Here is a 114,119-nt window from a genome sequence, read left to right on the forward strand (position 1 = left end):
GCGGTGTTCCCCGGCGGCTACGTCTACACCAACAACCAGCGCGGCCTCGGCTCGATCACCGGCCGCGTCGGCTACACCTGGGGTCCCGGCCTGCTCTATGTGAAGGGCGGCTACGCCTATTCGGACAACAACGAGAATGTGACGCTCGGCGGCGTCGGCGTGCCCTTCGCCATCAACGGCAACCACCGCGACGGCTACACTGTTGGCGCCGGCATCGAATACATGTTCGCCCCGAACTGGTCGGCCAAGGCGGAGTACCAGTACTACAATTTCGGCAAGGCCAACTTCATCGCGCCGCTCGCCATGGTGCCGGCCGGCAGCTTCACCACCGACGACCACACCGTGAAGGCGGGCGTCAACTACCGCTTCAACTGGGGCGGCCCGGTCGTCGCCCGTTATTGAGCGCTAACCACGATCCATCGCGCGACGAAGGGCCGGCAGCTTTGCCGGCCCTTCTTTTTTCGCCGTATGGAAAGCGCAAGCGATTGCACCACTTGCGATTTTTTAACTGGCTGCCCCGATACTGCCGCCCGCAATCAAAAGTAGGGCGTTGGGGGAAATTCAGATGGCTATCCGCTTGAGCATAGGCAAATTCAGGCTTCCTCGCATCTCGCTGCCGAAGTGGGGCGTCAGAGGCAGCCTGTTCGCGGCTTTCGCGGTCATCGCCGCCATGGGGCTCGTGATCTCGGCCGGCGCCAGCCTCGTGCTGCAAAATCTCGGCGGCCGCATGGTCGATCTGAGCGGACGCGACATTCCGCGGCTCGCCGCGAGCCTGCAATTGTCGGCGCTGAGTGCAAGCCTCGCCGCGCAGGGCCCGGCCCTGCTCGCAGCCCCCACCGAGGAAGCGCTGAACGAGCGCACCAAGAAGCTCCAGGAATTGCAGCAGCAGACCCAGCAGAAGCTCGGCGAGATCATCGAGCTCGGCGCCGACAAGACCGTCGTCTCCGGCCTCAGCGAGACCATGAAGGCGATCAACGAGGCGGCACAGAGCCTCGCCAAGGCCGCGCGCGAGCGGCTGGAGATCGCGGCCCTGCACGACAAGCAATACGATGCGCTGCGCAAGGCGCAGAACGATTTCGTCGGCGCCGCCAGCCCCGCGATGCTGAACGCACAGACCCAGGTCAACGCCATTCTCGCGTCGGCCGATGTCTCCAGCAGCGACGCCAGCGACGCGGCGCAGACCGTCGGCCAGCTCGGCAATGTCGTCGCCAGCGGCAACCTCGCGGCCGCCGAGATGAGCGCGGCGCTGTCTGCGAACACCACCGACAAGCTCGACGACATCCAGAAGGGCTTCAAGACCGCGCAGGGTCGCCTGCGCTCCAACCTCGACCTGCTGCCCGAAACGCAGGGCATGAAGATGCTGCGCGATTCAGCCGACAAGCTACTCGCGCTCGGCACCGGCAAGACCGGCGTGTTCAGCCTGCGCGAAAAGGAGCTCGACGCGATCGACTACGGCCAGACCATTCTGGACGAGGCGCGCAAGCTCAATGTCGGCCTCGGTATCAGCGTGCAGCAGCTCGTCGACGGCGTGCAGAAGGAAACCAATGCCTCGACCTTCGAGGCGCGGCAGGAGATTTCGCTCGCCACCACCGTGATGGTGGGCCTCGGCGCGTTGACGCTGGTCGGCTCGGTGCTGTTCGTCTGGCTCTATGTCGGACGCAACATCCTGCGCCGCATCAGCGGCCTGCAGCGCTCGATGCAGGTGCTGTCCGCCGGCGATCTCGACACCGAGATCTTCCGCTCCAAGCAGCATGACGAGATCGGCGCGATGGCGGATACGCTGCAAGTATTCCGCGAGAGCATGATCGAGGCGCGCGCGCTGTCGGGCGAGCAGGACAAGGACCGCGTCGCCAAGGCCGAACGCGCCTCGCGCATGGAAGCCCAGATCTCCTCGTTCGAAGGCACGGTGCGCGGCGCGCTCGACAGCCTGTCGCAATCGGCCAACTCGATGCAGTCGACCGCGCAGAGCATGTCCACGACCGCCGACCAGTCCAACGCGCTGGTGAACGCGGTTGCCTCGGCCGCCGAGGAGACCTCGGTCAACGTGCAGACCGTGTCGGCCGGTACCGAGCAATTGTCGTCCTCGATCGCCGAGATCAGCCGTCAGGTCGTCACCTCGGCCGAGATCGCCAAGAAGGCGGTCAATGAGGCCGGTGCGACGGACGCCACCGTGCAGGGTCTTGCCGACAGTGCGAGCCGCATCAGCGTCGTAGTCGATCTCATCCAGACCATCGCCTCGCAGACCAATCTGCTCGCGCTCAACGCCACCATCGAAGCGGCGCGCGCCGGCGAAGCCGGCCGCGGCTTCGCGGTGGTCGCCTCCGAGGTGAAGAGCCTCGCGAGCCAGACCGCCAAGGCGACGGAAGAGATCCGCACCCAGATCGCCAGCATGCAGCAGGTCACGACCTCGGCGGTCGGCGCCATCCGTGGCATCGGCCAGACCATCGGCGAGATCAACAACGTGACGACGGCGATTGCGGCTGCGGTCGAGCAGCAGGGCGCGGCCACCCGCGAGATCGCCCGCAACATCCAGCATGCCGCTGGCGGCACCAGCGAGGTCTCCAGCAACATCGTCGGCGTCTCCACCGCGTCAGCGGAAGCGGGCGCTGCGGCCACCGAAGTGCTGACCGCCTCCGACGCGCTCCGCCGCGAGGCCGACGTGCTGCGCTCGGAGATCGACGCGTTCCTCAACAACATCCGGGCGGCCTGACCACCGTCATTCCGGGGCGGTGCGCCAGCACCGAACCCGGAATCCCGCCCAACAATCTCGGGATTCCCCGATCGCAACTGCGCATCTGAGGTTCGCGCTTATCGCGCGCCGCGGAATGACGGCTATGCGGGGGATCGTACGGCCCGTTTTTCGGCTGGCGTCCCGTCCCCTCTGCGGGTACCGATAGAAGATGAATTCGAAAACCGACACCGTGCAGTCCTCGGCCGAGGCGCTGCGTTATCCCTGGGAACAGCACCCCGACCCCGAAGAGGTCGTCGAGGTACGGCCCGGCGTGCTGTGGGTGCGGCTCAAGCTGCCGTTCCGCCTCAACCACGTGAACATCTACCTGCTCGCCGACGGCGACGGCTATGCGATGATCGACTCCGGCTTCGGCAATGAGGAGACGATCGAGGCCTGGACAAAGCTGTTCGACGGGCCGCTGAAGGGCGTCCATATCTCGCGCCTGATCGTGACGCATTCCCACCCCGATCATGTCGGCCTCGCCGGCTGGGTCGTCGAGCGGTTCAACTGCCCGCTGCAGATGTCGCAGGTCGAGTATCTGCAATCGGTCTATCACCAGAACCGCGGCACCGAAGAGCGCCGCAACGCGCAGCGGCTGTTCTTCCGCCGTCACGGCATGGACGAGTCGCTCACCGAAAAGCTGCTCGGCCGCGGCCAGGATTATCTGAAGCGCGTGTCGGTGCTGCCGCCGTCCTATCACCGCATCTCGCATGGCGACGACGTCGTGATCGGCCCGCGCCGCTTCAAGGTGATCACCGGCGGCGGGCATGCGCTCGACCAGGTGATGCTGTATTGCGCCGACGACAAGCTGTTCCTGTCCGCCGACCAGGTGCTGAGCAAGATCTCGCCGAACGTCAGCGTCTGGGCGGTCGAGCCCGAGCAGAACTCGCTCGGCGAATATCTGGCCTCGCTCGCGAGCCTGACCACGACGCTGCCCTATGACGTGCTGGTGCTGCCCGGCCATGGCGTGCCGTTCTACGGCTTGAAGACCCGCATCAAGCAGCTCGCCGATCACCACGAGGACCGCTGCCGGCTGATTGCCGAGGCCTGCCGCGAGGTGCCGCAGACCTCGAAGGATCTGGTGCCGGTCGTATTCCACAAGCACGTGCTGGACGAGCACCAGATGGGCTTTGCCGCCGGCGAGCTGGTCGCCCATGTCAATTACATGCTGGTCGAGGGACGGCTGACGGCTGCGACCAAGGACGGCGTGCTGCAGTTCAGGACGACGTGAAGGCCGACTTCGCCTCGCCCGCATCCGCCTTCGCCAAGGCTTCGGCGGACAGGAGCGGGGCGAGGGAGCCAACCTTTGGGCCCGCCTCAAAAGGTTGATCGGGATCAATCTGCGCCACACCCGGATAGGGCATTTTGCCCAAATGCAGCGCACGCCCAAATATGGGATAGCGCATAGACATTAGAGCTGGAAAAGCTCTAAGAATGATCCGCCACGCCGGTCAGGTTCCGCACTGGGTACACCGATGAATTACAACCAGTTTTTCGATACCGCTCTCGATCGTCTCCATGCCGAGCGCCGCTATCGCGTGTTCGCCGACCTGGAGCGCACGGCCGGCCGGTTCCCGCATGCGATCTGGCACTCGCCGAAGGGCAAGCGCGACGTCGTGATCTGGTGCTCCAACGACTATCTGGGCATGGGTCAGCACCCGAAGGTGGTCGGCGCCATGGTCGAGACCGCGACCCGCGTCGGCACCGGCGCAGGCGGCACGCGCAACATCGCCGGCACCCATCATCCGCTGGTGCAGCTCGAGGCCGAGCTCGCCGACCTCCACGGCAAGGAAGCCGCGCTGCTGTTCACCTCGGGCTACGTCTCGAACCAGACCGGCATTGCGACCATCGCAAAACTGATTCCGAACTGCCTGATCCTGTCGGACGAGCTGAACCACAATTCGATGATCGAGGGCATCCGGCAGTCGGGCGCCGAGCGCGTCGTATTCCGCCACAACGATCTCGCCGATCTCGAAGCGCAGCTGAAGGCCGCCGGTCCCAACCGTCCCAAACTGATCGCCTGCGAGAGCCTCTATTCCATGGACGGCGACGTCGCGCCGCTCGCAAAAATCTGCGACCTCGCCGACAAATACGGTGCGATGACCTATGTCGACGAAGTCCACGCGGTCGGCATGTACGGTCCGCGCGGCGGCGGCATCGCCGAGCGTGACGGCGTCATGCACCGCATCGACGTCCTCGAAGGCACGCTGGCAAAGGCGTTCGGTTGCCTCGGCGGCTATATCGCCGGCAACGGCCAGCTCATCGACGCAGTGCGCTCCTACGCGCCGGGCTTCATCTTCACGACAGCGCTGCCGCCGGCGATCTGCTCGGCCGCAACCGCCGCAATCAAGCACCTGAAGGCTTCGAGCTGGGAGCGCGAGCGCCACCAGGACCGCGCCGCCCGCGTCAAGGCGATCCTCAATGCCGCCGGCCTCCCGGTGATGTCGAACGACACCCACATCGTACCGCTGTTCGTCGGCGATCCCGAGAAGTGCAAGCAGGCCTCCGACCTCTTGCTCGAAGAGCACGGCATCTACATCCAGCCGATCAACTACCCGACGGTTGCCAAGGGCACCGAGCGGCTGCGCATCACGCCCTCGCCCTATCACGACGACGGCCTGATCGATCAGCTCGCCGAAGCCCTGCTCCAGGTCTGGGACCGCCTCGGCCTGCCGCTCAAGCAGAAGTCGCTAGCGGCGGAGTAGGTCTCTTACCCTCCCCTGGAGGGGGAGGGTCGGTTCAGATTGAGCGCAGCGAAATATGAGCCGGGGTGGGGTGATCTCTCAACTCGGACAGTATTCGACGCGGAGAGACTGTCACCCCACCCCGCTACGCATTCCGCTTCGCTGCATGCGCAGCGACCCTCCCCCTCCAGGGGAGGGTAAGTTCGCAGCTTGCTTAACGACAATGCCAGTTCCTCAACTTGCGCGGAAAATGGCTGTCGCTTGGCGCGCGCCAACGCGCTAGATTTGCTGCGGAAAATGAGACGGGCGCGGACCACGCGCTCCCTGAGGAGAGCCCGCCGCAATGCTCCATGACTGGGGCGTGATCGTAGCCGCCTTTGGCTATATCGGCTTCCTGTTCCTGGTGGCGAGCCACGGCGACCGCCGCTCGCCGGCCAGGCCCGGCCGCGCCTCCGGCCTGATCTACCCGCTGTCGCTCGCGATCTACTGCACGTCCTGGACCTTCTTCGGCTCGGTCGGCTTCGCCACCCGTACCGCGACCGACTTCCTCGCGATCTATGTCGGGCCGGTCCTGATGATCGGGCTCGGCATCGGCGTGCTGCGCCGGGTCATCCAGCTCGCAAAGGCGCAGAACATCACCTCGATCGCCGACTTCATCGGCGCGCGCTACGGCAAGAGCCAGGCGGTGGCGGCGACCGTGGCGATGATCGCGATCATCGGCTCGGTGCCCTATATCGCGCTCCAGCTCAAAGCCGTCGCCTCCTCGCTCGAAACGATCCTGAGCGAGGATCAGGCCTTCTCGCACATCCCGATCCTCGGTGACATGGCGCTGATGGTGACGTTGACGATGGCGGCCTTCGCCGTGCTGTTCGGCACCAGACATTCCGACGCTACCGAGCATCAGCACGGCCTGATGCTCGCAGTTGCGACCGAATCCATCGTCAAGCTCGTCGCCTTTCTCGCCGCCGGCGCCTTCGTCACCTTCTGGATGTTCTCGCCTCACGAGCTGATCGAGCGCGCCATGAAGACGCCGGAAGCCGTGCGCGCGATCAACTATTCGCCTTCGATCGGCAACTTCCTCACCATGACGCTGCTGTCGTTCTGCGCGATCATGCTGCTGCCGCGGCAGTTCCATGTCAGTGTGGTGGAGAACTCGTCGGACGCCGAGGTCGGCCGTGCCCGCTGGCTGTTCCCGCTCTATCTCGTCGCCATCAACCTGTTCGTGATTCCGATCGCCCTCGCCGGCCTCGTGACCTTCCCGTTCGGGGCCGTCGATCCCGACATGTACGTGCTGGCGTTGCCGATGGAGGCCGGCAACGAGCTGTTCAGCGTCGCGATCTTCGTCGGCGGCCTGTCGGCCGCGACCGCGATGGTGATCGTAGAGTGCGTCGCGCTGTCGATCATGGTCTCCAACGACCTCGTGGTGCCCCTGGTGCTGCAACGCCGGCCCGAGGGACGGGCCGGCGGCAAGGACTTTGGCGACTTCCTGCTGCGATCGCGGCGGTTTGCGATCTTCGCCATCATGGTGATGGCCTATTTCTACTATCGCGCGCTCGGCAACACCCAGCTCGCGGCCATCGGCCTGTTGTCCTTTGCCGCGATCGCCCAGCTTGCGCCGTCGTTCTTCGGCGGACTGCTGTGGCGGCGCGCGACCGCGCGCGGCGCCATCGGCGGCATGCTGGTCGGCTTCGCGGTGTGGCTGTACACGCTGTTCCTGCCGAGCTTCCTCGATGGTTCGACGGCCGGCATCCTCCTGCTCCAACACGGGCCGTTCGGCATCGAGGCATTGCGGCCGCAGGCGCTGTTCGGCGCCGATCTGCCGCCGCTGCTGCATGGCGTCGCCTGGTCGCTGTCGCTCAACATCCTTACCTATGTCGTGCTGTCGCTGGCGCGCGCGCCGACCTCGATCGAGCTGGTGCAGGCCGATTTGTTCGTGCCCAACACGCTGGCGCCGAGCACGCCCTCGTTCCGCCGCTGGCGCACCACCGTCACGGTGCACGACATCCAGAGCACGGTGGCGCAATATCTCGGCCCCGACCGCGCGCGCCATTCGTTCGAAGCTTTTGCGGCGCGCCGCAATGCACGGCTCGAATCCACGGCGCCCGCGGATTTCGAGCTGCTGCAGCACGCCGAGCACCTGATCGCCTCGTCGATCGGCGCGGCCTCATCGCGGCTCGTGATGTCGCTCTTGCTGCGCAAGCGGACGGTGTCTGCGAGGGCCGCGCTAAAACTGCTCGACGATTCCCATGCGGCGCTCCATTTCAACCGCGAGATGCTGCAAACCGCGCTCAACCACGTGCGCCAGGGCATCGCCGTATTCGACGACGATCTTCAGCTCATCTGCTCGAACCGGCAGTTCGGCGACATCCTCGGCGTGCCCATGCATCTCGTGCAGTTCGGCACGCCGCTGCGTGAGATCCTGGAGATCATGGACATCCACGGCCCGACTGACGCGGCCGAGCACGATGCGGCCGTGGAGCGGCGGCTCGCCGCCTACACGACCGAGAGCGAGCCCTATCTCGAACGCCTGCCCGACCGGCACATGGTGATCGAAGTGCTGACCAACCGCATGCGGGGCGGCGGTTTCGTCATCACCTTCACCGACGTCACGCCGTCGTTCGAAGCTGCCGAAGCGCTGGAGCGCGCCAACGCAACGCTGGAAAAGCGCGTGCGCGACCGCACCGAGGAATTGACCCGCCTGAACTCGGAGCTGGCGCACGCCAAGAGCACCGCTGAAGATGCCAACATCTCCAAGACGCGCTTCCTCGCTGCCGCGAGCCACGACATCCTCCAGCCGCTGAACGCCGCGCGGCTCTACGTCACGAGCCTCGTCGAGCGCCAGGGCGGCGGCGAGGAGACGCGGCTGGTCGAGAACATCGACGAATCCCTGCAGGCGATCGAGGAGATCCTCGGCGCGCTCCTGGACATTTCGCGGCTCGACGCCGGCGCGATGACGACGTCGACCACCAGCTTCAAGGTCGGCGACCTCATGCGCTCGCTGGAGATCGAATTCGCGCCGATCGCGCGCGCCAAGGGCTTGCGGCTGAGCTTCATGCCGTGCTCGCTGGCGGTGCGCTCTGACCGCCTGCTGCTGCGGCGGCTGTTGCAGAACCTGATCTCGAACGCGATCAAATACACGCCGCGCGGACGCGTGCTGGTCGGCTGCCGCCGCCGCGGCGAGTCGCTGAAGATCTGCGTCTACGACACCGGCGTCGGCATTCCCGTGGTGAAGCGCGCCGAGATCTTCAAGGAATTTCACCGCCTCGAGCAGGGCGCGCGGATCGCGCGCGGCCTCGGGCTCGGGCTCTCGATCGTCGAACGGCTGGCGCGCGTGCTCAACCACGGCATCGCCATCGACGCCAATGCAAGCGGCGGCTCGGTATTTTCGGTCACCGTCCCGACCGCGGCCGCCGTCACCCATACCGCGGCGGTGACGAGTGCGACGCCGCTGGCGCGCACGCCGATCGCGGGCGCGCTGATCGTCTGCATCGAGAACGACGCGGCCATCCTCGACGGCATGCGCACGCTGCTGAAGGCCTGGGACGCCGAGGTGATCGCGGTCGCCGACCCCGAATCCGCGATATCGGCCATCGAGGCCGCCGGGCGCCCCGTCACCGGCCTGCTGGTCGACTACCATCTCGACCGCGGCAACGGCATCGCGGCCATCCGCGACATCCGCCGCAAGTTCGGCGACACGATCCCGGCGATCCTGATCACCGCCGACCGCAGCCCGGCCGTCCAGGTGGCAGCGCGGGAGGAGAAGATCGCAGTCCTTAACAAGCCGTTAAAGCCGGCTTCGCTGCGCGCCCTGCTCGGGCAATGGCGTACCCAGCAGATGGTGGCGGCGGAATAGGCCAAGGCAGAGCCGTTGATGTGAACTCCAGTTCACAGCAGTGCGGCACAATGGTCACACGATCCCGGCAATCAGAGGCTGAGTGGCATCGCCCCGAAACGGGGAACTATCGAGATGGAACCCAATGTATTATTGTGTGCATAACGTGCTTCGCGCTGGGGCGCCCGTTCGGGCTGTCGGGGAAAAACTGGAATGAAGATGCATTGGTTGGGCAGCGCGGCCGTTCTTCCGGTCGTCCTCGCGAGCCCCGCGCTGGCTGCCCCTCCTGCCCCCGTGCCCTACACCTGGACCGGTTTTTACGTAGGCCTGAACGCCGGCGGCGCCTGGGGCCGGTTCGGCAACAGCACAACCGTCGACTGCAACGTCCCCGGCTTCACCCCGCCCGGCACGTTCTCCTACCTCTGCAACACTGGCTTCCCCGGCGACGGGGATCTCGTCGCTGCAGCCGGCACCGGCTCGTTCAACGCCAGCGGCTTCACGGGCGGATGGCAGGCCGGTTACAACTGGCAAGTCTCGAACGTCGTGGCCGGTCTGGAGGGCGACCTCGGCGTGTTCCGGCTGCAAGGGTCCCGGCAAGTCAGCGGCGTTCTGGACCAAAGCTGGAAAGGCACCCCGTTCACGGTCACCAATTCGGCCAGCACGGACTGGCTCTTTACCTTCCGAGGCCGGCTCGGCGTGACCGTCGTGCCGAACCTTTTGGTCTACGGCACCGGCGGTTTGGCCGTGACGCGGGTCGACACCACCACCACCTACATCGACACCAACACCTTCTTCCTACCGTTTTCCGGCGCCGCCGGGAGCTGGAACGGATCTGCCATCAAGGTCGGCTATACGGTCGGCGTTGGCGCCGAATATGCCCTAGCCAACAACTGGTCCGTGAAAGCGGAGTGGCTCTATCTCAACTTCGGCAGCATCACCGCCAGCGGCCGCATCGCGGACCTCGGCGGCTTCGGCTACAGCCAGGCCCTGAGTACCCGGACCGACCTCACCGCCAACATCGCGCGCCTCGGCGTCAATCGCAAATTCTAGGCGCCTGATAATCAGGCTATCAAGACGCCTGATACAATCGGACGCTGACGCGATGCACGACTGGTTCGACCACATCCTCTACGCCACCCGCGCGCAGCCGGAAGCCTCCGCCATGCTGATGGAGGACCGCGTCATCACCTATGGGATGCTCGGCGACGCCATCGCCTCCTGCGCGGAGCGCATCGCGGGGCTAAATCTTGCGCCGGACGCGCTGGTCGCCGTCTGCATCGAGAATCCGATCCGTCACATGGCAGTGAGCCTCGCGCTGTTTCGCGTCGGCATCTGCGCCGTCTCGATCGAAGTCTCGCATAGGGATACTGGCCTGCGTTATGCGGCCATTCTCGGTGATAACGCGGCACGTGCGGTTCTTGGATTCGGTGCCGTGTTCATCGAGGTCACCGAAGAGTGGTTCGCGCTAGAGGCGACCTCGACCCGTCATCCGCTGCCGGCTCCGTTCGCAGGCGAGGCGCGGATTTGCCGCCACAGCCTCACCTCGGGCTCGACCGCTGCCCCAAAGATCCTCGATCACTCGGTCGGTGCGCTCGGCCGCTCGATCTGCTCGACGGTCGGCTTCTCCAACTGCGGCCTCGTCCTGTGCATGCCGGGCCTGAGCTCGGTGTTCGGCTTCAGGATCGCCTGCGGCGTGCTCGCAAGCCGCAAGACGCTCTGCTTTGCGTCCTCGCCCTACCAGGCGATCCGCATGATCGAGCTGTTCGGCATCGACATGCTCTACGCGGCAACCGAGCAGCTCGTCGCGCTGGTGCGCGTGGCCAGGAAGACCGGCGCCCATCTCAAAAGCCTGCGCACGACTGTCGTGGCCGGCGGCATCCCGACGCGCGCGCTGCTGGAAGGCGCCGCCGTCCATCTCTGCAAGACCATCATGTGCCGCTACGGCACGTCGGAGCTTGGCGTGCTGGCGGAGGCCCCCGCCAGCAAGGTGCTCGACAATCCCGGCCTGATCGGTCTCGTGCTGCCCGGATTCGAGATGGCCGCCTTTGGGGAGGACGGACACGCTTGCGCGCCCGGCGAGATGGGGATCGTCAAGGCGCGCGTCAAGCCGTCTCCGGACCGCCGCGACGACCTCTGGACCGATCATGGCGACGTCGGCTGGGTCACGGCCGAGGGCGAAGTCTTCGTCATCGGCCGAACCTCCGACATCAAGCCCGCCGACTTTGCCTCGTCAGCTACGCGCGCGATCTCGCCGGTCTACGAGATCGAGCATCTGGTACGGCTGGAGTGGGACGCTGCTGACGCCGCCGCGCTCCTGGTCGAATCCGCCACTGCCCCGGAAATCTGGATCGCGACGGTCGATTGCAAGGATGCCGATGCGGAAGCGCTCCAGCACATCCTTCGTCGTCGGGGCATCGGTGGCACGGTTCGCCTGTTTCCGGTCGCTGCGATCCCGCGCGGCGCCGCCGGCAAGATCCAGCGCGCGCAATTGCAGGCGTTGATGCGGGCCTCCGGAACGTAAGCGTCGAAACAACCCCATGCACAGTAGAACGCGATCCGGAAGGGTGTGTCGCGATATTCCGAAAAGATCGTGCTCGAACAAGGGGCTAAAGCGCGCCGGTGACGATTCAAGCTGAAACATTGCACGCTTGAACCGGAATCAGCGTGCAGACTGCCGTCACGCGGCAACTTCGATCGGTACCCGCGCGCCAGTCATGAAGGCCACCGCATCCGACATCGTATAAGCTTTGGGATCAATTACGGTGAGCCGCCGACCAAGCCGATGGATATGGATGCGATCGGCGATCTCGAATACGTGCGGCATGTTGTGGCTGATCAGGACGACCGAAACGCCGCGCCGTCGCACATCGAGGATCAATTCGAGCACGCGACGCGATTCCTTGACGCCGAGCGCCGCAGTCGGCTCGTCCATGATCACGACGCGCGAGCCGAAGGCCGCAGCCCTTGCTACCGCTACGCCCTGGCGCTGACCGCCCGATAGTGTCTCGACGCGCTGATTGATGCTTTGCACGGTCATGAGACCAAGCTCGGTAAGCTTCTCGCGGGCGATACGCTGCATGCCCTTGCGATCGAGCATGCGGCAGACCGTGCCAAGCGGACCCGCCCTGCGTAATTCACGACCGAGAAACATGTTGTCGGCGATCGAAAGGCTCGGAGACAGCGCAAGCGTCTGATGGACGGTTTCAATGCCCGCGGCCTGCGCGTCGAGCGGCGAGCGGAACGCGACTGGCCTGTCATCGAGTCTGATCTCGCCCGAGTCGGGAACAAGTGCTCCCGACAGCGCACGAATGAGCGAGGACTTTCCCGCCCCATTGTCCCCGATCACGGCCAGGATCTCGCCCGGATAGAGATCGAAATCGGCGTTATCAAGCGCCGTCACACGGCCATAGCGCTTGTTCAAACCGCGCGCCTGTAGAAGCGGTCTTGCGTTCGGTCCTGTGCTCATGCCGACACCTTGCGAATCCATTGATCGAGCGCCACAGCGATGATGATCAGCCAGCCGACGGCGAATTCCTGCCAGAGCACGTCGACATCGGACAGAGCGAGCCCGTTGCGGAATACGCCGACGATGAGGGCGCCGATCAGCGTGCCGATAATCGAACCGCGCCCGCCGAACAGGCTGGCACCACCGACGACCACCGCCGTGATGCTGTCCAGATTGGCCGTCTGGCCGGCCTGCGGGCTGATCGAACCAATGCGCCCGATCAACGTCCAGGCACCGAGCGCGCAAATCACGCCGGCGATCACATAGACGCTGAAGAGGATGCGGTCGGTTCGGATGCCGGAAAGCCGCGCCGCATCGGGATCGTCGCCGACCGCATAGAGATGGCGCCCGAAGGCTGTGCGATTGAGCACGAACCAGATCAATGCGACGAGCCCGAGCATGAAGAAGGAGCCGTAGGTGAAACGAGCGCCAAGGACGTTCACCGGCGTTCCCAATGCCTGCAGCAACGGGGCGATTTTCGCGACCTCCTGCGAGCGGATGGTCTCGGACGCCGAATACCAGAGATTGAGCGCGAAAAAGATCGACCATGTCCCGAGCGTGACGATAAAGGGTGGCAGCTTGAGCCGGGTCACGAGCGCACCATTGAGCACGCCGCAGCCGGCACCCGCCGCGACGCCGACAAGGAGCGCGATTGGGGCTGGCAGTCCCAGGGTGACCGCAAGCTTGCCCATGATGATGGAGCACAGCACCATGATCGCCCCAACCGACAGATCGATGCCGGCGGTGATCACGATCAGCGTCTGCGCCGCCCCGATCACGCCGATGATCGTGACCTGCTGGATGATCAGCGACAGGTTGAACGTCGAGAGAAAGCGCGAGCCGACGGTGAAGCCGAACGCCGCAACGCTGAGCAGGAGCACAATCGCCGGCACCGCCGTCGGATTGGCGTGCAGGAAGTGCTGAAGCTTCTGCAGCGGCGATCTTGCACGGACCTCGAACTCGGCCACGCGGCTCTCGCCCTTGTCGAGCACGAGCTCGAAGGCCTGGGCAGCGGGGCGGCTACTGCCGATATCGGTCATGGCCGTTTTCCTCGTTACATGCAGAGAGCTGCCCATCCAATCTGGGGGCAAGCGTTCCCGGCTTTCTCTGGCGCCCGGATCGCGGGCGCCAGTCCTTGCCAGCGGCTACAAGTCAAGCGTGAGATCAGCCCCAGCACTTCTTCAAGGCGGCGGCGCTGTCGATCGACGGCATCTCGCCGGCCGGCTTGTCGGTGACGAGCTCGACACCGGTGTTGACGAAGTCCAGGCCCGGCGACGCCTTCGGCTTGCCGCCGCCGGACGCGAACGCCTTCACCGCCTCGACGCCTTTCGCCGCCATCAGCAACGGGAACTGCATGGAGGTGGCACCGATGACGCCGTCCTTCACGTTGCGCACGCCGGGGCAACCGCCGTCGACCGAAACGATCAGCACGTCCTTGTCGCGACCGACCGAGCGCAGGGCCTCGTAGGCTCCGGCTGCCGCAGGCTCGTTGATGGTATAGACGAGCGAGATGCCGGGATCCTTCTGCAGCAAGTTCTCCATCGCCTTGCGGCCGCCCTCCTCGCTGCCGAGGGTCACATCATGGCCAACGATGCGCGCATCCTTCTCGTCGCCGATCTTGGCGGGGTTGCCGAGATCGATGCCAAAGCCTTTCAGAAAACCCTGATCGCGGGCGACATCGACCGAGATCTGGTTCACGTTCAGGTCCAGTAGCGCGATCTTCGCCGATGCCGCCTTGGCGCCCAGCGTCTTGGCGGCCCACTGGCCGATCAATTGACCCGCCAGGAAATTGTCGGTGGCAAACGTCGCGTCCGCCGCATTCGCCGGATCGAGCGGGGTATCGAGGGCAATGACCAAAATGCCCGCGGCCCGTGCCTTCTCGACGGCCGGAACGATGGCGCGGGAGTCGTTCGGTGTGATCAGGATGCCTTTGGCACCGGCGGCGATCAGGTTCTCGATGGCCGCCACCTGGCCTTCATTGTCACCGTCGACCTTTCCGGCGAAGGATCGCAGCTCGACATCATTGGCCTTGGCCGCCTCCTCGGCGCCAGCCTTCATCTTCACGAAGAACGGATTGGTGTTGGTCTTGGTGATGAGCCCGACGATCGGCTTGTCGGCGGCGAAAGCGCTCGTGGCGCCCAAAGTCAGCGCGAGTGCTGCGAATAGTCCGAATGACTGACGCATGTATTCCCTCCTGGAGCATTTGTTGCCTGCGCGGTTCGTCCGCGTGTTGGACGATCCTAAGAGGACGAGAACGGCCCTGTCAATAAATAAATCATCCCGACTTATTAATTGACACCCACCCTCGACTGCGTTCATTGTAGTGATCGACCGCCTTGGGAAGCGAACTTGCTGGGCAAATGACCAAGGCGCTTGCGGAGCCGAGGATGGAAGAAACAGCACCGGTTGGAGCGGTTAGCCCGCCGACGGCGTTGCCGGGCGGAAGCCGCGGCACCACCCAGACGGGCGTGAGACTGTATAACGAGCGCCTGATCCTCTCCCTCATCCGGCGCCATCGCAGTCTCGCCAAAGTCGAGATCGCGCGCCTCACCGGCCTGTCGACTCAAACCACGACCGTGATCATCAATCGGCTGGAAGCCGACGGGCTGCTCCTTGCCGGCGAACCGCAGCGAGGCCGGATCGGGCAGCCCTCTGTCCCCTACTCGCTCAACCCAGACGGCGCTTTTGGTCTCGGTCTGATGATCGGCCGGCGCAGCTCCGATCTCGTGTTGATGGACTTCACCGCCGGCATCCGGGCCAGACGCCGCGCGATCTATTCGTTCCCGGTGCCCGAAGAGATCATGGCATTTGCGGAACGCGAGATGCCGGATCTTCTCGCCGAATTGCCAGAAGCCCAGCACGGCAGGATCAGCGGCCTTGGCGTTGCGATGCCATTTGAGCTGTGGAACTGGGAAGCCGATCTGCAAACGCCGCCCGGCGTGCTCGGCAAGTGGCGTGATTTCAACGTCGCCGCTGAACTCTCGCGCCGCTTCGGCCCTTGGCCGGTGCACGTCTGCAACGACGCGACTTCGGCATGCGCGGCCGAACTCACCTTCGGTGCCGGCGCAGCGTACCGGGATTTCGCCTACTTCTACATTGGCGCCTTCATCGGCGGCGGCATCGTTCTGAACGGCAGCCTCTTCCCGGGTCGCAGCGGCAATGCCGGCGCGCTCGGCTCCATGCCGATCATGCGACGGGAAGACACCGGAGAGACAAGCCTCCAGCAGTTGATCCGCACCGCCTCCATCTATCAGCTCGAGCGCCGACTGATCGCCGCCGGTCGACCCGGCACTGATATCTGGCTCTCGCCCGACGACTGGTCGAGCTTCGAGGACCCGCTCGATGCGTGGGTTACGGCAGCAGCCGAGGCCCTGGCCCAGGCCATCGCCGCGTTGCTGGCCGTGATCGACTTTGAAGCCATCATCATCGACGGAGCCTTTCCGCTCGATGTGCGCCGTCGCCTCGTCGAGCGCACAAATGAACATTGGGCCCGCATGGACCGGCAGGGCCTCACCGACGCCGTGGTGTTGGAAGGCTCGATCGGGCGTGATGCACGCGCGATCGGTGGTGCGGCCTTGCCGTTGCTCGCGGAATTCGCTCGCGATCACGACGTACTCTTCAAGGAATGAGCATGGTCGACGACATGGCTGACCACTCCGAGCGCATCATCGTGCCTGGCGCGGATCGTTCCTCCCGCGCGTGCCTGGCGGTCTCGAGGCTTGTCGCGATGAACGGGGGTGACGCATCGTGATTCTTGTCTGTGGCGAAGCCCTGATCGATCTGTTCGTGACGAGGCCCGGCCGGTCGGAAATGTCGGCCCGTGCCGTTGCCGGTGGCTCTCCCTTCAATGTCGCCATTGGTCTCGCCCGGCTTGGCGTTCGAACGGCCTTCCTGAGCGGCATCTCGCACGATCACTTCGGCGCGTTCCTCGCGGACAGGCTGGCTTGCGAAGGCGTGGATGATGGCTTCCTCGTGCGCACCGACCGCCCGTCGACGATTTCGATCGTGGCGACGACCGACGACGGTGAACCGAATTACGCTTTCCATGGCGACGGTGCGGCAGACCGTTCGCTTGGGCTTGCCCACCTTCCCAGCGCGCTGCCGGACGATATTCAGGCTCTGACCTTCGGCTCTTATTCGATGGCGGTCGAGCCGGTCGGCACCACATTTGCCGCGCTCGCCCGACGCGAGCATGGTCGCCGCGTCATTAGCGTCGATGCGAACGTCCGTCCAACCGTCGTCAGCGATATGCAAAGCTGGGCCGTCGCCGCGGAACGCTTCTACCTGATGGCCACGATGATCAAGGCGAGCGACGAGGATGTTCGCATTGCGTGGGGCGGTCGCTTCTCGATTGCCGATGCGGCCGCTTACTGGCTGAAGTGCGGCGCGCGCCTGGTGGTGGTGACCGAGGGAGCGAAGGGAGCAACCGCCTTTTCCGCCGCTGGCAGCGTTTCGGTGCCCGGTCGTCCCGTGGTCGTGCGCGACACTGTGGGCGCGGGCGACACATTCCACGCCGCGCTGCTTGCGCAGCTTGCGAAGACCGGCAGGCTGCATCCCGAGGCCATCGCCGCGCTCGACCTGTCCGCAATCCGCGAGTTGCTCGCTTACGCAACGGCCGCCGCCGCCATCACGGTTTCCCGCGATGGTGCCGACCTGCCGACCGCCGCCGACATCGATGCGAGTACGGAGCCGAGTACGGAGCCTTGCCATGCTTGACAGAGTGACGGACGCAACGCGGCCCATCGGACGGGATCGAATTGAGAAAGGCTCGCTCATGACAAGCCGCGTGATTCCCGTGGCTCCCTTCGTCCTGACCGTCTTCGGAGCGACGGGCGATCTGGCGTGCCGCAAGCTGTTGCCGGCGCTGTTTCGACGCGATTTTGCGGGCCAGCTACCAGATGAAGCGACTATTTTCGGCGTCGCACGCGGTGCGATGTCGCGGGATGACTTCCTCGCCATGGTGCGCGCGGCGGTCACGAAACATGTGCCGGAATCGGAAACCACGGGACCCGAACTCGATCGCTTCCTCGCCCGCATCTCCTACATGGCTGCCGATGCAGAAGGCGAGAATGGGTGGACCGAACTCGCAGCCGCCCTGTCGGCCTACGCCGAACGTGTTCAGGTCCACTATCTGGCGACGGCACCGCATCTGTTCGGACCGATCTGCGAAAGGCTGGGTCGCTACGGTCTTTCAACAGGCGATTCCCGCATCGTCATCGAGAAGCCGATCGGCAAGGATCTCGAGTCCGCAATCCGCCTCAATCAAACCGTCGGCATGATCTTTCCGGAGGAACGCGTCTATCGGATCGATCACTATCTCGGCAAGGAGACGGTGCAGAATTTGATGGCGTTGCGGTTCGCCAACGCATTGTTCGAGCCGCTGTGGAATGCCGCTCACATCGACCACGTACAGATTACGGTCGCCGAATCGATCGGCGTGGAGGAGCGCGGCCCCTACTACGACAAGTCCGGCGCCCTGCGCGACATGGTGCAGAACCATCTCTTGCAGCTGCTCTGCCTGGTGGCGATGGAGCCGCCACATTCGCTCGAAGCCGACGCCGTGCGCGACGAGAAGCTCAAGATCCTGAAATCGCTCGAACGGATCGACGAAACAAACGCGGCATTCCTGACCGTGCCGGGCCAATACCGCGCCGGCGCATGCGACGGCATCGCGGTTCCGGGTTATGCGGAAGAAATCACCGATCGCCCAAGCTCGACCGAGACTTTCGTTGCGCTCAAGGCGGCCGTTGCGAACTGGCGCTGGACCGGCGTTCCCTTCTACCTGCGCACCGGAAAGCGGTTGCAGCAACGCAGTTCCGAGATCGTCGTGACCTTCAGGAAAGTTCCGCATTCGATCTTCAATTCGAATTCGGGAAAGGCCGTGCAGACACGGCTTGTGATCCGCCTGCAGCCGGACGAGGGAATCAAGCTCTGGCTCATGATCAAGGAGCCCGGGCCGGGCGGCATGCGGCTGCAATATGTCCCGCTCGACATGAGCTTTGCGGAAGCATTCGACGTCTCGGTACCGGACGCTTACGAACGACTGTTGATGGATGTGGTCCGCGGAGACGCGACCTTGTTCATGCGCCGGGATGAAGTCGAGGCGGCATGGCGCTGGATCGACCCGATCCGTCAGGCGTGGAGCCAGATGAATGAAATCCCGCGCCCCTATGTTGCCGGCAGCTGGGGCCCCTCCGCCGCCGTCGCGCTGATCGAACGCGACAGCCGAACATGGATGGAGGACGGCCCGTGACCACGGAGCAGCGCTTAGTCGATGCTCAATCCGCGAACAGGAGGCCTGTATGACGATCGAAGCAAGGGTCAATGCGCGCGTCGCCGAAGTGACGGATCGCATCGCTCGGCGCAGTGGCGACAGAAGAGCACGCTATCTCGACCGCATTGCGAACGCGGCGAGCACGCCGGTGCGGCGGCGACTGGGATGCGCCAACCAGGCCCACGCCTTCGCTGCTTGCGGAGGGCACGACAAGAAGCTGATGCAGGATGGCCACGTTCCCAGCCTCGGAATTGTCACGGCCTACAACGATATGCTCTCGGCGCATCAGCCCTACGAGCGTTTCCCTGAACTCATCCGACAGAGCGCGCGTGCAGCGGGGGGTGTTGCCCAGGTCGCAGGCGGCGTGCCGGCGATGTGCGACGGCATCACACAAGGCGAAGCGGGAATGGAGCTCTCGCTGTTCTCGCGCGAGGTCATCGCCTTGTCCACGGCGATCGCGCTGTCGCATCAAACCTTCGATGCCGCCGTATTTCTCGGCATTTGCGACAAGATCGTGCCGGGCCTCGTTATCGGCGCGCTCTCGTTCGGGCATTTGCCCGCGGTCTTCATTCCGTCGGGGCCGATGACCTCGGGCCTGGCCAACAACGAAAAAGCGAAAATCCGCCAGGCCTACGCGGAAGGAAAGCTCGGTCGCGAAGCTCTGCTGGAAGCGGAAGCGCAAGCCTACCACGGCGCGGGGACGTGCACGTTTTACGGGACGGCCAACACCAACCAGATGCTGATGGAGATCATGGGCGTTCAGCTGCCGGGCGCATCTTTCGTGAACCCGAACACGCCGTTGCGCGATGCGCTCACTTGCGCAGCGACCGAGCGAGCATTGGACATGACCTCGCTCGGCAATCAGTACACCCCGATCGGGCGCGTGCTCGACGAGCGCGCTTTCGTCAACGGCATCGTGGGGCTGCACGCCACTGGCGGTTCGACCAATCTGACGCTGCATCTGGTTGCCATGGCCGCGGCGGCCGGCCTCACTCTTACCTGGGACGATTTCGCTGACCTCGCCGAGGTCAGCCCGCTTTTGGCCCGGATCTATCCCAACGGTTCTGCAGACGTGAACCATTTCCATGCCGCCGGCGGCATGAGCTTCCTGATCCGGGAACTGCTCGGAGCCGGCCTCTTGCACGCAAACGTCACCACAGTCGCGGGCGATGGCCTGGCGGCATACCTGAGCGAGCCGAAGCTCGGCTCCGAGGGAACGCTAACTTGGCATGAAGGAGCGCAGGCCAGCGGTGATTCTTCCGTGCTGCGAGGCGCTTCCGAGCCCTTTCAAAAGACAGGTGGGCTGAAAGTCCTGAATGGCGACATCGGGACGGCCATCATCAAGACATCAGCCGTTGCGCCACAACGGCATGTGATCGAAGCGCCTGCCCGCGTCTTCCATTCCCAGGAAGAGTTGCAGAAAGCCTTTGCGGCGGGAGAACTCACGAGCGATCTCGTCATCGTCATGCGCTTCCAGGGACCGAGAGCCAACGGAATGCCGGAGTTGCACAAGCTGATGCCCCCACTCGGCGTGTTGCAGGATCGTGGTCTCAAAGTCGCCCTCGTGACCGACGGCAGGCTTTCGGGCGCCTCTGGCAAGGTGCCGGCTGCCATTCACGTCACGCCGGAAGCGGCCGAAGGGGGCACAATCGCCAAAATATGCGATGGCGACCTCATCAGAGTTGACGCCATTGCAGGCCGACTCGAAGTTCTCGTCGATCCCGCAGAATGGAGGGCGCGGGAGCCGATGCGTTTCGATTCGTCCATCGTACAAAGCGGAGTCGGACGAGAGCTATTCGCAATTTTTCGCGACCGCGTTGGTCGTGCCGACAATGGCGCAAGCATCTTTCAGGGAGTGGCGACATGACCGTGCAGCGAGGCCTGCGCGAAACTCTCTCGAAGACGCCGGTCATTCCCGTAATTTCTCTTGATACTGCTTCGGATGCGATCCCTCTGGCACGTGCGCTGGCGGCCGGCGGCTTGTCTGTCATTGAAGTCACACTTCGCACGGCTGCAGCTCTCGACTCGATCCGCGCGATTACAAGTGAGGTCGAGACCGTCGAGGTCGGCGCGGGAACGATCATCGAACCCACGCAGCTCGAGGCAGCGAGGCGGGCCGGCGCGCGTTTCGCCGTTTCGCCAGGTTACACCAATCGCCTGCTTGACGCTGCGGAGACGAGCGAGATCCCGCTCTTACCGGGCGTCTCGAGCGCATCCGAGGCACTGGGCCTGATCGAACGCAACTTTCAGTTTGCAAAATTCTTTCCTGCCGAGTCGGTCGGGGGCGTTGATTTTCTTTCCTCACTTGCCTCGCCCTTGCCGCAACTCAAATTCTGTCCCACGGGCGGCATAACTCGGCAAAGCGCGCCTCGATATCTGGAGCTGACAAATGTCCTCTGCGTGGGTGGCTCCTGGATGGCTCCAAGGAATCTGGTCTCCGCACGCGATTGGGCGTCCATCACCGTTGCGAGCAGGGCCGCCGCCGCACTGGCTTCCGTGCGGCAAAGACAGGGTATGAACTCCAAGATGACGCTGCTGACCTAGCAAGAGCCGACGGACGGGATCACCCCGTTGGCGTGCCCTGCTTCCATTGGCTGCCGGCGATCTTGGCTGCGGCAATCACGGCCTGGGTGCGGCTTTCCACCCCGAGCTTTTGCAGGATGGCGGAGACGTGGGCCTTGATGGTCGCCTCGGAGACGCCGAGCTCGTAGGCGATCTGCTTATTGAGCAGTCCCTCCGACAGCATCATCAGCACCCGCACCTGTTGCGGGGTGAGCGTCACCAGCCGGTCGCGCAGGCGCGACATGTCGGGATCCGCCGGCGCCGACAGGTCGGTATCTGCGGGCACCCAGACATCGCCCTCCATCACCTTGAGGATGGCGTCGCGCAGGGTCTCGACGCCGAACCGTTTTGGAATGAAACCCGAGGCGCCGAAATCCAGCGAGCGGCGGATGGTGGCGCTGTCGTCGGAGGCGGAGACGATGACCACCGGGATCGCCGGATATTGCGCCCGCAAATAGATCAGGCCGGAAAAACCGGAGATTCCGGGCATCGAGAGATCGAGCAGGATCAAATCGACTTCCGAGTTCTGCTCCAGGAGCCTGGTCAGATCCTCGAACGATCCCGCCTCGTCGATCTTGGCCGAGGTCAGGACGCCGGCCACCGCCTGCCGCAACGCGTCGCGGAACAGCGGATGATCATCGGCAATGACAAGGTGGGTTGAGGGAGCGTTCATCGTCTCTTGCTGTCGTTACGCCCGAGTGGACAACGTGGGGACAACCACACCGGGGGCTTACCCAATTCTTCCCCGACCGGCGCTGGCATGCAAGTACACATTATCCCTTTGCTGCAAAGGGGTTAATCCGAAACCTCCGCTTTGCCGCACGGTATCGAACGGCCGGTCGTCAGGTGCACGTCAGTGCGCAAGGCCGAAAGTCGTATTGGGGGAGGTTTCACGACGATGTTACTTTAGCGCAAGGCCCAGGGTGATCCGGCACGTCCGGTCGTCCGGGAGATAGCAACGAATTTTCGGGGAGCGAACTCAACATGTCGACAATGGCTGTGTCCCAAGCTGGCGCAGGAGGGATGACGAAGGACGAACGGTTCGTCATTCTCGCCTCCTCGCTCGGTACCGTGTTCGAATGGTACGATTTCTACCTCTACGGATCGCTCGCCGGCATCATCGGCGCACAATTCTTCTCGGCCTATCCGCCGGCCACCCGTGACATCTTCGCGCTGCTGGCCTTCGCCGCGGGCTTCCTGGTGCGCCCCTTCGGCGCCATCGTGTTCGGCCGCGTCGGCGACATCGTCGGCCGCAAATACACCTTCCTCGTCACCATCCTGATCATGGGTCTGTCGACCTTCATCGTCGGCCTCCTGCCGAACGCGGCGACCATCGGCATCGCGGCCCCGATCATCCTGATCGCGCTGCGCCTCGCCCAGGGTCTCGCCCTCGGCGGCGAGTATGGCGGTGCCGCGACCTACGTCGCGGAGCACGCGCCGAACGGCAAGCGCGGCTACTACACCTCCTTCATCCAGACCACCGCGACGCTCGGCCTGTTCCTGTCGCTGCTGGTGATCCTGTTCACCCGCTCGGCGCTCGGCGAGGCCGACTTCGCGGCGTGGGGCTGGCGCATTCCGTTCCTGGTCTCGGTGCTGCTGCTCGGCATCTCGGTCTGGATCCGGCTGCGGCTGAACGAATCGCCGATCTTCCAGAAGATGAAGGACGAAGGTAAGGGCTCGAAGGCGCCGCTGACCGAAGCCTTCGGCAACTGGCAGAACGGCAAGCTCGTCCTGCTCGCGCTGCTCGGCGGCGTGATGGGCCAGGGCGTGGTCTGGTACACCGGCCAGTTCTACGCGCTGTTCTTCCTGCAATCGATCCTGAAGGTCGACGGCTACACCGCCAACCTCTTGATCGCCTGGTCGCTGCTGCTCGGCACCGGCTTCTTCATCGTGTTCGGCGCGCTGTCCGACAAGATCGGCCGCAAGCCGATCATCCTCGGCGGCTGCCTGATCGCGGCGCTGACCTTCTTCCCGATCTTCAAGATGATCACCACCAACGCCAACCCGGCGCTGGAAAAGGCGATCGAGAGCGCGAAGGTCGAGGTTGTGGCCGATCCCGGAGGCTGCGGCGATCTGTTCAACCCGGTCGGCACCCGCGTCTTCACCGCGCCTTGCGACACCGCCCGCGCCTTCCTGTCCCAGTCGTCGGTCAAGTACGCGACGACCGCAGGTCCGGCCGGCTCCGGCGTGAAGGTCATGGTCAACGGCAAGGAAGTGGCCTACGCGAACGCCAAGGACGGCAACCCCGCGATCACCGCGGCGGTGCAGGCGGCCGGCTATCCCAAGGCGGGCGACGCCGGCATCGTGAAGATGGCGCATCCGCTCGACATCTTCCGTCCGCAGGTGGCCGCGATCATCGGGCTGCTGTTCGTCCTGGTCGTCTATGTGACCATGGTGTACGGCCCGATCGCCGCGATGCTGGTCGAACTGTTCCCGACCCGCATCCGCTACACCTCGATGTCGCTGCCCTACCACATCGGCAACGGCTGGTTCGGCGGCCTCTTGCCCGCGACCGCGTTCGCGATCGTGGCCTCGACCGGCGACATCTATGCAGGTCTCTGGTACCCGATCATCTTCGCGTCCATCACGGTCGTGATCGGCTTCCTGTTCCTGCCCGAGACCAAGGACGTCGACATCAAGGCGACCTGATCGACGGCACCAATCAACCAAACGAACCGGCCGCGGATTCCGCGGCCGGTTTTGTTTTGTCAGCGCGTCTCTCCGATGAATTGCAGCACGATTTCGCGACGATGCGGACGGCTGCGATGCTCGATGAGATAGATCGCCTGCCAGGTGCCGAGCGCGAGCGCACCGCCCAGCACCGGCACATGGAGCGACGTCGCAGTCAGCATGGTCTTGACGTGCGCCGGCATGTCGTCAGGTCCTTCCGTGTCATGCGTCCAGGGCGCATTCTCCGGCGCCAGCCGCGACAACGCAGTGGTGAGATCGACCAGCACGGACGGATCGGCATTTTCCTGGATCGTCAGCGAGGCCGAGGTGTGGCGGATGAACAGCGTCAGCGCGCCGTCGCGTGCATGAACATCCTTGATGAACTTCGCGACTTCGGCGGTGAGATCAACGAAGCCACGGCCGGGCGTCGGCGCTGTGAGCAGAGAGGTACTGATAGACGTGACTTGCACGGTCGACGCCGCCGAACGGGTCAGGTGCTTCTCAGGTGTCATTCAAACTCTCAAATCCTTCCCGAGACGTCCTTCTGCACGCGGATGGCCATCTCGATCAACCGCCGCCAGGCGCGCTCGAGCAACGACATCACGCGATCGACATCCTGGTCGCTCGGCAGCGGAATCTCGATCTTGCGTTCGCCCTCCGCAACTTTCGGCTCGCCCTTTTTCAGCGAGTCCGATTTCGGCAGCGCGTCCTCGATCTTGCCTGATACCGTGGGCCCGGCCGCCAGTTGCGCCTTCAGCTTCTCGTTCTCGGCCTGCAGCCGTCCGATCTCGGCGTCGAGCGCGGTGCGTTCGTCGGGCACCGCGTAACAGGCCCAGCCTGTGCCGTTCTTGCTGCAGGTCGACACCGTTCCGGTGCGGGTATCGAGCCGGAGCACGCCCTCCGGCGTCGGCGTCATGGTGAAGCGGCCGTTCTCGCCGTCAGGCGCGGATTGCGCGGTGACGAGGCCGCCGCCCAGTGCCAGCGCCGCGGCAACAGCTGCGATCGCGATCATTGATTTCGGGAATGATGTCGCTGGTCTCATCGCACCGGCTCCGTCGCGAACATCGCTTGGGTTGTGCCGATCCTACACCCGCCGCCAGACGCGCGCACGGCTCGGAAAGGCCTCCATCCGCGCAAAACCGCACCCGCAGGTCGCGCATGAGGCGCGTTCCCTGCGACCTGCGATGAGCGACGAAATCCGCTTCTGACCGTGCGTTGCCCACAGGAGCTGCTGCGGTGCGGCGCCACGCTGTGCGCAGCGTCGACAAATCTTTGAATATCCTCAAGTAAATCAATGATATAGACGATTGCGACGCAATCTTGACTTGGCTTGACTTGGCTAGGTGCCATCAGTATGGTCCGCGCGGCTTTTGAGGGTGGCGGGCCTAATTTCCATTCAACCGCGCGCGTTTCGGGTCTTCGTTGCATGGCACAGGGCACGGGACACGGCGAGAATGGAAATGGCGGTAAATCGCCCGAGGAAGCTGCGCTTTCCGCAAGGCTCGGACGTCTTGATCAGCGGCTGTCGGATTTACGCGACCGCCGGGAGAAGACGGAGCAACCCGCAGGTGAAAGTGGAGATGCGGCAGCCAGAGCTTCGGCGATGGCGCTGGGTTTCCGGCTTTCGTCGGAGTTGGTCGCCGGTGTCGCTGTCGGAGCGGGGATTGGCTGGGGTTTCGACCGTTTGCTGTCGACGTCGCCTTTCGGATTCATTGTGTTCCTGCTGCTGGGCTTCGTGGCCGGCGTCGTGAACGTGGTGAGGTCGGCCGGCGCGGGTCAAGGTAGGCGCGGCGGCTCGTAACCGGCCAGATGAGATTTCGTACCGGCCCCACCGGTACAAGCCGGCCCGGCCGGCAGACCGAGACCCGCCGGCTCGCCCGGCAGACCAAGAGATGCCGCGCCGATGAAAATCGATCCGATCCACCAGTTCAACATCGAGCCTCTCTTCACGATCGGCCATATCGGCAATCAAACGATCGCCTTCACCAATTCATCGCTCTACATGCTGATCGCCGTGGCGATCATCTCGCTCCTGATGCTGGCGAGCGGCAGCCAGCTCATTCCGGGACGCCTCCAGTCGGTCGCCGAAATCTCCTACGAGTTCGTCGCTTCGACGATCCGTTCGACCGCCGGCGCGGAAGGCATGAAGTTCTTCCCGCTGATCTTCTCGCTGTTCATGTTCATCTGCGTCTCGAACCTGGTCGGCATCATCCCCTACACTTTCACGATCTCGAGCCATATCATCGTCACCGTAGGGCTGGCGCTGCTGGTCTTCTTCACCGTGCTGATCTACGGCGTCTACAAGAACGGCTTGAAATTCTTCAGCATCTTCGTTCCTCACGGCGTTCCCGGCTACATCCTGCCGCTGGTCATGTTCATCGAGGTCCTGTCGTTCTTCCTGCGGCCGGTCTCGCACAGCATTCGTCTGTTCGCCAACATGCTGGCCGGCCACATCGCGCTGAAAGTGTTCGCGGGCTTCGTCGCCATGCTGGGCTTCTCGCTCGGCGCCATCGGCTGGGTCGGCGGCGTGCTGCCGCTGGCGCTCACGATCGCCCTGTACGCTCTCGAGATTCTGGTCGCGTTCCTGCAAGCCTATGTGTTTGCGATCCTGACCTGCATCTACCTCAACGACGCCCTTCATCCCGGACACTAGGCGGTCCGGGGAATTTCCACCCACAACCCTATCTTTCTTCCAAGGAGTCTAAAATGGATCCGGCAGCAGCAAAACTTATCGGCGCGGGCATCGCGTGCATCGGCATGGGCGGCGCGGGCGTCGGCGTGGGCGTGATCTTCGGCAACTACCTTGCCGCAGCCGTCCGCAACCCGTCGGCTGCTCAGGGCCAGTTCGGCAACCTGATCTTCGGCTTCGCCGTGACCGAAGCGCTCGGCATTTTCTCGCTGCTGATCGCGCTGCTTCTGCTGTTCGTTTTCTGAGACGACTTCCTTCGCGCCGCTTCATCCGAAGCGGCGCGTGACAGCAACAGGAGTACTCCATGGCCGAGAGTCATGGCGGGGCAAAAGGCCAGACGGCCAAAGCCCACACTGAAGCCGATGGCGGTCATCACAGCGGCGGCTTTCCGCCGTTCGAGAGCAGCACCTTTGCTTCGCAGCTGGTGTCGCTCGCGATCTTCTTCGTCCTGCTTTACGTGATCGTGTCCAAGCTCGCTCTGCCGAAGGTCGGCGGTGCGATCGAGGCACGTCAGAACAAGATCGAGGGTGACCTCGCCGAAGCGCAGAAGCTGAAGGATCAGTCCGAAGCGGCGCTGAAAGCCTATGAAGGCGAGCTCGCTTCGGCGCGTTCGCGGGCGCAGGCGATCGGCAACGAATCCCGCGACAAGGCGAATGCGCAGGCGGAAGCCGAGCGCAAGACCCTGGAAGAGCAGTTGGCGGCCAAGCTCGCCGAGGCGGAGAAGACTATCGCCTCGACCCGCGCCGCCGCCATGAGCAACGTCCGCGGCATCGCGGCCGATGCGGCAGGCACCATCGTGCAGCGGCTCACCGGCGTCGTTCCGGATGCGGCCTCGGTCAATGCCGCCGTTGATGCGTCCTTGAAGGGTTAGTCGATATGTTCTTCGATCCTGAAACCTGGGTCGCCGTCGCCTTCGTGATCCTGATGGTCGTGTTCGGCTATCTCGGGGTCTTCAAGTCGGCGATGACCGCGCTCGATCATCGCGCCGCCCGCATCAAGGCGGAGCTCGATGACGCCGTGCGTCTGAAAGACGAGGCCGCCAAGGTGCTCGCCGACTACAAGGCGCGCAGCGCCAGCGCCGAGCGTGAGGCCGCCGACATCATCGCCAACGCCAAGTCCGAAGCCGAGCGTATCGCGACTGAAGCCAAGGCGAAGATGGAAGATTTCGTCGCCCGCAGGACCAAGACCGCGGAGAGCAAGATCGCGCTCGCCGAGGCCCAGGCACTCGCCGACGTCCGCGCTGCAGCCGCCGAAGCCGCCGTCCAGGCCGCTTCCACGATCCTGTCGCAGTCGGTCAAGGGCCAGGTCGCCGACGATTTGCTCGCCAAGGGCATCACCGAGGTTCGGCAGAAGCTGAACTAAGGGACGCTTCCTCGACAATCAAAAAGCCGGCGCGATGAGCGCCGGCTTTTTTGTTGACCCGCGCTCGGTGTCATCGCCCGGCGACGCGGTTGGGGCCCTCTCTTACCCTCCCCTGGAGGGGGAGGGTCGATCGCGCGGAGCGCGAGCGGGGTGGGGTGATCTCTCAACACAGGGAATGCGCGACGCGGAGGGACCGTCACCCCACCCCGGCTCACATTTTCGCTGCGCTCAATGTGAGCCGACCCTCCCCCTCCAGGGGAGGGTAAGAGCGCCTCGCTTGCTGCAAGTGATGCTACTTCTTCTTCTTCGCCGGCGCCTTCGATCCCGCCAGCGCCTGCGGGTCGAAGCCGACATAGAAGATGTAGTTGTCGGCGACCGCGGGGGACGGCAGCGGATAGACCAGATCCTCGGCGACGAAGGTGAAGGGGACGCTGCCGTCTTCGGACATCTCGACCGTCGTCCGGTAGGCCTTGGAGGCAATCACCTTCTCGCCGACGCCGCCCTGAACCACGGCGATGCGCAAGGGAACCTCGACCGACGACGGGGCGCCTGCGGGACCTGCGACGACGCGCCCCTGAATGCCGACCCGGGCCGTGATCTCGCCGCCGTTGCGAATGCATTCGCGGGCCATCTTGGTGATGGAGGCCTGGTAGCGCACGTCGTTGCCGACCGCCTGCTTGCCCGCTGCCGCGACCGCATAAGTGGACGCGCCGGAACGCACCGTGACCTGGGGACAATCGACCTCAGGCGCCTCAGTGGGCTGGTTGGGCGCGGGCGCCGTCTGGGCCGGTTCATCCGACTTGCCGCCGAACAGGCTCTTGAAACGGTCGGTCAGCGACTGGGCGGCGGCCGGTGAGGCCGCGGCCAGCGCAACCGAGGCGGCCAGCGCGATCACGAGACCTCGCCTTGGCATCCCCAGCGATGATCGAAGCTCTTTCCGCATGAAAGCCCTGTACTCCATGACACTCCCCGGCGAGTTGCCGGTTAGACTCTTGTTTTGACGCGTTTTCTTTACGCGAACCGGTATCCACTTCGCTCGAAAACGCTCTAGCGCGGGTTATATCGTCAAAATCGGCGAACCCAAGGCAGCAAACAGGCGGCCACAGCCAGACTTTCGGCTTGGTTAGCCGCGAAAATCCTCGTGCAGCAGGCCGAACAGCAGATGGTCCTGCCAGACCCCGTTGATGCAGAGATAGCGCCGCGCCAGGCCTTCGCGGGAGAAGCCGCACTTCTCCAGCACCCGGATCGACGGCAAATTGGTGGGGATGCAGGCGGCCTCGACCCGGTGCAGATTGAGCTCGCCAAACAGGGTCGGCAGCAGTACCCGCAGCGCCGCGGTCATGTAGCCGCGATGGGCATGGGGCTGCCCGACCCAGTACCCGATCGTGCCGGCCTGGACGATGCCGCGGCGGACGTTGGCGAGCGTGATGCCGCCCACCATCGCGCCGTCCAGTTCCCGGAAGATCAGGAAGGGATAGGAGCGGTCGGCCGCGATATCCTCGGTGTACCGGCGCAGTCGCCGCCGGAAGCCCGAGCGAGTCAGATCGTCCGAGGGCCAGATCGGCTCCCAAGGCGTCAGGTAGTCGCGACTTGCTTCACGCAAATGTGCCCATTGCAGGAAATCCGACATCTGCGGCGCGCGCAGCAGGAGGCCATTGCCGCGTGGAGCGAGGGCGGCGGGTCCACTGGATGGCAGGCGAAAGAGGGCCATGTGATGCTTCCCGGGGCGCGTCAGCCCGCGAGGTCAGGTGCTAGTGCAACCGCGCCTTGGCTCGCGCCCTGGTCAATCCTTCCGCAAAAGACACCGCCGTGTCCAGACCCCTTCCGCTACCCAATGCAACCACCGCAGGGCGGCTCCGCGATAACAGCGCCCGCGCCGCGTTGCGGGTTGATTCAACGCTGACCCCATCGATTCGGTCCACCAATTCCTGGACCGTCTGCGGCCGGCCATAGGCCAGCACATGCCGCGCAAGCTGCTCGGCGCGCGAGGAGCAGCTCTCCAGCGCCATCAACAGGCCGGCCTTCATCTGCGCCTTGGCCCGCGCGATCTCGGCCTCGGTCAGGGTCTCCACCGAATCATTGATGATGTCGACCACGACTTCCATCATCTCGGGCGCATCGGCGGGATCGGTGCCGGTATAGAGCCCGAAGAAACCGGTATCGCTATAGGGCGCATGGAAGCTGTAGATCGAGTAGCAGAGCCCCCGCTTCTCCCGCACCTCCTGGAACAGCCGCGACGACATTCCGCCGCCGAGGATGTTGGTGAAGACCTGGAGCGAGAACAGCGACAGATCGGTCTGCGGCACGCCTTCCAGCGCCAGCGTCAGATGCGCCTGCTCGAGCTCGCGGTGCACCACCTTCGCACCGCCCTTGCCGAACTGTGCTGTCTGCGGCTTCGGTCCGGGCGTCCCTTCAAAGCTTGAAAACCGCCTCTCGACCTCGGCGACCACCTGCTTGTGATCGACCGCGCCGGCCGCGGCCACCACCATGTCGGGTCCACGATAATGGGTCGACAGGTAGCCGCGCAGCATGTCGCGGTTGAAGCCGCGCAGCGTCTTGGCGGTGCCGAGCAGCGAGCGGCCCATCGGCTGGTCGGGGTAGCAGAGCTCGTTGAGATGCTCGAACACGACGTCGTCGGGCGTGTCCTGCGCCGCGCCGATCTCCTGCACGATGACGTTCTTCTCGCGCTCGAGTTCGTCCGGCTCGAAGGCCGGATTGGCGAGGATGTCGGAGAGCACGTCGAGCGCCAGCGGCACGTCGGCCTTCATCACCCGCGCATAATAGGACGTCGTCTCGGTCGAGGTGCCGGCGTTGAGGTCACCGCCGACGGCCTCGATCTCCTCGACGATTTCGCGCGAGGAACGCCGCGTCGTGCCCTTGAACGCCATGTGCTCCAGCAGATGCGAGATGCCGTGCTCGTTCGGCTTCTCGTCGCGCCCGCCGACGCCGGCCCAGACCCCGAGCGCGGCGGTCTCGACGTGCGGCATGTTGTCGGTGACGATGGTGAGGCCGGACGCAAGCTTGGAGATCTCGACGCTCATCCGGCGACTCCCTGTTTCGCGGCGCGGCTGACCGACAGCACAAACCGCTCGACCTCAGCCTGGTCGTTTTTCATCACCTTCATGTGTTCGGATTTGGTCATCAATCCGTCGAGCCAGGCGGGAAGTTGCGGCCGCACGCCGCAGGCCGCCTCGACCGCGTCGGGGAATTTCGCCGGATGCGCGGTGGACAGCACGATGTTGGGCACCCCCGTGTCCGTCGAGTCGCGGTCGGCCACCGCCAGCGCCACCGCGGTGTGGGGATCGACGAGCTCGCCGGCCTCGCGCCAGGCGGCGCGGATCGCAGCCGAGGTCTCGGTCTCATCCGCGCGTCCCGCGTCGAACTCCTCGCGCACCGCCGCGAGCGTTGCGTCCGGCAGCACGAAACGGCCCGACTGCTTCAGCGAATCCATCAGGCGGCGCACGCCACCCGCATCGCGCTTGCCCGCCTCGAACAGCAGCCGTTCGAAGTTCGAGGAGATCTGGATGTCCATCGAGGGCGACGCCGTGGCGTGCACCTCGCGCACCTCGTAGATGCCGGTCTTGAGCGTGCGCGCCAGGATGTCGTTGACGTTGGCGGCGATGCGCAAGGTCCGTACCGGCAGGCCCATGCGCTTGGCGACGTAGCCCGCAAAGATGTCGCCGAAATTGCCCGTGGGCACGGTGAAGTCGACCTGCCGCGCCGGCGCGCCGACGGCGACGGCCGAGGTGAAGTAGTAGACGACCTGCGCGACGATGCGCGCCCAGTTGATCGAGTTGACGCCTGATAGCGCGACCTGGTCGCGGAAGCGGTGATGGTTGAACATCCCCTTCACGATGGCCTGACAATCGTCAAAGGTGCCTTCGATCGCGAGCGCATGCACGTTGGCAGCACCCGTCGTCGTCATCATGCGACGCTGCACGTCGGAGATGCGGCCGTCCGGAAACAGCACGATGAGATCGACATTCTCCAGCCCCGCGAAAGCCTCGACCGCGGCGCCGCCGGTGTCGCCCGAGGTCGCAACCACGATGGTGGTGCGCTGGCCGCGCTTGGCGAGCACGTGATCCATCAGCCGCGAGATGAGCTGCATCGCGACGTCCTTGAACGCCAGCGTCGGGCCGTGGAACAGCTCGAGCACGAACTGGTGCGGCGACATCTGGCGCAGCGGCACGACAGCGGGATGGCGGAAAGTGGCGTAGGCTTCATTCGCCATGCGGCCAAGCTCGGCATCCGAAATCTCGCCAGCGGCGAACGGGCGGATAACGTCGACCGCGACCTCCCAATAGGGACGGCCGAAGAATTTTGCGATGGCCTCGTGCGAGAGCTGCGGCCAGGTGACGGGCACGTAGAGGCCGCCGTCGCGGGCAAGCCCGGTCAGCATCACGTCGCAGAAGCCAAGCTCGGGGGCCTCGCCCCGGGTCGAAAGATATCGCGTCAAACCGCCCTCCAAAGGTCGGCCCCAAATCCTAAGTTGAAGCCTAAACCTTTGATTTTAATGAAGTTACTTGTCTCAAGCGTCACAGACTAGGCGGCACCATAAAGCGTTTTGCAGCATCGGGAAACCGCTTCGGCGTCGCCCCTGGGCCCAAGAACCCTGGGCCCAAGAAAAAGGGCTGCGGGGTTGCCGCAGCCCTCTCCTGGAAGGGTCTGTCGTTAATTTGTGCAGACCTACTTTATCCCTCGTCCGGGTCGCCCCCCGTCAAATCGCAGGCGGTGAGCTATCGTCGGCCGCTGTGGGATCGTCAAGTGCAAAAAACCGCGTGCACCGACGATTGTTCCAAGTTTTCCCGGTGCAAGGGCATGATCCGGAAAAGTGTGCAGCGGTTTTCCCTCGCGACAAACGCGGAACGCGTTTGCGCGGAGATCATGCCCAAACAAAGAATTAAAGCGCGATGACAATGCAACCCGATTTCATCGCGCTTCAGGACGCGCTCAATCCAGTCCGATCGCAACCGCAATGCGGATCAGGTCGGAGTGGTTCTTGGCGCCGAGCTTCTGCTTCAACAGCGAGGTGGTGTTGGCGACCGTCTTGTAGGAAATGCCGAGCGCCTCGGCGACCTCGACGATCTTGTCGCCGCGGCCGAGCAGACGCAAAATCTCCAATTCGCGCGGCGTCATCTGCGAGGCCGGATTGGCCTTGATCGCAGCGCCCGAGAACGTCACGGCTTCGGCAAGCTGCGGCGAGATGAAGTTGTCGCCGGCGACGACCTTGCGCACCGCCTTCAACAGGATCTTGGGATCGTCGCCCTTGGACACGTAGCCCTGCGCGCCGAGCTCGACGGCGCGAACCACGAAAGCCGGATCGTCGTTCATGCTGAACATGATGATCTTGGCGGCCGGATCGTCCTTGCGGATGCGGCGCATCAGCTCGAAGCCGGAGACATCGGGCAGGCCGATGTCGATCACGGTGACGTCGGGACGTTTGCTGATATAGGCGCGGTGACCGGACTTGGCGTCGACCGCCTCGTCGATGCGGATCGACTGGTCGACGGCGAGGAGAGTCCGGCAACCGGATAGCACCACGGGATGGTCGTCGACGATCAATACCCTGGTCGCAGGCTTGGCGTTGTCTTGCATTGCGCGCCCTCTTTGCTCGACTGATAGCGCGTCGGGAACAAATGGAAAGAGCGAATCCTGCCACCTCCGTTAGAATTGACCTAAGGTGACAGCGCAATCCTGCGGATTGTTGCAGCGGTTGCGAACTAGAGCCCCGTTCCGATGTCATCGGAACGGGGCTCTAGATTCTAATTTGACGCGTTTTCTTGACGCGAACCGGTATCCACTTCGCTCGAAAACGCTTTAGCACGCGCAGCAATCGACCGGATTCTGCCGCGCAGGCTCGCAAAGCGTATGAACGATCTTGCCGTCGTCGCCAAAGCCGAACAGCGCGCGAATGCGCAAGGAGCCGGCGACGGAATATTCGAGCTCGATCCCTTGCGGCGCGGGGCTGATGTCCTCGAGGCCGACGCCGGTGAAGGAGAAGGCACCGATCTTCGGCTCCCAATAGGCACCGATCTCATTGCGGCCGTGGTAGACATGCGCGCCGGCGCACTGGCATTCCAGCTCCGCATCGTCGGCGTAGAGATCGAGCAGCGTGGTGAGGTCGCCCTTGCGGCAGGCGTCCAGCCAGTCCACGACGATGCCCATCTGGTCGATATCGTTCACGTGCTCAACCCTACTGTGCGCCCCGCGCAAATGCGATCGTGCCTTAGGCCAATAGCCGTGAAACTGGACTGAATGGGAAGACCGGACAATTCCGGGGCTATAGCGTTTTCAAGCGAAGTGGATACCGGTTCGCGTGAAGAAAACGCGTCAAAACAAGTATCCGGAGTTTCCGTTCCGATTCTATCGGGACGGAAACTCTGGGAACCGCCTCAGGCCCGCCGCCGCCCCCTCACCCAGACGCCGAACGCGATCAGCACGGCGCCCGCCAGCGAGAACCAGGTGATGGCGTATTGCAGATGGTCGTCCTTCAGATGCACGTCGAGCGGCCCGGGTCGCGGGATGCCGTTCAGCGGCGCCGGCTGCTCGAGGTCGACATAGAATGGCGCGACCGTACCCCAGCCCAGTGCGCTCGCCATCAGGTGCTGATCGCGCACGAACCAGAGCCGCGTGGTGCGGTTCTCGGCGGGCGTGAGCGCGCCCGGCGCCTCCGGAAAACGGAGGTAGCCGGTCAGCGTCACCGGCTCGCCGGTGACGAGCTTCTTCGCGGCGCGGTCCTGCACGGCGCGGTCCTGCATCGTGTTCTCGACGAAGCCGACATCGATCACGACCATCGCACCATCAGGCAGTCGCGCGGGCAAAAAGGCCCAGGTGCCGGGCGAGGCGGCATCCTTGCGCACGGCGGAGCCGGAGCTGTAGACCATCGCGTCCGGCAGCGGTGCATAGGTCGCGGTGAACGTGACGCGGCGAAACTCGTCCGTTCCCGCGTTCAGCGTGCTCCACTGCGCAGGCGGCGGCAGCGCGACGGGCGGCGCCGCAAGGCGTTCGGTGAGCGCCGCGATCAGCTCGTGCTTGGCGGTGCGGCGCTGCAACTGCCAGACGCCGAGCGCAATGAAGGCTGCCATCACCACGAGCGTGAACAGGGCAAAGCCGGCAACGGCCGGCTTGCGCGGCGCGTCAGTGTTCATTTCGGGCGGTCGATCAATTGGCCCGGCGCCGCCTTGTGATGGAATTGCAGCGCGATCAGCAGCGACTTCATCGCGCGCAGCGGCAACAGCGTGGTTGCGAGAATGAGCGGCAGCCAGAGCGCCGCATGCAGCCAGAACGGCGGCTGGTACTTGACCTCGACGATGAGCGCGCAGGCCACCACGATCGCCCCGGCCAGCATGATGATGAAGATCGCAGGCCCGTCACCGGTGTCGATGAAGGCGTAGTCGAGGCCGCAGCGGTCGCAGGACGGCGCCAGCGTCAGGAAGCCCGCATACATCTTGCCCTGGCCGCAGCGCGGGCATTTGCAGGCGAGCCCGCGCATCGCGCTCTGCAGGACGGTGGTGGGAGGATAGTCGGTCATACACGCTCCTTCCCCTCTCCTTCTAAACGAAAGGGGCGGCCATTGCGGCCGCCCCTTATTAGCATGATCGCTCCGGACTTAGTGCGCGCCGTGCGCCATGGTCTCGGCGCCGCGGCCCCACACGTAGATGCAGAGGAACAGGAACAGCCACACCACGTCGACGAAGTGCCAGTACCAGGCGGCGAATTCGAAGCCGAGATGCTGCTTGGGCGTGAAGTGGCCGGCATAAGCGCGCGCCAGGCACACGATCAGGAACACAGTACCGACCAGCACGTGGAAGCCGTGGAAGCCGGTCGCCATGAAGAAGGTCGCGCCGTAGACGTTGCCGGCGAAGGAGAACGCGGCGTGGGCGTACTCAAAGGCCTGCACGCAGGTGAAGGCGGCGCCGAGCAGGACCGTGAGGATCAGGCCGTACTTGAGACCCTGACGATCGTTCTCCAGCAGCGCGTGATGCGCCCAGGTCACCGTAGTGCCTGACGTGAGCAGGATCAGCGTGTTGAGCAGCGGCAGGTGCCAGGGGTCGAAGGTCTCGATACCCTTCGGCGGCCAGGTGCCCGGCACGGCGCAGGCGCCGGCCTGGGTGCCGAGGCCGCAGCCGAAGACGGCGTCACGGGTGGCATGGACGGCGTCGGCCGGGAACAGCGCGGCGTTGAAATAGGCCCAGAACCAGGCAACGAAGAACATCACCTCGGAGGCGATGAACAGGATCATGCCGTAGCGGTGATGGAGCTGCACGACGCGGGTGTGGTCGCCCTTGTACTGGGCTTCCTTGATCACGTCGGCCCACCAGCTCGCCATGGTGTAGAGCACGCCGATGGTGCCGATGCCGAACAGGATCGGCGCACCCTTGAACATGTGGTGCATCCAGGCGATGGCGCCGAGCGCCATGACGAAGGCCGACAGCGAGCCGACGGCCGGCCACGGAGAGGGATCGACCAGGTGGTAATCGTGTTGCTTGCCGTGCGCGGTTGCCATTGCGGTCAGTCTCCTTAGCCCGTGCCTGTGAGGCACTTGTCCCCTCGAATTCCAATCACCTTGATCTCAAGCGATCCCGGCGATCAAAGATTACCCTTGCGTCTGTCGTCCTCGCCCGAGGCGAGCGGCTTCACCACCGGATCGCGCACGGGATAGAACGTATAGGAAAGCGTGATCGTGCCGAGCCCGTCATTGTCGTGATCCTCAGTGAGCGACGGATCGACATAGAACACCACGGGCATCTCCCGCTTCTCGCCGGGCGCCATGGTCTGCTCGGTGAAGCAGAAGCAGTTGATCTTCTGGAAATAGGATCCGACCGTCAGCGGCGCGACGTTGTAGGCCGCCTGGCCTGCGGTGGTGCGCGCCGCCTGGTTGGTCACGGTGTAGTAGACGGTCACGACCTGGCCGACATTGACCTCGATCTCGGTCTGCTCCGGCTCGAACTTCCAGGGCAGGCCCGGCCCGACATTGGCATCGAAGCGCACCGCGATTTTTCGCGCGAGCGGCCCAGTCGCGGGCGCGGACGTCGCGACCTGCGTCGTGCCGTTGAAGCCGGTGGCGCGGCAGAACCAGTTGTAGAACGGCACGGCCGCATAGGATGCGCCGACCATCAGCGCGACGACGAGGCCGCAGATCGAGGCGACCAGCGTGTCGCGGCCGAGCCTTGCCGGCTTCGGGCTCACGTCCTGCGCTATGGTCGGTTTCTGATCCATCTCTCTCGTTTACATCGGCCGGACTAGCACCGCCGGTCCCTTGACCATGGTGACGGCGAAGAACAGCAGCACGAGCACGCCGAGTGCGAGCGCGATCGCGATCGAACGCTGACGGCGGCTCTTCTTCTGCGCCTCGGTGAGGACGATTCCATCTGGCTCGGGTTTGTCGGCCATGCCTTGATCATGCGCCCCCTACCATCGGAGCAAGCGCCCGGAACACGACCTCGGCGAGCAGGGTCGCAAACAGCGCAAACAGATAAAGGATAGAGAAAGCAAACAATTTGCGGGTCGCGCGCAACGACTGGCTGCGCTCGCGGCGGATGAAAACCTCGATCGCGAACACCAGCATGCCGGCGCCGAGGACCAGCGAGGTAACGCCGTAGACGAGATCGAAATAACCGAGCGCCCAGGGCGCGGCGGCGACCGCAATCAGCACGATGGTGTAGAGCAAAATCTGCAGACGCGTGGCGTCCGGACCGGCGACGTTGGGCAGCATCGGAATGCCGGCGCGCGCATAGTCGTCGGAGCGGAACAGCGCCAGCGCCCAGAAGTGCGGCGGCGTCCAGAAGAAGATGATGGCGAACAGGAGCAGCGGCTCGACCGCGACCGAGCCTGTTACGGCGGCCCAGGCCACCACCGGCGGCAGCGCACCGGCGGCGCCGCCGATCACGATGTTCTGGGCGGTCCAGCGCTTCAGGAGCATCGTGTAGATCACGACATAGAAGAAGATGGTGAAGGCGAGTAGCGCGCCTGCGATCCAGTTGACGAGGATGCCGAGCGTCATCACCGAGAAGAACGCCAGCGTCATGCCGAACGTCATGGCTTCGGCCTTGGTGATGCGGCCGCGCGGGATCGGCCGGTTCGCGGTGCGCGACATCTTGGCATCGATGTCGCCCTCGAGCGCCATGTTCAGCGCGCCGGACGCACCGGCGCCGACCGCGATGCAGAGCAGCGAGGTGAACGCCAGCACGGGATGGAAGTGGCCCGGCGCCATCACCATCCCGACCAGCGCCGTGAAGATCACGAGCGACATCACGCGCGGCTTCAACAGCGCAATGTAATCGGAAACATCAGCCTCGGAGATCCGGGGACCGGCGGCGATGGCGTTATGATCGAGGACCGACACGTCAAGTTACTCGCTTCGGGATAGAGCGGCGGCGCCCCGTGAGGCGCCGCGGCAGATGTTGCTTACTGCACGCGCGGCAGCACTTCGAACTGGTGGAAGGGCGGCGGCGAGGACAGCGTCCATTCCAGCGTGGTCGCACCCGCACCCCACGGATTGTTCGGAGCCGGAACCTTCTTCACGAAGGCGTCGATCACGCAGTACAGGAAGACCAGCACGCCGAAGCCGGAGATATAGGAGCCGACCGACGAGACGTAGTTCCAGCCCGCGAACGCGTCCGGATAGTCGACGTAGCGGCGGGGCATGCCCGACAGGCCGAGGAAGTGCTGCGGGAAGAACACCAGGTTGACGCCGATGAAGGTGATCCAGAAGTGCGCCTTGGCCAGCGTCTCGTTGTACATGTAGCCCGTCATCTTCGGGAACCAGTAGTACCAGCCGGCGAAGATCGCGAACACGGCGCCGAGCGACAGCACGTAGTGGAAGTGGGCGACGACGTAATAGGTCTCCTGCAGCACGCGGTCGACGCCGGCATTCGCCAGCACGACGCCGGTGACGCCACCGACCGTGAACAGGAAGATGAAGCCCACGGCCCAGATCATCGGGGCGCGGAATTCGATCGAGCCGCCCCACATGGTGGCGATCCACGAGAAGATTTTTACGCCGGTCGGGACTGCGATCACCATGGTCGCCGCCACGAAGTAAGCCTGCGTCGCCGAGGACATGCCGACCGTGTACATGTGGTGCGCCCACACCACAAAACCGATGCCGCCGATCGCGACCATGGCGTAGGCCATGCCGAGATAGCCGAACACGGGCTTGCGCGAGAAGGTCGACACGATCTGGCTGATCATGCCGAAGCCGGGCAAGATCAGGATGTACACCTCGGGGTGACCGAAGAACCAGAACAGGTGCTGGAACAGCACGGGGTCGCCGCCGCCGTCGGCCGCGAAGAAGGTGGTGCCGAAATTGCGGTCGGTGAGCAGCATGGTGATCGCGCCGGCGAGCACCGGCAGCGACAGCAGCAGCAGGAACACCGTCACAAGGATCGACCACACGAACAGCGGCATCTTGTGCAGGGTCATGCCCGGCGCGCGCATGTTGAAGATCGTGGTGATGAAGTTGATCGCGCCCAGGATCGACGAGGCACCGGCAAGATGCAGCGACAGGATCGCGAAGTCGACGGCCGGGCCCGGATGACCCGAGGTCGACAGCGGCGCGTAGATGGTCCAGCCGGCGCCGACGCCGTTGGCGCCCGGCTCGCCCTCGACGAAGGTCGAGAGCAGCAGCAGCGCAAAGGAGGCAGGCAACAGCCAGAACGAGATGTTGTTCATGCGCGGGAACGCCATGTCGGGCGCGCCGATCATCAGCGGCACGAACCAGTTGCCGAAGCCGCCGATCATCGCGGGCATGACCATGAAGAAGATCATGATCAGGCCGTGGCTGGTCACGAAGACGTTGTAGGTGTGCGTCTCGTGGAAGATCTGCACGCCCGGGATCATCAGCTCGGCGCGGATCGCAACCGACATCGCGGCACCGATGATGCCGGCGATGACCGCGAACACCAGGTACATCGTGCCGATGTCCTTGTGGTTCGTCGAATAGACGTAGCGCCGCCATCCGGTCGGATGGTCATGCGCGTGATCATCATGGGCGTGATCGCTGTGTGTCGCTGCACTCGTTGCCATTTTCAAATCCTGCCTTGCGTCCCGTTCGGACCCGTTCCGGTTCGACCCCTTGGGTCGAACCTTGAGGGTCCCGCCCTTATTCCCCTAAGGTCCCGCGCTTACTGCGTCGGACCCGCGGCCGAAGCGTAGGTGCTCGTGCCGCCGCTCGCATATTTCTTCTTCGCCGCCTCGACCCAGGAGGCGAACTCCTGGTCGCTGACCACGCGAATCGCGATCGGCATGAAGGCATGGTCCTTGCCGCACAGTTCCGAGCACTGGCCGTAGAACATGCCGGTCTTGGTGGCCTTGAACCAGGTCTCGTTCAGGCGGCCGGGAATGGCGTCGATCTTGACGCCGAAGGCCGGCAACGCGAAGGCGTGAATCACGTCGGCGCCGGTGGTCTGGACGCGAATCACCTTGTTCACCGGCACGACCATCTCGTTGTCGACGCCGAGCAGGCGCGGCTGCTTGTCCTGCGCCATCAGCGAGTCGAACTCGAACTTGCCGTTGTCGGGATAGGCGTAGGACCAGTACCACTGCTTGCCGGTGGCCTTGACGGTGATGTCCGCCTTCGGCACGTCCAGCTGAAGGAACAAAAGGCGGAACGATGGCACCGAGATGCCGACCAGGATCAGCACCGGGATCAGCGTCCAGGCCACCTCGATCAGCGTGTTGTGCGTGGTGCGCGAGGGCACCGGATTGGCCTTGGCGTTGAATTTCACCACCACGATCACCAGCAGCGCCAGCACGAACAGCGTGATGAGCGTGATGAGCACGAACAGGAAATTGTGGAACCAGACGATGTTGTCCATCACCGGCGAGGCGGACGGCTGGAGCGTCCACTCCCACGGCGACGGCTGTCCCAGCTCACCGGCGGTTGCCGCGCCGCCTGCGGCCAGCATCAAGCCCGCCACGGCCAATCCCAGCAAGTTCCGGCCCATCGACATCCTCATGCCGTTCGCGCTCCCCTCAAGAATTACCCCAATGCATCCGCCCATTGTCAGGGAATGCTTGTCCGACCCGCCCTCTGACAAACCGCCTGCAAGAATACCTCTAAGAGGCATCTGGGCCAGATCGCTAGAACGCCGAAATCAGCCTCTCAAACCATAATTCTTGATCTATCGCAATGCAGTCTTGAGCCCGGTCTGTCAGCCATCACACGCAAGATATTTCCCAGTAACATCAGACAAAAATACCGTTCCCGGCGGCGCCGCGGCTTGACAGCAGGATTGCCCGCTGTAGGCACAAGCGAGCTGGTCGGCCGAAACCTGATTCGTGCGGGCGGAGGCGGGGCGCGCGGCGCGATATTTGCTTGCGAATCGCCTTCAAGACGCCGTCATTTCCCGTATCAGTTCCGATAGTTCGACCGAAACGACCCAGGCGAGCGGACAATTTGCCAGACCTGCAAGGCGATCACAGGGATTGAGCCAGATGGAGCTCTCGAAACTCAGGGAATTTGAGGTGCGACGCTGGAATGCGCTGGCTGCCCTTCTGGCCGCTTTTGTCCTCCTCGCCCTGCCCGGCCTTGCCCACGCGCAAGGGGCGGTGCGCTCGGTGCACGGCGACTGGCAGATCCGCTGCGACACCCCGCCGGGCGCCCAGGCCGAGCAATGCGCCCTGATCCAGAGCGTTGTCGCCGAGGACCGCTCGAACGCCGGCCTGACCGTGATCGTGCTCAAGACCGCCGACCAGAAGAGCCGCCTGATGCGGGTGGTCGCGCCGCTGGGCGTGCTGTTGCCCTCCGGCCTCGGCCTCAAGCTCGACAACCAGGACGTCGGCCGCGCCGGCTTCGTGCGCTGCCTGCCCAATGGCTGCGTCGCCGAGGTGGTGATGGACGACAAGCTGCTCGGCCAGCTCCGCAGCGCCAAGACCGCGACCTTCATCATCTTCGAGACGCCCGAAGAAGGCATCGGCTTCCCGCTCAGCCTCAACGGGCTTGGCGACGGCTATGACAAGCTGCCGTAGGGCCTTTTCTCTACATCGACACTGCTAGTTCCGTCATCCTGAGGTGCGAGCCATGGGGCGCAACGCGCCGCATGGGGAGCCTCGAAGGATGCACGGCCGAGCTGGTAGCCGGGCCGTCGCCCTTCGAGGCCTACGCTACGCTCCGGCGCCTCAGGATGACGGTGATGGATTTTCGCTCGCGGTATCTATGCTCCGCCTCACGCCCGGTCGATGCGATAGAGCTCGCTGTCGCACCAGCCACAGCGATAGATGCGGCCCATGCTCGGCACCGGCGCGACCAACGCCTTGCGACGGCACGCGTTGCAGACGACACCATCCGCGGTGCGACAGCCCGGATGGGCTGCGAGATATTCGTCAAGGCTCGGATAGGATTGCCAGCGGCGGCGATAGATCCACTGGTTGAAAAGCAAGACCGCGCCCAGCGCGGCAAAGCCGATGATCAGGCCGTGATATAGGTCCCAGAATTCGAGCAGGGGTAACGCGGGCTTCCACATTGCTGCAATCTCGCGCGGCCGGCCGGACCGGATGAGCGCATATAGTTCGAAAACGTGAAAACCGGATTAAGTCGAGCGGCGACCGAGGGAGATGCAACACCCCTTCCTAGAACAGCACCGCCATCTGGATCACGCTCTCATAGACGCCATCGATCCTGACCGCGTTGCGCGACAATCCCTCGACGGCAAAGCCGACGCTCTTGTAGAGCGCGATCGCGTTCAGATTGTTTTCGCGCACCGAGAGTTCGACCCGCGTCATGCCGGCGGCCTGCGCGGCGTCGAGTGTCGTCCGGATCAATCGCGTTCCGACCCCCCCCTGGCCCCGAAATGGCTGCAAAAGGCCCATACCGAGGATGCCGGCATGGGCATAGATCGGGCGCGGATGGCGCCTGACATCGCACCAGCCGACCACGTCACCGCCTGAAAGAGCGACGAATTGCGGATGCCCATGGGCGATCATGTCGAGGACGAAGCTGCGCATCGCTTCCAAGGGCGGCGCTTCCAGGAAGGCCGGATAACGCTTTTCCCGCGCGACCGCATCCAGCGTGCGGTGGAAGCTTTCGATATGCGCTTCGGATATCACAATGATTTCAATCATGTCGTTTCCGTAATGTGTTTGGACGGCCCCTCGCCGAACGCATCCGAAACCATTATCTTGCCCAAGATCTTGCTCAAGACATCCCCGACAACGGACGCATGATGACCAATCCTGCCACCACCTCCCTGCTCGAGCGCGCCAATCTCGACCGCGACAAGGTCCGCCATGAAGTCGCGCGCGGGCTTGCCGGCGCCGACGATGGCGAACTGTTCCTCGAATACAGCCAGACCGAAGCGCTGATGTTCGACAATGGCCGGCTGAAGCAGGCGACCTATGACACCTCGCAAGGCTTTGGCCTGCGCGCCGTCAAGGACGATGCGGTCGGCTATGCGCATTCCTCCGACGTGTCGCTGCCGGCGCTGATCCGCGCGGCCGACGCGGTTGCCGCCGTGCGCGGCGGTTACTCCGGCAGCTTTGCCGCGCCGCCGCCGCACACCAATGTGCGGCTCTATGCCGACGACAATCCGCTGGACGCGCCCGGCTTCGAGGCCAAGGTGAAGCTGCTCGCCGAGATCGACGCGTATCTGCGCGACAAGGATCCGCGGGTGCGGCAGGTCAGCGTGAGCCTCGGCGCAACCTGGCAGGTCGTCGAGATCCTGCGTCCCGACGGCGAGAGCTATCGTGACATCCGCCCGCTGGTGCGTGTGAACGTGTCCGTCGTCGCAGGGCAAGGCGACCGGCAGGAGAGCGGCAGCAAGGGCTATGGCGGCCGTGCCGGCTACGCCGAATTCATCGAGACCAGGAACTGGCGCGACGCCGCCGACGGCGCGCTGCGCGAGGCGCTGGTGAATCTGGAATCCGTGCCGGCGCCCGCCGGCGAGATGGACGTGGTGCTGGGCGCAGGCTGGCCCGGCGTGATGCTGCATGAGGCCGTCGGGCACGGCCTCGAGGGCGACTTCAACCGCAAGAAGACCTCGGCGTTCGCAGGCCTGATGGGCCAGCAGGTCGCCGCCAAGGGCGTCACGGTGGTCGACGACGGCACCATTGCCTCGCGCCGTGGTTCGCTCTCGATCGACGACGAGGGCACGCCGACCAACCGCACCGTGCTGATCGAGGACGGCATTCTGGTCGGCTACATGCAGGACCGCCAGAACGCCCGGCTGATGAACATGAAGCCGACCGGCAACGGGCGCCGCCAGGGCTATGCCCATGTGCCGATGCCGCGCATGACCAACACCTACATGCTGGCCGGCGACCGCGAGCCGGGCGAGATCATCGCCTCGGTGAAGAACGGCGTGTTCGCCGCGAATTTCGGCGGCGGCCAGGTCGACATCACCTCGGGCAAGTACGTCTTCCAGTGCACCGAGGCCTACAAGATCGAGAACGGAAAGATCGGCGCGCCGCTGAAGGGCGCCATGCTGATCGGCAACGGGCCGACCGACCTGCATCGCATCCGCATGATCGGCAACGATCTCGCGCTCGATACCGGCATCGGCACGTGCGGCAAGAACGGACAGGGCGTTCCCGTCGGCGTCGGCCAGCCGTCGCTGCTGATGGAGCGCATCACGGTTGGAGGCACCGGCGCATGAGCGTTGAGAAGGTAGCAAGCGCGAAGCCCAAGGGCAGCGGCTGGCGCGGCCAGCTCGTGCAGCTCGCGGGCATCGTCGCAGCCGTGTTCATCGCCAAGGGCGCGCTGGCCGAGCCGTTCTACGTGCCGTCGGGCTCGATGGAGCCGACGCTGTTGATCGGCGATGCACTGCTCGCATCGAAATTCCCTTATGGCTACGGCACCTCGTCGCTGCCGATCCAGATCAATTTGCCGGAAACCGGCCGCGTCTTCGCCGAAACGCCGAAGCAGGGTGACGTCGTGGTGTTCCGCTGGCCCGGCGACCGCTCGCAAGCCTGGGTCAAGCGCGTGGTCGGATTGCCGGGCGACCGCATCCAGATCCGGCAGGGCCAGCTCTTCGTCAACGACCGTCCCTGCGAACTGAAGCCTGACGGCGTCGGACAGGCCGAGGACGACAATGGCGGCAGCGAACCCGCCTACCGCTATATCGAGACGCTGCCGAACGGCGTGTCGCATCTCATCTTCAAGATGCGCGACAATGGCCCGCTCGACAACACGCCGGAAGTGACGGTGCCGGCTGGCCATCTGTTCGTGCTCGGCGACAACAGAGACAACTCCGCCGACAGCCGCGTGCCGCTGCGCTCCGGCGGCGTCGGCCTGCTGCCGATCGACAATCTCGTCGGCCGCGCCGATGCCGTGCTCGGCTCCTGGGACCTCGGCATGCGCAGCCAGCCGGTGTGGACCTGGCTGTCCGGTTTTCGCGTGGCGCGGTTCTTCACCGCGGTGAAGTGAGCGGCCAAGCGCGTGAATCGTTGGGTGGGCAAAGCGAAGCGTGCCCACCGCTTTCGTCTCGATCCTGGAGAGATGGTGGGCACGGCGCAAGAGCGCCTTTGCCCACCCTACGATTCCCGATGACCCGCGACGAATTCATCGCTCTCGCGCTCCAGAACCCGAACAACGTCGCCATCATCGACGCATTGCAGGAACTCGCGCTGCCCGATGCGTGGCTCGTCTCCGGCTGCCTGGTGCAGAGCGCGTGGAACGTGCTCACGGACCGCGCGGTCGATCACGGCATCGCCGACTATGACGTGTTCTATTTCGATCCTGACACCTCATGGGAGGCAGAGGATGCGGTGATCCGCCTCTTGCACCAGCGGCTCGCGCATCTCTCGATCAAGGTCGAAGCACGCAACCAGGCGCGCGTGCATCTCTGGTATCCGGCGAAGCACGGCCTGCCCTACCCGCCGCTGACCTGCTCGACCGACGGCATCGATCGCTTCCTCACGCAGAACACGCAAATCGGCATCAGAAGGACAGGCGACGGTTACGACGTCTACGCGCCGCATGGCTTTGACGATGTCGCTCACCTGATCGCGCGGCCCAATCCGGGTCCGAACTTTTCCGCGGCGAATTACGATGTGAAGGCCTCGCGCTGGAAGGCGCTGTGGCCGGAGCTCACGGTGATTGCGGCGGAGGAGACATAACCAATTCCGTTGTTCCGGGATGGTGCGAAGCACCAGACCCGGAATCTCGAGATTCCGGGTTCGATGCTAACGCATCGCCCCGGAATGACGTGCTTCGCACGTCACCGAACCACGCCCGAGATGAACCCCGCCTTCCGTCGCGGCGGCTTGATTTCTTTCTTCAGGAAGCAGCGCGCTTCGCGGGTGGTATAGCCGGGCCGTGCATAGGTGAAGGCGCGGCATTTGTTGTCGGCGACGCAGGCGGCCTTGCAGGCGTCCTCGCCCTCATCAGGCTTCAGCGCGAAATTGCGCAAGTCTCCGCCGGGCCGGTCGATCGAAGACTCGACGCCTTCGACACGCGGCTCGACGACACCGGCGCCGCGCACACCGGAGATGCAGCAGCTTTCGGGAACGCGCGGCGGCACGGTGTTCTTCAGCCAGCACACCGCCTTGCCGCCCTCGACGTCGGGATAGCTAAAGCTCCAGGCCCGGCATTTGCGGTCGCGCTCGCAGAGCAGCGCGCAATCCTCTGGGTCGCCGGAGACCACCGGTGTGTTGAAATAGTCGCCGCCCGGGCGGTCGAACGCCGTCTGCGCCTGGGCAAGCGGCGGCGCAAGCGCGGCCGTAAGCAGCATCGCGCATGCCAAAACCTTTGCCATGAAGGCCCCCGGCAGGCGGCACTTCCCCATCAGAACAGCTTTCGAGTTATTGAACGCGTTACCCTTTTTGCAGCCGGTCATTTGATCGCCGCAAACCTGTATGGGCGATGAACGGCGCAAAGGGCGCAATGGGACGATTGAACTAGAGCCTTTTTCCGATGGAATCCGGACGGGGCTCTGGACTCCTGGCTTGACGCGTGCCTCGGCGCGAACCGCCGTCCACTTCGCTTGAATACGCTCTAGAACGCGTATTCCGCATAGGCCGGTTCCACCGAACCCTTCCAGGGCCCGTTGAATTTCTCCAGCAGCTCTTCGGCCGGCGTCCGCCCGGAATCGATGATGCGGTCGAGCGGTTCGAGGTGGCGGGTCTCGTCGCGGCCGAGATGATCGATCCGCCCGCGGCGCCGCAAGCCGGCATGGGCCAGCATCAGGCATTCCTTGGCGATCTCGAACAGATAACGGTCCTTGATGCGCGCCTTGAAGCCGAAGCGCGGCACATCGTCGCGCAGCGCCTGGCGCTCATGCGCGCTCCAGTGCTTGACCAGGTCCCAGGCGGCGTCGAGCGAGGTGTCGTCGTACAGCAGCCCGACCCAGAAGGCGGGCAGCGCCGGCAGCCGGCCCCAGGGGCCACCATCCGAGCCGCGCATCTCGAGATAGCGCTTGAGCCGCACCTCGGGAAAGATCGTCGAGAGATGATTGGCCCAGTCCGACAGCGTCGGCCGTTCGCCGGGAAGGGAATTGTTGCGGCCCTCGAAGAAGGCGCGGAAGGACGAGCCTGAGACGTCGATGTAGTCGTCGCCGCGCTTGACGAAGTACATGGGAACGTCGAGCGCGTAGTCGACATAGCGCTCAAAGCCCATGCCGTCCTCGAACGCCCAGGGCAGCATGCCCGCGCGCGCATTGTCGGTGTCGCGCCAGATCTCGGAGCGGAAGGAAAGGAAGCCGTTTTGCTTGCCTTCGGTGAAGGGAGAATTGGCGAACAGCGCGGTGCCGACCGGCTGCAGCGCCAGCGAGACGCGCAGCTTCTTGACCATGTCGGCTTCCGAAGAGAAGTCGAGATTGGTCTGCACGGTACAGGTCCGGTACATCATGTCGATGCCGTACTTGCCGACCTTCGGCATGTAGTTCGACATGATCTTGTAGCGCCCCTTGGGCATCACCGGAATCTCGGCGCGCGACCAGGACGGCGTCATGCCGAGCCCGAGGAAGCCGATGCCGAGCGGCGTTGCGATCTCGCGCACCTGCGCCAAATGCGCCATCAACTCGCTCTGGGTCTGGTGCACGGTCTCGACCGGTGCGCCCGACAGCTCGAACTGTCCGCCCGGCTCGAGCGAGATCGCACCGCCGCCGGTGACGTCGTAGAGGCCGATGATGTTGCCCTTCTCCATGATCGGCTCCCAGCCGAGCAGGAGCTTCATGCCGTCGAGCAGCGCGCCGATGCCGCGCGCACCCTCATAGGGCACCGGGCGGAGGCCGTCGAGCGTGAACGGCGTCTTCTCGTGCTCGGTGCCGATGCGGAATTCGCTGCGCGGCTTGCAGCCCTCCTCGAACCACGCGACGAGTTCGTCGCGCGATTGCAGCGGCGTCATATCGATCTGGTCTCGCGCCATATCAAACTCTAATCAAAAGCGCTTCGACCGAATGCGCGAGGTGACAGTGAAGCCCGCGAACCCAGGGGGTCGCGGACGATGTGGTGTGATGCGGGATCATCGCGCCGTCGTGCTTTCGCTGACGGGCAGCTTCATCTCGCCGCAGGAGCAACCCAGACGGTCGAGCAGAGCGCTGAGCTTCACGGCGTCCGCATCGGACAGTTTCGAGCCGACATGCTTCTCGATCGCGGCGGAATAGGCGCTCCACATCCGCTTTTGCAACTCGCGGCCGGCCTCGGTGATCTCGACGAACTGGCCGCGCTTGTCGATCTTGCATTCGCGCCGGGCGGCCAGGCCCTCGTCGACCAGACGGTCGATCAGCCGCGAGGTCGAATATTGCGGGATCAGCATCTGCCGCTCGAGTTCCACCGGCCGCAACTCACCCGTCGGCGCGCGCGACAGTTCCAGCAGCGCGTCGTACCAGGCCAGCGGGGGAAAGCCGGCCTTTTTCAGGTCCTGCTCGACACAGCCGAGCACCCGGCTCTGCACCCGCATCAGGCGGATCCAGGCGGAGGTCGCCTCGGTCGATGGTTTGCGTTTCATGGTCCCGTTCTCAGTCGTATGCTCACTCTACCGCACTTGATGCATCTGCATCAATCTTGACTATTTCATGCAAGTGCATGTAGTCATTCCTTTGCCGCCACCAACCACCGGCAGGAGAAAATTCCATGAAACTCTACTATTCGCCCGGCGCATGCTCGCTGTCCCCCCACATCGCGCTTCTGGAAGCGGGCCTGCCCTATGACCTCGTCAAGGTCGATATCCGCGCCAAGAAGCTCGAAAACGGTGAAGACTATCTGAAGGTGAATCCCAAGGGCCAAGTCCCCGCGCTGGGCCTCGATAGCGGTGAGATCGTGACCGAAGGGCCGGTCATTGTCCAGATGATCGCCGACCAGGCCGCTGCAAAAGCGCTGGCCCCTGCGCACGGCAGTTCCGAGCGCTACAAGCTGCTGGAGTGGCTGAACTTCCTGACCTCGGAGGTGCACAAGAGCTTTGGTCCGTTGTTCGCCCCGGCGCTGAACGACGATGCGAAAGCGTTCTTCAAGGACCGCGTCATGGGCAAGCTGAAATATATCGACAGCCAGCTCGCGGGCCGCGACTACCTCATGGGCAAGCAGTTCACGGTCGCCGACGGCTATCTCTTCACCATGCTGACCTGGGGCGAGCGGATGAAGTTCGACCTCTCGGCGATGCCGCATCTTGCCGCCTACATGGCCCGCGTCGCCGCGCGGCCGCAGGTGCAGGAAGCCCTGAAGCGGGAAGGCCTCGCGCAGGCGAAGTAACGCCACTGCAAGCCGAACAAGCCAAAGGCCGGATCGACGATCCGGCCTTTTGTTTGGATGCGGTCCATCCAGGGAGAAGTTGTGGCGCGAGCTGGTAACTCCGAGTCTGCGCCAAACTCAATCCCGTGATTATCGCGACGAGCGCTACGCACTCGCGCGGGGGTCCCGGATCGGCGCTCACAGCAACGCTCGCGCGTTGCCGTGAGCTTGTCCGGGACGACAGTTGATTTTTACGCCGCCTTCTTCGGCGCAAAACGGCCGTAGAAGGTTTCGCCCTTGGCCGCCATCTCCACAAGAAGCTTTGGCGGGGTGAAGCGGGAGCCGTACTTGGCTTCCAGTCTGTGGCAGAGCTCGACGAACTTCTTCGTGCCCATGAAGTCGATGTAGGACAGCGTGCCGCCGGTGAACGGCGCGAAGCCGAAGCCGAGGATCGAGCCGACGTCCGCCTCGCGCGGGTCGGTGATGACGTTGTCCTCGACCGTGCGCGCGGCTTCCACCGCCTGCACCACCAGGAAGCGCTGCTTCAGCTCCTCGACATCGAGCGTGTCGGGGTCGAGCTGCTTCGGCTGCAGCGCTGACAGCCCCGGCCACAGGCTCTTCTGCCCCTTGCCCTTCTCGGGATAGTCGTAGAAGCCTTTGCTGTTCTTGCGGCCCAGGCGGCCCTGCTTCTCGACCATCTCCACCATCAGCTTCTTCTGATCGGGGTTGATGGCGTTGGGGCCGAGATCGGCTTCCGTCGCCTTCATGATCTTGAGGCCGAGGTCGAGCGCGACTTCATCCGACAGCGAGAGCGGGCCAACCGGCATGCCGGCCATCTTGGCGCAATTCTCGATCATCGCCGGCGGCACGCCTTCGAGGAACATCTCGTTGCCTTCGGCGACGTAACGCCCGACGCAGCGGTTGGCGAAGAAGCCGCGGCTGTCGTTCACGACGATCGGCGTCTTGCCGATCTGCCGCACGTAATCCAGCGCGGTCGCGAGCGCGAGGTCGCCGGTGTTCTTGCCGAGGATGATCTCGACCAGCATCATCTTCTCGACCGGCGAGAAGAAGTGGATGCCGACGAACTTGCCCTGGTCCTTGAAGCCTTCGGCGAGCGAGGTGATCGGCAGGGTCGAGGTGTTCGAGGCGAACACCACCTCCGGCTTGAGATACTCCTGCGCCTTGGCGAAGGTATCCGCCTTGACCTTGCGGTCCTCGAACACGGCCTCGATGACGAGATCGACGTCCTTCAGGGCAGCATAGTCGGCGGTCGCGGTGATGCGCGACAGCAGCGCTTCAGCGTCGGTGGGCTTGGCGCGGCCCTTCTTGATCTGCTCTTCGATCACCTTCTGCGCATGCGCCTTGCCCTTGTCGGCGCTTTCCTGGTCGCGGTCGATCAGGACCACGTCGAGCCCGGCGCGGGCCGAGACGTAGCCGACGCTTGCACCCATGAAGCCGGCGCCGATCACGGCGATCTTCTTCACCTTCGTCGGGGCTACGTCCTTCGGACGGCGCGCGCCCTTGTTCAGCTCCTGCATCGACAGGAACAGGCTGCGGATCATTGCAGCGGCTTCCTTCGAACGGAGCACCGAGGTGAAGTAACGCGACTCCACGCGCAGCGCGGCGTCGATCGGCAGTTGGAGGCCCTCATAGACGCAGCTCATGATCGCGCGTGCGGCCGGATAATTGTCGTAAGTCTCGCGGCGATAGATCGCGTTGCCGGCCGGGAACATCATCATGCCGGCCTTGGAGAACACGGGGCCACCGGGCAGCTTGAAACCCTTCTCGTCCCAGGGCGCGACGGCCTTGCCGCCGCCCTTGATCCAGTCCTTCGCCGCCTTGATGAGATCCGCCGCCGGCACGATGGCGTGGATCAAATTGAGCTGCTTGGCCTTGTCGAGCGTGACCGGGTCGCCCTTGAGCAGGATCGTCATCGCGTCCTGCGGCGGCACCAGACGCGGTACGCGCTGCGTGCCACCGGCGCCGGGGAACAGGCCGACCTTGACCTCGGGCAGGCCGAGTCTGGTCTTGGGATTTTCGGCCGCCACGCGATAGTGGCAGCACAGCGTGATCTCAAAACCGCCGCCGAGTGCGAGGCCGTTGATCGCGGCCGCCCACGGCTTGCCCGACGTCTCGATGCTACGCAGCACCAGCGAGAAGCGCCGGCTCTGGTCGAACAGCATCTGGTTCGCAGCCGTCTCGCCCTGCTCCTTGAGGACCTTTGCGTAGGCCTGGTTCATGCCCTCGAGCATGGACAGGTCGGCACCGGCGCAGAACGCGTCCTTGGCCGAGGTGATGACGACGCCCTTCACCGCCGCATCCGCGGTGGTCGCCTTCACGATCGCCTCGAGCTCGTTGGTCGAGGTCTCGTCGAGCACGTTCATCGAACGGCCCGGAATGTCCCAGGTGACGAGCGCGATGCCGTCGGCGTCGGTCTCAACCTTGAAGTTCTTGTAAGTCATGTTGGTTGCTCCCTCAGCCTTACACGCGCTCGATGATGGTTGCGGTGCCCATGCCGCCGCCGATGCACAACGTCACCAGCGCGGTGGACTTGTTGGTGCGCTCGAGCTCGTCGAGCACGGTGCCCAAGATCATCGCGCCGGTGGCACCGAGCGGATGGCCGAGCGCGATCGCGCCGCCATTGACGTTGATCTTGGCGTTGTCGATGTCGAAAGCCTGGATGTAGCGCAGCACGACGGAGGCAAAGGCCTCGTTGAGCTCGAACAGGTCGATGTCCGACTTCTTCATGCCGGAGCGTGCGAACAGCTTTTCGGTGACGTCGACCGGACCCGTCAGCATCATCGCGGGCTCCGAGCCGATGTTGGCAAAGGCGCGGATTTTTGCACGCGGCTTGAGGCCGTACTTGCTGCCGGCTTCCTTGCTGCCGAGCAGCACGGCGCCGGAGCCGTCGACGATACCCGACGAATTGCCGGCGTGGTGCACGTAATTGACGCGCTCGATCTCCGGATGCGACTGGATCGCGACGCCGTCGAAGCCGCCCATCTGCGCCATCATCGTGAACGACGGCTGCAGCTGCGCGAGCGACTGCATCGTCGTCGTCGGACGCATGTGCTCGTCCTTGGCGAGGAGCGTGAGGCCGTTGATGTCCTTCACCGGCACGACCGACTTGTTGAAGCGGCCTTCGTCCCAGGCCTTGCCCGCGCGCTGCTGGCTCTGCACCGCATAGGCATCGACGTCATCGCGCGAAAAACCGTATTTGGTGGCGATCAGATCGGCCGAGACGCCCTGCGGCATGAAGTAGGCCGGCACCGCCATCGAGGGATCCATCGGCCAGGCGCCGCCGGAGGCACCGATGCCGACACGGCTCATGGACTCGGCACCGCCGCCGATCACGAGCTCATGCTGGCCGCTCATGACCTGGGCGGCGGCAAAGTTCACGGCATCGAGGCCGGAGGCGCAGAAGCGGCTGATCTGCACGCCGGGGACAGCCTCGCCGAGGCCCGCCTTCAGCGCTGCGAAGCGCGCGATGTCGGAGCCGGCTTCGCCGACCGGATCGACCACGCCGAGCACGACGTCATCGACGGAATCCTCCGGCAGATTGTTGCGCTCCTTGAGCGCCTTCAGCGGCACGGTGGCGAGCGCGAGCGCTGTCACCTCGTGCAGCGCGCCGTCGGCCTTGCCGCGGCCGCGCGGGGTTCTAACGTGGTCGTAGATATAGGCATCTGCCATGTGAGCCTCCTGATTGCAGCTATTCGTGACAACCGCCGCGCGGTCGTATCATCCGTGAAACGTGAATTCGTAGAACAGCGGCAGACCCTCACTGTTGCAAAGGAACTGCCGTGCGACGTCGTAAGCCATCATGCCCGCGCTCAGATCCAGGATGTGGTCGAGCTGGGGAATGGTTGTCGTGTCGGTCAGGTAGAAGCCCTCGATGCCGAGGATGCCGACGCCTGACGTCTCGCAGCGATCGATGATGTCGAGGGCAGATCGCACACAGAACTTGTCGCGGCGAAGTCCCGCGCCGAAGGCGCGAAACTCCGCAACGATCGCGTCCGCTGCCGCCATCGACAAGGTCCTCAGAACGCTTCCGCCGGCAATTCCATGGTGGTGGCGCAGCCGGTCTGGATGCGCGCCAGATGCAGCGCCGTTTCCGGCAGCATCCGCTCCATGAAGAAGCGGCCGGTGACGAGCTTGGTCGAGAGATAGGGCGTCGAGCCGCCCTCGGCAATCTTGGCCTGCGTCACCTTGGCCATCTTCGCCCACATGTAGCCGAGCGCGACGAGGCCGAACAAATGCATGTAGTCGGTCGCCGCCGCACCGGCATTGTCGGGCTTCATCATCGCGTTCTGCATCAGCCAGGTGGTGGCCTGCTGGAGGTGGCCGAGCGAGGCCGAAAGCGCGGTGACGAAGGGCTTCATCGCCTCGTCGCCGCCATTCTCCTTGGCAAAGCCCATGACCTCGCCGAAGAACGACATGATGGCGCGGCCGCCGTCGCGCGGCAGCTTGCGGCCGACGAGGTCCAGCGCCTGGATGCCGTTGGCGCCCTCGTAGATCATGGCGATGCGCGCATCGCGCACGAACTGCTCCATGCCGTGCTCGGCGATGTAGCCGTGGCCGCCGAACATCTGCTGGGCCTGCACCGCGTTGGCAAAACCGATCTCGGTCAGATAACCCTTCAGCACCGGCGTCATCAGGCCCATGTGGTCGTCGGCGGCCTGACGGTCCTTGGGATCCTCGGAGCGGTGGGCGACGTCGCTCTTCAGCGCGGTCCACACCACGAAGGCACGCGCGGCCTCGTTGAAGGCGCGGATGGTGAGCAGCGTGCGGCGCACGTCCGGATGCACGATGATCGGGTCGGCGGCCTTGTCGGGCGCCTTGGCGCCGGTCAGCGCACGGCCCTGCAGACGCTCGCGGGCATAGGCGACGGCGTTCTGATAGGCGACTTCGGACTGCGCGAGACCCTGCACGGCGACGCCGAGGCGGGCCTCGTTCATCATCACGAACATGCCCTGCATGCCCTTGTTCTCTTCGCCGATCAGCCAGCCGGTGGCGTTGTCGTAGTTCATCACACAGGTCGAGTTGCCGTGGATGCCCATCTTGTGCTCGATCGAGCCGCAGGTGACGCCGTTGCGCGCGCCGACGCTGCCATCGGCATTGACCAGATTCTTCGGCACCACGAAGAGCGAGACGCCCTTGATGCCGGCGGGCGCACCCTCGATGCGGGCGAGCACGAGGTGGATGATGTTGGGGGCGAGATCATGCTCGCCGGCGGAGATGAAGATCTTGGTGCCCGTGATCTTGAAGCTGCCATCGGCCTGGCGCACCGCCTTGGTGCGCAAGAGGCCGAGATCGGTGCCGCAATGCGGCTCGGTCAGATTCATGGTGCCGGTCCATTCGCCCGCCACCATCTTCGGCACGTAGGTCTTCTTCTGCTCGGGCGAGCCATGAACGATCAGCGCCGCGGTCGCACCCATGGTGAGACCGCCATACATCGAGAACGCCATGTTGGCGGAGATCTGGAATTCGTTGACCGCCTGCGACAGCGTCACCGGCAGGCCCTGCCCGCCATATTCGGTCGGCGCTGACAGGCCGAGCCAGCCGCCTTCGGCAACCTGCTTGAAAGCGTCCTTGAAACCCTTCGGCGTGGTGACGCTGCCGTCATCGGCGCGCTTGCAGCCTTCGAGGTCGCCGACGCGGTTGAGCGGCTGGAGCACCTCTTCGGCGAGTTTTGCCGCTTCGCCCAAGATCGCGTCGCGCACGTCGCTGGAGGCGTCGGTGAAGCCGGGCAGATTGTCGTAGCGGTCGATCTGGAAGACGTCGTTGAACAGGAAGTTCACGTCTTCAACGGGGGCTTTATAGATCGGCATGGCGTTCTCCCGGCACGGGGCCTTCAGGTGTTGGAGGTATCTCTTGCGGTATCCTGGAATGACCTGCGGCGCAGCGCTCCTGGCGAGCTTACCTTCTTCTGCAACCTCAGGGCAGGTGTTAATGGCGTCACTGTGCGGCGAGTTGCTCCGCCATCAGACGGTGCAGCATGTTGATGGCCTTGAGCGGACGCACCATCACCTTGAAATGCGTGACGCGGCCCTCAGTATCGAAGCTGATGATGTCGACGCCGTTGATCTCGATGCCGTCGATCATGGTCTTGAACTCGAGCACGGCGCCGTTGGCGCTTCGCCACTCGCCGACATAGGTGAAGCTAGGGCCGCCCAGGACCTTCTCGGCGCTCGCCAGATATTTGAAGGTGATGTCGCGCCCGCGCTGCGGGGTGTGGACGACGGGACTTTCGAACACGGCATCGGGATGAAGCAGGTCCCAGAGCGCTGTGCGATCATGAGACTTCATGTAGCCGTACCATTTGTCGAGGCCGGTCATGGTCAGGGTGCCTCCTCAGGCAAAGCTTGAAAACAACCCCATGCACAGTAGCGCGCAGGCCGACGCCGGCGGGTCTAAGGCCTCACCGTCATATGCACATTGACGCATATGCGCCGATGTGCATAAAGTCAAGTGAATTGGTCGGATAGTTTTAGGGAGCCGGTCTCATGGCGCTGGGCGACGCGATTCTCGCATGCCTGACGGAACGTCCGATGACGGGCTACGAGCTGGCAAAGACCTTCGATTCCTCGATCGGCTTCTTCTGGAAGGCCGACCATCAGCAGATTTATCGCGAGCTCTCAAAACTGCGCGACCGCGGCTACATCCAGGGCCGCGAGGTCGTCCAGACCGGCAAGCCCAACAAGCTCGTATATACGCTCACCAATGAGGGCCGAACAGCGCTGCGGCACTGGGCCGCGCGTCCGAGCACGCCGGCCTCCAACAAGGACGACCTGCTGGTCCGCTTCCACGCGCTCGACAGCGTCGACCTCGAGCCTGTCAGGGCCGATCTGATGGCCCGCCTGGAGCACCACCGCGACCGCTCCGAACGCTACGAGCGCATTTTGAAGAAGCGTTTTCCCGACGGCACCGCGAGCGAGGCCGCCGACATCGGCAATCTCCTGCTGCTCAAGCTCGGGTCACGCCACGAACAGATGGTGGCGGAATGGTGCGAAGAGGCGATCGACGCGCTGTCGGGGCTGACCGGCCACGGCACCGTGGTGCCGCTGGAGGATGGGAAGCGGGAGAAGGGGTGAGGCTGTTTGCCGCCACATCGTCATGGCCGGGCTTGTCCCGGCCATCCACGACCTTCCTTTCGCACCGTCATTCCGGGGCGCGCGCTAGCGCGAACCACATTGCGCAATTGCGCAATGTGGAATCTCGAGATTCCGGGTTCGATGCTTTGCATCGCCCCGGAATGACAGTGCCCTTGGCAAGAACATGGATGCCCGGGACAAGCCCGGGCATGACGCCGGGAGATGTTACCCAGGTTCCCCGCGCCAACTTTAGGACACCGCCGTCGCATTCCTTAACCCGTTATTTACCGTAACGGACAAAAGTCGGTTTTCGAGGCAGACGAGCTGCGCCGTTTTGGATTGTCTTTACAACCGGGACGCGTGGGAAGGCTGCAGGCGCCGGGTGGGGTGCCGAAGTCGGAACCGGACAGAGTCATGAATTCGCGCGTATCGTGGAGTGTTGACGGCATCGATCCATCCGTCAGGGAGCGGGCCGAGGCCGCTGCGCGCCGCGCCGGCATGTCACTCAACGATTGGCTGAACTCCACGCTCGGCGACACCGCGCCGCCGAATTTTCGCGCGCCCCAGGAAAACCTTCAGCAAAACTATCAGCAAAACTATCAGCAACAATATCAGCAGCCGCTTCCCAGCCAGGAAAGCCGCGACGTCGCCGACATCCATCAGCGGCTCGATGCGATCACCCGGCAGATCGAACACATTTCAAAACCCGCCGCCCCGCGCGCCGACGTCTCGCGCGAGCAGGGCGTTGCGCGCCAGTTGAACGACGCGATCTCGCGGCTCGATGCGCGGCTGTCGCAAATCGCCAAGCCGCAAGGACCCGCGCGTCCCGCGCCGGTCGAGACGCGCCAGCGCCAGGCTGAAGCCGTCGAGCGCGCCGCCGCGCAGGTCTATCGCAATTCCCCGCCGCTCAGCCCCGCTTCGCTTGACGTTGCAGTTGCCGAGATCGCGGCACGGCAGAACGAGCTCGAAGGTTTTGTGCCGCGGCAGATGCCACCGCGCGCGGCGCCCTCGATCGCGCCGACGGCAGCGCACATGGCAGCCCCCTTGGCAGCCCCCTTGGCGCCGCCTCCGGCTGCCTATTCGCCTCAGCCCGCCCACAACCCTGCGCCGACCCACGCCCCTGCCCCGCCGCCACCGCCGCCGGGACCGGATTTTTCTGCGCTCGAACGGCACCTGATCAAGATCACGAGCCAGATCGAGTCGCTGCAGCGTCCCGATCACATCGAGCAGTCGATCGCCGCGTTCCGCAGCGAGCTGTCGGAGATCCGCCACGCCATCACCGAGGCGATGCCGCGCCGCGCGATCGAGTCGATCGAGAACGAGATCCGCTCGCTGCATCGGCGCATCGACGAGACCCGCTCCACCGGCACGGATGGCCAGGTGCTATCAGGCATCGAGAACGCGCTCTCCGAGATCAAGCACGTGCTGCGCACGTTGACGCCGGCCGAGCAGCTCACCGGCTATGACGAGGCGATCCGCAATCTCGGCGCCAAGCTCGATTTGATCCTGCGCGCCAATGACGATCCCTCGACGGTGCAGCAACTCGAAGGCGCGATCTCCGCGTTGCGCGCCATCGTCTCCAACGTCGCCTCGAACGAAGCGCTGGCGCGGCTTGCCGACGACGTGCAGCTCCTGTCGTCCAAGGTCGACCAGATCGGCCGCGCCTCGAACCACAACGGCAACAGCGACAATTTTGCGATCCTCGAACAGCGCATCGCGGCGCTGACCGCGGCGCTGGAATCGCGCGAGCGTCCGGAGCCGAGCCAGAGCACCGAGCATCTGGAAATTGCGATCCGTGCGCTGTCCGACCGCTTTGACCGCATGCAGGTCGGCAACGATTCCGCATCGACCTTTGCCCATCTCGAACAGCGCGTCTCGTATCTGCTGGAGCGGATCGAAGCCGCCTCCGACCCGCACTCCGGAAATTTGAGCCGCGTCGAGGACGGGCTGCACGACATCCTGCGGCATCTCGAACGCCAGCAGGCGACCTATGCGGCGCTCGCCGAAAGCCGCACCGCCGCGCCGCAGCCGGACTCCGGCATCGTGGACCTGGTCAAGCGCGAGCTCTCCGACATCCGCTTCAGCCAGTCCGAGACCAACCGTTCGACCCAGGACTCGTTCGAGGCCGTGCACAACACGCTCGGCCATGTCGTCGATCGCCTCGCGATGATCGAGGGCGATCTGCGCGCGGTTCGTGCCGCGCCGCCGGCAGCCCCCGCGCCGCAGCCGCATGCCTTCGCGCCGTCGATGCCGCTCGAGCAGCCGCCGATGGCGCGGGCTGCGATGACGCAGCAGCAGCCAAAGTACGATCCAAAACCCGATCTGAAGCCGGAGCTGCCGAACCCCGCCGTGGCACAAGGCGCGGCACAGGGCGCCTTCGTCGCCGCGCCGCGCGAATTCCACGCCGCAACGCCGGCCGCTCCGCCGCCTCCGCCGATGCCGGTGGCGCCGCCGCTTCCGCCGCGCGCGATCAGCGAAATTCTGGAGCCGCACACCGCACCCGCGCGTGCTGCGATCGCGCCCGAGCTGCCGCCGGATCATCCGCTTGAGCCGGGCACGCGTCCGGGCGGACGGCCCGCCACGCCCTCGGAGCGCATTGCCGCGTCCGAGAACGCGATCAGCGAAATTCCCTCGGCTCCGAAGGAGCCGGTGTCCTCGTCGAGCTTCATCGCCGCCGCCCGCCGTGCGGCGCAGGCCGCCGCGGCACAGCCTCCCGAGAAGCAGGGCCGAGCGGCCAAGGCCACTGCTGCAGCCGGCAAGGACAAGGGCAAGGACGGACCGTCCACGATCACGTCAAAGATCCGCTCGCTGCTGGTCGGCGCGAGCGTGGTCGTGATCGTGCTCGGCACCTTCAAGATGGCGATGAACCTTTTGGAGGGCGGCAGCACGGCGCCGCCGCTGCCTCCGATGGAGAATTCGTCCGGTGCGCCCGCGCCGCAGATGCAGGCGCCCGCTGAGCCCGCCGCAAGACCTTCGGCACCCGAGCAGATCACGCCGTCGATGACGTCGCCGACGCCGCTCGGCCGGCAATCGCTCAACAACCCGCCACCCGCGAGCAGCGATTCGAGCGCGCAGGTCGCGGTCCCGTCCGCGCCTGCGGCTGCTGCGCCCCCTCAGCCTGCCGCCAGCGACATCACCGGCGCGATCCCGACGACGACGCCCTCGCGCGCCAAGCTCGGCCAGGTCCAGGTGCCGCCGACCGAGCGCCTGCCCGACGGCATCGGCGGACCGGCGCTGCGCGCGGCCGCGATGAAGGGCGACGCCACCGCCGCCTACGAGATCGGGCTGCGCTTTGCCGAAGGCAAGGGCATCGCGAGCAACTACGACGAAGCCGCCAAATGGTACGACCGCGCGGCGCAGGCCGGCGTGGTGCCGGCCACCTTCCGCCTCGGGACGCTCTATGAGAAGGGCCTGGGCGTGAAGAAGGACGCCGACATTGCGCGGCGCTACTACACCCAGGCCGCCGAGCGCGGCAACGCCAAGGCGATGCACAATCTCGCGGTGCTCGACGCCGATGGCGGCGGGCGCGGCGCAAACTACAAGAGCGCGGCACAGTGGTTCCGGAAAGCGGCCGATCGCGGCGTCGCCGACAGCCAGTTCAACCTCGGCATCCTCTATGCCCGCGGCATCGGCGTCGAACAGAACCTCGCCGAATCCTACAAATGGTTCAGCCTGGCTGCCGCCCAGGGCGACTCGGACGCGTCAGGCAAGCGCGACGACGTTGCCAAGCGCCTCGACCCGCAGTCGCTCGCCGCCGCAAAACTCGCGATCCAGACTTTTAGCGCCGAGCCGCAGCCCGACGACGCCGTCAACGTCGCAACGCCGGCCGGCGGCTGGGACGGCGCCCCCGCGCAGGCGAGCACAAAACCCGCGCCAAAGCCGGTCGCGACCAAGCGCTCGGCGTCCGCGGCGCATTAATCGCTGCGCGACAAAACTCATCATTGAGTTCGAGTTAGCTTCGTAGGGTGGGTTAGCCCCGCGGATTGCGCGAAGCGCAATCCGCTCGGCGTAACCCACCTCTTCTGGCGACGCGGTGACAGACGTGGTGGGTTACGCCTTCGGCTAACCCCACCCTACGAAGCTGTGAATCGTGGCGCGGCGATACGCCACTACAATACCTGCGGTTGCATCTTCGTACGTCTCGCTGCTAAAGCCGTGTAGAATGGTGCACGGCTTTGCACAGCAAGAGGGTGACGTGTCCGAGAATGATCGCGGGGAGGACGACAACTCCTTCCGAAGCTCGCCGACCGGCCCGCGGGTCGCGCCACCGCGTGCGGAGCCCGTCGCGCCGCCGCACGCGCCCCCGCGCGTCGAGGCAAAACCGCTGCTGCATCTGCCGAAGCGCGGACGGCTGTTCTGGTCGCTGCTGCTCTTCGCGCTGCTCGCTTCGGGCACGCTGATCCGCGCCTATCGCGACACCTCGCGGCCGGAAGCCTGGGCCTACTGGAAGGACCAGTATTTTTCGCCGCATCTGAGCGCGACCGTCATTCCCAATGTCAATCTCGGCGGCGGCGCCGGCAGTCGGCGCGCGCTCGCCGTCACCGGCGAGATCGGGCCGGCAGCCGCAAGCTGGCTGCGCGACCGCATCGACGAGGCAAAACTCGGGCACGGCGACCTCATCCTGTTGTCCTCGCCGGGCGGCAATCTCGCCCAGGCCGTCATCATGGGCGAGGCGATCCGCGCGCGCGGGCTCGACACTGCCGTCGGCGTCGCAGATAGCGCGGGTCGCGTGCGTGCGGCCTATTGCGCCAGCGCCTGCGTGCTCGCTTTTGCCGGCGGCAAGGTGCGCTACGGCGTGGAGGGATCGGCGCTCGGGGTCCATCGCTTCGTCAACGCGGCACCGGGAAGCGATCCCGTCGCCGACACCCAGCGCGTCGCCGGCATGGTGCTCGGCTACATGACGCGGATGGGCGTCTCCTCCTCGGTCGTCGAAGCGATGTCGGAAACGCGCGAGGTGCGCTGGCTCGATCCCAAACAAGCCGTGACCATGAGACTCATCACGGACCCGATCGGCGGCGCGCATTAATCTCAATTCTTCACCACGGGCGCAATCGTGATCGGGACGCGGTGAAAAACGCTCGCTCGGTGCGAATTCATGGTCCCGTCCGCGGGCAAATTCCGCTATGCAGGGACGCGGCAATCGTTCCGCCTTCCGCGAGCATTCCGCAATCTCGTTTGAGCATGATCTCTTCGGAAAACCGCGTCACACTTTGCGCTAACGCGGCCCTCCGGGTCCGGATCATGCTCCGCCTCGCCGGAACCCGAACGAATGCAGCTCTATCTTCCCGTCGCTGATATTCCGGTCAACATCCTCCTGGTGCTCGCCATGGGCGCCGCGGTCGGCTTCGTCTCCGGCATGTTCGGGATCGGCGGCGGCTTCCTGATGACGCCGCTCCTGATCTTCATCGGCATCACGCCGGCAGTGGCGGTCGCATCCGTCGCCAGCCACATCGCGGCCTCGTCCTTCTCCGGCGCGATCTCCTATTGGCGGCGGCGCGCCATCGATCCGGCACTCGCGACCGTGCTGTTATGCGGCGGCACGACTGGAACGGCGCTCGGCGTCTGGACCTTTACGCAGCTCCGCGCGCTCGGTCAGCTCGACCTGATGATCGCGCTCTCCTATGTCGTGCTGCTCTCCACGGTCGGCGGCCTGATGTTCTGGGAAGGCCTGCGCGCGATGATGCGGACGCGGCGCGGCGCGATCGCGCCCCGCCGCACCCATTACTGGATCCACGCTTTGCCGTTGAAGATGCGATTCAAGCGGTCAAAGATCTATCTCTCGGTGATCCCGATCGTGGTCGTCGGGCTCGTGATCGGCTTCATCGGCGCCATCATGGGTATCGGCGGCGCCTTCATCCTGGTCCCGGTCATGATCTACATGCTGCGCGTGCCGACTTCGACCGTCATCGGCACGTCGATGATCCTGACGCTGGTCACTATGCTGTTTGCGACCATGCTGCATGCGGTGACCAATCATCTGGTCGACGCCGTGCTGGCGCTGATCCTGATGATCGGTGGCGTCACCGGCGCGCAGTTCGGCGCACGCGCGGGCCAAAGAATCCGCGGCGAGCAGTTGCGCCTGCTGCTGGGGTTTTTGATCCTCTGCGTCGGCATCCGCTTCGCGATCGAGCTCGTGATCCGCCCCGAGGAGCTCTTCACCGTCCGCGAGACCGGGGTGAGCGGATGATGAAGCGCACGCTGATCGCTGCCTGCCTCGTGCTCTCGCTCGGCACCGCCGCGCGCGCCGAACGGCTGATCGTCTCGGTTTCCAACCACCGCGTGACGGTGACGCCGAACTATTCCGGCGAGGAGCTGGTGCTGTTCGGCTCGGTCGAGAAGGATTCGTCGACGCCGGCCGACCGCACCGCCTACGATCTCGTCGTGACCGTGATCGGCCCGCGCGCCGACATGGTGACGCGGCGCAAGGAGCGCACCTTCGGGATCTGGATCAACACCGACTACCGGCAGTTCCTGCAGGTGCCGACTTATCTCGCGCTGTTCGCCAACCGTCCGTTCGAGGAGATCACCTCGCCCGAGATCGCGCGGCGCCAGCAGGTCGGGCTCAACAACGTGCTGCTGACCCAACGCGTCAGCGGCGATTATGCCGACGTGGTGCCGAACGATGCGTTCCGCTCCGCCTTCATCCGGCTACGCACCCAGCACGGGCTCTACCGCGAGGACGGCGCCGCGGTGACGTTCTTGACGCCGACGCTGTTCCGCACCGGGATCCCGCTGCCGGCCGAGGTGCCGATCGGCACCTATCAGGTCGAGATCAAGCTGTTTTCCAACGGCGTATTCGTGACCAAGACCGAAACCGCGTTCGAGATCGTCAAGGTCGGCTTCGAACAGTTCGTCGCGACAAGCGCGCGGCAGAACGGCTTTGTCTACGGCCTGGTGACGGCCGCGATGGCGCTGATGACGGGCTGGATGGCGTCGATCGTGTTTCGGAAGGATTGAGGCGGGAGCGTAGGCGCTACACTCTCTCCTCTCGTCATCGCCCGGCTTGACCGGGCGATCCAGTATTCCAGAGGCCGACGTTAAGCACCTCGCTCTTACAACAACTGCCGCGGCGTACTGGATGCCCCGGTCAAGCCGGGGCATGACAGCGGAGATTACGACTTCGCCGCCGGCCGCGTCACGAGGTAGATGCCGAGCGCGACCGGAATGATCCCGAGCAGGTCGCGCGCCTCGATGTGCTCGCCGAGCACGAGGAAGGCGAACAGCATGCCGAGTGGCGGCATCAGAAAGTGATAGCTGCTCGCAACCGTGGCGCCGCACACTTTCAGGAGATGGAACCAGAGCAGATAAGCGAGGATCGAACCGCCCAGCACCAGGAACGCGAACGCACCGATCAGGCCTGATGTGAACTGGATCGCGTGGACGTCGGCAAAGGTCAGCGCAATAGGCGTCAGCACAATGCCGGCGGCGAGATTCTGGATGCCGTTGCCGAGCCACAACGAACCCTTCGGCGCGAACAGCTTGAACAAAATGGTGCCTGCAACGATCGAGGCGAGCGACGCCAGCGTGAACACGATGCCGTGAAAGCTGTCCGTGCCGACCGACAGGCGGTGCCAGACGATGAAGGTGACGCCGACGACACCGAGAAGAAGACCGCTCGCCTTGCGCCAGGTCATGCCTTCGCCGAGGAACAGCGCGGCCAGCGCCGCCGTGAATACGGGATTGGCCGATACGATCAATCCGCCGAGACCCGCGGAGACCGATTGCAGGCCGGTGTAGCCGAGCCCGAGATAAAGCGCGTTGTTGGCAATGCCGAGCACAGCAAACATCGCGGCGTCCCGCCAGCTCATTTTAAGAGACTTGGCCCAGCCATCGCGCTGGAACGCGGAGATGCCGAGGATCAAAATGCCGGCGAGCGAAAAGCGCGCGGCGAGCAGGATCAGCGGCGGGCAATGGGTGACGCCGATCTTGCCGGCGACGAAGGCGTAGCTCCAGAGCAGGCAGAACAGGCCGATGTACAGCGGCAGCGGGTTGAAACGGGTACGGGGAACCGAGATCGATGACGTGAGCGACATGGGCATTCTCCAGACCCTCGATCTAGGAGCGCGCCTTGCCATTTGGAAATTAAATGATTAACTTCCGATCAGTTGATTTTCAAATGGAGGCCGCCATGCTCGATCTGGAGCTTTTGCGCAGCTTCGTCTCGGTGGTCGATGCCGGCGGCTTCACCCGCGCCGGCGAGCGCGTCCACCGCACGCAGTCGACCGTCAGCCAGCAGATCAAGCGGCTGGAGGAGGATGTCGGCCAGGTGCTGCTGCACCGGGACGGCAAGGACGTGCGCCCGACCGAGGCCGGCGAGCGCCTGCTCTCCTACGCGCGGCGGCTGCTGTCGCTCGCGGAGGAGGCGCGCGACGTGCTGCAACAGCCGGGCAGCGAAGGCGCTGTCAGGCTCGGCATTCCCGAGGATTTTGCCGCCTACCGTTTGGCAAAGCTGCTCGGCGCGTTCTCGCGTTCGCATCCCGGCCTGCGGCTCGATGTGCGCGCCGACCAGAGCATGTATCTGAAGCGCGACCTCGAACGCGGCGAGCTCGATCTTGCGCTGTTCAAGCGCGAGGCTGGCGAGAAGGGCGCCATCGCGGTGTGGCCCGAGCGCGTGCACTGGGTCACCAGCAAAAGCCATCCGGTCGCTGCCGGCGCATCCTCGGTGCCGCTGATCGGCTTTCCGTCCGGCTGCCTCTATCGCACCGGTGCCATCCATGCGCTGGAAAGCGCCGGCCGGCCCTGGCACATGGCCTACACGTCATCGAGCCTGTCGGGCATCCAGGCCGCAGTTGCCGCCGGCATGGGCCTGAGCATCTTGTCGGAGATGGCGATCCAGGCCGATCACCGTGTGCTGACCGCGAAGGACGGCTTTGCGCCGATCAACAAGACGGAAGTGGCGCTGATGGCCGCGCCCGGCGCGAGCCCGGCAACCCTGCGGCTTGCGGATCGGCTCGCGGAGTTTTGCGATACGGTGCAGGCGAAGGCGGCGTGACTTCGTAGGGTGGGTTAGCCTTGCGATTGCGCAAAGCGCAATTCGCAGGGCGTAACCCACCACTTCTGCCGACGCGGAAGGAAAAGAGGTGGGTTACGCCTTCGGCTAACCCACCCTACGCAGCGTGCGCGTTCACGAACACCGCGACGCCGCGATCGCATGGACACGGCGGTCGCCGAGCAGATGCGCCGTAAAATGCCTTGCGCCGAAAATTTTTGCGAAGGCGGCGTCGCGGATGCTGAGGCCGCCGGCATAGGCGCCGAAAGCGGGCATGATCGCGCGCATCCCGTCACAGGCAAAGCAGCGCCGCTCCATCGAGCGGCCGCGCGCCGAGACGCGCGCTTTGGGATGCAGATGGCCGGCGATCTCGCCTTGTGCACCGGTCGGCTCGTGACGGAACGTGATCGGGCCGACCATGACTTCATCAGCGACGGTACCGCCGAGATCGCGCGGCGGCGCAGGATCGTGATTGCCTGATATCCAGATCCAGTCGCGACCGGACTGAAGGGCTGTGACCGCATCGCGATCGTCGTCCGAGAGACGCTCATGCGCGGTGCGGTCGTGAAAGCTATCGCCGAGCGCGATCACGACGCGCGGATCGTGCCGGGCGATCACGGCGGCGAGCCGATTGAGCGTCGCCACCGTATCGAACGGCGGCAGCAGCACGCCGCGCGCGGCGAAGCTGGAGCCTTTTTCCAGATGCAGGTCGGAGACGACGAGGAGGCGTTCTTCTTCCCAAAACAGCGCGCCGGCGAGATCGGCGGCAAATGTTACGTCCGAAACGGTGACCCTGGACACGCGCATGTCGTCATCGTCCCCCGAAACCAATGCGCCTGCCGTCACATTCCTACCGCTTATCCCATCGCCTCCCGCACGAGTTCCTCGGCGGCTTCCGCCAACAACTCGTCGGATGCTTCGCCATAGACTGACTCGCGGCCGATTTCCAGCAGCGCGGGGACGGCGAGCGGGGAGACGTGATCGAGTTCCCTATGGGTGATTCGGCCCTGGATGCGGGCGAGCATGTCCCCCAAACGGCGCAGGTCGAGCAGCCCGGTGGCGGCATCGGCACGCGCGGCGCGCAGCAGGACGTGATCGGCCTGGTGCTTGCGCAGGACGTCGTAGACCAGATCGGTCGAGAACAGCACCTGCCGCCTGCTCTTCTCCTCTCCGGTGAAACGGCGCTCTATCAGGCCGGAGATGATGGCGCAGTTGCGAAAGGTGCGTTTCATCAGCGCGGATTCGGCAAGCCACGCCTCGAGGTCGTCGCCGAGCATGTCAGGGCTGAACAGCGCGTCGAGATCGAGTTTTCCGTTGCGGATCATGAAGGAGGCATCGCCCAAGCCCCAGATCGCGACCGAATATTCATTGGCGACGAAGCCGAGCGGCCGGGCGCGGGCGCGCTCCAGCCGGCGCGTCAGGAGCATGCCGAGCGTCTGGTGCGCGAGCCGGCCTTCGAAGGGATAGCAGATCAGGTAATGCTTGTTGCCGCGCGGAAACGTCTCGACCAGCAGCTCGCGCACCCCGGGCACATGCGACACCTCCTTTTGCAGCGACAGCCAGTCGCGCACCTGCTCCGGCAAGCCGCGCCACGCCCGCCCGTCGTCGAGCAATTTTCGCACGCGCTCGGCCAGATAAGTCGAGAGCGGAAATTTGCCGCCCATATAGGACGGCACCTTTGGGTCCTTGTCGTGGGCGCGCGAGACATAGACCTGGTCCTCGGCCAGCGCCTCGTAGCGCACGACCTCGCCGCCGAATACAAAGGTGTCGCCGGGGCTGAGGCCTTCGATAAAGCCTTCCTCGATCTCGCCGAGCACACGGCCGCCGCGCGCGATCGCGCCGGTCGAGCCCGTTCCCGTGGAGCGCGAGCGCACCAGCCGCACTTTCAGCATCGTGTCCTCGACGATGGTCCCGACATTGAGGCGATAGCTCTGGCGCACGCGCGGATTGGCGACGCGCCAGCGACCCTGCTTGTCCTGCTTGATGCGCGCGAAGCGCTCATAGGTCTTGAGCGCGTAGCCGCCGGTGGCGACGAAATCGACGACGTCGTCAAAGTCGGTGCGCGCAAGGTCGGCGTAAGGCGCAGCGGTCCGCACTTCGCGATAGAGCTCGTCGGAGAGAAACGGCTCGCCGCAGGCGCAGCCGAGCACGTGCTGCGCCAGCACGTCGAGCGCGCCGGTTCGCAAGGGCGGCGTGTCCTGCGCATTCTCCGCGATCGCGTCGATCGCGACGCGGCACTCCAGCACCTCAAAGCGATTGGCTGGCACCAGCACCGCGCGCGAGGCTTCGTCGAAGCGGTGGTTGGCGCGGCCGATCCGCTGCATCAGCCGCGAGGAGCCCTTTGGCGCGCCGATATTGATGACGAGATCGACGTCACCCCAGTCGACGCCGAGATCGAGCGAGGAGGTGCAGACCACGCCGCGCAGCCGGCCCGCCGCCATCGCGTCCTCGACCTTACGGCGCTGGGCGACATCGAGCGAGCCGTGATGCAGCGCGATGGCAAGGCCGTCGTCGTTCATGCGCCAGAGATCCTGGAACAGCATCTCGGCCTGGCTGCGGGTGTTGACGAAGACGAGCGTGGTCTTGTTCTGCTTGATCAGCTCGTAGATCTCGCTCATCGCGTGGCGCGCGGAGTGGCCCGACCACGGCAGGCGCTCGCGCGTATCCAGCATCTCGACGACCGGCGGCGCGGCACCGCCGGCAGTCACGATGTCGGCCGATTGCGCCCGGCCGTCAGGTTGCGGCATCAGGAAACGCGCGAGCTGCTCCGGCTCGGCGACGGTCGCCGACAAGCCGATCGCGCGCATCTGCGGTGCCAGCCGCCACAGACGCGCGAGCCCAAGCGACAGCAGGTCGCCGCGCTTGGATGTGACCAGCGCATGCAGTTCGTCGAGCACGATCCGCTTCAGCGAGGAGAACAGGAACGGCCCGTCATCGGAGGAGAGCAGCAGCGCGAGCTGCTCCGGCGTGGTGAGCAGAACGTCGGGCGGATAGCGGCGCTGGCGCTGGCGCCGCGACACCGGCGTGTCGCCGGTGCGGGTCTCGACCTTGATCGGCAGTCCCATCTCGGCGATAGGGCGCTCGAGGTTGCGCGCGATATCGACGGCGAGCGCCTTCAAGGGCGAGATGTAGAGCGTGTGCAGGCCGCCGGTGCGCTGCACGGCGCGGCCGGTGGAGATGAGGTTGCCTTTTTCGGCTGCCGCGCTGCGGGGAGACGACAACTCAACCAGCGTCGGCAAAAATCCCGCCAGCGTCTTGCCGGCGCCGGTTGGCGCGATCAGCAGCGCGGAACGATCCTCGCGCGCCTTCTCCAGCAACGCCATCTGATGTTCGCGCGGCGACCAACCACGGCCCGCGAACCATCGCAGGAAGCGATCGGGCAACAGCGCGGCCGGCTTGGCCGATAATGTGAGGATGCGGGGCGGCACGGCTTAACAGGTAGGCCGTGGAGGTGGCTTCGTCGAGGGGCGGAGGTGTCGCCGGAATGCTGAGCGTCCGTCATGGCCGGGCATAGCCGTCTGAAGGACGGCGTCGCTTCCGCTCGCCTATGCCCGGCCATCCACGGTCTTGTGGAAGAGAAGCAAAGACGTGGATGCCCGGGACAAGCCCGGGCATGACGAGTTTTTGGGAGTGAGCCCTAGCCGATCACTTCATCGGGCACTTGTCGTGGAAGCGATCCTGGTCGTCCTTGACGATGGTGGCGACGGTCTTGAGCGAGAGCTGGCCCTCCGCGTCCTTCACCACGTCCTGCAGATAGAAGTCTTGGATCGGGATGTGGTTCTTGCCGTACTTGAACGAACCGCGCACCGACTTGAAGTTGGCCTTCTCCATTTCGGCCTTCATCGCGTCCTTCTTGCTGGTATCGCCGTTGACGGCGACCACGGCGCTGTTGATGAGCTGGGCGGCGTCATAGGACTGCGCGCCGTAGAAGGTGGGGCGCAGGCCGGTGTATTTCTTGCGATAGTCGGCGACGTAGCGCTTGTTTTCCTCGTTCGGCAGATCGTTCACCCATTGCTGCGCCCCGGGGACGCCGAGCGCGTTCTCCTTCTGGAGCGGCAACGACAATTCGTCGATGGTGAAGGCCGTGTAGAGCGGCATCTGCTGCTTGAGACCGGCCTGGGTGTATTGATTGAGGAACTGAACGCCGGCTGCGCCCGGATAGAACACGAAGATCGCTTCGGCACCGGACGCGCGGGCCTTGGAGAGCTCGGCGGAGAAATCGAGCTGGCTCGGCCAGACCGTATATTCCTCGCCCTTGATCTCGCCCTTGAAGGTGCTCTTCACACCCGCAAGCATGTCCTTGCCAGCCGCGTAGTTCGGCCCGATCAGGAACACGTTCTTGATGCCCTTCTGGTTCATGTACTGACCCATGGCCTGCGGCGTCTGGTCATTCTGCCAGGAGGTCGAGAACACATAGGGCGAGCAGAGCTCGCCGGCGAGCTGCGACGGGCCGGCATTGGCGACGACCAGCATCGTCTTCGAATCGATCACCGGCTTCAATGAAGCCAGCAGCACGTTGGACCAGATATAGCCGGCGATGAAATCGACCTTGTCGGACTGGATCAGTTTTTCGGTTTTCTGCTTGCCGACATCGGGCTTCTGCTGGTCGTCCTCGTAGATCACCTCGACCGGCTTGCCGCCCATCTTGCGTCCAAGATGGTCGAGCGCGAGCTCGAACGAATTGCGCATGTCGTTGCCGATCACAGCGGTCGGGCCGCTGAAGGTCGAGACGAAGCCGATCTTGATGGTGTCGCCGGCAACCGCCGGGCTTGCCAGCGCGAGCGCAGCCGCGCCCGCCAGCCAGAATGCCGTCCTCATAACCACTCCCCTCCTCACTATTGTTCCTCTTATCGGTCCCTGAAGGTGGGTGATGGCCCCCCTCCGGATACCTGTTTAGGGCGCGAAATTGTGTGAGCCGTCAATGGCTCAGCGCCTATCCCTGCACCATAATTCGTACCAAGCGTTAATGGCAAGAAATATAGTTCTACTTACTTAGGCCGGGCTGCGGCGCTTTTTCGCGGTCCGTCGATACACAATGCCTATTCCTCGATTGATGACAGCTATTGGACCAAGACCCCCTCTCCGCACTTAAATGAGGCGTGTCCGCATAGAGCCGAATCGAGGGCCGCTTCCATGACTGCGAATCCCCACCGCGTCGTTATCGTCGGAGCCGGTTTTGGCGGGCTGGAGACGACCTATCGGCTGGCAGGCAGCCCCGTCGCGATCACGCTGATCGACCGCCGCAACCATCATCTGTTTCAGCCGCTGCTCTACCAGGTAGCGACCGCTTCGCTTGCGACCAGCGATATCGCCTGGCCGGTCCGCTATCTCATGCGCGACCGCCCGGAAGTGACGACGCTGTTTGCGACCGTGAGCGGCGTCGACGCTGAAAGGCGCGCGGTGCAGTTCGAAGACGGCAGCGAAGTGCCCTACGACACGCTGGTGCTGGCGACCGGCGCGCGCCACGCCTATTTCGGCCATGACGAGTGGGAAAAGTGGGCGCCGGGCCTGAAGACGCTGGAGGACGCCACCACGCTGCGGCGTCATATCCTGGTGGCCTTCGAGCGCGCCGAGCGCGAAACCGATCCGGCACGGCGCGCGGCACGGCTCACCTTCGTCATCGTCGGCGCAGGTCCGACCGGCGTGGAACTGGCCGGCACCATCGCGGAGATGGCGCACCACACGCTGCCGGGCGACTTCCGCAACATCGACACGCGCAAGGCACGTGTCGTGCTGATCGAGGCGGGCCCGCGCGTGCTCGCGGGCTTTGCCGACGATCTCTCGGCTTATGCAAGAGAGTCGCTGGAAAAGATCGGCGTCGAGGTCGTGCTCGGCCAGGCCGTTACCGAGATCGATCGCGAAGGCGTGGTCTATGGCGGCCAGCGGCTGAATGCGAAGACCATGATCTGGGCCGCCGGCGTGCGCGCCTCACCCGCCGCGGAATGGCTGGGCGCGCCGGCCGACCGCGCCGGTCGCGTGCAGGTGGCCGACGATCTCACCATTCCCGGCTACCCTGAGATTTTTGCGATCGGCGACACCGTCGCGATCAACGCGTGGGAGGGCAAGCCGGTGCCCGGCATCGCGCCCGCGGCCAAGCAACAGGGGCGTCACGTCGCCGAGACCATCAAGGCGCGGCTGCGTGGGACTGCGACCGGGCCGTTCCGCTACAAGCATGCCGGGAGCCTCGCCCAGATCGGCAAGCGTCTCGCGGTGATCGACTTCGGACGTGTGAAGCTGCGCGGGACGATCGCGTGGTGGATCTGGGGCATCGCCCACATCTACTTCCTGATCGGCCTGCGCCATCGCATGGCGGTGGCGCTGAGCTGGCTCTGGATCTACGTCCGCGACCAGCGCGCCGCGCGGCTGATCACACAGGGGAGCAGCAAGGTGGTGGGATAAACTCTCTCCTCACCGTCATTGCGAGCGCAGCGAAGCAATCCAGAATCCCTCCGCGAGAGCAGTCTGGATTGCCTCGCTGCGCTCGCAATGACGATGGGACCGGGCTGTTGCTACGCAGGCACGCGACTCGCGGAGGCTCCTTTCATCCGCTGCGCGGCCTTAACGGACCGAACGTCAAGTGGTTAACGCCAAAAAATATTGCCTGACGGCGCCTTGCCGACGTCCTTGAAAGCATCGTCCCCCATCACCTAATCCGCCGCGCATTGAACAACAGGAGGCATCCGTGTTCGTCATGGAGTTTGTCGCCGCGCATCCATATTTAACGATCATCGTTCTTACGGCGATCGCGTATTTTCTCGGCAGCATCCGCGTCGTTAATCAATATGAACGCAGCGTCGTGTTCCGGCTCGGCAAGTTCAACCGCACCGCCGGTCCCGGCCTGTACCTCGTCTGGCCCATCATCGAATGGCAGACCAAGCTCGACCTGCGCACCATCACCGCCAATGTCGAGCAGCAGGAAGGCATCACGCGCGACAACGTGCCGATCAAGGTCGATGCCGTGGTCTGGTATCGCATCGTCGATCCCGAGCTCGCGGTGATCGAGGTCAAAGCCGTCTCCAACGCCGTCGTGCAGGTCTCATTGACGACGCTGCGCGCCGTGCTCGGCCAGCATACGCTGGACGAGATTTTGAAAGCGCAGGACACCATTGCCGACGTCATGCAGAAATCGATCGACGCGACCACCGAGCCCTGGGGCGTCAAGGTCGAGCTGGTGCAGATGAAGAGCGTCGAAATCCCGCCGAGCATGCAGCGCGCACTGGCGCAGGAAGCAGAAGCGCTGCGTGAAAAGCGCGCCCGCCTGATCAAGGCCGAGGCCGAGCTCGATGCCGCCGAGCAACTGCGAAAGGCCGCCGAGGTCATCATGCAGAATCCGGCCGGCCTGGAGCTGCGCCGCATGCAGATGATCACCGAGGTCGGCGCCGAGCAGAACACCATGACGCTGGTGATGATGCCGAGCGAGTTCGTATCGATGGCGCGCGGGATCGCGGATGTCGCGAAGGCGGTGGTGGCGAAGGGGTGAGATGACGCTTCACCCTCCCCTGGAGGGCAGGGCTATCGCATGTGGAAATTCCTGAGTCTCTCCCACGGCTTGGCTCAACCGTGCGCTCGCGCCACAGGAGAAGCAGTGGAATCGTATCGAGAACAAAACGGAATCGAAGAGCGAAGGGACGTTGCATCGTTCAAGCGATGCATCGTCGCAAGTGCCGACGGTGCTTGCTCTTTTTTTCACATGCGATAGCCCTACCCTGGAGGGGGAGGGTCGGCACGCGATCGAGCAAAGCGAGATTGCGTGACGGGGTGGGGTGACGGTCTCTCCACGTTGAACAGTGTCCGGGTGGAGAGATCACCCCACCCCGCTCGCGCTTCGCGCGATTGACCCTCGCCCTCCAGGGGAGGGTCACCGCGCCTCACTTCACCAGCGAACATCCACCTTCCGCCAGGGGCCGGAACGCCTGGTCCGCCGGAATCGTCGAGACCAATTTGTAATAATCATACGGATACTTCGCCTCGTCCGGCTTCTTCACCTCGAACAGGTACATCGGATGCACGACGCGGCCGTCCTGGCGGATGGTTGTGTCGCCGAACAGCTTGTCCTGTCCTTTGAACTTCTTCATCTCCGGCACGACATCCTTGGCATTGTCGCTGCCGGTGGCGGCGACGGCATTGAGATAAGCGAGCGTGGAGGCGTAGACCCCGGCCTGGTTGCCGCTCGGCATCTTGCCGTTCATGCCGGGCCGCGCGGCAAAGCGCTTTGCGAAGGCGCGGGTGTCGTCGTTCATGTCCCAGTAGAAGGCCTCCATGAGCTGGAGGCCCTGCGCGACCTTCAATCCCATGCCGTGGACGTCGTTGATGAACAGCAGGAAGGCGACGAGCTTCTGGCCGCCTTGCGTGACACCAAATTCGGCGGCCTGCTTCACGGCGTTGATGGTGTCGCCGCCGGCATTGGCAAGGCCGATCACCTGCGCCTTCGAGCCTTGCGCCTGCAACAGGAAGGAAGCGAAGTCGGAGGTACCGAGCGGATGTTTTGACGAGCCAATCACCTTGCCGCCGTGGGCCTCGATGTATTTCTGCGCTTCGGTCTCGATGCCCTTGCCGAGCGCGAAATCGACCGTGAGGAAATACCAGTCCTTGCCGCCGCGCGCGACCATCGCGGCCGCCGTGGTGTTGCCGGTCGCCCAGGTGTCGTTGACCCACTGGATGGTGTTGGGCGAGCAGGCCTTGCCGGTGAGATCGGAGCTTGCGGTCGACGACGCCAGGAACGTCATGCGGCTGTCGCGCAACAGCGTGTTGATGGAAAGGCCGACCGCCGAGTTCGGCACGTCGACGATGGCATCGACGCCTTCGACGTCGAGCCATTTGCGCGCAATGGCGTTGCCGACATCCGCCTTGTTCTGGTGATCGGCATAGACGATCTCGACCTTGATGCCTTTGCCGCCGCCGTTGAAATCTTCCGCAGCCATGCGCGCGGCTTCGACCGAGCCCATGCCGTTGGTGTCCTGAAAGATGCCGGAGATGTCGTTGAGCACGCCGACGCGCACGACATTGTCCGAGATCTCGGCCCTCGCCGCGCCCGCCGCAAGACTCGCGACCAGCGCAAGCGTCCACTTCAAATGCTTCATCGTTCCCTCCTCACCTTGTTGCCTCGCCGCCGGTCGTTGCCGGCAGCGTGTTCAGAGAATTCAGACCTGCCGTTCCGGCAGGCGCAGCACGAGCCCGTCGAGCTCGGGCGTAACCTTGATCTGGCAGGACAGCCGGCTCGCCGGCCGCCGTTCGGCGGCCGCGCCATCGAGCAGCGCGTCCTCGTCGCCGGCCATCGCAGGCAGGCGTGAAAGCCAACCGTCGTCGACATAGACATGGCAGGTCGCGCACATCGCGTTGCCGCCGCATTCGGCCAGGATGCCATCGAGGCCCTGGCGGGTCGCCGCCTGCATCGCGCTTTCGCCGTCGCTGACGTCAACGCGGTCGCTCCTGCCGTCGGAATGGATGAAAGTAATGGCTGGCATCAAGATCCTCGTCAGGCCGGGGTGATTGATACCGGCAGGCTGTCGAGCCCGCGCAGTGTGTTGTTGAAGCGGCGCTTTGGCTCGCCCGTGATCTCGATTTTTGCGATGCGCCGCGCCAGCGCCGAGAGCATCACCTCGCCTTCGAGGCGCGCGACGAGCTGGCCGACGCACATGTGGATGCCGGAGCCGAAGCCGACATGCCCGGAGGTGCGGCGGGTGATGTCGTAGCTGTCGGGCTTGTCCCAGCGGCGCGGATCGCGGTTGGCGGCGGCGAGGAACATCAGCACCTTTTCGCCCTCGCCGATTTTGGCGCCGCCGAGTTCGACGTCACGCGTCGTGGTGCGGAAGAAGGTCTGCACCGGGCTTTCGAAGCGCACAGCCTCCTCGAAGGCGTTGCGCGCGAGCGTCGTATCCTTGCGCAGGGCCTGCCACTGATCCGGAAAGCGCGCGAGGCAATAGATTGCGGCGCCGATGCCGTTGACGGTGGTGTCGAGACCGGCCGAGAGCAGCGAGCGCACCAGCAGCGGCGCCTCGGTCGCGGTGATCTCACCTTCGTCGACCCGGGCGTGGATGCAGGCGCCAAAACCACCGTGCCTGAGATTCTCGCGCTGGCATTGCGCGGCGACATAGGCCTGGTGCGGCGCCGAGCGCTCGATCGCCTCCTGGCGCAACTGGTTGGGCGGACCGAAAGCGTTGAACACGACGCTGGCATAGGGAATGAGATGCTCACGTCCCTCCGGCTTCAGCCCGAGCGCATCGGGAAAGATCGAGAGCGGATAGGCTTCGGCGAGATCCGCGATTGCGTCAAAGCTCTTCATGTCGAGCAGCGCATCGACCCGTTCCTCGGCGGCCGCGGCAAAGCGGTCACGCACCTGCTTCATCGCGGTCGGCGAGAGCACTTTTGCCAGCACCGCGCGGGTGCGGGTGTGCGCGGGCGGATCGGCTTCCAGGATCAGGCTCGGCGGCCGCCAGGGCGTCTCCTTCTTGAAGTCGCTGAGGCCGACGCCTCGGCTGGAGCAGAAGGTCGCGGGATCGTTGAGCACGGCATGGACCTCGGCATAGCGCGCCACGCCATAGACGTTCCATTTGTCGAGATAGACGACGGGACCCGCCTCCCGCAGCCGCTCATGCGTGGGATAGGGATCGGCGAAAAACTCCATCGCGAAAGGATCGACGTCGAGATGCGGGATGGCCGACGACGCCGGTGAGCCGGATGCTGTCATGGGAGTCCTCCCTCATTTTGAACTTGTGAAAGGCGAGCGCTTGCCTTTAGGTCTGCGGGCACTCTGCGAGCCCGACATCCGATATGACCCCGCCCTCGACCAAAGCCCGACACAAGCAAGCGACCGCCGAGACGGGGCCGATGCTCGACCTCGACCGCTACGTGCCGGCCTTGATCACCTTCATCGCCAACAAACTGTCCAAGAGCGCGAACGCGTTCTATCAACCCGCGTTCGGCGTCAACGTCACGGAATGGCGGATCATTGCGCTGCTGGCGATCGAGCCCGGCATTCCGGCCGCGCGCATCTGTCACGTCATCGGCTTCGACAAGGGACCGGTGAGCCGGACGCTGGCGGCCATGGAAAAGCGCGGGCTGATCGCGATCCGCAGCGATCCCAAGGACGGCCGTACCCACTCGATCTCGCTGACCGCGAAGGGCCGCGTCACCCATGACAAGGTGATCGCCGCCGCCTTCGAGCGCGAGCGGCGGCTGCTGTCGTGCCTGAGCAAGGACGAGCAGGAGGTGCTGATCGGCCTGCTGCGCCGGATGCACGAAAATCTCGGCGCGGTGACGGACAGCAGCTACGACTGACGCGACGCGTCCGGCGTGCTTCCTATCGCTTTCACTGGGCAAGCGCCGGCGTTTGCCGGCGGCACCTCTCCTGCCGAACATAAGTCCTCCCTGAACAGATGCGGCAGTTGTTGTGGCCGTCGTTTTCGTATGGAGGCATTCGCACAGATTAGTTGCTTAGGCAACAAAAATCTCGGAGCTATATTGCGGCAGGACTGTTGGCGTATCTTGCGATGCAAGCTCTCGTGTCCCGGACGCGGCGCGGCATGAAATGACGCGACGCAGAGCCGGGACCCAGCGGCCTGGGCCCCGGCTCTGCATCGCACCGCTACGCGCTGCGCTGCGTCCGGGGCACGAGATGAATGATTGGCTCCGCCGCGCTACGGCGCCTTGCAGACGAAATTCGCGGCGTCCTCGCTGTCGCCCTGCCCCGAATAGGCAGCGTAACTCGGATACGGACACAGCGGCCGCGTGCGGTTGGGGCTCCACGTCGCCGGGACTTCCTTGTTTGCGGGATTGGCGGAGACGATGATCCGCTCGGGTGCCTTGCCCTTCTCCACCCAGTCGGTCAGCGCGGTCAGCGCGTCGAACTTGTCGAGCGCCACGCCGCCACCGCAGTGAGTTTCGCCGGGAATCGTGAACAGGCGCGCGACGCCGTCTGCACCTCCTTGCAGGTTCTTGTCCAGCCGGCCGTACCAGCGGATGGTGTCGTTTGCCGAGAACACGGGATCGGCCTGGCCGTGATAGATCAGCATCTTGCCGCCAGTCTTTTGCAGCCCTGCAAGCTTGGGATCGTCGACGTCAGGCGGCGTCATGAAGTCCATCGCCGACTCCGTGAACGTGCCATCCTTGGCGAAGATTTTTGGCGCGTCCTTGTCGAAATCATACGCCTTCAGGGCATCGATCAGCTTGTCGTTGCTCCCTTCCACGACGACAGGCGGCGTCGAGAAGATGTAGTTCAGCGACGCCGCGCCCATCGTGGCGATGATCGGATAATTGTTCCAGGGCGCGACCGGGCTCTCGACCTTCCAGGCGCGCCAGTTGCCGGTGCCGATGCCGCCGTCGAGCGGCCAGTCGGAATAGAGCGCCTCGCCCTTCGAATTCTTCGGCCCGGCCAGGCTCGTCTTCAGCGCGTCCACCTTGGGTTCAGGCAGGCACGCATTGGTCTGACCGGGTGCACAGGTCAGGCTCTTGAGGTCGAACGCCTTCTGACAAGCAGCGAGATTCGCAGTCAGGCCGTCCTTGACACCGTCGAGCGCGTCGCAGGCCTCGGTGATGCGGGAGGCGACGAGTTGCGCGTCCTCCTTGGTGATTGATTTGCGCAGATCGGGATCGGCCTTGAGAAAGGCCTGCACGTCCCAGGCATGCTGGATCGCCGCGCGCGGCAGGTCGAAGCCGGGATTGCCGACCAGGAAGCCATCATAGTTCTCGGGCATGCGCGAGGCCGCGACCATGGCATGGCGTCCGCCGTTCGAGCAGCCGGCCATGTAGGAGCGATCAGGCTTGCGGCCGTAATGCAGGGCGATGATGGTCTTGCCGACCGGCGCCAGCGTCATGTCGGCCGCGTAGCCATAATCACGCCGCGCCTGCGGATCGAGGCCGAAGGCTGCGCCCGCGGTCAGGCCCAGCGACTTGTTCGCGGGATCGGAGCCGGAATGCCCGCTGTCGGACGACAGCACGGCAAAGCCGCGCGCCAGCGGCACCGTCCCGCCCGAGGCAAAGCCGTCTGGCTTGTCACCCAGCGCAGGCACGACGACACCGTCATTGCCGCCGTTCACCTGGTGCAGGAAGCGTCCGTTCCACTCCGCCGGCAATCGCACCTCGAACTGGATGGCGTAGGACTTTCCATCTGCACCGGTGCGCCGGTTGGCGAGCCCCGTCACGATGCAATGCTTGGGCAGGCCGTTCGCCGCTTCCTGCGTCTTTGATCCCGTGATCTCGACGCCGGAGATGGCGAGCGAAGCTGATGTGACCGGCGAGCAGGCCTCGCCATCGGCGCGGGCCAATGCCGTTGATCCCAAAAGAGCAGCCAGCGCGACTGCCGATACCAAGCCAGACCTCACGGCGGCCTCCCTAGTTAGTTATATTTTATAATTATTACTCCAATTCCCCATTTTGACAAGCAGCCTGAACGAGCGAATTCTTCCCTTCTTCCCTTGCCGTGGGAGGAGGCGGCGGTCTCGTTACCCTCCCCTGGAGGGTAAGAGAAGCAATTGAGCGCGCCTAACTACAGCCGATCCACTCCGCCGAGGCATCGTCGTTGAGCCGCGCCACCGCGTCCGCTCGGCGCGTCAGCACGGCGCGCTGGTTGATGTAGCCCTTGTCGGTGATCTCGCCGCCGTCGACCGACGGCGGCTCGGCGAGCAGCAGAGCGCGCGTGGCATGGCCGGAGGAGTTGCTGCCTTGCGCTTTCAGTTTTGCGAGCCCTTCCGCGATGGCGCTTCTGACCTTGTCGTGGCCGATCACCTCGCCGACGCCGGCGCTCTCGCCGAGACCGGCATGGGCGCGGCAGGCGGGGATGTTGGGGAACACGAGAAAGCGCACCTCATCGCCGCCATGGCCGGACACGACGATGTCCTGCGCCAGTGGCGCGAGCGCTGCGATGCCGGCGACGCGCAGCGTGCCGACGCTGACCCAGGTGCCCGAGTTGAGTTTGAAATCTTCGGCGACGCGGCCGTCGAAGAACAGGCCGCGCTCGGGACGTTTTTCATCAGCGAATTTGACGGCGTCGCCGATCAGGTAAAATCCCTCTTCGTCAAACGCCTGCTTCGTCAGCTCGGGCGCCTTCCAATAGCCGGGCGTGACGTTGGGACCGCGCACGCGCACCTCCAGCTTGTCGCCGGACGTCACGAGCTTCAGCTCGGTGCCGGGAATCGGCACGCCGATATTGCCGGAACGCTCGGCGAGGAAATGGCAGTCGGTCGCCAGCGGCGAGGTTTCGGTCGAGCCCCAGGCCGAGACCATCGGCAGCGCGCGGCCGACGGTTTTCACCGAGAGCTCTTCGAGCGCGTCCCACAGATTCTGCGGCAGCGCCGCGCCGGCATAGAAGGCGAACTTGACCTCGCCGAAGAAGCGACGGCGCAGTTCCTCGTCGCTGCGCAAGGCCGCGATCAGCATGTCAAAGCCGCGCGGCACGTTGAAATAGACCGTCGGCATCACGCTTTTGAGGTTCGCAAGCGATGTCGCGAACAGGCCCGGTGCCGGCTTGCCGCCATCGACATAGAGCGAGCCGCCGTTGCGCAGCACGAGGTTGAAATTGTGGTTGGCGCCAAAGGTGTGGCTCCAGGGCAGCCAGTCCAGGATCACGAGATCGTCGCTGGCCTGCTCCAAAAAGGTCCAGGTCTGCGCCTTGGCCTGCTGGCTCGAGGTCAGCATGCGCTGGGTATTGATCACGGCCTTGGGCGTGCCTGTCGACCCCGAGGTGAACAGGAATTTTGCGATCGTATCTGATGTCACCGCGGCGAAGGCTTTTGCGACATCGGGCGATTCAGGCGTTGCGGTGATGGCGCTGAAGGCCAGCGCATTCTCATCAGTCGCATTGCCGCTGACGATGACCGCGTTGTGCAGCGACTTGATTGCGGCCAGCGCCGCCGCAAACGGTTTTGTCGCAGTGACGTAGATCGCGCCGGGCTCGAGCAGCGCGATCATGCTCTTGAGCTTGTCAAAATCCCTGGACATCAGCGAATAGGCCGGCGAGATCGCGGCCGAGGGCACGCCGGCATGCTGGGCGGCGAGCGCGAACAGCGCGTGATCGACGCCGTTGTCGGAGAGGATGACGAGCGGGCGCTGCGCGCTCAGCCCCTGCGCCAGAATCCAGGCAGCGGCGGAGCGCACCTGCTGGAGCGCCTGCGCGTAGGTGACCGTCGTCCACGCCGCTTCGGCACCGGCGCGCTCGGCGAGAAAAATCTTGTCCGGTGACTGCCGCGCCCAATGCTCCAGCCAGTCGCCGATGCAGCGCGCGCTGCCGCGCAAGGGTTCGCTCGAACGCAGCACGATGCTGCCGTCGGCGCGATGCTCTGCGACGGTTTTTGGCGTTGCGAACAGGCTGGATGCGTCACCGCGTGCGGCGGCCATGGTCATGGGGTCCTCCTCGCCCGCCCGTGGCGGGATCGGCTGCAGTCTCGTTCCGGGCTGCTTTGGCCATAATGTTGAGCACAGCAATTGTTGTCGTCAACAACAATGTTTCAATGCCTGCCGTCACGCGCTACAAGTGCTGCGACGCCGGAGATAGAGAGTGACAGCCAGCGCACCGCGAAGGGAAACGCCGATACCCCTGGCCCGCAAGCGGGCGAGCGACGGCAAGGCGCGCCCAAACGACGCGGACGGGATCGGCCTCGATGCGCTGGTCGGGCACGCCGGCTATGCGGTGCGGCGCTTCCAGATCTGGATCTTTCAGGATTTTGTCCGGACGCTCGCGTCAGTGGACATCAAGCCCACCCAGTATTCGGTCATGACCGTGATCGGCGCCAATCCGGGCCTGACCCAGATGGCGGTCGCCAACCGCCTCGGCATCGAGCGCGCACGGCTGGTGCATCTGCTCGACAGCCTTGAGCGCAGGAAACTGGTCAAGCGGATCAAGTCAAAGTCCGACCGCCGCTCCCATGCGCTGCATCTGACTGCGCAGGGCGAGACGTCGCTGACAAAATTCAAGCGGCTCGCGGCCGAGCACGAGCGGCATGTGGAGGAGAAGATCGGCCGGGAGAACCGGGAAAAACTGCTGGAGATTCTCGCGGGCTTCACCTGACCGGGCGCCGGCAGTTCGTGCTCAAAGTTTGAGCAGATGCACGCGTGAGAGCCTTACCCCCGCACCATCGCCGCTTGTCGCTCCTTCGCGTAAGCATATGATCTGACGGCGATATCCGGATCGCGCGATCTGTACAGATATTGTACACAATGGCACATCGCTTGCTTCAGAGCAGGTGAAGATTTGTCGCCGGAGTTTTTTACGGAGTTTTCGTCGTTATGGGGGCCGACCAGCCTGAGACGGTAGCCGCAATCGTCGCCGCGCATCGCGCGGGCAAGATCACACCGGCCGAGACGATCGCGCGGACCTATCGGCGCATCCGCGACCACAACGATCCCGCCATGTTCATCAGCCTGCGCGAGGAGAAGGACGCGATCGCGGAAGCCGAGAAGCTCGCCGCGCAACAGGACGCCGCCGCGCTGCCGCTCTATGGCGTGCCCGTCGCGGTGAAGGACAACATCGACGCGCTGGGTTTTCCCACCACGGCCGCCTGCCCGGCCTTCTCGTATACGCCGACCCATGACTCGACCGCGGTCGCGCGCTTGCGCGCGGCCGGCGCCATCATCATCGGCAAGACCAATCTCGACCAGTTCGCGACCGGCCTCGTCGGCGTGCGCTCGCCCTACGGCATTCCCAGAAACGCGATCCGCGAGGATCTCATTCCCGGCGGATCGAGCTCGGGATCGGCGACCGCCGTGGCTGCGGGCCTCGTGCCGCTGTCGCTCGGCACCGACACCGCGGGCAGCGGCCGCGTGCCCGCGATGCTCAACAACATCGTCGGGCTAAAACCGAGCCTCGGCATGATCTCGACCGCGGGCCTGGTGCCGGCCTGCCGCACGCTCGACTGCATCTCGGTATTCGCTCTCACGGTCGACGACGCCGCGCTCGCGCTCTCCGTGATGGCGGGACCGGATCAGGCCGATCCGTTCTCGCGCGACCGGCCGCTTCAGCCGATCACGCCGTTTCCGGCCAACATCCGTCTCGGCGTTCCCCGCAACGGGCAGTTGATCTTCTTCGGCGACAAGAAAGCTGAAGCGGCCTATGGCGAGGCGCTGAAGCGCTGGACGTCGCTCGGCGCTCAACTCGTCGAGTTCGACCTCGAGCCGTTCTACGAGACCGCGCGGCTGCTCTATGAGGGGCCGTGGGTTGCCGAGCGCTATCTCGTCATTCGCAATCTGCTGGCCTCGGCCCCGGATTCAATTCACGCCGTGACGCGCGAGATCACGGCCGCGGGCGCGCGGCTCACGGCGGCGGAAACTTTTTCTGCGCTGTACCGGCTGCAGGGGCTGCGCAAAATCGCCGAGCGCACCTTTGCCAATATCGACGCGCTGGTGCTGCCGACGGCGCCGACGGTCTATACGACCGCGCAGGTGCTCGCCAACCCGATCGAGCTCAACAGCCGACTCGGCACCTACACCAATTTCGTCAATCTGCTCGACCTCTGCGGGCTGGCTGTGCCGGCGGCGATGCGGTCCGACGGCATCCCGTTCGGCATCACCCTGCTTGCGCCAGCCGGCCGCGACGCCATGCTCGCGAGCATCGGGCGCGCGTTTCATGCCGACACAAAACTCACGCTCGGCGCGAAGGGCATCGCGCAGCCGCCACTGGCGTCACTGCCCCCCAATAGCGCCGACGAGATTCCGATCGCCGTGGTCGGCGCGCATCTGTCGGGCATGGTGCTGAACCACGAATTGAAGACGCTGAACGCAAGGCTGGTCGAGGCGACGAAGACCGCGGCCGACTACAAGCTCTATGCGCTGCAAACGACGCCGCCCAAGCCGGGCCTGCTGCGCGTCGCAGCCGGCCAGGGCGCGGCGATCGAGTTGGAGATCTGGTCGCTGTCGGCGTCCGCCTTCGGCAAGTTCGTCAACGCCATCCCGCCGCCGATGGCGATCGGCACGATCCGGCTGGCGGACGGCCGCGGCGTGAAGGGATTTCTCGTCGAGCCGGAAGCGCTCGGCGGCGCACGCGATATCACGGCGTATGGCGGCTGGCGGAAGTATATGGCGGGAGGGTGACGGCCTAACCGGTCTCGTGTCCCGGGCGCAGCGCATCACGCAGTGGTGCGCTGCTGAACCGGGACCCGTGGAGCGGTTTGCAAAACAGATGGATGGGTCCCGGCTCTGCGGAGCAGCGCTATAGCGCGTCGAAGACGCGCGTAAACGCGCTTGTGGCGCTGCACCGCGTCCGGGACACCGACGTGCCTAAACCGACACCGCGTAAATCTCGTACTCGCCGCGCACCAGCTCGATATGCGCGCGCATCGCAGCCGCGGCGCCCTGCTTGTCGCCGCGCATGATGGCGACGACGACGCGGTCGTGCTCGGCCTGCGATTTTGCGAGCCGCCCGAGATTGCGGAACTGGGCGCGGCGGAACGGCTGGACGCGGACGCGCGTCGCCAGCGTGATCTCGGCAATGTAGCCGTTTTGCGAGCCGGCATAGATCGCGTTATGGAAGCGCTCGTTGACCTCGTGGAACCGCTCGGGGTTGCCGGTGTAGCTGAGCACGCGGAGCTCTTCGTGGATCGCCTCCAAGCCGTGACGCTCGGCGGCCGACATCCGCTCGGCGGCAAGGCCCGCGCACAGCGCCTCCAGCTCGGCCATCGCCTCGAACATGCTGGTGAGACGCTCGATCGAGGGCTGGGCCACCACGGCGCCGCGATGGGCGCGCGCCTCGACCAGGCCGCTCGCCACGAGCTGGCGCAGCGCTTCGCGCACCGGCGTGCGGGAGACGCTGAAGCGGCGCGCGATATCGGTCTCGTCGAGCGCGGCGCCCGGCGCCAGCGTGCCGCGCACGATCTCGTCGGCGAGCTGAAGCCGCAGCTCCTCGGCGCGCGTAACCTTCTGCACGCTAGGTTGCGCGCGATCGACGCGCGGAACCACCGGCTCGGCCGGCACTGTCCCAGGCGGAAGGTCGTCAAGCGTCATGCCGTCAGGTCTCTTTGGGTTCGTCGATGATGCTGACATGCGCGGCGACGACGCGCCAGCCCTCGGGGAAGCGGACCCAGGTCTGCATCTGCCGGCCGACCTTGCCCGGCAGGCTGTCGCGATAGAACAAGGTGGAAGCGACCGCGGTGTCGCGGCCGTAAGCGGTGATGACGGTTTTCGCGGTGCGGCGGTTCAGCCCCACCGGCGAACGCGCGGCGCGAAAGCCGGAGATCGCCTCATAGCCATAGAGATTCTCGCCGATGCCGTAGCGCAGCGTGCGCGTATCGTCGCGGAAGAGTTCGCCGAGCACGGCGACGTCGTTGCTGACCAGCGCCTTCTCGTAGCGTTCGAACGCGGCGGTGACATCAGCCAGCACGTCGGGGAGATCGATCTCCATCTCAAATTCCTCTCGGTGCGGGCGCGGCGGCAACGCCCATGCGCTCGAGCGCGGCGGCGACGCGCAGCGCAATGTCCTCGCGCCAGGGCGCGGCGATGATCTGCACGCCGATCGGCATCGGCTCGAGCGGCACGGGCACGGCGACGACGGGCAATCCGATGAACGAGATCGGCTGGGTGTGGATGCCGATATTGGCGCGCACCGGCAGCTCCACGCCGTCCAGCTTGAAGGTCACCTGGCCGATCTTCGGCGCGATGCACGGTGTTGCCGGCGCGATCAGCACGTCGACCGATTTGAAAAGTTCGGCAACCTGCGCGCGATACCAGCGGCGGAACTTTTGCGCGCGGTCGACCATCGGCGCCGGCACCATCGCGCCCGCGATCAGCCGGTCACGCACCGCGGGATCGAAATCGTTCGGACGCTTGCGCAGCCGATCGAGATGCAGCGATGCGCCTTCAGTGGTGGTGATGACGTAAGCTGCCGCGCGGGCGCGCGCGGCCTCGGGAATATCGATGACTTGCGTAGCGCCGAGGGCCTTGGCAACGCGCGAAACGGCCTCGACCGCTTCAGGGAAGACGTTCTTCTGAAAGTAGCCGCCGGCGATGGCGACACGCAAGCCGGAGATCGACCCTGATAGCAGCGAGGTGACGGGCTCAACGCCGCTCACGCTGCAGGCGCCATCGTCTGCGTCCGGCCCCTGCATTGCGTCATAAGCGAGCGCGAGATCGGTGACCGAGCGTGCGAGCGGGCCGAGATGATCGAGGCTTGCGACGAAGGGGAAGGAGCGCGCGCGCGACAGCCGGCCATAGGTCGGCTTCAGGCCAAAGATGCCGCAGAACGACGACGGCACGCGGATCGAACCGTTGGTGTCCGACCCCAGCGCGATCGGCACCAGCGCGCCGCCGACCGAGCCGCCCGAGCCGCCGGACGATCCGCCGGTCATCCGCGTGGTGTCGTGTGGATTCCGCGAGTTGCCGTCATGGACGTTCTCGCCGGTGAAGTCGTAGGCGTACTCGCCCATGTTGAGCGCGCCGACCAGCACGGCTCCGGCCGCTTCCATCCGCTCGATCAGCGTGGCATCGCGCTTTGCCGGCGCGAGGTCACGATTGATTTTTGAACCGGCCCGCGTCGGCAGACCCGCGACATCAAACAGATTCTTGACCGCAAACGGCACGCCGGCGAGCGGGCCGACTTTCTTGCCCGCGGCGATGTCGGCATCGAGAGCGCGCGCTTTGGCGCGGGCGCGATCCGCGGTGACGTCGGTGAAGGAATTGAGGACGGTGTCGTGCGCCTTGATGCGCGCGAGCGCAGCTTCGATGGCGTCGAGCGCCGACAACTTGCGGGCTGCGACTGCGCTCGCGATATCAGAGGCCGTCAATTCTGGCTTGGTGGTCATGGCAGCATCAGGCGGTGAACACGGGTGCCGGCTCGGTCTCGTCCGGCAGCGCGAATTCGTCCACGAGGCGAGCGAGCCTCAGCGACACCTCGAGATTGGCGCGAATGGCGGGGCGCCAGGCCTCCTCGACCGGCAGCGCGAGCGCTTGCGCGACAGCATCGATATAGTCATCCAGCGGTTCGGCCATCGCTCTCTCAATCTCGCGTTCGTGCAATCACGTTAATGCGCCGGCAACGGCGGATGCGGGATCGCCGTCAACAGCTCCTTGGTGTAATCGTCCTGCGGATCGCTGAGGACCCTTTCGGAAGAGCCCTCCTCCACGATTCGCCCCGTGCGCATCACAATGACACGATCGCACAGCAAGCGCACCACATTCAAATCATGCGAGACAAACAGATAGCTCATACCGAGCCTCTGCTTGAGGTCCTGCAGCAAGTTCAGCACCACGGCCTGCACCGAGACGTCGAGTGCGGCGGTCGGCTCGTCCAGGATGACGAGCTTTGGGTGCAGCGCGATGGCGCGCGCGATGCCGACGCGGGCCTTCTGCCCGCCTGACAATTGGTGCGGAAAGCGATCCAGCAGGTTGAGCGGAAGCCCGACCATAGCAGCGAGTTCCTCGCAGCGCGCCCGCAATGCGTCACGCCCGCTGATGTTCCCGAGCTGCATGATCGGGTCAGCGATGGCGCGCGCGGCGGTGAAGCGCGGATTGAGGCTGTCGGTCGGATCCTGGAACACCATCTGGATCCGGCTGCGCAGCGGCAGCCGGGCAAAGGCGTTCGGCATGATGCTGCCGATCTCCTCGCCGTCAAACTGGATGCGCCCCGAGGTCTGGTCCAACAGCCGCATCACCATCATCGACGTCGTCGATTTTCCGCAGCCGGATTCGCCGACGAGGCCGACGCTCTCGCCATGGCCGATCGAAAAACTGATGCCATCGACCGCGCGGAACACGTCTGGCTCGACCGGCGGCTTGCGGCCGAACAGCTTTCCGAGCACGGCGGTGGCGCCCTGGCGGGGATATTCCTTGACGAGCTTGTCGATGAGGAGAAGGGGCTTTGTGCCCTCGGTGACGGCGGGCGCATGCGCCGGTTCGCCCGGCACGGCGCTCACGGTGGCGGGCGTAGCAGCTTCTTCCTCCGGCAAGAGATCACGCAGCGACACGCCGAGCCGCGGCGTCGCGCGCATCAGCTTCTTTGTGTAGGGGTGCTGCGGGTTGGCAAAAATGTCGGCGGCCTTGGCGGTCTCGACCACCCTGCCCTTCTCCATCACCACGACGCGGTCGCAATAGGCAGCGGCGAGGCCCAGATCATGCGTGATCAAAATCGTCGACATCGCGCGGCGTTTTGTCAGCTCGACGATGAGGTCCATCACCGCCTTCTGCGTGGTGACGTCGAGGCCGGTGGTCGGCTCGTCCGCGATCAAAAGCTGCGGATTGCAGGCGAGCGCAAGCGCGATGACGACGCGCTGGCACATGCCGCCTGACAGTTCGAAGGGATAGGCGTGGTAGCGTTCGCGCGGGCGCGCGATCTTGACCTGCTCCAGCGCCTCGATCGCCTTCTCGCCGTGATCGGCGACTTGCGCCTGCTGCACATGGGTGCGCAGCACGTCCTCGATCTGGTCGCCGACCTTTCGGATCGGATTGAGCGCGGCACGCGGGTTTTGAAAAATCATCGAGACTTCGCGACCGCGCAAGTTCCGCATCTGGTCTTCGGTCGCGGCCTTGACGTCGATGCCCGAAAACATCACCGAGCCCTCGGCGATCCTGCCGGCGCGGTCGAGGATGCGCATCACGGCATAGGATGTCACCGACTTGCCCGAACCGGACTCGCCGACGATGGCAAGCGTCTCGCCCTTGGCGACGGAGATGTCGACATGCTGTACCGCCTTGACGATGCCGCGGCGGGTGGTGAATTCGACGGTGAGATCCTGGACGTCGAGCAGCGGCTGGGCGGTCATCACGTCCTCCGCTGCGGGTCGACGATGTCGCGCAGGCCGTCGCCGAGAAGGTTGAAGCAGAACACGGCGATCATCAAAGCGAGGCCCGGGAATAGCGCGATCCACCATTCGCCCGACACCATGAAGCCGGCGCCCTCGGCGACCATGATGCCCCACTCCGCCGTCGGCGGGCGAACGCCGAGGCCGATGAAGGAGAGGCCGGCGGCGTTGAGGATGGCGTAGCCCATGGTCAGCGACATCTGCACGATCATGATCGGCATGATGTTCGGCAGGATGTGCACCAGCAGAATCCGGAACTCGCCATTGCCCGACAGACGCGCCGCTTGCACGAAGCCGGCGTTGCGGCGAACGTTGGCTTCCGCGCGCGCAACGCGGGCGTAGAGCGGGAAGTTCACGATGGCTGTGGCGAGGATGATGTTCTGTACGGTGTTGCCAAGCGCGGCCACGATGCCCATCGCCAGCACGAACAGCGGGAAGGCCATGATGGTGTCGGCGACGCGGCCGACGATGCGATCGGTCCAGCCGCCAAAATAACCGGCCGCGATGCCGGCAAGCCCGCCCATCAAGAAGACCAGCACGACGGAGGCGATCGCGATGAAGACATCGAGACGGGTTGCGACGATGACGCGGCTAAAGATGCGCGGCCCAATTGATCGGTGCCAAACCAGTGCGCGGCCGACGGCGGCTTCAGAGCCGCCGCTGTGTCCGAAGCGAGCGGATCGTAGGGCACCACGAGGGGACCAAAGATAGCGGCGAACAGGATCACGATCAGCAGGCCGAAGGCAAAGCCTGTCACCCTGTTCTCGCCGAGAACGTAGCGGGTCTGTTCGAGGATCGCGACGAGCCCGGAGGTGCGCGCGGGACCGACGGGCTCAACAGCTGGCGCAACGGAGCTCATAAGTTAGCCCTCCAACCTGACGCGCGGATCGATCACGCCGTAGAGAATGTCGATCACGAGATTGAGCAGCACGTACATGACCGCCATGGTCAGCACGAAACCCTGCACCGGCGCGAAGTCCGAGGAGATCAGCGCTTCCACCGCATAGGAGCCGATGCCGGGCCAGGCGAAGACTTTCTCCACCAGCACGTTCGCGCCGAGCAGGAACGAGAACACCATGCTGAGCGTGGTGATGACCGGCAGCATCGCATTGCGGAAGGCGTAGGTGACGATGACGGTTGCGGGCGACAGGCCGCTGGCGCGCGCGGTGCGGACGAATTCGGAGGCCAGCACCGCGAGCATCGAGGCGCGCGTCATGCGCGCGATCGGCGCCAGCGAAAAAATCGCAAGCGTGGTCGCGGGCAGGATGAGCTGGCTGAACGCCGAGCGGAACGCCTCGAAATCGCGCGCGATCAGCGTGTCGACGAGATAGAATCCGGTCACGGTCGGCGGCGCGCTGTAGAACACATCGAGCCGGCCGAGCGGCGCCGGCGACCAGCCGAGCCTGAAATAGAAGAAATAGACCAGCAGCAGGCCGGTGAAGAACACCGGCAATGATACGCCCGCGGTCGTAGTGACGCGGCAGAGATGGTCGATCCACGAACCCGGTCGTGTCGCGGCGAGCACGCCGAGCGGGATGGCGATGACGACCGAAACGATAAGGCCGAGCAGCGTAAGCTCGGCGGAGGCCGGCAGCCGGTTACGGATTTCGGTCGCGACCGGCTGGCCGGTCGTGAGCGAGTTGCCGAAATCGCCGTGCGCGAGATCGTTGGTGTAGCGGAAGAACTGCTCGATCAGCGGCTTGTCGAGGCCGAGTTTTTTCCGGATCTGCTCGACGGCTTCCTTGGTCGCGGCAGGCCCGGCGAAATAGGCCGCGGGGTCACCCGGCAACGCGCGCGTCAGCAGGAAGGTGACGATGACGACCCCGATCAGAGAGGGAATCGCGAACATCAGACGCTTGCTGATCATGGTGAGCATGATGCGCTCCTGGGCGTGTTGCGCATGCTGGTAGCCGCGCGCGTCGCTGCGTTCCCTCCCCCCTTGCGGGGGAGGGCTAGGGAGAGGGGTGGCCCCAAGCGAGATCGGAGTTCGTGGCTACCCCTCTCCCCGCCCCTCCCCCGCAAGGGGGGAGGGAGCGAGAGAGCGGTGGCCACCTCACGTGAGCGAGAGACGCGAGGAGACGCGGCGACGTCGCGCGCCATGCCCCCTCACCCCTTCGCCATCGCGCGATAGTCGAGGCGGCGGTGGAACCAGTATTGATAGCCGGTGACGTTCTTCTGCATCGCGACGTTGACGAAGGGTTGGTAGAGCGGAATGCGCGGCACGTCCGCGAAGGCGAGATCGACAAAACCCTTCACGTCGGCGTCGTAGGCCGCCTTGTCGCCGGTGGCGGCTGCCGTGCGCGCGCCGTCGATGAACTTGTCCATCTCGGCCGACTTGTAGCTCATGGTGTTGAAGACGGAATTGTTGCCGTGATAGCACCAGTAGAAGAAGTACTCGGGGTAATCGAGCCAGCCCGAGAACACGTTGGTGAACAGCGGCATCTCCTTCTTGTTCAGCTCGGTGCGCCAGTTGGCGCCGGGCACCTTGTTGATGGTGGCCTTGATGCCGAGCTGCGCCAGGCTCTCCTGCACCAGCACGCAGAGCGGCTCGTTGACGCCGGCAAAATTGAGGTCGAAGGAGATCGTGGTCTCAAAGCCGTTGGCGTAGCCGGCTTCGGCCAGCAGAGCCTTGGCCTTCTCCATGTCGGTGAAATACTTTGTCGGCTGCGGCCAGGCCACGTCGGTCGCCTTGTCCTTGGCCGCGCCGAACATGGGATTGCCGAGGCCGAACAGCACGGCGTCCATGATCTTCTGGTACGGCATCGCATAGGCCATCGCCTGGCGAACTTTTGGATTGTCGAACGGCGGCTTGGTCACGTTCATGCCGATGTACTGGATGCCGTTGGAGAACGGCAGCGACACGACGTTGAGCTTGCCGTTCGCCTTCATCTCCTGGAAGTCCTTGAACGGCAGCTCGTAGGAGATGTCGGCATCGCCACGCTCAAGCAGCGCGCGGCGATTGCCGGCCTGTGGCACCATGCGCCAGATCACGCGCTTGATCTTCGGCAAGGGGCCGCCGACCCAATCCTCATTGCGCTCCATGATGACTTCGGTGCCGGCGGTCCACTTCGTCACCTTGTAGGCGCCGGAGCCCGCGGTCTGCTGCTTTGTGTATTCGAGGCCCCACGGGTCCTTTTCACTCGCGTTCTTCTTGGCGAGCTCGGAGTTGACGATGCAGGGAACGATCACCGCAAGATCGGGAATGGTGAGGCGATCCTTTTTCAGGAAATCGACGCGCACGGTGTAGTCGTCGACCACCACGAACTGCTCGGCCTTGGTCAGCGAGCCCGCGCTCATCTGGAAGGTCGGGAAGCCGCCGACGCTGACGGCACGATCGAGCGACCACTTCACGTCCTTGGCCGTAACAGGCGCGCCGTCGTGGAATTTGGCGTTCTTCTTCAGCTTGAAGGTGACCGACATGTCGTCGATCTTGATGTCGTCGGCGAGTTCGCCCTTGAACTTGTCGCGGTCGTAATAGGGCACGCCGCCGGGGCCGCTCTTCATCTCGTGGCTGATCAGGCGATCGTAGCAGTTCCAGGACACTTCATAGCCGGGCACGTTGGTGCCGACGCCGTGGATGTCGAGATTGTTGGGGCCGCCTTCGGAGACGATCAGCAGCGTCTCGGAGCGGGCATCGGCCCTGGCGGACGAGATCACGGATGGAGCAGCGGGCAGCACCGCGCCGGCAGCCAATCCAGACACGGACTTCAGGAAATCGCGGCGCTTCATGGCAATGCTCCAACGCAAAGGTTTTTTGGTTGGAACAGGATTCGCAAGGTTCGTGCCAAAGCTTACCAGGAGCTTAATGCCATGGTAACTACATGATTTTATAGGATATTATCCGAAATCGAGCGCCCTTGAGGAGCAATGGCCACCTTTACGTTGCATACAAAGAGAGTGATTTGCCCACGAAATAGGCTCAATGAACGCATCGCCCATCAGATGGGCTATCCGCTATTGGCAGAAATCCTCATTGTTGATGCGCAAGCACCGCGGCACCGCGACGATCTTGTGCCGGCCACAGCCTTCGCCTGCGTCGACCTTTTTCAGGGCACGGAGCGCCGCCATCGTCGGACGGTACCAGAGGAAGCGCTCATCGGTCAGGACCGATGCCCGGCGCAGACCGTCGATCGTACCGACATCGAATACGCCGCTTTGGTCGCCACGAAAGCAGTCGAGCCGCGTCAATTGCGCCTGAATGAATTGAACCAGCTCGCGCCCCTCATAGGTCGGGCCAGCGCTGTCGAGCACCGTAACCTCCCGCAAGCGCGACGCCGCAGCGCGCGCTTCCTCCGCCTCCGGCGCATCCGGAAACAGCGCAGCGACGAGATCGTAGGCTTCAGGGGTCTGCGTCTGCCGCGCCCGGCTGAGAACCAGCGCTGCGGCCGAGGAGGCCGCGGCAGGCTCGCCACCGGCCGCCCTCTTCCTGAGTTCGGCCACGGCCGCGCGTGCGACGGGCGCTTCCGGGCTCGCCGGAAAGCGCTCGATCAAGAGATCGTACAGTGCGACATTGCCTGTCTCCCTGGCGGCTGCGAGCAATTGCGCGGCCTGGCTCGGCGGGGGCGGCGGCGGCACGAAGTAGAAATCGAGCTCGAGCGAGGTGGACTCCCAGGGGATCTGCTGCTCGCCGGTCGCAAGTCGCACCTGACGACGGACGCTCTTGAAGACATCCTCCAGCCGCTCGCCGGGCACCACGACCGCGTCCGCAAGCGCCCTGGTATAGGGGCTGTGCCCGTCTTCGCCGTCCAGCGCGGCCTTCCCCGAAGCGGTCGAGGAAGCGATGAACACGCCGTAGACCGCCCCCATCGGCACCAGGCCCGTCGTGTCGGTCGACGCCACACCGGGCGGAAATGGATTATCGCGGCAGGCGTCAACAATGAGGACGTTGAGCGCGTTGCCAGCACCCGACAGGCGGTCGGCGATACGTTTGACGCTCACCGCCTGCGTCACGATGTCAGACCGCCGCTTGATGTCGGCGTTGACGGGGATCAGGTAGTTGACGCCGTCGCTCTCGATGCCGTGGCCCGCGTAATAGAGCACCGCGACCGTCTCCGGCCCGCGCGAACGAATCTTGTTTGCGAACTCGTCGACGTCCCGCGACAGGCTTTTCAAGTCACGGTCGGCGACCTCCGTGACCTCGAAGCCGGTCTGCCGCAGCCTTTCCGCCATCAACCGCGCATCGCGGCCGGGATTGCTGAGCGCGCCCAGCTTTGCGTAGCTGGCATTGCCGATCACGAGCGCGAGCCGGGGCGCGGTCTCCGCCACCGATTTTTTCGTCTCGCGCGCGGCCAGAGCGCAGCCGGGCTGCGCGGTCGCGAGGACCGCAAGACCGGCGGCGAAAAGCGCCGCGAAACGCCCCCTTCGCATTTGCACCATCACAATATCATCCGCCGGCAACGCTACGCCAACGCCGTTCGTCTGTCATTCCAGGGACGGCCTTCGACCAGGCGATCGTCAACAGGACCGTCATCGAGAACGCCCGTCATGAAATTGACGACGGTGGGGCACTATATCTAGGATTGAATCCTCAAGAATCATTTTCATTCATTCATGCTTCGCGGAATTCCCCCTTTGGCATCCGGACAGCATTTGTGCCGGCTCGGCGCGGCAGCGATCGCGGCCATGTGCCTCCTGGTCTCGCCGGCTTCGCCCGGCGTGCTCAGCGGACGCGAATTCCAGAACCTGATCGCAGGCGGCCCGGAAGGCACGACCATCGTGTTTCAGGGCGGCACCGACAAGGTGTTCTACTCGCCGAGCCTGAAGAACAGGCTGCGCCTGAGCCCGGAGCTCGGACCGGAATTCCTCAAGCAGAAGATCCTGCAGAACACGGTCGCCGAGGGCGTGTTCATCGCTGCGACGACCGAGGGCGGCAAGTGGCGCACCATTTCCGGAATCGCCGGAATCGCCGCCGACCTCGACAGCGGCCACGGCGTGCTGACGCTGCTCCAGACCTTTCCCGAGGACACCACCATCAAGTCGTTTCAGAAACGCGACCGGCTCTATGCGGTGATCATCGTGGAGGACGCGCCTGGTGGCATCGTGTGCCGCAGATCACAGTGGGAAAGACTGTTCGCCCTTAAGGGTGAACCGAAGCTGACGACGGTGCCGTGCGAATTCACGGTGGGCAATGCAGTGACGCCAACAGCGCCACGCTAGGGGGGACTTCATGACGACAACGACTCTCGAGGCTCGCGGGACCTTAGGGCGCGCGGGCTTCCGGATGATGGCGCTTATCATCCTGGCGGTGCTGACGGCGATGTTCGCTGGGCACGAAGCACTGGCATCGACGACGCTGGTGAACGCCGCAATGAAGGCCGAGACAGGTTTGTCCGGCTGCAGCAACAACACAGGTAAGCAGCTCTACAACTGTGTTGCCGATGTACTGGACCGCATGAGCGGCGACATCGGCTCGGTCAACGTGCCGGAAACGCAGCGCGCCCTGCAAACTGCAGCCAGCCGCCTGCGCGCCGCGACCGGCAAGGCCCAGGCAATCTCGGCCATCACGCAGTGCCAGTCGGTGATCGCCGGTGCCTTGCGAAAGGCGAGAGCGATAGGAGGGGCCGTCGTCCCCGGGTGGGGCGACAGTGGGCTTTCCGCCATCGTGGAGGTATTGGGCCACGCGGCCAAGCTGATCCAGACCAAGGGATGACGAAGATAGAGGAGGCAGCATCATGACTTCGGGAAACAAAGTGATCAGATCGACGGCGGCGGGCCTACGGATCATCATGGCCCTGCTGCTGTTCGTGGCCGTCCCGCTGAGCACCGGGCCAGCACACGCCGGAGGTGGAGCGGCCGCTGCCGCCGCGGTCGGCACCGCGGGCCTGCAAGGGTGCAGCGCCACCGCCGGCAAGGCGCTCTATGACTGCGTCGCAGGCGTGCTGGATCGCATGAGCGGGTCCCTGAACCGGTGGGATCCTCCCGAGGCACGTAGCGCGTTGCAGACCGCAGCCTCGCAGCTGCGGGCGGCAAGCAGCAAGGCCCAGGCGCTCTCCGCAATTTCCCAGTGCCGGTCCGTGTTCGCGAGCCTGGTAAAGCAGGCCAGCACCGGTCATGCGTCTGGACTCAGCGCCATTGTCGGCGTCTTGAGCAAGGCGGCCCAACTGATCCAGTCCAAGGGTTAGCAGGGCGGCACGTCACGGGGAGCAATCGCGGCTCCCCGTGCAATCAAACCGGCCAGATCAGCTCCTGCAACTGCACGAGGTCGTCGGCTTTCTCCTGCCAGTCCGGAATGCAGATGTGCCTGACCGGGTCGCTGGCATGATGCAGCAGCATCAAGGCCATCAGCCGGCGCTTGAGCGTGAAGGTCACGTCCGTTGGCGCGTAGCCAAAACCCTCGAACAGGCTGCGCATCCGTGCCGGATTCCCCGCGGCCATGAAGGCGCTGGGGCCGAGCAGATCGTAGTCGCGCCATCCGGCCCGCACGTCGCCGAAATCGAACAGGCCGGCGACCGACCATTTCTCGTTGCGGCAGGCCATCATGAAATTCTGCGGAATGTATTCGCCGGTCAGGATGACCTGCGACGCGTGCATCGGAATGAGCTCTTCCGCGTCGCGCAGCAGGTCGTCCAAGCCGTCAAGGAATTTTGCTGCGAGGCCCAGGCGCTGATGCCTGCTACGACATCCCGCGATCTGCCTGCGCATGAACGCATCCCAGCGCGGCTCGCGCTCGATCAGCGGGCCGAGCGGCACCCGCTGTACCTCGGCGATCGTCTCGCCGATCTGGCGCAGCACACGCTGCTTCTGCACCTCCGGCAGGTCCGGCCACACCTCCGAGCCGAGATGGCCGTCAAGCCGCGTGATGATCAGGTAGGGCCAGCCGTCGCGCTCACCCTCCGCCACGATCTCGGGGATCGGCACGCGCAGGCGGCCTGCGAGCTGTGCCAACGATCCACGTTCGGAGACGAATTGCGCGCGCAACAGCGGCGGGAAGATCTTCAGGATCAAGCGATCGTCGAGCGCGACGACGAGATTCGTGCCGGTGGCGAACACATGCGGCGATCCGCAGGCAATACCGTGGCCGCGCGCGATGTCGAGCGCAATTGGAAGCCATTGCGCGGGTTCATTCCGCCATCGGTCAAAGGCGTCAGCGTCGGTGAAAACCGGCAGCGCCTCCCCGCTCAAATCCATCGCCCCGGCCCGCAACTATTCCAAGACATCTTTTACTCTAAGACATCTTTGACGCTGTTCTTGATCTTCGCCGGGACGGCGTGCTCCGGTACTTCGATAGTATGGCTGCCGCGCGTGATCTTGTAGCGGAAAGCATCGGCCTGACCGCGCGGCACCGGCGCCACCTTGGCCGGATCAGCAAACAAGGCCTCGACCGTCTGCTGGTCGGCAGACGACAGATCCGACAGCGTGACTTCGCCACGACTCTTGAGATGAGGGCCGCCGAAGCCGGCGAGCCCTCCGACGCGTTCGATCTTCAATCGATCCACGCTTTGTTACCTTTCACAGCGCGGCTGCGGACCTCAGAGCCCGACTTTTGTCCATCCTGCGTTGACGGCGGCAAAGACGGCAGCCTTGGTCGGGTACAACGTGTGAGCCGCCTGACGGGTCCGGGCCGCAAATGCCTTCATCGTCATGTTCGGCGTGGGGCCGAAGCCCGTGAGCGAATGATACCACACCTGCCCGATCTCATCCCAGCTGTTACCTCCCAAGGTCTTGCATGCCGTGCAGAAGGCCAAATTCGGCGGGCCGCTCGAATAATGCGGGTCCATGCCCGGCGTGATCTGGGAATATTTGGTCGGCTGGGGCGCCAAGCAATGTTTGGCGGCCGGGTCCGCCATGTCGCGCAGGCAGGTGAACCCTTTCTTCTTGGAGCCGGCCCCCATGATATCGCGGCCGATCAGCCAGTCGGCCTTGTTGACGTTCTGCTTGGCACTCCACTGCCGGAACATGGAGCCGAAGCAATCCGAGATGCTTTCGTTCAGGCCGCCGGCGTCGCCGGTGTAGGCGAGTTGCAGACTGTGCTGGGTCACGCCATGGGTCAGTTCGTGGCCGATGACGTCGTTGCCCCTGGTGAAGTCGACGAAGATGCTGCCGTCGCCGTCGCCATACACCATCTGCGTCCCGTTCCACATCGCGTTGTTGTACTTCATGCCGTAGTGAATCGACGACATCATCGTCATACCCTGGTCGTCGATCGAATTCCGGTTGAATATCTGCTTGTAGAACTGGGCGACCTTGCTGGTCTGATTGAAGGCCCGCTTGGCGGATGCATCCGAAGACGTCTTCGGCTTCGGAACGGGCGAGCCCGGCAGGGTTTGCGTGGTCTTGCAATCATAGACCGTCACGGCCGGCGCCGCGGCAAGCGTGACGAGCCCGGTGGAATGCGCCGCCGCGACACTCGTCAGCTTGGCGGCCTGCGTCCGCAACTCGCGCAGTTCATGGCTGATCGACACCGTGTCGACCATGCGCTTGCGCAACTCGGCCGTCAGCTTCTTGTCCTTGGACAGTTTCGTCAGCACATCGTTCGGGATGATGAAGCACGAGCAAGGCATATGTGATCTCCGCTACAATTTTTTCGGAATATGAGATGTAAAAACAACCTCGAGGTTATCTCCTCCAAAGGGAGCCCTCAAGCTTCGCTATCTCAACGGGAGTCACAGTTTCGGCATTGCCGGCACGCCGTCGGGCGCGCGGACCGAAATGACCGGCGCTAGTCCGGAAGTTGTGCTAGCGGTCGGGGCTCGCCTTCTCGAACTGGCGGAGCAGCTTGTTGCCGCGCTCCACGGCCGCATCGAGCGCGGCCTGCGCAGGCTTCTGGCCGGCAAAGGCCTGCTCCAGCTCGTCCTCGATCGCACCGCGGATCAGCACGAAGGAGCCGAGGCGGATGCCCCTGGAGTTCTCCGTCGGCGGATGCAGCGCAATCTCCTCGAACGAGATCGCCGTGCCCGGATTGCGATCGTAAAAACCCTGCGCGCGCGTCAGCTCGAAGGCGGAACGGGTGATCGGCAGATAGCCGGTGTGCTGGTGCCAGGCGGCCTGCACGGCCGGCTGCGACAGATAGACGAAGAACTTTGCCACGCCCTTGTATTCGTCGCGGGGACGGTCGCGCAGCACCCACAGCGTGGCGCCGCCGATGATCGAATTCTGCGGCGCGCCCTGCACGTCAGGCCAATAGGGCATCATGCCGTAGCCGACGTCGAATTTCGAATTGGCCTTGATGTCGGCGCGGGTGGCGGAGGAGCCGATGAAGATGCCGCACTCGCCCTTCTGGAAGCGCGGCTCGGCCGACTGGCCCCGGCCGCTATAGTCGAACACCTTGTCCTTCTGCCATTGCGCAAGCTGCGAGATGTGGCGCACGACGGTCGCATTGTTGACGGTCAGTTCGGCATCCAGGCCAGCAAAGCCGTTGGTCCGGGTCGCTACCGGCATATTGTGGTACGCGGAAAAATTCTCGACATGGATCCAGGACGGCCACGACGTGGTGAAGCCGCACACAGCGCCGCGCTCGCGCAGGCGCTTGGCAGCAGTGCCGAGCTCCGGCCAGGTCTTTGGCGGCGCCTCGGGATCGAGGCCGGCGTCCCGGAACATGGACTTGTTGTAGTAGAGGATCGGCGTCGAGGCGTTGAACGGAAACGACAGCATGTTGCCGGCGGCGTCGGCATAATAGCCAGACACCGCCGGCAGATAGGCGGACGGCGAGAACGGCTCGTTCTGGTCCCGCATCAACTCGAACACCGGATAGATCGCGCCCTTGGCCGCGGTCATGGTCGCGGTTGCGACCTCGTTGACCTGGACGATCGCCGGCTGGGCGCGGGAGCGGAAGGCGAAGATCGCGGCCGTCACCGTCTCGGTGTAGTTGCCCTTGTAGCTCGGCACGATCCGGTAGTCGGACTGCGAGGCGTTGAAGTCGGTGGCGAGCTTTTCCAACTGCCGGCCGAGCTCGCCGGACATCGCGTGCCACCACATGATGTCGGTCGCGGCCTGCGCCGGAGCGGCCAAGGCCAAAACCAAGATCAGGACCGCGGCGGCGGCCGCGACTTGCAGGAGGCGCCAAGGTGAATTCGACATCGGTCTTCCCGTGTCGCCCTGAGCGGCGACGTTTGTCCCTGCTTACGGCGCGGCCTCTTTCGTTTCAATCCGGAATAAGTCCGAGCCGCGGCGCACAATCGGGGCAGCTCCGGGCCCGGTCGCGGGATAGTTTTCCCTTTACCTTTTGCTCGATTGCGTTGAACCTTTTCTTCCCGCCATAGACTCCATCACTGAGGGGTTGAGTGTGCCTGTGTTGAGCCGTGCCGAACGACCGCGGACCGGAGTGTTTGTCGTCGCCCTTTGCGTCGCGATTTCCTCGCTGGTCGCGACGGGCACCTTGGCGCGCGAATTCCGTGCCGCCGATACCCAGACCGAGGGTTATCCCACCGTCCAGGCGCTGCGCTATATGGGCAGCCTGATCGCGGAGCGGACCAGCGGCCGCCACGAGATCAAGGTGTTTCACTCCCGCCAGCTCGGCGAGGAAAAGGAGACGATCGAGCAGACCCGAGCCGGCGCGATCGACCTCAACCGGACCAATGTGGCACTGATCGGCAATTTCGTGCCGGCGATGAATGTCCTCGCCATGCCGTTCCTGTTCCGGTCCATCGAACACATGCAAAAGGTGCTGGACGGGCCGGTCGGCAACGAAATCCTCGGCAGCTTCGAGCCGTTTGGCTTCGTCGGGCTTGCCTTCTACGATTCCGGCGCGCGGTCGATCTATAACGGCGTCCGCCCGGTGAAGAGCGTCGCTGACCTCAAGGGCCTTAGGATCCGGGTGCAGCAATCGGAGTTGATGAGCGAGATGATCCGCTCGCTCGGCGCCGAGCCGGTGGAATTGCCCTATGGGCAGGTGCTCACGGGGCTCGCGACCCATCTGATCGACGGCGCCGAAAACAACTGGCCTTCTTTCGTGACCACAGACCATTACAAATATGCCGGCTACTACACGCTGACCGAGCACACGATGAGCCCGGAAGTGCTGGTGATGTCGCTGAAGGCCTGGCGGAGCCTGTCGGCTGACGACCAGAAGGTGTTCAGGGAGGCGGCGCAGCGCTCCAGCCAGTTCATGCGGGAGAAATGGCGCGACCTCGAGGAGCAGTCGCAGCGCAAGGCGGAGGCGGCCGGTGTCACGCTGATCCGCGACATCGACCGCAAGCCCTTCGAGGACGCCATGGCCGGGATCTACGGCAAGGCGCAGCGCAATCCCGACGCCGCCGCCCTGATCGAACGCATTCGCAAGGTGGAGTGACGCGCTTTGGTCGAGCCCGCACATAGCGAGCTGACGGAAAGGCTGCCGGGCCCGGTCGGGCGGCTGCGCGCGCGCGTCGTCGGCCTGCTGCGGGCGGTACCGATTCGCTGGCGCATCCTGTCGATCGCGGCGCTCAACTCCGCCGTGGTCGTGGTGCTGGTGGCGATGATCTGGAACGGCGCGCAGGTGCTGGGCTCGGCCTGGGATGACGTGCGGCAGGTGCGCGAGTCCGACAAGATCTTGGCGCTGCTCGAAAGCGAGACCGGGCGCCTGCAGAACCTGATTCACCGCTACATCAACCAGCCGAGCCCGGATCTGTTCGCCGAAATCCTGCTGCTGCGTGAGGCGGTGCTGGGCACGCTGACCAACCGCGCCGCCAAGGACCCGATGCTGGCCGGCTCGGTAGAGGAGCTCGAGCGCACCACCGAGCGCTTCCTCAACGGTTTTGGCGAATTGCGCTTCGTCCAGGCCACCATCGCCAAGACCTATGACGAGCAGGTGCTCGGGCCGGCCAAGGACATGGCCGGGCTCTACTCCATCATCGAAGGCGCCACCGGCCATCGCGACGCGCTGATCTGGCCGTCGCTCGGGAAATCCCGCGAAGCCTTCACCGCGATGCTGGTCGCGGCCAACTCCTACTATCTGTCGCTGTCCGCGGCCTCCGCCGAGGATGCCCGCCGCAACACCGAGACGATCGAGAAGACGATTCCCGTCATGCTCGACCTCGCCGACAATGACTTGCAGCGCATGGCGCTGCAAAAGCTCGCCACCCGCACCACTGCGATGCGCGAGGGTTTTGCAAAACTCTCCGAGCAGCTTGCGAGCCGTACCGAATTGTTGCGCAACACGATCGACGCCAGCCAGGCGGACGCCATCGGCGCCATCGATGATCTCTCGATCAAGATGCGCCAGCGCGAGCAGAAGGCGCAGGAGACCTTCGACCGGACGCTGGCCGACATCTCGCGGCGCGTGCTGTCGATCGCGGTGATCTTCCTCGGCATCATCCTCACCGCCGGCGTGCTGATCGCGCTGTCGATCCGGCTGCCGCTGCAGCAGATCATGAGCGCAATGCGCGCGATCACGATGGGCGATCTCGACCGCGAGGTACAGGGCGTCAAGGCGCGCGACGAGGTCGGCGCCATGGCGCGCGCGGTGGAGGTGTTCCGCGAGAACGCGGTGGCCAAGCGCGAGACCGAGGACGAGCTGCGGGAGTCGAAGGAAAAGGCCGAGAGCGCCCTGCTCGAGCTCAACGCCGCGCAGCAGAACCTGATCGACGCCGAGCGGCTCGCAGCGCTGGGCGGTCTCGTCGCCGGCGTCGCGCATGAGGTCAACAACCCCATCGGCATCAGCCTGACGGTGGCGTCCAGCTTTGCCCGCCGCAGCGAGATTTTTGAAGCGCAGCTGAAGGGCGACGGCGGCCTGCGCCGCTCGCAGCTCGAGGAATTCGTGCAGTCCTCGCGCGACGCCTCGCAGCAGCTGGTGGCGAATCTGCAACGCGCCGGCGAGCTGATCCAGTCCTTCAAGCAGGTCGCGGTCGACCGCTCGCATGCCGAACGGCGGCAGTTCTCCCTGAGCGAAGCCACCGACCAGATCATCGCGAGCCTGCGGCCGGTGCTGAAGCGCTCGCCGATCACGCTCCAGGTCGACGTGCCGGAGGGCCTGCTGCTCGACGGCTATCCGGGCTCCTATGGCCAGATCCTGACCAACCTCTTCCTCAACGCCGCCAACCACGCCTTCGCCGACGGCCGCGCCGGCACGATCTCGATCTCGGCACGGCCCCGCGGGGCCGACGACATCGAGATCATCTTCGCCGACGACGGCGCCGGCATGACGCCGGACGTGCAGCGGCAGGCCTTTGACCCTTTCTTTACCACCCGGCGCAATGAAGGCGGCACGGGCCTGGGTCTTCATATCGTCTATAATCTGGTAACCCAGCAGCTCGGCGGGCGGATGATGCTGGAATCCAAGCTGGGACAAGGCACCACTTTTCGCATTATCATGCCGCGGGTCGCCAAGGGCGGCTCTGAAAGCGCAGAGATCGACGGGACTTCTCAATGGCCGAACAGGACGATGTCCTCCACCTGATCGACGACACCGGTACCGCGTCGGAGGATTCGACTGCGCGGAGATGGAAGATCGCCGTGATCGACGACGATCCGGCCGTGCATGACGGCACCCGCTTTGCGCTGTCCGACTATGTGTTGAACGGCCAGAGCCTGGAGATCCTCTCCGCCCACTCCGCCGCCGAAGGCCGCAAGCTGATGCGCGAGCATGGCGACATCGCCGCCGTGCTGCTCGACGTCATCATGGAGACCGACGTCGCGGGTCTCGAGCTCGTCGAGTTCATCCGCAACGAGCTCAAGAATGAGACCGTCCGCATCATCCTGCGCACCGGACAGCCGGGCCAGGCGCCGGAACGGCGCGTGATCGTCCAGTACGACATCAACGACTACAAGGCCAAGACCGAGCTCACTGCCGACAAGCTGTTCACCTCGCTCACCGCGGCGCTGCGCTCCTATCAGCAGCTCGAGCGCATGGTGCAGACGCGGCGCGGGCTCGAGATCATCATCGACGCCGCCTCGACGCTCTACGACTTCAAATCGATGCAGCGGCTGGCCGAGGGCGTTCTGACCCAGCTCGCTTCGCTGCTCAACGTCGACTGCGCCGGGATTCTCGTGCTGCGCGACAATGGCAGCACGGCGAACACGGAACTGTCCGTGCTGGCGGGCTCAGGCTGCTACAGCCGCTTCATCGGCACGACGTCCTCGAAGGCGCTCGATCCGGATCTGCGAGAGCTGGTGGAAGCCGCCTTCCAGCGCCGCAAGAACGAATTCGCCGACCATCGCAGCGTGATCTATTTGCGCACCGGCAGCGGCCGCGAGGTCGTGGTGCTCCTGCAGGCCGAGCGTGACCTGTCCGAAACCGACCGCGCACTGGTCGAGATTTTTTCCAGCCGCCTCTCGATCGCCTTCGACAACGTCATCCTCTATCAGCAGCTCCAGGACGCCAATACGCAACTGGAAGACCGTGTCGCCCAGCGCACCCGCGCGCTGATGCAGGCCAACCGCCGCCTCTCGGCGCAATGGCTGCGCCTGCAACGCGCCAACGGTTTCAAGAACGAGATTTTGGGCACCGTTGCCCACGATCTGAAGAATCCGCTCGGCGTCATTCTCGGCCGCACCGAGATGCTGAAGGAGCTGATCTCGACCGGCGCCGCGGAGGGCGGCGTCATCGCCCAGGTCGACCACATCCGCGACGCCACCAAGCGCCTGACCACGATGGTCGATCATCTGATCTCGGACGCGATGGCCGATGCCTTCGACATCACCATCCGCCGCGAGCCGGTCGACGTCGCTGCCCTGGTGCAGGAAGTCGCGGACGCCAACCAGCCGCTGGCGATCAACAAGCAGCAGACGATTACCGTGTCGGCGCCGTCCAATATCGTCACCATGTGCGACACCGACCGCGTCCGCGAAGCCATCGACAATCTGATCAGCAATGCCATCAAATACAGCCCGATGGGCGGCAAGATCGCCGTCGCTGTCAGGCACGAGGACAGCGACACCATCGTCCGCGTCAGCGACGAGGGCGCGGGCCTGTCGCCCGAGGATCTCGGCCGCCTGTTCGGCCGGTTCCAGCGGCTGTCGGCAAAACCGACCGCCGGCGAGAGCTCGACAGGCCTTGGGCTTTCCATCGTCAAGCGTATTATCGACATGCATGGCGGCGAGGTGACCGCCGAGAGCGGCGGCCCCGGCAAGGGCTCGACCTTCACCATCACGCTGCCCGCGACCGAATTGCCATAGTTTGAGTGCCAAGATCTGACATGACCCAAAGCCAGCACATCATGATCGTCGACGACGAGGCTCCGGCCCGGGAAATGGTCGGCGACTACCTCAAGATGCACGGATTCACCGTGACGCTGTGCGACGGCGGCAAGAGCCTGCGCACCGCGATCGAAGGCGGCATGCCCGACCTCGTCGTGCTCGATCTCAACATGCCGGAAGAGGACGGGCTCTCGATCATCCGCGACCTCAAGAGCCGCATCAACGTTCCCGTGATCATGCTGACGGCGACCGCGAGCCCGATCGACCGCGTCGTCGGTCTCGAGCTCGGCGCCGACGACTATGTCGCAAAGCCCTGCGAATTGCGCGAGCTGATGGCGCGCATCCGCTCGGTGCTGCGGCGGAGCGCGCCGGCGAAAGCGGCCGCGCCGGAAGCGGCCGCAAAATCGGACAAGGATCAGTTGGTGCGCTTCGGCACCAAATGGCTCGACCTCGAAGCCCAGGCGCTGCGCGACGACGAGGGCAACGAGCATCCTTTGACCGCGTCCGAATTCGGGCTGTTAAAAGTGTTCGCGGCCAATCCGAAGCGCGTGCTGTCGCGCGAGCGGCTCCTGGAACTGGCCAATGCGCGCGACGCGGAGGCTTTTGACCGCGCCGTCGACCTCCGCATCATGCGCATCCGCCGCAAGATCGAGCCCGACCCGACAAAACCTGCCGTGATCCGCACCATCCGCGGCGGCGGCTATCTGTTCTCGCCCGCGGGCGAGAAGGCGTAGGCGCGCCATTGTCGTCCTGGCGAAAGCCAGGACCCATTACCCCAAGGCGCAGTTGGTTGGCCGACTGCAACCGCGGGTCCTCGCCAAACTCCTTCCTGTGGTTATGGGTCCTGGATCAGCGCTCCGCTTCGCTCGCTTGTCCAGGACGACGGGGAAAAATTGGGGCCGGCGCAACGCAAGAGGCGCCAAATCGTTCCAAAGCCCTCAAAATCCGGCTCCCCGTATTTCCCGTACATTGAAATTACTAGCTTTTTTATCCCGAATGTTTCGTCGCGTACCTTTCGACGAAACAATTTGACGTCGCACGAAACCATTTTCCGCTTGTCGTGCAGACGTCCCGAAACGTTGGCTCATTAACACTTTGGCTCACGAAACGCCGCCGGTCGCGGCGCCACTGGGAGCCTGTCATGCCGAACGTCATCGCCATCAACGCCCAAGCCAGCCAGAGCATCATCGCCGCTCAGGCGACCTCGGACGACATGCTTCTCGAAAGCATTGCCGACGGCAACCGGACGGCCATGCACATCCTCTATTGCCGGCACAATGTGCGGGTTTACCGCTTCATCCTGCGCATCGTGCGCGACGCCACCACGGCGGAAGACCTCGTCAGCCAGGTTTTCCTGGACGTGTGGCGGACCGCCAGCCAATTCCAGGGCCGCTCGCAGGTCTCGACCTGGCTGCTCTCGATCGCCCGCTTCAAGGCACTGACCGCGATGCGCCAGCGCCGCTTCGAGGACATCGATCAGGAAGACGTCCGCGCGATCCCCGACGGGGCGGATACGCCGGAAACCTCGCTTGACCGCAGCGACACCAGCGCGATCCTGCGTGCCTGCGTGGCAAAACTGTCGCCTGCCCACCGCGAGATCATCAACCTCGTCTACTACCACGAGAAGTCGGTGGAGGAGGTCGGACAGATCATCGGCATCCCGCAGAGCACGGTGAAGACCCGGATGTTCTACGCCCGCAAGCAGCTCGCCGATTTGCTTAAGGGTGCCGGCGTCGACCGGTTCGCCGCCTAAGATCAAGGATTTCAATGGGATAGGACCGGCTCACCGGCCCTGTCCCGGACACGGAAGCGTTACCGCCGACGAAACAATTGAAACAAGCCACAACATCAGGCGGAAAAACTTCCTCCCTATAAAGACCCTCATACGGTTTTGTTAAACCTCCCAAGGACCTCCAGCGACCCGGACGGGATGCCCCCCTCCGGGTCGTTTTGTATTTGGGGGTATGTGTCTTCGCCAATTCCTGTGATTACGGCTGCGCTCAAGTGAGGCGGGCACGCTCTCTCATTCCCTCCCCCCTTGCGGGGGAGGGGCAGGGAGAGGGGTAGCCACAAACTCCGACCTCGCTTGAGGCTACCCCTCTCCCTAGCCCTCCCCCGCAAGGGGGGAGGGAACGCACCGGCATTGTGGCAAGGCCTTCATCCCTTCCCCGCCCTCTCCGTCACGAAGGCGTGACGCGCTGTAACGATCGGCGCATCCGGCTCGAACCTCCCTCGTGACCCCCTTCACGAGTGCCCGATGCTCGACCTGATCTTTGCGCTGCTTGCCGGCATTCTCACCATCGCCGCGCCCTGCACCTTGCCGATGCTGCCGATTCTGCTCGGCGCATCGATCGGCCGTGCCGGATATCTGCGGCCGGCGATGATCGCGCTCGGCTTCGTCGTCTCGTTCTCCGCGACCGCGCTGCTGCTCGGCGCCATCACGCGTCTCTTCGACTTCGATCCCAATGCGCTGCGCTCAGCGGCGGCGATTCTCCTGCTCGGCTTCGGCCTTCTGATGCTGTGGCCGGCGCCGTTCGAACGGCTATCGATCCGGCTCAATGGCTGGCTCGATCTCGGCGCTGCAAGCACGGCGACGAACGAGGGCGCGCTGGGCGGCCTCGTGCTCGGCACCACGCTGGGCCTAGTCTGGACGCCCTGTGCCGGTCCCGTGCTCGGCTCGATCCTGACGCTGGTTGCGACTTCGAAAAACGCAGCCTGGGCCGGCACCTTGCTGATCGCCTATGCGATCGGCGCCGCCCTGCCGATGCTCGCCATCGCCTATGGCGGACAGGCCGCGACCACGCGCGTGCGCAACCTCGCGCGCTTGGCGCCACGCCTGCAGCAGGCCTTTGGCGTCGTCGTGATCGGCTTCGCCGTCGCTTCCTACTTCCAGTACGACACGCTGATCGTGGCGTGGCTCACCGGATTCTATCCCACCGGCCAGATCGGCCTTTGATTCCTTCACGGGAGAAACGCCCATGACCTTTCGACTGCTCGCCACATCAGTCGCGCTGATCGGCCTCGCCGTAACCGGCGCTGTCATCCCCGGCTTCTGCGACGAAGTTTCGTCCACGAAGCCGATCACCGTCGCCGCCGCAACCCAGGACACGGCGCCGAACTTCACGGGCATCACCAACTGGTTCAACTCGAAGCCGCTCAACATCGCCGACCTCAGAGGTAAGGTCGTGCTGGTCGATTTCTGGACCTATGGCTGCGTCAACTGCGTCAACACGCTGCCGCACGTGACCGCGCTCTACGAGAAGTACAAAGACCGTGGCCTGGTCGTGGTCGGCGTGCACACGCCGGAATTTCCGTTCGAACGCTCGGCCGGCAATGTGCAGGCCGCGCTGAAGCGCCACGGCATCACCTATCCGGTCGCGCAGGACAATGATTCCAAGACCTGGAACGCCTACCGGAACCAATATTGGCCGGCGCAGTACATCGTCGACCAGTCCGGCACAATCGTGTTCCAGCACGCCGGCGAAGGCCGCTACGACGAGATCGAGCGCACGGTAGCGCGCCTGCTCAACGCCAGCAGCTGAGATCCGCATGCGGTGACGCCTATGTTGCTTGACTCCATGGACCCGTCCGTGGAGTTTCGCACGACGGAATCGGCCGCCGCAATGGACGACGCGACCACCAGCAACGACATCCGCCTTCGTGAAGGCTCCTCGATCGCGCAGCGGCTGGTCAAGGCCGGCTTTGCCGCAGCCGTCGCCCTCTGCTTCACGCCCGGCCTGTTCACGCACGACACAATGGAAGTGATCATATCGGCGGTCGCGCTTCTTGTGGGGGCGGCGATCGTCTGCGGCATCATGCTTGCACCGGCGGTGGTGTGGATCATCACGCCGAATGAAATCTTGATCGGGCACCAGCGCCCCTTCGGCCGGCTCCGCAGCAGGATCGTCGCAAAGGACGAGATCAGGGGATTGCAGGTTCCGGGCAGCAAGATTGCAAAAGCCCGCTTCCAGCTCGCCTTTACGCTGGCTTCGGGGGAACGCCTGACGTCTCCGCCAATCTCCGACGTCACCCATGTGCGCGAAACGGTGGCCCGGATCGCCGCGCAATTTGACGTTCCCGATGTCGAGTCTCCGGTCAATCCGGTCGACGCCACCAATCCAGAGATGCACCTGGGCGAGCCCATCGAGCCGTTCTCCGGCCGGGACATCTGGATCGTTGCATCCGTTGTCGCGGTTCTGGGCGCCGCTCCCTACGCCTACAAGCTCTGGCGTGGCCTGCCACCCGGCCGGGTCGACATTATACTGCTGCCGGTGGGCGCGCTCGCTGCGTTCGCAGTCTACAGACTAGCCAACCGCGTAACCGGCGCCTTCTGGGTGATCAGGCAAGGGGACATTCGCATTGAACGCCTCTGGGGCGACGGCAGCTTGCGCGCGGACCATATCGAGGGCCGCGATGTGAAAACCATCGCGGTCGAGCGCCGCGGCCGATCCGAGGACGAGCACTGCATCGTCGTGATCCGATTGCAGTCCGGACAACGATTTCGCAGCCCCCGCATCGGGTCGAGGCTCGAGGCCCGCGCGGTAGGCGCCGAGATCGTTCGGCGGCTCGCCATCGCGCCGGAGAATAGCCAGATCTGACGGGCCTCCACCCGGCCGTGGCGGCCAAGGCCACTGCTTTTCGCGCCATCCCCCAAAATCGTGGCATTGACCCATGTCAAAAAACCAAAGCATTCTCGTGACATATCGGCCCGGGGCGCCTTTAACTTGCCATGAACTTGCCCCTGAGTTTTTATGCGTCCGATTGATTTGCGCTGTGGCAGCGGGGAGAGCTTTGCATGACGGATTTTCGTCGCCTGACCGGGATTTTCATCGCCGCGCTCGGACTGGTCCTCTCCACCCCGCATGCGTCGGCCCAGCAGCCTGACCGCGGCGACGAGCCCGGCCTGATCGCGGATGACGGCTTCGAGCTCGATCCGGAATGGCGCAAGACCGTCGTGTATTACCGCACGACCGAGCCGCCGGGCACCATCGTCATCTCGACGTCCGAACGGCACCTCTATCTGGTGCAGCCTGGTGGGCGCGCAATCCGCTACGGCATTGGCGTCGGCCGTGACGGCTTCCAGTGGCAGGGGCTGGTGAACATCACCAACAAGAAGGAGTGGCCGGACTGGACGCCGCCGCCGGAGATGATCCAGCGCCAACCGTATCTGCCGCGCTTCATGGCCGGCGGTCCCGGCAACCCGCTCGGCGCCCGCGCCATGTATCTCGGCACCACGGTCTACCGCATCCACGGCACCAATCGGCCTGACACGATCGGCACCAAGGTGTCGTCGGGTTGCTTCCGCCTGGTCAATGCCGACGTGAGCGATCTCTACGATCGCGTCCCCGTTGGCACCAAGGTGATCATCCGGCAGAAGCCCGAACTGTAAGCCTCTCCGCCTTCCCTCCACTTCCTTTTCCCGATTTTTTCGAAAGAGACATCATGCGCACTTTTCGAGGCGGCCTGCTCATCGGGCTCGCGGTCGCCGTGTTGGTCGGCGCGCTCGCCGTCGTTTACGAGATGTACGACACCCGTACCCTGAAGCGCACGGTCCGCCGCGGCGAGGTGCTGTGCGGCGCCAACAAGGGCCTGCCGGGCTTCTCCATCCCCGACGACAAGGGAAACTGGACCGGTTTTGACGTCGACTTCTGCCGCGCCGTGGCTGCGGCGATCTTCAACGATCCGAACAAGGCGAAGTTCGTGCCGCTCGACGCCAGCGAGCGCTTCAAGGAGCTGCAGAGCCGGAAGGTGGACATCCTCTCGCGCAACACCACCTGGAGCATGGCGCGCGAGCTCGACTACGACCTCTATTTCCCGGCCGTCGCCTATTATGACGGCATCAGCTTCATGCTGCCCCGCGCGCGCAAGATCGATTCCGCGCTCGACCTGAACGGCAGCAAGATCTGCGTGCAGTCGGGCACGACGACGCTGCTCAACGTCGCGGATTATTTCCGCGCCAACAACATGAAGTACGAGGAGGTGAAGTCCGACAAGCTGGACGACGTCGTCAAGAACTACGACACCGGCAAGTGCGACACCTTTGCGGCCGACCAGTCGCAGCTCTACGCACTGCGGCTCAACCTCACCAAGCCCGGCGACCACACCATCCTGGCGGACGTCATCTCCAAGGAGCCGCTCGCCCCGGTCGTGCGCCAACGCGACGACGACTGGATGATGATCGTGAAGTGGACGCTGTATGCGATGATCAACGCCGAAGAGCTCGGTGTCACCTCGGAGAATATCGACGAAGCCTTGAAGTCGAAGAAGCCCGACGTGATGCGGCTGGTCGGCACCGAAGGCAATTACGGCGAGCAGCTCGGTCTGACCAAGGACTGGGCCGCCCGGGTCATCCGCCACGTCGGCAATTACGGCGAAATGTACGAGCGCAATATCGGCGAAAAGTCCAAGCTGAAGATCCCGCGCGGCATGAACCAGCTCTGGAACGCCGGCGGCGTGCAGTACGCGCCGCCGATCAGGTGACGGCGACTTGACGCCGTCATTCCGGGGCGCGCCTTGGCGCGAACCCGGAATCTCGCTCCACAATCTCCAGATTCCGGGTTCGATGCTTCGCATCGCCCCGGAATGACGAGAGTGGGGCACGCACTCTCCACACTCTCAACTGTCATCGCCCGCGAAGGCGAGCGATCCAGTATTCCAGAGACGTCAATCGTCTGCGGAGAAGCCGCGGCGTACTGGGTCGCCCGGTCAAGCCGGGCGACGACACCGAGTGATGAGGCGGCGGCCCGCGCCTCACTCCATAGGCCTCAATACCCCTTCGCCCGCGCGAGCTGCTCCGCGTGATAGTTGGCATCGCCGAACAGTTCCTCGCAGACCCGGGCGCGCTTCATGAAGAAGCCGATGTCGAACTGGTCGGTCATGCCCATGCCGCCGTGCATCTGCACGCCTTCCTGCACCGCGCGCGTCGCGGTGGTGCCGGCGCGCGCCTTGGCGACCGCGATGGCTGAGCCGGCCTTGGCGACGTCGGCATCGAGCGCCTGGAGCGCCTTCATCACGGCGGCGCGGGTGATCTCGATGTCGACATAGAGCTCGGCGGCGCGGTGCTGCAGCGCCTGGAATTCGCCGATCAGCTTGCCGAACTGCTTGCGCTGCTTGAGGTAGTCGACGGTGCGGGTGAAGACCTCTTCACTGAGGCCGACCATCTCCGATGCTACCGCACCGCGGCCGATATCGAGCACGCCGTCGAGCAGGTTAGCTGCCTGATCGACTTCGCCGAGCACGCTGTCGGCATTGACCTCGACATTGCTGAATTCGATGCGCGCCGCGTTGTGCGCGTCGACCATGATGGTGCGCTCGGTCGCGATGCCCTTGGTCCTGGGATTGACCAGGAACAGCGTCAGTCCGTCGCGGTCGCCGACAGCACCGGCGGTGCGCGCAGCGACGATCAGGAGATCGGCGACATGGCCGTCGACGACCAACGCCTTGGCGCCGTTGAGCTTGAAGCCGTTGCCGGAGCGGACGGCCTGGAGGCTCATCTGATGCGGGCGATGTTTGGCACCTTCGTCGATCGCGAGCGTCGCCAGCAGCGAGCCGTTGGAGATTTTTGGCAGGTATTCCGACTTCTGCGCGGCGTTGCCGCCACGCGCGAGCGCCGAGGTCGCAACCACGCTGGTCGCCAGGAAGGGCGAGGGCATCAGCGTGCGGCCGATCTCCTCCATGACGACGCCGGCTTCGACGAAGCCGAGACCGCTGCCGCCGAATTCCTCCGGCACCAGCAGGCCGGCAAAGCCCATCTCGGCAAAGGACTGCCAGAGCTCCTTGGAGAACCCGGTCGGGTCCTTGGAGTCGCGCAAATGGCGCAGATGCGACACCGGCGCCTTGTCGCTGATCAGCCCGCGCGCGGAGTCGCGGAGCATCGATTGTTCTTCGGTGAGGACGAGGGCCATGGTGTAAGTCTCTAACGTCTAGCAGAATGCATATTTGTCGATGTCATTCCGGGGCGCGTCGAAGACGCGAACCCGGAATCTCGAGGTTCCGGGTTCGGTCCTTGCGGACCGCCCCGGAACGACGGTGCAGTTAGGCCCCCGGCAGATCGAGGATGCGCTTGGCGACGATGCCGAGCATCACCTCCGACGTGCCGCCTTCGATCGAGTTGGCCTTGGTGCGCAGCCAGGCGCGCGGACGGGCGCCCTGCCTCGAACGCTCGCTCTCCCATTCCAGCGCATCGACGCCGCCGGCCGACATCAAAATCTCGTAACGGCGCTTGTTGAGCTCGGTGCCGTAATATTTCATCGCCGAGGAGAACGCCGGATGCGCCTGCCCCGCCTTGGCGAGATCGACTGCGCGTTCGGCACACGCGGCAAGCGCCGCTTCGTCGACCTCAAAGCTCGCGATCTTCCCGCGCAGCATCGAATCGTCGAGACGCCCCTGCGCGTCGGTGCCGATCGAGTCGGCCGCGATCTGGCCGAGCGGCCGGCCGACGCCGCGCTCGCCCATGCCCGAGATCATCGCGCGCTCGTGCTGGAGCAGATATTTTGCGACGTCCCAGCCGCGGTTGACGGTGCCGACGACATGCGACTTCGGCACGCGGACATTGTCGAAGAAGGTCTCGCAGAACGGCGAGTAGCCGGAGATCAAAAGGATCGGCTTGGTCGATACGCCCTTCGAGGTCATGTCGAACAGGATGAAGCTGATGCCGTCGTGCTTCTTCGCGGCCGGATCGGTCCGCACCAGGCAGAAGATCCAGTCGGCGTAGTTCGCATAGGACGTCCAGATCTTCTGGCCGGTGATGACGAAATCATCGCCGTCGCTTTCCGCGCGCGTTTGCAGCGAGGCGAGGTCGGAGCCGGCGTTGGGCTCGGAATAGCCCTGGCACCAGCGAATCAAACCCGCCGCAATCTTCGGCAGATGCTCCTTCTTCTGCGCCTCGGTGCCGTATTTCAGCAGCGCCGGCCCGAGCATCCAGATGCCGAAGCTCGACAGCGGCGGCCGCGCGCCGATTCTTCCCATCTCGGCGCGCAGCACCTTGTGCTCGGCCGGCGTCAAACCGCCGCCGCCATATTCCTTCGGCCAGTCCGGCACGGTCCAGCCCTTGTCGCGCATGCGCTCAAACCAGACGCGCTGCGGCTCGGATGAGAATTTGGCGTTGCGCCCGCCCCAGAACACATCGGTATCCGCACTCGCAGGCTTGCGCATCTCCGGCGGACAATTGGCCTCGAGCCAGGCGCGGGTCTCGCTGCGGAAGTTTTCGAGCTCGGCTGTTTCAGCCGCAGACGTCTCAGAATCGGTCATGGGTCGTTTCCATCAAACAGATCGACTTGTTGCTGATGACTCTGAGCCATCGCACTGCGGAATTCAACCATCTTCCATGCGGCACGGCTAAGCGCGCCGGACGGCATTCCGCT

General features: G+C 64.6%; 100 protein-coding genes and 1 pseudogene (1 of these 101 only partly in view). 47 read left to right on the forward strand and 54 right to left on the reverse strand.

Annotated features, from left to right (window positions below; translation table 11 throughout):
- The 7 genes from KUF59_RS41595 to KUF59_RS41625 all read left to right on the forward strand — a co-directional run.
- Positions 1–402, forward strand: partial view of an outer membrane protein gene (locus tag KUF59_RS41595; protein ID WP_212457835.1) — the 3' portion only. It extends 330 nt beyond the left edge of the window; only the last 402 of its 732 coding nucleotides appear in the window; its start codon lies beyond the left edge, outside the window; it ends in the stop codon at positions 400–402.
- Positions 403–565: 163 nt separating this feature from the next.
- The gene (locus KUF59_RS41600; protein ID WP_212457836.1) at positions 566–2,710 is read left to right on the forward strand and encodes a methyl-accepting chemotaxis protein; all 2,145 of its coding nucleotides are present in this window, start codon (positions 566–568) and stop codon (positions 2,708–2,710) included.
- Between the two features lie 190 nt (positions 2,711–2,900).
- On the forward strand, positions 2,901–3,962 hold the full coding sequence (locus tag KUF59_RS41605; RefSeq protein WP_212457837.1) for an MBL fold metallo-hydrolase: 1,062 nt from the start codon (positions 2,901–2,903) through the stop codon (positions 3,960–3,962).
- Between the two features lie 244 nt (positions 3,963–4,206).
- Positions 4,207–5,436: a 5-aminolevulinate synthase gene (gene hemA / locus KUF59_RS41610; protein ID WP_212457838.1), complete on the forward strand. Its 1,230-nt coding sequence runs from the start codon at positions 4,207–4,209 to the stop codon at positions 5,434–5,436.
- Between the two features lie 322 nt (positions 5,437–5,758).
- Positions 5,759–9,268 carry a PAS domain-containing hybrid sensor histidine kinase/response regulator gene (locus tag KUF59_RS41615; RefSeq protein ID WP_212457839.1) on the forward strand — a complete coding sequence of 1,170 codons (3,510 nt, stop codon included), beginning with the start codon at positions 5,759–5,761 and terminating at the stop codon, positions 9,266–9,268.
- Positions 9,269–9,460: 192 nt separating this feature from the next.
- Positions 9,461–10,297 (forward strand): outer membrane protein, encoded by an 837-nt coding sequence (locus KUF59_RS41620; RefSeq protein ID WP_212457840.1) that lies wholly within the window; start codon positions 9,461–9,463, stop codon positions 10,295–10,297.
- A gap of 52 nt (positions 10,298–10,349) precedes the next feature.
- The gene (locus KUF59_RS41625) at positions 10,350–11,768 is read left to right on the forward strand and encodes an AMP-binding protein (protein ID WP_212457841.1); all 1,419 of its coding nucleotides are present in this window, start codon (positions 10,350–10,352) and stop codon (positions 11,766–11,768) included.
- Positions 11,769–11,924: 156 nt separating this feature from the next.
- Here KUF59_RS41625 and KUF59_RS41630 read toward each other — a convergent pair whose 3' ends face one another.
- From KUF59_RS41630 to KUF59_RS41640, 3 genes are all read right to left on the reverse strand, one after another.
- Positions 11,925–12,734 (reverse strand): ATP-binding cassette domain-containing protein, encoded by an 810-nt coding sequence (locus KUF59_RS41630; protein WP_212457842.1) that lies wholly within the window; start codon positions 12,732–12,734, stop codon positions 11,925–11,927.
- Positions 12,710–13,792 carry an ABC transporter permease gene (locus KUF59_RS41635; RefSeq protein WP_212457843.1) on the reverse strand — a complete coding sequence of 361 codons (1,083 nt, stop codon included), beginning with the start codon at positions 13,790–13,792 and terminating at the stop codon, positions 12,710–12,712. The genes KUF59_RS41630 and KUF59_RS41635 overlap by 25 nt, the downstream gene beginning before the upstream one ends.
- Positions 13,793–13,916: 124 nt before the next feature.
- The gene (locus KUF59_RS41640; RefSeq protein WP_212457844.1) at positions 13,917–14,936 is read right to left on the reverse strand and encodes a sugar ABC transporter substrate-binding protein; all 1,020 of its coding nucleotides are present in this window, start codon (positions 14,934–14,936) and stop codon (positions 13,917–13,919) included.
- 203 nt (positions 14,937–15,139) lie between these two features.
- Between KUF59_RS41640 and KUF59_RS41645 the strand changes: the two genes are divergently transcribed.
- The 5 genes from KUF59_RS41645 to eda all read left to right on the forward strand — a co-directional run bounded on the left by KUF59_RS41645 (position 15,140) and on the right by eda (position 21,570).
- A complete protein-coding gene (locus KUF59_RS41645; protein ID WP_212457845.1) occupies positions 15,140–16,381 on the forward strand; it encodes an ROK family transcriptional regulator in 1,242 nt (413 codons plus the stop codon).
- Between the two features lie 181 nt (positions 16,382–16,562).
- The gene (locus KUF59_RS41650) at positions 16,563–17,468 is read left to right on the forward strand and encodes a PfkB family carbohydrate kinase (RefSeq protein ID WP_249140261.1); all 906 of its coding nucleotides are present in this window, start codon (positions 16,563–16,565) and stop codon (positions 17,466–17,468) included.
- Positions 17,469–17,526: 58 nt separating this feature from the next.
- A complete protein-coding gene (gene zwf, locus KUF59_RS41655) occupies positions 17,527–19,005 on the forward strand; it encodes a glucose-6-phosphate dehydrogenase (protein ID WP_212457847.1) in 1,479 nt (492 codons plus the stop codon).
- A gap of 49 nt (positions 19,006–19,054) precedes the next feature.
- Positions 19,055–20,893: a phosphogluconate dehydratase gene (gene edd / locus KUF59_RS41660; protein ID WP_212457848.1), complete on the forward strand. Its 1,839-nt coding sequence runs from the start codon at positions 19,055–19,057 to the stop codon at positions 20,891–20,893.
- Positions 20,890–21,570 (forward strand): bifunctional 4-hydroxy-2-oxoglutarate aldolase/2-dehydro-3-deoxy-phosphogluconate aldolase, encoded by a 681-nt coding sequence (eda, locus tag KUF59_RS41665; RefSeq protein WP_212457849.1) that lies wholly within the window; start codon positions 20,890–20,892, stop codon positions 21,568–21,570. The genes edd and eda overlap by 4 nt, the downstream gene beginning before the upstream one ends.
- 19 nt (positions 21,571–21,589) lie before the next feature.
- On the opposite strand, the gene KUF59_RS41670 is transcribed toward eda, so the two are convergent.
- Positions 21,590–22,261 (reverse strand): response regulator transcription factor, encoded by a 672-nt coding sequence (locus KUF59_RS41670; protein ID WP_212457850.1) that lies wholly within the window; start codon positions 22,259–22,261, stop codon positions 21,590–21,592.
- A gap of 350 nt (positions 22,262–22,611) precedes the next feature.
- On the opposite strand from KUF59_RS41670, the gene KUF59_RS41675 reads away from it, so the two are divergent.
- Positions 22,612–24,237, forward strand: coding sequence for an MFS transporter (locus tag KUF59_RS41675; RefSeq protein ID WP_212457851.1), 1,626 nt, complete (start codon positions 22,612–22,614; stop codon positions 24,235–24,237).
- Between the two features lie 59 nt (positions 24,238–24,296).
- Here the strand turns inward: KUF59_RS41675 and KUF59_RS41680 are convergent, their stop codons facing one another.
- Both KUF59_RS41680 and KUF59_RS41685 read right to left on the reverse strand, forming a co-directional pair.
- Positions 24,297–24,770, reverse strand: coding sequence for a secondary thiamine-phosphate synthase enzyme YjbQ (locus tag KUF59_RS41680; protein WP_212457852.1), 474 nt, complete (start codon positions 24,768–24,770; stop codon positions 24,297–24,299).
- Between the two features lie 8 nt (positions 24,771–24,778).
- Entirely contained in the window at positions 24,779–25,300 is a 522-nt protein-coding gene (locus tag KUF59_RS41685; RefSeq protein ID WP_212457853.1) for a hypothetical protein, read from the reverse strand.
- 384 nt (positions 25,301–25,684) lie between these two features.
- Between KUF59_RS41685 and KUF59_RS41690 the strand changes: the two genes are divergently transcribed.
- The 5 genes from KUF59_RS41690 to KUF59_RS41710 all read left to right on the forward strand — a co-directional run bounded on the left by KUF59_RS41690 (position 25,685) and on the right by KUF59_RS41710 (position 28,309).
- Positions 25,685–26,059, forward strand: coding sequence for an AtpZ/AtpI family protein (locus tag KUF59_RS41690; RefSeq protein ID WP_212457854.1), 375 nt, complete (start codon positions 25,685–25,687; stop codon positions 26,057–26,059).
- A gap of 102 nt (positions 26,060–26,161) precedes the next feature.
- Positions 26,162–26,911 (forward strand): F0F1 ATP synthase subunit A, encoded by a 750-nt coding sequence (locus tag KUF59_RS41695; RefSeq protein ID WP_212457855.1) that lies wholly within the window; start codon positions 26,162–26,164, stop codon positions 26,909–26,911.
- A gap of 53 nt (positions 26,912–26,964) precedes the next feature.
- The gene (locus tag KUF59_RS41700; protein WP_018643436.1) at positions 26,965–27,192 is read left to right on the forward strand and encodes a F0F1 ATP synthase subunit C; all 228 of its coding nucleotides are present in this window, start codon (positions 26,965–26,967) and stop codon (positions 27,190–27,192) included.
- A 59-nt stretch (positions 27,193–27,251) separates the two neighbouring features.
- The gene (locus tag KUF59_RS41705; protein WP_212457856.1) at positions 27,252–27,818 is read left to right on the forward strand and encodes a F0F1 ATP synthase subunit B; all 567 of its coding nucleotides are present in this window, start codon (positions 27,252–27,254) and stop codon (positions 27,816–27,818) included.
- Positions 27,819–27,823: 5 nt separating this feature from the next.
- Complete coding sequence (locus tag KUF59_RS41710; RefSeq protein ID WP_212457857.1) at positions 27,824–28,309, forward strand: F0F1 ATP synthase subunit B family protein; 486 nt, start codon at positions 27,824–27,826, stop codon at positions 28,307–28,309.
- Between the two features lie 292 nt (positions 28,310–28,601).
- On the opposite strand, the gene KUF59_RS41715 is transcribed toward KUF59_RS41710, so the two are convergent.
- The 14 genes from KUF59_RS41715 to coxB all read right to left on the reverse strand — a co-directional run bounded on the left by KUF59_RS41715 (position 28,602) and on the right by coxB (position 41,268).
- Positions 28,602–29,252: a hypothetical protein gene (locus KUF59_RS41715; RefSeq protein ID WP_212457858.1), complete on the reverse strand. Its 651-nt coding sequence runs from the start codon at positions 29,250–29,252 to the stop codon at positions 28,602–28,604.
- A 180-nt stretch (positions 29,253–29,432) separates the two neighbouring features.
- Complete coding sequence (locus KUF59_RS41720) at positions 29,433–30,020, reverse strand: GNAT family N-acetyltransferase (RefSeq protein WP_212457859.1); 588 nt, start codon at positions 30,018–30,020, stop codon at positions 29,433–29,435.
- Positions 30,021–30,060: 40 nt separating this feature from the next.
- Positions 30,061–31,350, reverse strand: a complete 1,290-nt coding sequence (locus KUF59_RS41725; RefSeq protein WP_212457860.1) for a M16 family metallopeptidase — start codon at positions 31,348–31,350, stop codon at positions 30,061–30,063.
- A complete protein-coding gene (gene thrC / locus KUF59_RS41730; protein WP_212457861.1) occupies positions 31,347–32,765 on the reverse strand; it encodes a threonine synthase in 1,419 nt (472 codons plus the stop codon). Before thrC ends, KUF59_RS41725 begins: the two co-directional genes overlap by 4 nt.
- A 494-nt stretch (positions 32,766–33,259) precedes the next feature.
- Positions 33,260–33,904, reverse strand: coding sequence for a response regulator transcription factor (locus KUF59_RS41735; protein WP_212457862.1), 645 nt, complete (start codon positions 33,902–33,904; stop codon positions 33,260–33,262).
- A gap of 222 nt (positions 33,905–34,126) precedes the next feature.
- A complete protein-coding gene (locus tag KUF59_RS41740; RefSeq protein WP_212457863.1) occupies positions 34,127–34,492 on the reverse strand; it encodes a nuclear transport factor 2 family protein in 366 nt (121 codons plus the stop codon).
- Between the two features lie 209 nt (positions 34,493–34,701).
- Positions 34,702–35,457 carry an SURF1 family protein gene (locus tag KUF59_RS41745; RefSeq protein ID WP_212457864.1) on the reverse strand — a complete coding sequence of 252 codons (756 nt, stop codon included), beginning with the start codon at positions 35,455–35,457 and terminating at the stop codon, positions 34,702–34,704.
- Complete coding sequence (locus KUF59_RS41750) at positions 35,454–35,840, reverse strand: DUF983 domain-containing protein (RefSeq protein ID WP_212457865.1); 387 nt, start codon at positions 35,838–35,840, stop codon at positions 35,454–35,456. The genes KUF59_RS41745 and KUF59_RS41750 overlap by 4 nt, the downstream gene beginning before the upstream one ends.
- Positions 35,841–35,918: 78 nt before the next feature.
- The gene (locus tag KUF59_RS41755) at positions 35,919–36,815 is read right to left on the reverse strand and encodes a cytochrome c oxidase subunit 3 (RefSeq protein WP_212457866.1); all 897 of its coding nucleotides are present in this window, start codon (positions 36,813–36,815) and stop codon (positions 35,919–35,921) included.
- 83 nt (positions 36,816–36,898) lie between these two features.
- Entirely contained in the window at positions 36,899–37,528 is a 630-nt protein-coding gene (locus tag KUF59_RS41760; protein ID WP_212457867.1) for a cytochrome c oxidase assembly protein, read from the reverse strand.
- Between the two features lie 9 nt (positions 37,529–37,537).
- The gene (locus KUF59_RS41765; protein WP_212457868.1) at positions 37,538–37,702 is read right to left on the reverse strand and encodes a CoxF protein; all 165 of its coding nucleotides are present in this window, start codon (positions 37,700–37,702) and stop codon (positions 37,538–37,540) included.
- A gap of 7 nt (positions 37,703–37,709) precedes the next feature.
- Positions 37,710–38,654, reverse strand: coding sequence for a heme o synthase (locus tag KUF59_RS41770; protein ID WP_212457869.1), 945 nt, complete (start codon positions 38,652–38,654; stop codon positions 37,710–37,712).
- 62 nt (positions 38,655–38,716) lie between these two features.
- Positions 38,717–40,336, reverse strand: a complete 1,620-nt coding sequence (ctaD, locus tag KUF59_RS41775; protein WP_212457870.1) for a cytochrome c oxidase subunit I — start codon at positions 40,334–40,336, stop codon at positions 38,717–38,719.
- A gap of 98 nt (positions 40,337–40,434) precedes the next feature.
- A complete protein-coding gene (gene coxB / locus KUF59_RS41780; RefSeq protein WP_212457871.1) occupies positions 40,435–41,268 on the reverse strand; it encodes a cytochrome c oxidase subunit II in 834 nt (277 codons plus the stop codon).
- 478 nt (positions 41,269–41,746) lie between these two features.
- Between coxB and KUF59_RS41785 the strand changes: the two genes are divergently transcribed.
- Positions 41,747–42,280, forward strand: coding sequence for an invasion associated locus B family protein (locus KUF59_RS41785; RefSeq protein WP_212457872.1), 534 nt, complete (start codon positions 41,747–41,749; stop codon positions 42,278–42,280).
- Between the two features lie 197 nt (positions 42,281–42,477).
- Here the strand turns inward: KUF59_RS41785 and KUF59_RS41790 are convergent, their stop codons facing one another.
- Positions 42,478–42,774 (reverse strand): hypothetical protein, encoded by a 297-nt coding sequence (locus KUF59_RS41790; RefSeq protein ID WP_212457873.1) that lies wholly within the window; start codon positions 42,772–42,774, stop codon positions 42,478–42,480.
- 106 nt (positions 42,775–42,880) lie between these two features.
- Entirely contained in the window at positions 42,881–43,372 is a 492-nt protein-coding gene (locus KUF59_RS41795) for a GNAT family N-acetyltransferase (RefSeq protein ID WP_212457874.1), read from the reverse strand.
- 101 nt (positions 43,373–43,473) lie between these two features.
- On the opposite strand from KUF59_RS41795, the gene tldD reads away from it, so the two are divergent.
- The 3 genes from tldD (at position 43,474) to KUF59_RS41810 (ending at position 46,363) form a co-directional block, all read left to right on the forward strand.
- On the forward strand, positions 43,474–44,901 hold the full coding sequence (gene tldD / locus KUF59_RS41800; RefSeq protein WP_212458163.1) for a metalloprotease TldD: 1,428 nt from the start codon (positions 43,474–43,476) through the stop codon (positions 44,899–44,901).
- Positions 44,898–45,671 carry a signal peptidase I gene (gene lepB / locus KUF59_RS41805; RefSeq protein ID WP_212457875.1) on the forward strand — a complete coding sequence of 258 codons (774 nt, stop codon included), beginning with the start codon at positions 44,898–44,900 and terminating at the stop codon, positions 45,669–45,671. Before tldD ends, lepB begins: the two co-directional genes overlap by 4 nt.
- 119 nt (positions 45,672–45,790) lie before the next feature.
- On the forward strand, positions 45,791–46,363 hold the full coding sequence (locus tag KUF59_RS41810; protein ID WP_212457876.1) for a nucleotidyltransferase family protein: 573 nt from the start codon (positions 45,791–45,793) through the stop codon (positions 46,361–46,363).
- A 101-nt stretch (positions 46,364–46,464) separates the two neighbouring features.
- On the opposite strand, the gene KUF59_RS41815 is transcribed toward KUF59_RS41810, so the two are convergent.
- From KUF59_RS41815 to KUF59_RS41825, 3 genes are all read right to left on the reverse strand, one after another.
- A complete protein-coding gene (locus tag KUF59_RS41815) occupies positions 46,465–47,031 on the reverse strand; it encodes a PAN domain-containing protein (RefSeq protein WP_212458164.1) in 567 nt (188 codons plus the stop codon).
- Positions 47,032–47,240: 209 nt separating this feature from the next.
- The gene (locus KUF59_RS41820) at positions 47,241–48,611 is read right to left on the reverse strand and encodes a glutamate--cysteine ligase (RefSeq protein WP_212457877.1); all 1,371 of its coding nucleotides are present in this window, start codon (positions 48,609–48,611) and stop codon (positions 47,241–47,243) included.
- Positions 48,612–48,707: 96 nt separating this feature from the next.
- Positions 48,708–49,193: a MarR family winged helix-turn-helix transcriptional regulator gene (locus KUF59_RS41825; RefSeq protein WP_212457878.1), complete on the reverse strand. Its 486-nt coding sequence runs from the start codon at positions 49,191–49,193 to the stop codon at positions 48,708–48,710.
- 125 nt (positions 49,194–49,318) lie between these two features.
- On the opposite strand from KUF59_RS41825, the gene gstA reads away from it, so the two are divergent.
- On the forward strand, positions 49,319–49,933 hold the full coding sequence (gene gstA / locus KUF59_RS41830) for a glutathione transferase GstA (RefSeq protein ID WP_212457879.1): 615 nt from the start codon (positions 49,319–49,321) through the stop codon (positions 49,931–49,933).
- Between the two features lie 230 nt (positions 49,934–50,163).
- On the opposite strand, the gene KUF59_RS41835 is transcribed toward gstA, so the two are convergent.
- The 5 genes from KUF59_RS41835 to KUF59_RS41855 all read right to left on the reverse strand — a co-directional run bounded on the left by KUF59_RS41835 (position 50,164) and on the right by KUF59_RS41855 (position 56,248).
- Entirely contained in the window at positions 50,164–52,374 is a 2,211-nt protein-coding gene (locus KUF59_RS41835) for an FAD-dependent oxidoreductase (RefSeq protein ID WP_212457880.1), read from the reverse strand.
- A 19-nt stretch (positions 52,375–52,393) separates the two neighbouring features.
- Positions 52,394–53,602 carry an acetyl-CoA C-acetyltransferase gene (locus KUF59_RS41840; RefSeq protein ID WP_212457881.1) on the reverse strand — a complete coding sequence of 403 codons (1,209 nt, stop codon included), beginning with the start codon at positions 53,600–53,602 and terminating at the stop codon, positions 52,394–52,396.
- Between the two features lie 48 nt (positions 53,603–53,650).
- On the reverse strand, positions 53,651–53,938 hold the full coding sequence (locus tag KUF59_RS41845; RefSeq protein ID WP_212457882.1) for a hypothetical protein: 288 nt from the start codon (positions 53,936–53,938) through the stop codon (positions 53,651–53,653).
- An 11-nt stretch (positions 53,939–53,949) separates the two neighbouring features.
- Positions 53,950–55,740 (reverse strand): acyl-CoA dehydrogenase C-terminal domain-containing protein, encoded by a 1,791-nt coding sequence (locus KUF59_RS41850; protein ID WP_212457883.1) that lies wholly within the window; start codon positions 55,738–55,740, stop codon positions 53,950–53,952.
- A 127-nt stretch (positions 55,741–55,867) separates the two neighbouring features.
- Positions 55,868–56,248, reverse strand: a complete 381-nt coding sequence (locus KUF59_RS41855; RefSeq protein WP_212457884.1) for a nuclear transport factor 2 family protein — start codon at positions 56,246–56,248, stop codon at positions 55,868–55,870.
- A 167-nt stretch (positions 56,249–56,415) separates the two neighbouring features.
- On the opposite strand from KUF59_RS41855, the gene KUF59_RS41860 reads away from it, so the two are divergent.
- From KUF59_RS41860 to KUF59_RS41880, 5 genes are all read left to right on the forward strand, one after another.
- Positions 56,416–57,003 carry a PadR family transcriptional regulator gene (locus tag KUF59_RS41860; RefSeq protein ID WP_212457885.1) on the forward strand — a complete coding sequence of 196 codons (588 nt, stop codon included), beginning with the start codon at positions 56,416–56,418 and terminating at the stop codon, positions 57,001–57,003.
- 414 nt (positions 57,004–57,417) lie between these two features.
- The gene (locus tag KUF59_RS41865) at positions 57,418–60,921 is read left to right on the forward strand and encodes a tetratricopeptide repeat protein (protein WP_212457886.1); all 3,504 of its coding nucleotides are present in this window, start codon (positions 57,418–57,420) and stop codon (positions 60,919–60,921) included.
- Between the two features lie 277 nt (positions 60,922–61,198).
- The gene (locus KUF59_RS41870) at positions 61,199–62,029 is read left to right on the forward strand and encodes a COG3904 family protein (protein WP_212457887.1); all 831 of its coding nucleotides are present in this window, start codon (positions 61,199–61,201) and stop codon (positions 62,027–62,029) included.
- A 243-nt stretch (positions 62,030–62,272) separates the two neighbouring features.
- Complete coding sequence (locus tag KUF59_RS41875; protein ID WP_212457888.1) at positions 62,273–63,190, forward strand: sulfite exporter TauE/SafE family protein; 918 nt, start codon at positions 62,273–62,275, stop codon at positions 63,188–63,190.
- Positions 63,190–63,960: a TIGR02186 family protein gene (locus KUF59_RS41880; RefSeq protein ID WP_212458165.1), complete on the forward strand. Its 771-nt coding sequence runs from the start codon at positions 63,190–63,192 to the stop codon at positions 63,958–63,960. Before KUF59_RS41875 ends, KUF59_RS41880 begins: the two co-directional genes overlap by 1 nt.
- A 155-nt stretch (positions 63,961–64,115) precedes the next feature.
- Here the strand turns inward: KUF59_RS41880 and KUF59_RS41885 are convergent, their stop codons facing one another.
- The gene (locus KUF59_RS41885; protein ID WP_212457889.1) at positions 64,116–65,036 is read right to left on the reverse strand and encodes a DMT family transporter; all 921 of its coding nucleotides are present in this window, start codon (positions 65,034–65,036) and stop codon (positions 64,116–64,118) included.
- Positions 65,037–65,131: 95 nt separating this feature from the next.
- On the opposite strand from KUF59_RS41885, the gene KUF59_RS41890 reads away from it, so the two are divergent.
- Positions 65,132–65,995 carry a LysR family transcriptional regulator gene (locus tag KUF59_RS41890; RefSeq protein ID WP_212457890.1) on the forward strand — a complete coding sequence of 288 codons (864 nt, stop codon included), beginning with the start codon at positions 65,132–65,134 and terminating at the stop codon, positions 65,993–65,995.
- A gap of 132 nt (positions 65,996–66,127) precedes the next feature.
- Here the strand turns inward: KUF59_RS41890 and pdeM are convergent, their stop codons facing one another.
- From pdeM to KUF59_RS41905, 3 genes are all read right to left on the reverse strand, one after another.
- Positions 66,128–66,799, reverse strand: coding sequence for a ligase-associated DNA damage response endonuclease PdeM (gene pdeM, locus KUF59_RS41895; RefSeq protein WP_212457891.1), 672 nt, complete (start codon positions 66,797–66,799; stop codon positions 66,128–66,130).
- A gap of 50 nt (positions 66,800–66,849) precedes the next feature.
- On the reverse strand, positions 66,850–69,420 hold the full coding sequence (locus KUF59_RS41900; protein WP_212457892.1) for a ligase-associated DNA damage response DEXH box helicase: 2,571 nt from the start codon (positions 69,418–69,420) through the stop codon (positions 66,850–66,852).
- Between the two features lie 217 nt (positions 69,421–69,637).
- Positions 69,638–70,810, reverse strand: coding sequence for an ABC transporter substrate-binding protein (locus tag KUF59_RS41905; protein WP_212457893.1), 1,173 nt, complete (start codon positions 70,808–70,810; stop codon positions 69,638–69,640).
- Between the two features lie 315 nt (positions 70,811–71,125).
- Between KUF59_RS41905 and KUF59_RS41910 the strand changes: the two genes are divergently transcribed.
- Together KUF59_RS41910 and KUF59_RS41915 are read left to right on the forward strand one after the other, a co-directional pair.
- Positions 71,126–72,391, forward strand: coding sequence for an NAD(P)/FAD-dependent oxidoreductase (locus KUF59_RS41910; protein WP_212457894.1), 1,266 nt, complete (start codon positions 71,126–71,128; stop codon positions 72,389–72,391).
- Positions 72,392–72,683: 292 nt separating this feature from the next.
- Positions 72,684–73,472, forward strand: coding sequence for a slipin family protein (locus tag KUF59_RS41915; protein WP_212458166.1), 789 nt, complete (start codon positions 72,684–72,686; stop codon positions 73,470–73,472).
- 388 nt (positions 73,473–73,860) lie between these two features.
- On the opposite strand, the gene KUF59_RS41920 is transcribed toward KUF59_RS41915, so the two are convergent.
- Genes KUF59_RS41920 through KUF59_RS41930 form a run of 3 tightly spaced genes read right to left on the reverse strand, consistent with a single transcriptional unit; the run spans position 73,861 to position 76,679 of the window.
- Positions 73,861–75,072: an ABC transporter substrate-binding protein gene (locus tag KUF59_RS41920; protein WP_212457895.1), complete on the reverse strand. Its 1,212-nt coding sequence runs from the start codon at positions 75,070–75,072 to the stop codon at positions 73,861–73,863.
- Between the two features lie 60 nt (positions 75,073–75,132).
- Complete coding sequence (locus KUF59_RS41925) at positions 75,133–75,456, reverse strand: 2Fe-2S iron-sulfur cluster-binding protein (protein ID WP_212457896.1); 324 nt, start codon at positions 75,454–75,456, stop codon at positions 75,133–75,135.
- Positions 75,457–75,467: 11 nt separating this feature from the next.
- A complete protein-coding gene (locus tag KUF59_RS41930; RefSeq protein ID WP_212457897.1) occupies positions 75,468–76,679 on the reverse strand; it encodes a cytochrome P450 in 1,212 nt (403 codons plus the stop codon).
- Positions 76,680–76,762: 83 nt separating this feature from the next.
- On the opposite strand from KUF59_RS41930, the gene KUF59_RS41935 reads away from it, so the two are divergent.
- Positions 76,763–77,269 carry a MarR family winged helix-turn-helix transcriptional regulator gene (locus tag KUF59_RS41935; RefSeq protein ID WP_212457898.1) on the forward strand — a complete coding sequence of 169 codons (507 nt, stop codon included), beginning with the start codon at positions 76,763–76,765 and terminating at the stop codon, positions 77,267–77,269.
- Positions 77,270–77,628: 359 nt separating this feature from the next.
- On the opposite strand, the gene KUF59_RS41940 is transcribed toward KUF59_RS41935, so the two are convergent.
- Both KUF59_RS41940 and KUF59_RS41945 read right to left on the reverse strand, forming a co-directional pair.
- A complete protein-coding gene (locus KUF59_RS41940) occupies positions 77,629–79,311 on the reverse strand; it encodes a tannase/feruloyl esterase family alpha/beta hydrolase (protein ID WP_212457899.1) in 1,683 nt (560 codons plus the stop codon).
- Between the two features lie 160 nt (positions 79,312–79,471).
- Entirely contained in the window at positions 79,472–81,328 is a 1,857-nt protein-coding gene (locus KUF59_RS41945; RefSeq protein ID WP_212457900.1) for a feruloyl-CoA synthase, read from the reverse strand.
- A 154-nt stretch (positions 81,329–81,482) separates the two neighbouring features.
- Here KUF59_RS41945 and KUF59_RS41950 point away from each other — a divergent pair, with 154 nt between their 5' ends.
- Together KUF59_RS41950 and atzF are read left to right on the forward strand one after the other, a co-directional pair.
- The gene (locus KUF59_RS41950; RefSeq protein ID WP_212457901.1) at positions 81,483–81,992 is read left to right on the forward strand and encodes a MarR family winged helix-turn-helix transcriptional regulator; all 510 of its coding nucleotides are present in this window, start codon (positions 81,483–81,485) and stop codon (positions 81,990–81,992) included.
- 218 nt (positions 81,993–82,210) lie between these two features.
- Positions 82,211–84,010, forward strand: a complete 1,800-nt coding sequence (gene atzF / locus KUF59_RS41955; protein ID WP_212457902.1) for an allophanate hydrolase — start codon at positions 82,211–82,213, stop codon at positions 84,008–84,010.
- Positions 84,011–84,196: 186 nt separating this feature from the next.
- Here the strand turns inward: atzF and KUF59_RS41960 are convergent, their stop codons facing one another.
- The 9 genes and pseudogenes from KUF59_RS41960 to KUF59_RS42000 all read right to left on the reverse strand — a co-directional run bounded on the left by KUF59_RS41960 (position 84,197) and on the right by KUF59_RS42000 (position 94,083).
- Positions 84,197–84,919, reverse strand: a complete 723-nt coding sequence (locus tag KUF59_RS41960) for a GntR family transcriptional regulator (RefSeq protein WP_212457903.1) — start codon at positions 84,917–84,919, stop codon at positions 84,197–84,199.
- Positions 84,920–84,923: 4 nt separating this feature from the next.
- On the reverse strand, positions 84,924–85,316 hold the full coding sequence (gene hpxZ / locus KUF59_RS41965; RefSeq protein ID WP_212457904.1) for an oxalurate catabolism protein HpxZ: 393 nt from the start codon (positions 85,314–85,316) through the stop codon (positions 84,924–84,926).
- A 1-nt stretch (position 85,317) separates the two neighbouring features.
- Entirely contained in the window at positions 85,318–86,712 is a 1,395-nt protein-coding gene (locus KUF59_RS41970) for an AtzE family amidohydrolase (RefSeq protein ID WP_212457905.1), read from the reverse strand.
- Between the two features lie 7 nt (positions 86,713–86,719).
- On the reverse strand, positions 86,720–86,899 hold the full coding sequence (locus KUF59_RS41975) for a DUF4089 domain-containing protein (protein ID WP_212457906.1): 180 nt from the start codon (positions 86,897–86,899) through the stop codon (positions 86,720–86,722).
- A 32-nt stretch (positions 86,900–86,931) separates the two neighbouring features.
- Positions 86,932–88,668, reverse strand: a complete 1,737-nt coding sequence (locus KUF59_RS41980; protein ID WP_212457907.1) for a dipeptide ABC transporter ATP-binding protein — start codon at positions 88,666–88,668, stop codon at positions 86,932–86,934.
- Positions 88,668–89,566, reverse strand: a pseudogene (locus KUF59_RS41985) (ABC transporter permease). The gene KUF59_RS41980 and the pseudogene KUF59_RS41985 overlap by 1 nt, the downstream one beginning before the upstream one ends.
- A 3-nt stretch (positions 89,567–89,569) precedes the next feature.
- The gene (locus tag KUF59_RS41990; protein WP_212457909.1) at positions 89,570–90,583 is read right to left on the reverse strand and encodes an ABC transporter permease; all 1,014 of its coding nucleotides are present in this window, start codon (positions 90,581–90,583) and stop codon (positions 89,570–89,572) included.
- 230 nt (positions 90,584–90,813) lie between these two features.
- Entirely contained in the window at positions 90,814–92,436 is a 1,623-nt protein-coding gene (locus tag KUF59_RS41995; protein ID WP_212457910.1) for an ABC transporter substrate-binding protein, read from the reverse strand.
- A gap of 225 nt (positions 92,437–92,661) precedes the next feature.
- Positions 92,662–94,083, reverse strand: a complete 1,422-nt coding sequence (locus tag KUF59_RS42000; protein ID WP_212457911.1) for a caspase family protein — start codon at positions 94,081–94,083, stop codon at positions 92,662–92,664.
- A gap of 195 nt (positions 94,084–94,278) precedes the next feature.
- Between KUF59_RS42000 and KUF59_RS42005 the strand changes: the two genes are divergently transcribed.
- From KUF59_RS42005 to KUF59_RS42015, 3 genes are read left to right on the forward strand one after another with little or no spacing between them, the layout of a single operon-like run.
- Positions 94,279–94,863, forward strand: a complete 585-nt coding sequence (locus tag KUF59_RS42005) for a hypothetical protein (RefSeq protein ID WP_212457912.1) — start codon at positions 94,279–94,281, stop codon at positions 94,861–94,863.
- A 10-nt stretch (positions 94,864–94,873) separates the two neighbouring features.
- On the forward strand, positions 94,874–95,356 hold the full coding sequence (locus KUF59_RS42010) for a hypothetical protein (protein WP_249140265.1): 483 nt from the start codon (positions 94,874–94,876) through the stop codon (positions 95,354–95,356).
- A 22-nt stretch (positions 95,357–95,378) separates the two neighbouring features.
- On the forward strand, positions 95,379–95,828 hold the full coding sequence (locus tag KUF59_RS42015) for a hypothetical protein (RefSeq protein WP_212457913.1): 450 nt from the start codon (positions 95,379–95,381) through the stop codon (positions 95,826–95,828).
- 43 nt (positions 95,829–95,871) lie between these two features.
- On the opposite strand, the gene KUF59_RS42020 is transcribed toward KUF59_RS42015, so the two are convergent.
- The 4 genes from KUF59_RS42020 to ugpB form a co-directional block, all read right to left on the reverse strand.
- Positions 95,872–96,834, reverse strand: a complete 963-nt coding sequence (locus tag KUF59_RS42020; protein WP_212457914.1) for an aminoglycoside phosphotransferase family protein — start codon at positions 96,832–96,834, stop codon at positions 95,872–95,874.
- A 32-nt stretch (positions 96,835–96,866) separates the two neighbouring features.
- A complete protein-coding gene (locus tag KUF59_RS42025; RefSeq protein WP_258768022.1) occupies positions 96,867–97,142 on the reverse strand; it encodes a protealysin inhibitor emfourin in 276 nt (91 codons plus the stop codon).
- A gap of 33 nt (positions 97,143–97,175) precedes the next feature.
- Complete coding sequence (locus tag KUF59_RS42030) at positions 97,176–98,207, reverse strand: M4 family metallopeptidase (protein ID WP_212457916.1); 1,032 nt, start codon at positions 98,205–98,207, stop codon at positions 97,176–97,178.
- 175 nt (positions 98,208–98,382) lie between these two features.
- Complete coding sequence (ugpB, locus tag KUF59_RS42035; protein ID WP_258768023.1) at positions 98,383–99,723, reverse strand: sn-glycerol-3-phosphate ABC transporter substrate-binding protein UgpB; 1,341 nt, start codon at positions 99,721–99,723, stop codon at positions 98,383–98,385.
- 205 nt (positions 99,724–99,928) lie between these two features.
- On the opposite strand from ugpB, the gene KUF59_RS42040 reads away from it, so the two are divergent.
- From KUF59_RS42040 to KUF59_RS42085, 10 genes are all read left to right on the forward strand, one after another.
- A complete protein-coding gene (locus tag KUF59_RS42040; protein WP_258768024.1) occupies positions 99,929–100,933 on the forward strand; it encodes a TRAP transporter substrate-binding protein in 1,005 nt (334 codons plus the stop codon).
- Between the two features lie 153 nt (positions 100,934–101,086).
- Complete coding sequence (locus tag KUF59_RS42045; RefSeq protein WP_258770082.1) at positions 101,087–103,018, forward strand: sensor histidine kinase; 1,932 nt, start codon at positions 101,087–101,089, stop codon at positions 103,016–103,018.
- Complete coding sequence (locus KUF59_RS42050) at positions 102,988–104,736, forward strand: ATP-binding response regulator (protein WP_258768025.1); 1,749 nt, start codon at positions 102,988–102,990, stop codon at positions 104,734–104,736. Before KUF59_RS42045 ends, KUF59_RS42050 begins: the two co-directional genes overlap by 31 nt.
- A 20-nt stretch (positions 104,737–104,756) precedes the next feature.
- On the forward strand, positions 104,757–105,491 hold the full coding sequence (locus tag KUF59_RS42055; protein ID WP_212457920.1) for a response regulator: 735 nt from the start codon (positions 104,757–104,759) through the stop codon (positions 105,489–105,491).
- Between the two features lie 407 nt (positions 105,492–105,898).
- The gene (locus KUF59_RS42060) at positions 105,899–106,510 is read left to right on the forward strand and encodes a sigma-70 family RNA polymerase sigma factor (protein WP_212457921.1); all 612 of its coding nucleotides are present in this window, start codon (positions 105,899–105,901) and stop codon (positions 106,508–106,510) included.
- A 504-nt stretch (positions 106,511–107,014) separates the two neighbouring features.
- Entirely contained in the window at positions 107,015–107,713 is a 699-nt protein-coding gene (locus KUF59_RS42065) for a cytochrome c biogenesis CcdA family protein (protein WP_258768026.1), read from the forward strand.
- 22 nt (positions 107,714–107,735) lie between these two features.
- On the forward strand, positions 107,736–108,299 hold the full coding sequence (locus tag KUF59_RS42070) for a thioredoxin family protein (RefSeq protein ID WP_258768027.1): 564 nt from the start codon (positions 107,736–107,738) through the stop codon (positions 108,297–108,299).
- Positions 108,300–108,380: 81 nt separating this feature from the next.
- Positions 108,381–109,355, forward strand: coding sequence for a hypothetical protein (locus KUF59_RS42075; protein WP_258770083.1), 975 nt, complete (start codon positions 108,381–108,383; stop codon positions 109,353–109,355).
- A gap of 197 nt (positions 109,356–109,552) precedes the next feature.
- The gene (locus tag KUF59_RS42080; protein WP_212457925.1) at positions 109,553–110,146 is read left to right on the forward strand and encodes a L,D-transpeptidase; all 594 of its coding nucleotides are present in this window, start codon (positions 109,553–109,555) and stop codon (positions 110,144–110,146) included.
- A 53-nt stretch (positions 110,147–110,199) separates the two neighbouring features.
- On the forward strand, positions 110,200–111,237 hold the full coding sequence (locus tag KUF59_RS42085) for an amino acid ABC transporter substrate-binding protein (RefSeq protein WP_258768028.1): 1,038 nt from the start codon (positions 110,200–110,202) through the stop codon (positions 111,235–111,237).
- A gap of 284 nt (positions 111,238–111,521) precedes the next feature.
- Here the strand turns inward: KUF59_RS42085 and KUF59_RS42090 are convergent, their stop codons facing one another.
- Both KUF59_RS42090 and KUF59_RS42095 read right to left on the reverse strand, forming a co-directional pair.
- Complete coding sequence (locus KUF59_RS42090; RefSeq protein ID WP_258768029.1) at positions 111,522–112,661, reverse strand: acyl-CoA dehydrogenase family protein; 1,140 nt, start codon at positions 112,659–112,661, stop codon at positions 111,522–111,524.
- Positions 112,662–112,791: 130 nt separating this feature from the next.
- Complete coding sequence (locus KUF59_RS42095) at positions 112,792–114,006, reverse strand: acyl-CoA dehydrogenase family protein (RefSeq protein ID WP_258768030.1); 1,215 nt, start codon at positions 114,004–114,006, stop codon at positions 112,792–112,794.
- Between the last annotated feature and the right edge of the window lie 113 nt (positions 114,007–114,119).

Origin of the sequence: Bradyrhizobium arachidis, assembly GCF_024758505.1 — a bacterium.
Lineage (GTDB): Bacteria > Pseudomonadota > Alphaproteobacteria > Rhizobiales > Xanthobacteraceae > Bradyrhizobium > Bradyrhizobium manausense_C.

Excerpts from the sequence above, each read along its gene's own strand:
- KUF59_RS42065 (WP_258768026.1), top strand. The coding sequence starts at position 107,015 with ATGCTCGACCTGATCTTTGCGCTGCTTGCCGGCATTCTCACCATCGCC.
- eda (WP_212457849.1), top strand. The coding sequence starts at position 20,890 with ATGACCGTGCAGCGAGGCCTGCGCGAAACTCTCTCGAAGACGCCGGTC.
- KUF59_RS41745 (WP_212457864.1), bottom strand. The coding sequence starts at position 35,457 with ATGAACACTGACGCGCCGCGCAAGCCGGCCGTTGCCGGCTTTGCCCTG.
- KUF59_RS41630 (WP_212457842.1), bottom strand. The coding sequence starts at position 12,734 with ATGGATTCGCAAGGTGTCGGCATGAGCACAGGACCGAACGCAAGACCG.
- KUF59_RS41785 (WP_212457872.1), top strand. The coding sequence starts at position 41,747 with ATGGAGCTCTCGAAACTCAGGGAATTTGAGGTGCGACGCTGGAATGCG.
- KUF59_RS42085 (WP_258768028.1), top strand. The coding sequence starts at position 110,200 with ATGCGCACTTTTCGAGGCGGCCTGCTCATCGGGCTCGCGGTCGCCGTG.
- pdeM (WP_212457891.1), bottom strand. The coding sequence starts at position 66,799 with ATGCGCGTGTCCAGGGTCACCGTTTCGGACGTAACATTTGCCGCCGAT.
- KUF59_RS41650 (WP_249140261.1), top strand. The coding sequence starts at position 16,563 with ATGTCGGCCCGTGCCGTTGCCGGTGGCTCTCCCTTCAATGTCGCCATT.
- KUF59_RS41865 (WP_212457886.1), top strand. The coding sequence starts at position 57,418 with ATGAATTCGCGCGTATCGTGGAGTGTTGACGGCATCGATCCATCCGTC.
- KUF59_RS41690 (WP_212457854.1), top strand. The coding sequence starts at position 25,685 with ATGGCACAGGGCACGGGACACGGCGAGAATGGAAATGGCGGTAAATCG.
- KUF59_RS41910 (WP_212457894.1), top strand. The coding sequence starts at position 71,126 with ATGACTGCGAATCCCCACCGCGTCGTTATCGTCGGAGCCGGTTTTGGC.
- KUF59_RS41840 (WP_212457881.1), bottom strand. The coding sequence starts at position 53,602 with ATGGCAGATGCCTATATCTACGACCACGTTAGAACCCCGCGCGGCCGC.
- tldD (WP_212458163.1), top strand. The coding sequence starts at position 43,474 with ATGACCAATCCTGCCACCACCTCCCTGCTCGAGCGCGCCAATCTCGAC.
- KUF59_RS42070 (WP_258768027.1), top strand. The coding sequence starts at position 107,736 with ATGACCTTTCGACTGCTCGCCACATCAGTCGCGCTGATCGGCCTCGCC.
- KUF59_RS41705 (WP_212457856.1), top strand. The coding sequence starts at position 27,252 with ATGGCCGAGAGTCATGGCGGGGCAAAAGGCCAGACGGCCAAAGCCCAC.
- zwf (WP_212457847.1), top strand. The coding sequence starts at position 17,527 with ATGACAAGCCGCGTGATTCCCGTGGCTCCCTTCGTCCTGACCGTCTTC.
- KUF59_RS41905 (WP_212457893.1), bottom strand. The coding sequence starts at position 70,810 with ATGAGGACGGCATTCTGGCTGGCGGGCGCGGCTGCGCTCGCGCTGGCA.
- KUF59_RS41915 (WP_212458166.1), top strand. The coding sequence starts at position 72,684 with ATGGAGTTTGTCGCCGCGCATCCATATTTAACGATCATCGTTCTTACG.
- KUF59_RS42015 (WP_212457913.1), top strand. The coding sequence starts at position 95,379 with ATGACTTCGGGAAACAAAGTGATCAGATCGACGGCGGCGGGCCTACGG.
- KUF59_RS41700 (WP_018643436.1), top strand. The coding sequence starts at position 26,965 with ATGGATCCGGCAGCAGCAAAACTTATCGGCGCGGGCATCGCGTGCATC.
- KUF59_RS42010 (WP_249140265.1), top strand. The coding sequence starts at position 94,874 with ATGACGACAACGACTCTCGAGGCTCGCGGGACCTTAGGGCGCGCGGGC.
- KUF59_RS41935 (WP_212457898.1), top strand. The coding sequence starts at position 76,763 with ATGACCCCGCCCTCGACCAAAGCCCGACACAAGCAAGCGACCGCCGAG.
- KUF59_RS41850 (WP_212457883.1), bottom strand. The coding sequence starts at position 55,740 with ATGCCGATCTATAAAGCCCCCGTTGAAGACGTGAACTTCCTGTTCAAC.
- KUF59_RS41975 (WP_212457906.1), bottom strand. The coding sequence starts at position 86,899 with ATGGCCGAACCGCTGGATGACTATATCGATGCTGTCGCGCAAGCGCTC.
- coxB (WP_212457871.1), bottom strand. The coding sequence starts at position 41,268 with ATGAGGATGTCGATGGGCCGGAACTTGCTGGGATTGGCCGTGGCGGGC.
- KUF59_RS41675 (WP_212457851.1), top strand. The coding sequence starts at position 22,612 with ATGACGAAGGACGAACGGTTCGTCATTCTCGCCTCCTCGCTCGGTACC.
- KUF59_RS41685 (WP_212457853.1), bottom strand. The coding sequence starts at position 25,300 with ATGAGACCAGCGACATCATTCCCGAAATCAATGATCGCGATCGCAGCT.
- KUF59_RS41855 (WP_212457884.1), bottom strand. The coding sequence starts at position 56,248 with ATGACCGGCCTCGACAAATGGTACGGCTACATGAAGTCTCATGATCGC.
- KUF59_RS41710 (WP_212457857.1), top strand. The coding sequence starts at position 27,824 with ATGTTCTTCGATCCTGAAACCTGGGTCGCCGTCGCCTTCGTGATCCTG.
- KUF59_RS41620 (WP_212457840.1), top strand. The coding sequence starts at position 9,461 with ATGAAGATGCATTGGTTGGGCAGCGCGGCCGTTCTTCCGGTCGTCCTC.
- KUF59_RS41925 (WP_212457896.1), bottom strand. The coding sequence starts at position 75,456 with ATGCCAGCCATTACTTTCATCCATTCCGACGGCAGGAGCGACCGCGTT.
- KUF59_RS41640 (WP_212457844.1), bottom strand. The coding sequence starts at position 14,936 with ATGCGTCAGTCATTCGGACTATTCGCAGCACTCGCGCTGACTTTGGGC.
- KUF59_RS41725 (WP_212457860.1), bottom strand. The coding sequence starts at position 31,350 with ATGAGCGTCGAGATCTCCAAGCTTGCGTCCGGCCTCACCATCGTCACC.
- lepB (WP_212457875.1), top strand. The coding sequence starts at position 44,898 with ATGAGCGTTGAGAAGGTAGCAAGCGCGAAGCCCAAGGGCAGCGGCTGG.
- KUF59_RS41715 (WP_212457858.1), bottom strand. The coding sequence starts at position 29,252 with ATGCGGAAAGAGCTTCGATCATCGCTGGGGATGCCAAGGCGAGGTCTC.
- KUF59_RS42095 (WP_258768030.1), bottom strand. The coding sequence starts at position 114,006 with ATGACCGATTCTGAGACGTCTGCGGCTGAAACAGCCGAGCTCGAAAAC.
- KUF59_RS41625 (WP_212457841.1), top strand. The coding sequence starts at position 10,350 with ATGCACGACTGGTTCGACCACATCCTCTACGCCACCCGCGCGCAGCCG.
- KUF59_RS42075 (WP_258770083.1), top strand. The coding sequence starts at position 108,381 with ATGGACGACGCGACCACCAGCAACGACATCCGCCTTCGTGAAGGCTCC.
- KUF59_RS41760 (WP_212457867.1), bottom strand. The coding sequence starts at position 37,528 with ATGGATCAGAAACCGACCATAGCGCAGGACGTGAGCCCGAAGCCGGCA.
- KUF59_RS41605 (WP_212457837.1), top strand. The coding sequence starts at position 2,901 with ATGAATTCGAAAACCGACACCGTGCAGTCCTCGGCCGAGGCGCTGCGT.
- KUF59_RS41765 (WP_212457868.1), bottom strand. The coding sequence starts at position 37,702 with ATGGCCGACAAACCCGAGCCAGATGGAATCGTCCTCACCGAGGCGCAG.
- hemA (WP_212457838.1), top strand. The coding sequence starts at position 4,207 with ATGAATTACAACCAGTTTTTCGATACCGCTCTCGATCGTCTCCATGCC.
- KUF59_RS41885 (WP_212457889.1), bottom strand. The coding sequence starts at position 65,036 with ATGTCGCTCACGTCATCGATCTCGGTTCCCCGTACCCGTTTCAACCCG.
- KUF59_RS41680 (WP_212457852.1), bottom strand. The coding sequence starts at position 24,770 with ATGACACCTGAGAAGCACCTGACCCGTTCGGCGGCGTCGACCGTGCAA.
- KUF59_RS41615 (WP_212457839.1), top strand. The coding sequence starts at position 5,759 with ATGCTCCATGACTGGGGCGTGATCGTAGCCGCCTTTGGCTATATCGGC.
- KUF59_RS41930 (WP_212457897.1), bottom strand. The coding sequence starts at position 76,679 with ATGACAGCATCCGGCTCACCGGCGTCGTCGGCCATCCCGCATCTCGAC.
- gstA (WP_212457879.1), top strand. The coding sequence starts at position 49,319 with ATGAAACTCTACTATTCGCCCGGCGCATGCTCGCTGTCCCCCCACATC.
- KUF59_RS41960 (WP_212457903.1), bottom strand. The coding sequence starts at position 84,919 with ATGACGCTTGACGACCTTCCGCCTGGGACAGTGCCGGCCGAGCCGGTG.
- KUF59_RS41600 (WP_212457836.1), top strand. The coding sequence starts at position 566 with ATGGCTATCCGCTTGAGCATAGGCAAATTCAGGCTTCCTCGCATCTCG.
- KUF59_RS41990 (WP_212457909.1), bottom strand. The coding sequence starts at position 90,583 with ATGCTCACCATGATCAGCAAGCGTCTGATGTTCGCGATTCCCTCTCTG.
- KUF59_RS41860 (WP_212457885.1), top strand. The coding sequence starts at position 56,416 with ATGGCGCTGGGCGACGCGATTCTCGCATGCCTGACGGAACGTCCGATG.
- KUF59_RS41815 (WP_212458164.1), bottom strand. The coding sequence starts at position 47,031 with ATGGGGAAGTGCCGCCTGCCGGGGGCCTTCATGGCAAAGGTTTTGGCA.
- KUF59_RS42000 (WP_212457911.1), bottom strand. The coding sequence starts at position 94,083 with ATGGTGCAAATGCGAAGGGGGCGTTTCGCGGCGCTTTTCGCCGCCGGT.
- KUF59_RS41845 (WP_212457882.1), bottom strand. The coding sequence starts at position 53,938 with ATGGCGGCAGCGGACGCGATCGTTGCGGAGTTTCGCGCCTTCGGCGCG.
- KUF59_RS42090 (WP_258768029.1), bottom strand. The coding sequence starts at position 112,661 with ATGGCCCTCGTCCTCACCGAAGAACAATCGATGCTCCGCGACTCCGCG.
- KUF59_RS41945 (WP_212457900.1), bottom strand. The coding sequence starts at position 81,328 with ATGACCATGGCCGCCGCACGCGGTGACGCATCCAGCCTGTTCGCAACG.
- ugpB (WP_258768023.1), bottom strand. The coding sequence starts at position 99,723 with ATGTCGAATTCACCTTGGCGCCTCCTGCAAGTCGCGGCCGCCGCCGCG.
- edd (WP_212457848.1), top strand. The coding sequence starts at position 19,055 with ATGACGATCGAAGCAAGGGTCAATGCGCGCGTCGCCGAAGTGACGGAT.
- KUF59_RS42055 (WP_212457920.1), top strand. The coding sequence starts at position 104,757 with ATGACCCAAAGCCAGCACATCATGATCGTCGACGACGAGGCTCCGGCC.
- KUF59_RS41755 (WP_212457866.1), bottom strand. The coding sequence starts at position 36,815 with ATGGCAACCGCGCACGGCAAGCAACACGATTACCACCTGGTCGATCCC.
- KUF59_RS41825 (WP_212457878.1), bottom strand. The coding sequence starts at position 49,193 with ATGAAACGCAAACCATCGACCGAGGCGACCTCCGCCTGGATCCGCCTG.
- KUF59_RS41750 (WP_212457865.1), bottom strand. The coding sequence starts at position 35,840 with ATGACCGACTATCCTCCCACCACCGTCCTGCAGAGCGCGATGCGCGGG.
- KUF59_RS41995 (WP_212457910.1), bottom strand. The coding sequence starts at position 92,436 with ATGAAGCGCCGCGATTTCCTGAAGTCCGTGTCTGGATTGGCTGCCGGC.
- KUF59_RS41735 (WP_212457862.1), bottom strand. The coding sequence starts at position 33,904 with ATGCAAGACAACGCCAAGCCTGCGACCAGGGTATTGATCGTCGACGAC.
- KUF59_RS41875 (WP_212457888.1), top strand. The coding sequence starts at position 62,273 with ATGCAGCTCTATCTTCCCGTCGCTGATATTCCGGTCAACATCCTCCTG.
- KUF59_RS41920 (WP_212457895.1), bottom strand. The coding sequence starts at position 75,072 with ATGAAGCATTTGAAGTGGACGCTTGCGCTGGTCGCGAGTCTTGCGGCG.
- KUF59_RS41790 (WP_212457873.1), bottom strand. The coding sequence starts at position 42,774 with ATGTGGAAGCCCGCGTTACCCCTGCTCGAATTCTGGGACCTATATCAC.
- KUF59_RS41970 (WP_212457905.1), bottom strand. The coding sequence starts at position 86,712 with ATGACCACCAAGCCAGAATTGACGGCCTCTGATATCGCGAGCGCAGTC.
- KUF59_RS42020 (WP_212457914.1), bottom strand. The coding sequence starts at position 96,834 with ATGGATTTGAGCGGGGAGGCGCTGCCGGTTTTCACCGACGCTGACGCC.
- KUF59_RS41635 (WP_212457843.1), bottom strand. The coding sequence starts at position 13,792 with ATGACCGATATCGGCAGTAGCCGCCCCGCTGCCCAGGCCTTCGAGCTC.
- KUF59_RS41795 (WP_212457874.1), bottom strand. The coding sequence starts at position 43,372 with ATGATTGAAATCATTGTGATATCCGAAGCGCATATCGAAAGCTTCCAC.
- hpxZ (WP_212457904.1), bottom strand. The coding sequence starts at position 85,316 with ATGGAGATCGATCTCCCCGACGTGCTGGCTGATGTCACCGCCGCGTTC.
- KUF59_RS41720 (WP_212457859.1), bottom strand. The coding sequence starts at position 30,020 with ATGGCCCTCTTTCGCCTGCCATCCAGTGGACCCGCCGCCCTCGCTCCA.
- KUF59_RS41880 (WP_212458165.1), top strand. The coding sequence starts at position 63,190 with ATGAAGCGCACGCTGATCGCTGCCTGCCTCGTGCTCTCGCTCGGCACC.
- KUF59_RS41835 (WP_212457880.1), bottom strand. The coding sequence starts at position 52,374 with ATGACTTACAAGAACTTCAAGGTTGAGACCGACGCCGACGGCATCGCG.
- KUF59_RS42030 (WP_212457916.1), bottom strand. The coding sequence starts at position 98,207 with ATGCCTTGCTCGTGCTTCATCATCCCGAACGATGTGCTGACGAAACTG.
- KUF59_RS41670 (WP_212457850.1), bottom strand. The coding sequence starts at position 22,261 with ATGAACGCTCCCTCAACCCACCTTGTCATTGCCGATGATCATCCGCTG.
- KUF59_RS42060 (WP_212457921.1), top strand. The coding sequence starts at position 105,899 with ATGCCGAACGTCATCGCCATCAACGCCCAAGCCAGCCAGAGCATCATC.
- KUF59_RS42080 (WP_212457925.1), top strand. The coding sequence starts at position 109,553 with ATGACGGATTTTCGTCGCCTGACCGGGATTTTCATCGCCGCGCTCGGA.
- atzF (WP_212457902.1), top strand. The coding sequence starts at position 82,211 with ATGGGGGCCGACCAGCCTGAGACGGTAGCCGCAATCGTCGCCGCGCAT.
- KUF59_RS41980 (WP_212457907.1), bottom strand. The coding sequence starts at position 88,668 with ATGACCGCCCAGCCGCTGCTCGACGTCCAGGATCTCACCGTCGAATTC.
- KUF59_RS41810 (WP_212457876.1), top strand. The coding sequence starts at position 45,791 with ATGACCCGCGACGAATTCATCGCTCTCGCGCTCCAGAACCCGAACAAC.
- KUF59_RS42050 (WP_258768025.1), top strand. The coding sequence starts at position 102,988 with ATGGCCGAACAGGACGATGTCCTCCACCTGATCGACGACACCGGTACC.
- KUF59_RS41820 (WP_212457877.1), bottom strand. The coding sequence starts at position 48,611 with ATGGCGCGAGACCAGATCGATATGACGCCGCTGCAATCGCGCGACGAA.
- KUF59_RS41645 (WP_212457845.1), top strand. The coding sequence starts at position 15,140 with ATGGAAGAAACAGCACCGGTTGGAGCGGTTAGCCCGCCGACGGCGTTG.
- KUF59_RS41890 (WP_212457890.1), top strand. The coding sequence starts at position 65,132 with ATGCTCGATCTGGAGCTTTTGCGCAGCTTCGTCTCGGTGGTCGATGCC.
- ctaD (WP_212457870.1), bottom strand. The coding sequence starts at position 40,336 with ATGGCAACGAGTGCAGCGACACACAGCGATCACGCCCATGATGATCAC.
- KUF59_RS41695 (WP_212457855.1), top strand. The coding sequence starts at position 26,162 with ATGAAAATCGATCCGATCCACCAGTTCAACATCGAGCCTCTCTTCACG.